Here is a 115343-nt window from a genome sequence, read left to right as displayed (position 1 = left end):
CAGTGGATTACGGACATCATTCTCTGTATAAAACCCAGCTTTACTGCCATCAAAAACGTAATCGGTAGAGTAGTGCAAGAAGGTAGCGCCATGAGTAGCAGCATATTGCGCCATCAGCTCGGGTGCTCTGGCATTAATAGCATTCGCTAGCTCCACTTCGGCCTCAGCCTTATCTACTGCCGTATAGGCGGCAGCATTAACGATGAGATCAGGTCTGGTAGCATTTAATACAGCGTTTACTTTTTCAATTTGCGACAGATCGCAATCATCGCGCCCCACATATTGGATCTGATGATCTTGAGATAGGTTTGTGTTATCGATTAAGGCGCGAAAGGCTTTACCTAATTGTCCGTCTTTACCAAAGATGAGGATATTCATGCGTGATGCTTTGGCTCTTTGATAACTTAGTTGTACTGCTTTTGCAGCCAGTCACGATAAGAGCCACTGACAACGCCCTCAATCCAGACTGGGTTGTCCAAATACCACTGAATCGTTTTACGAATACCAGTATCAAAGGTTTCAGCTGGGCGCCAGCCTAAGTCTCGCTCTACCTTACTCGCATCGATGGCATAGCGGCGATCATGTCCAGGACGATCTTTTACAAAGGTAATCTGCTCTGCGTACGATTTTCCATCTGTGCGTGGCTTAAGCTCATCCAAAATAGTACAGATCGTTTTCACCACATCAATATTGGCTTTTTCATTCCAGCCGCCGATGTTATAAGTCTCTCCTAATTGCCCTTTTGCCAATACTTCGCGAATCGCTGAACAATGGTCACCTACATAGAGCCAATCACGAATTTGTTGCCCATCACCATAAATAGGTAATGGCTTGCCATTGAATGCATTGAGAATAACTAGCGGAATTAACTTCTCTGGGAAGTGATAAGGGCCATAGTTATTAGAACAATTGGTCGTCACCACTGGAAAACCATAGGTATGAAACCAAGCGCGCACTAAGTGATCTGATGCTGCCTTAGAAGCAGAGTAAGGACTATTCGGTTCGTATGAATTGGTTTCTGTAAATGCAGGGTCTATCATCGACAAGGAGCCATAAACCTCATCCGTGGAAACGTGATGAAAGCGAAAGCCTTCTTTAGCAGATCCTTCAAGACCATTCCAATACTCGCGTGCACACTCTAATAAATTGAAGGTTCCAACAATATTGGTTTGTACAAACTCAGCAGGCCCATGAATAGATCGGTCCACATGGCTCTCTGCTGCAAAGTTCACAATCGCTCGAGGCTGATGCTCTTTTAATAATTTGGTGACTAGTTCTTTATCCCCAATATCACCATGAATAAAGATATGCCGAGAATCTTTTTTCAAAGATTCTAAAGTGGCAAGATTACCCGCATAGGTCAGCTTATCTAAATTGACGATGCCCTCGGCATTCGGATTAGCCAGCCAATCCAATACAAAATTGCCTCCAATAAAGCCTGCGCCGCCAGTAACTAAAATCATAATTGAAGTGGTCCTAAAATGGCATCTGCAAATGCCTCTGAGCTATACGGCCTAAATGCTGATGAAGCCAAGAACTGTTTGCCTGCCTCTTGATAAGCAATATAGTCCTGCTCAGTCATTTTACTGATGTATTGATACAAATCCCGATAAGGATCTGGGCCAATCAAAAACTGGCGGAAATCAATAAAACAACTGCTGGGAACCATATTTTGAATATTTGGCTCACCCCAATAAATAGGCACGCAACCCGCAAATAAAGAATCAAATAGCTTCTCAGTGACATAGCCGGGGATATCTTTAGCATTTTCAAAACAAATACAAAAACGCGCTTTGGCTAATACTTCAAACTTATTCTTTGCGGAACCTTGATAACTTGGAAAAACTGATTGCCCCAATAAAAATGGGAGAACCTTCTCTAATCGGTAACGCCACTTACCTAAATTGCCTAGACGCTTTTGAGGCACCAGCCAGCCATTACCAAACAATGCAAAATCTTTTGGGGCGTACGATTCAAACCAGCGAATGACTTTTACTCGCTCTGAATACAACTCTCTGGCATCGGGCAAATTGGCATGGCGATTACTGCCAATCAATACACAAAAGAGATTGCGATTAGTAAAGCCTGGATTAATGATCTCGTTTACTCTAAATTGCGCTGGTAAGACGTTAGGGTAGACAATCGGGAATTTGGGAACTAAGGCTGTTCTTTGATTGAGTGAGTCACTTGAATTGGTATTCAGTAAGGCTTGATCCCACGTAAAGATGCCATCAAATTGATTAAGATAATCCGCATCCCCATTGATGGGAACCGTGAGCTCTGTTTCAAAACGAATCAGATAGTTCTTGCAATTCTCGATCGGACTGAATGGCACCGCCTCTACATACAACGTGAAATTGGGCGCAATCCCTTTTTGCTGGAGAACATCTAGCGTGTGAAGTTCAATACCCTGCTCGGCAGCCTTAGCCTGCAGTACCCTGAAGGGCTCGAGACAATCGTCGCGATTTCGAGGGCTTTGAGGATTAAATAGATCATCTTGACCCTCCTCCCATCCGACAATCCCTCCAACTAACATAGCAGGCCGCTCACTTAAGGTTACGTTTCTAAAAGCACCAGCATGAATCGATGCCTAGGTAAGTACTTCATTGTTAATGGTCTAATTATAGGGTTATGGCCATTTACACCTATCTCCAGGGCGGTCTAGGCAATCAAATGTTTCAATATGCGATTGCTAGAGCCCTCTCCGAACATTATCAAAGCACCTTTTTGCTTGATCGTTCTTGGTTTGGTGTGCCGCAAGCAGAAACTACGCCGCGTCCTTATCAGTTAGATCTGCTCAATATCCAAGAAGTCCCTATAAGTAAAGTTGCCTTCCCTAAAAGGCCTGATAGGCTAATGAGAGCAGTACAAAAATGGCTTTCTCTTGGACCTGTTATCTATTACCAACAAAATGCTTTTGGGTTTGATGAAGGACTCTTGCGCTTAAAGGCAATGCATCAACGCGATCTTTATCTTTTTGGTTATTGGCAAGCTTTCCCATACCTAGAAGCTATTCGCCCCGTACTGCAATCCGAATTTAAAACCAAAAGATCAATTGCTGATCACTACCAAGCTTATCTAGAGAATATATACTCTAGTGAGTCTGTCATGGTCCATATTCGCAGAGGCGATTATGTGCACTCCCCCTCGGCAGCAAAGTTTCATAAGGCATTAGCCTTAAGCTACTACGAGCAGGCAATTGAGTTACTACTACTCAATAAACCCAATGCCCATTTTTTTATTTTTTCAGATGATCTACCTTGGGCTAAAGAAGCTCTACCGAAAGATCTCAAAATTACCTTTGTAGAGAACTCCTTGCAAGCAGATGCTGCCGCCCAAGAATTGCAGCTCATGTATGCATGCAAGCATCACATCATCGCGAATAGCTCATTAAGTTGGTGGGGTGCTTGGCTTAAACAAGATTGCAGTGGTTTGGTAGTGACTCCTAATCGCTGGATTAGCGATAGCAGTCTTGATCTATCCAACCTCTTGCCAGCGAACTGGCAAAGAATTCCTGCTTAAACTATTGCCTTACTTCCCAGAGCGGCCCACAAGGCTGCCATAGAGAGCAACGCAGATACGCTCGAAACGCGTCAAGGGAGTCCACAAGCCATTGCCCCGAAACTGAAAGCGGGCATACAACTCCATATTGGCACCGATAGAGATGTTGGGAATACGCTCGTTCATAAGCTTAATAAAAGACACGCCATACTTTAGGCGCTCATAAAAAGGTAAAGGCCTAGGCAAACAATTCTCCGGGATTCCAAGCATTTTTAAGTAACTGGCCTGCGCATTCGAAAATACGTTACGTGCAGCCTGAAGATGGTTCACACTTGTTTGAGTAGAGTGCAAACGATAAGTAATTAGCTTCTTTCTGATATTGGCAAAACGATATCCGGCTAGGGCAATCTCAGTCCACAAGCAATAGTCTTCAGCGTGCATATATGAAGCCTTATAAGGGAACTGCTTAAATATCTCGAGCTTACCCATCATGGCAGGATTGCATACTGGGCTGCACACACTCAACAAGGCCTGAATATCGGCATTCGAGTGACGTTGCTTAGAACTTTTGCGCTCACCAGTCACTTGATTCAATGTGAAATGGTCGGCGCCACATAAATCTGCGAAGTTGTTTTCTAAAAAGTCGACCTGGAGCGCAAGCCTTTCTGGGAAGGCGCGATCATCTGCATCTAATAAGGCAAGGTACTTCCCTTTGGCCATACCAGCAATCAGATTGCGGGTAGTAATCAAGCCACGATTTTGATCGGAGTAGACCTTAATAATGCGTTTGTCTGTAAATTGATCAATGATCTCGCGCGTGCGATCGCTAGAACCATCATCGACAATGATTAACTCAAAATTACTATAGGTTTGTGCCAAGACACTTTCGATTGCCTCAGCAATATAGCGCTCAGAATTGAAAACTGGCATGGAAACACTAACCAAAGGCATGTCTTTACCTTCTCTATTTATGGGCTGCATCAGGTCTTTGGTGTTGGCAATGTCATTCATAGTCAATTAGAGATAACTTTGCAAAAGACGTAAGAAGCGTTTGCTTCGTTTTAATAATCTTGAGGGCAAAGACTTGGTGGAGGCACCGTAATCTAACTCTGACTCCCAAGCGGATTGATAAATCACACCCATAAAGTTTTGCTTCAACTTCTCTTGAGTCTCGCCTAAGCGACGTGACAGATAGTAATGCCAGTCATAGTGATAAATCCGGAACAAGGGTTCAATCATTCGAACCCGAATCGCTTGGTATTTGAGCAAAGTCTCGCCATAGATTAGCGTCTCTGGATGTTCAGGCGTAATTAAATCCCAAAGTGTTATGCCCTTAGGTTGCAAATACTGCAGATCTAAAGACTCCCACACCTTAGCTGACCAAATAAAAGGGGCTGGAGCGCAGTAGTAATTTGGGCCAACCCTGCCAAACAAGGCTTTGACGGTTTGGGCTTCTTTACGTAACTCTTTTTCAACCCGAAGATGGCCCCGATTCGTTGCGATCTGAAACAGTTCTTTATTTTGATGCAGCACTGTATAGGGCGAACCATCAGGAGCTAGAAAATCGGCTTTACCAAAATCCCGAATAAAAATACTATCTGAATCAATGCATAAATAATTACTTGCTAGGCCCAATCTCCAAAATTCAGACTTAATCACCTGCTGAGCAATACCGCCTGACCTAGTCTTCTGAATATCTTTTGGCGCACGGGGATTTGCTTGAATAATCGCCTCATCTGCAATCCACTGATAACCCTGGTTCTCCCCCAAGAGCGTAAATAGAATATCCCGATCTTCTAGGGGGGTAGAGATGTAAAAAGGAATCGATTCAATATTGTGCTTACGAATAGATTCGAGCAAACGTTTTACGCGCAACAAATCGCGTCGATACGATTTGCAATATAGAACGAAATCCACTGCCATTTAGGATTCGTAACCCATCGGGTTTTGAGATTGCCAGCGCCAACTATCGGCACACATTTGATCTAAATTGCGATACGCTTTCCAGCCTAGTAGTTTTTCAGCTAAAGAAGGGTCTGCATAGCAAGTAGCGATATCGCCTGGCCTTCTATCAACCACTTGATAGGGAATGGGTCGTCCCACAACATCACTATAGGCTTTGAGCACATCCATCACGCTATAGCCTTGTCCTGTTCCCAAGTTCACCGTCAAAGAATCACGTCCAGCCAATAAATACTCCACCGCCTTCACGTGCGCCTGCGCCAAATCCACCACATGGATATAGTCTCTAACACCCGTGCCATCTGGGGTAGACCAGTTATCTCCATACACCTTCAGTTCCGGCATTCTGCCAGCGGCTACCCGTGCAACCAAAGGCGTAAGATTATTTGGAATGCCGCGAGGATCTTCACCGATTAATCCTGACTCATGGGCGCCGACTGGATTGAAGTAACGTAAATAGGCCACACGCCAACTTGGATCGGATACCTCTACATCACGTAAGACCTGCTCACTCATCAACTTAGTTTGACCATAGGGATTGGTAGGTTGTACTGGTGAGGATTCATTAATAGGTACGACGCTTGGGTCACCATAGACCGTTGCAGAAGAACTAAAGACAAAATTCTTACAGTTGTGAGCCTGCATGACTTCTAACAAAGTAAACAGGCCCCCTAAATTGTTTTGGTAATAACGCAGTGGTTGATCAACAGATTCACCAACCGCTTTTAAGGCAGCAAAATGGATTACCCCTTTAATGGGATATTTATTAAAGACCGTTTCCAGAAAGGCACGATCGCAAACGTCGCCCTCAATAAATTCTAATTTTTGACCAGCCAGAGACTCAATCCGAGATAAAGCGAGTGGACTGGAATTGATAAAGTTATCCAAACCTATAACGCGATTGTCTGCGAGCAGCAATTCAAGCCATGTATGTGAGCCGATATAGCCAGTGGCACCCGTTAAAAGAATCATTGCAATTTATCCGCTAATGTAAATACTTGATTAACTCGGAAATCCTGGAAATCTTCTCCATCATCAACCCCCGAGTGGATCGATAAAGGGGTGGGAAGCTGATTTTCCCAATTTAGCCGTTATTATTTGATTATATGAAACCTATTGGCTCAAACCGCTCTTTCTCCATTTTGAGCGCCTTGATCATCTTTATTAGTAGCGCTTTACTGGCGATTTGGTCCCTCACGAATACGATTGCCCTGCGTAATGCACTTTTGGCCATAGGCACCCTCTTGGCCCTCTGGCTAGTGAGGCAATATTCAAAACAAGGCCAAGCGCAATCAACAAGCTCAACAGGCTTTGTCTTTGGTCGATATGCCCCTATTGCACTCTCCTTTGGAATGCTGATCTGGGTAGTCATTCACTATCTGTTCTTTAGTTCTGAGCCTGGGCAACAATTCCAAGAACTTACCAGCACCTGGGTGCGCGTTTTGGAGGCTATTCTGATTGGGTCAGCTACCGGACTCGTTTTAAGAGACTACCCGCGCCGTGCGCAGTTTTTATGGTTTGGCATTTTATGTGGATTTATTTACCTACTTGTTCATTACCTAGAAATGTTTTTTCAGACCGGCAAAGCCTTTATGCCGAACTATTATTTTTCGAGCCCCTTTGGCAACAAAATTAATACGGTACTTATGGGCGGCTTATTTATTAGCGCCATCTGCGGTTCCTCCGCCGGCTCACTAATATATAACCGCCCTCATTATTCCTGGCTCATTTACGTTTATTGGCTATTAGGTGTACTCGCTATTCTGTTTTCTTTCACCACCGTTATTGATACTCGCAATGGCGTTGGTGTTGGCATCATCCTGATTGCAAGCTGGGCACTCTACATTGGGATCTCAAAATTGCGCCAGCAAATTCGCTCTGGCAAACTCGATTGGAAAATCGGTTTAGCCACCTTGGTTCCAGCGATTCTGATTGTGATTTTTGTACAGCAGCACTTGAGCATTAATCGTGGGTGGGCTCACTTTGTTGATGACATCACGGTTGCCGTCAAAATTGATGAAGTGCCTCATTGGCAGGACGTTAAAAAATATGGCTATCCCAATACCGCTACTGGTGAGCCTGTTTATCCCAATAATTATGAGCGCGCCGCCTGGGCTACAGCAGGCATTCAATCACTCTCCAAAAATCCTTTGGGCTACGGAATGCTGGAGCACTCTCTAGGGAAGGTGATTCGCCAGTCCTATCCAGAGGCCATGATTCGATCATCACATAGTGCTTGGATCGATCTTGGTTTAGCCTTTGGCATACCAGGTCTAATCCTGACTTTAGGTGCCCTACTTTCTACCATCGTCTTGGCCCTGAAAAGCAATTCAGCCAATCGATTGGTAGTCATTTGGATTGCTGCAGATTTACTACTGACCTTCACGATTGCTGAAGTTAGCAGTAAACATACGATTGAGATTTTGTTCTTCTGTATTGCTTTGCTCAACACCATGCTGTTGGAGCAAGAGAGTACGAATAGCTAGTACGCGTTTTTATTAACGAAGCCGCGGAAGATCGTAAAGAAAATAATCTTCAGATCCAACCAAAGCGACCAATTTTCAATGTAATACAGGTCATGCTCAATGCGCGCATTGAGATCGGTATCGCCCCGCCAGCCATGAATCTGTGCCCAGCCTGTAATTCCTGCCTTGACCAAATGCTTCTTCATGTAATCTGGGATTTCTTTTTTGAACTGCTCTACAAATACGGGGCGCTCTGGTCTTGGTCCCACAATCGACATCTTGCCTTGGAGAACATTAAAAAACTGTGGCAATTCATCGAGACTGGTGGAACGCAGCCATTTTGAAAACGGTGTTACTGACTTGCCTGCAGAACCACCCCAGACAACCTTACCGTCTTCAAGATCCGCCGGCATAGTTCTAAATTTATAAATCTCAAAGACTTCACCATTCCAGCCCACCCGCTCCTGACGATATAGGACTGGGCCAGGCGAGCTAAGCTTGACGCCAATTGCAAGGATCAACATCAGAGGGCTAATGAAAATCAAAATCAGGGTAGATAAACAAAAGTCTTCCATCGATTTGAGAAAGAGATTCATGCCCGTCATGGGGGTGCCATATAAATCAATCATCTGCATTCCCAGTACCTCACTCACGCCATGATTAATGAGGCGGAATGAAAACCAATCTGGCACAAAGCGAATGGTGGCGGTACTCATCTGCAAATGCTCCATCACCATACGCATCTGAGAACCATCGCCCATAGGTAACGCGAGCCATATTTCATTGAGTGGCTGCTTTGCCAATTCCGATAATTTTTCGGCATCTAAATCTCGTAATTGAGTCTGTACTCGGTACCCGGACCAGCGTGACTCATGAATGCGGCGCGCGATCTCATCTGCAGTTCCGCCAGAACCCACAATCGCAATGTGTCTGAGATTAATACCTTTGCTGCGATAACGACGAATCAAGATATAACTAACTAGTCTGCTGCCACATAAAACAAAAAGACTGATGATGGCCCAAGACCCCAACCAGAGTCGAGAGTACATTTCCGTAGATTTACTAAACACCAACCAAATCAGAATCAAAATCCAAGTCTTTAAAACACCGCTGGCCACTTGACCAAAGAGCGCCATTAAATTGCCGCCACGCCATGAGCGGTATGCACGATTCGTTAAAAATAAATACGCCAAACTCGCCAAGACCATCAAAGAGGCATAGCGTTGTAAGTCTAGATCGGGATCTTTAAAAAACTGAATGGCAAAGAAAGTGCACAGCCCCACCAAATTGATCGCGACAAAATCAAAGATGCGAATCAGGTAGGAATTAATAATGTAGGATGCAGCCATCGTCGTATTTTGCAGTACTACTCGATATTTAAGGAAAATTTGCGAAGGGCAGCCAATACCGCCTCTACAGAAATTTGATCCATTAAGTAAGTTGGATTGTCAGGGTATTCAAAACCTAAATTCAGATAAGCGCCACCCTCATCCGGTCCTGGTCCCAGTACAACAGTATTGTCGCCATTGGAATGGCCAGGATAAATAGGACCCCAACGTTTAGGGTCGGTTGGGCCATGTAAGGCAATCAATGGTTTACCCAAGAGAGCAGCAAGATGCATCGTTCCAGTATTGACCGCCACTACTCCTGATGACCCATTTAAATAAGCTGCAGTCGTCATGAGATTGGCTTTTCCTGCCAAATTGAGCAGGGACTCTGATGGCAACCCATCGAGAATCCGATTGATTTCTTGACACAGTACATTGCTGCGATCCAGATCTCCGGATCCGCCAGTAATCACTACGCCGTATCCAGAAGCAATAGCCCTGCAGGCTAGTGCCGCCCAGGAAGATGTTGGCCATTCACGCAATTCAAAGTGGTTGCCACTAGCCCAGGGGTGCAAAACGAGATAGGGTTGCTTAATATTTAAGCAATTAATACTGCCAAAAGTTGAATAATCAATTGGCGGCATTGAAGCTGCATTAACTCCGAGTGGAGCCAACAAAGCCCTAAAATTGTCTAATTCATGGAGGTTTGGGCTATGTTTCACTGAAAAATCATAGGAAAAGTGCCGATTTTGGCCCTTTGTCTCAAATCCTACCGTCCAACGGGCGCCACTGAAAGCGGTGACTAGGGCCCCTATTCTGGACCACTGGGAGCTATCAATCAAAACATCGACTGGGTGGGCGCGGACCCGTTCCATTGCCGCTAAAGGTTGAGTAATAGGCACCAACACCAGATCGTCATAACCAGTAATGAGGTCGAAAGCTAAGGCATTGGCTGGGGTTGCAAAAACCGTGATTTTTGAGCCAGGAAAGGCTTTGCGCAGATCAGCAATTAAGGATGAGGCCAATAAGGCATCGCCGATGGCAGCAAAAATGCACAGCCCAATGCTTTGAATATGCTCAGGTTTTGTCTTTTTAGACCTTAAAAGAGATAGCCCAAACAAAACAGGCACGCCAATCCAGCGATCGAGCTTGCGCAAGACCCCTCTACCGCGTTCAGCTTTTACAGGCACAGCAACCAATATTTATCCTCGGTATTTGTAAAATTTGCTTTCTGAGCCATCCCATTGTATTTGCTTGTGTTTCTAATGGCTTGCTAGCTAGAAGCTGGCATTTAAAACAATTTACAATAGCCCATTTACTGCGTAATTAACTGTTTAATCCAAATCTAAGAAAATCCCCATGTCAAAATCAAAAGTTGCCCTGATTACAGGTATTACTGGCCAAGATGGTGCGTATTTAGCCGAGTTTTTACTGAAAAAGGGATATGAAGTACACGGGATTAAACGCCGCACCTCACTTTTTAATACTGACCGTATTGATCATCTTTACCATGACCCGCATATTCCAGGCTCAAAGCTCACTTTGCATCATGGAGATTTAACTGACTCCACTTGTTTGATTCGCATCATTCAGCAAACTCAGCCTGATGAGATCTATAACTTAGCCGCGCAGTCTCACGTAGCGGTTTCTTTTGAAGAGCCTGAGTACACAGCCAATTCAGATGCACTAGGTGCACTGCGTCTTTTAGAAGCGATTCGCATCCTCAAACTAGAAAAGAAAACCCGTTTTTACCAAGCGTCGACTTCTGAGCTCTATGGCTTGGTCCAAGAAATTCCGCAAAAAGAAACCACGCCGTTTTATCCACGCTCACCATACGCAGTAGCAAAACTTTACGCTTACTGGATCACTGTGAACTATCGTGAAGCCTATGGCATGTATGCGTGTAATGGGATCTTGTTTAACCACGAGAGCCCAATTCGTGGCGAGACTTTTGTGACACGCAAAATTACCCGTGCACTAGCGCGGATCAAGTTGGGCCTGCAAGAGTGTTTGTACCTGGGTAACTTAGATGCCAAACGTGACTGGGGTCATGCCCGTGACTACGTTGAGATGCAGTGGCTCATGCTCCAACAAGAACAAGCAGAAGACTTTGTGATTGCTACTGGCGTTCAGTACAGCGTGCGTCAATTTATTGATTACGCGGCTGAAGAGCTCGGCATGAAGATCACCTGGAAGGGCGTTGGCGTTGAGGAAAAGGGTTATGACGCTAGCGGTAAGTGTATTGTGGCTGTTGACCCACGTTACTTCCGCCCAACCGAAGTAGAAACACTTTTGGGTGATGCTACTAAAGCCAAAGAAAAATTGGGTTGGGTACCAGCAACTTCATTCCAAGATCTCGTTAAAGAGATGGTGCGCGAAGACTTAAAAGGTGCGGAGCGTGATGAATTAGTCAAGAAACACGGCTACACCACTTTAAGTCGCAATGAATAAAACCGCCAAGATTTATGTAGCAGGTCATCGTGGGATGGTGGGTAGTGGCATTACCCGCCTACTCAAATCCCGTGGCTATAACAATGTCATCACCCGCACGCACTCTGAACTTGATCTTTTAAATCAAGCATCAGTGCATTCCTTTTTAGCTACTGAAAAACCTGACTACATCTTTATCGCCGCTGCAAAAGTGGGCGGTATCCAGGCGAATAATATTTACCGCGCTGACTTTATTTATCAAAACCTCATGATTGAGTGCAACCTCACGCATGGTGCTTATCAAGCCGGCATTAACAACCTGATGTCCTTAGGCTCAAGCTGCATTTACCCAAGAGATTGCCCACAGCCAATTAAAGAAGAGTATTTACTCACAGGCCCACTGGAGCAAACCAATGAGCCTTATGCTTTGGCCAAAATTGCGGGCATCAAGTTGTGTGAGAACTACAACCGTCAGTACGGCACCAAGTATGTGAGCGTCATGCCAACCAATCTTTATGGTCCTGGCGATAACTACGATTTAAACAACTCCCACGTATTGCCTGCACTGATCCGCAAGGCCCATGAAGCGAAATTGCGTAAAGACCCGCATTTAATGGTGTGGGGATCTGGCAAGCCTCGTCGTGAGTTCTTGCATGTGGACGATATGGCCAGAGCTTGCGTCCAGCTCATGGAGCAAGGCTATGACGGCTCTTTTGTGAATATTGGCTGTGGCAATGACATCACTATCCGCGAACTGGTGGAAGAAGTAGTCGCAGTAGTCGGATTTGAAGGCCAATTGCAGTTTGATACCTCAAAACCAGACGGAACCCCACAAAAACTGCTGGATGTGAGTAAAGCCAATGCCCTGGGCTGGAAGGCGGAGATTGCCCTGCGCCCTGGCATCCAAGATGCCTATAGCTGGTTCTTGGAGCACGTGGCACCGACCTTGAAATAATAAGTAGGTAAAGCAATACAGCAAGGGGTCCCTTGCGCTCCTTTCTGCCCTTTTTCTTTAGGTAAAATTTGTTCATGAAACTAAATTTTTCGATGGTAATCATTTGTGGGGGAGCAGGCTCCCGTTTGTGGCCAGTATCCCGAGAAAACCGTCCTAAGGTTTTTATGCCGGTTGCCAGCCAACAGTCACTCTTAAGTGAAACTGCCAATCGCATTGAGTCTTCTAATCCTTGGCTGTGTGTTGTTACTTCAGAAAGCCTTGGCTTTCAGGTTCAAGCAGATTTAAAAGATTCTGAGCAAGAGGCCAATCTCACCATTATTGAGCCCCTGCGTCGTAATACTGCACCAGCCGTACTCTTTGCTGCACTAGCTGCTAAAAATGCGGGTCGTGGAGATATTCCGATGTTGGTGCTGCCCGCTGACCACGTCATTCATGACAAAGTCGGTTTTGAAATGGCTGTAGCCAAGGCTGTTGATTTTGCAATGGCAGGCAACTTGGTTACTTTTGGTATTCCGCCAACCCATGCTGAAACGGGCTACGGCTATTTGAAGCTCGGCAATCCAGCGCGCACCCCTGGAAATGCTGAAGGTCGCATCGTTGAGCAGTTTGTTGAAAAGCCAGCGATGGCTTTAGCCGAACAATATGTTGCCGCCGGAAATTTCCATTGGAACTCAGGCATGTTCTGTTTCACACCGAACACCTTACTTAAAGTGGCTAATGACATCGCACCAAACTTAGCCAAGCAAGTTCAAACCTGTTGGGCAGCAAGTAATCCTGCTGATGCTGTTGATTCATTTACCTTAGACAAAACTACTATGGCGGCCATCGAAGATATTTCTCTCGATTACGCCATTATGGAAAAAGCGCCTAATGTCGTCTCTGTTAATGCCAGCTTTGACTGGGATGACGTGGGCTCATGGGATGCTATGGCAAAGCACTTTCCAGAGGACGAGAATGGTAACGCCGCGGAAGGCAAGGCTATTTTTGTAGACTCTAAAAACAATTTTGTTTTTGGGCGCGAGCGCCTCATTGCTGCCGTTGGCATAGACAACCTCATCATCGTTGATACACCTGACGCTTTACTTGTCAGCGCCAAGGGAAACTCTCAGTCCATCAAAAAAGTAGTTGATGCTCTGAATAAAGATAAAGATGAGCGCGCTATCTATCACAGCACAGTGCACCGCCCATGGGGCACTTATACCGTGATCGAAGAAGGTCCAGACTATAAGATCAAGCGGATTGTGGTGAACCCAGGCGGCAAACTTTCCTTACAAATGCACCATCATCGCAATGAGCATTGGGTCGTGATTACTGGCAAAGCTGAAATCGTCAATGGCGACAAGGTTCTACATCTCAATGCCAATGAGTCGACTTATATTCCAAAAGAAACGCAGCATCGATTGACGAACTTGGGCGATATACCCCTAGTGATCATTGAAGCTCAGGTAGGAGACTACCTAGGTGAAGATGATATTGTGCGTTTCGAAGACCAATACGGCAGAGCTTAACTTTAGATTGCAGCAGTCTCTAGAATTTTCTTAACTGCTTGATTTACTCCAATGGGAGTGCCGCTCACTTGATTCAGATTTTTTTGCTGCCAATCAAGCCAGATTTTCTCAAGCGTCATTGCCAGGCTTGCCTCATCTGCGCTAATACTCAAATAAGCATTACGCTCGAGTAGCATTTGATCTAGCTGAGGATTACGATGGGTCATTGCCCATATTGGGCGCTGCGCCCAGAGGTAGTCATAAAACTTTGAGGGAATATATTCAGCGCACTCTTCACCCGTGCCATGCAGCAGAATTAGGACATCAGCCTCTTGCATCTTCTCCACTACGCGCTCACGCCCTGATAAGCCAGTAACGGGATCTTTTTCAAGACGCCCGTGAGCAAGAAGAACATCTTGATATCCATACTCCTCAATGGCTTGCTCTGTATAGCTATCCAAAGGGGCGCCATAAGCATGCACACGAATAGCTGATCTTGCCTGTGGATATTTTTTTAGTAATTCATTTAATACCTTCAAGATCACTGATAGGCTTCGGTCTTTTGCCAATGAACCAAAGTGGCATAAATTTAAATGTTCTGAATAAGTATGTCCCGCTTGAATCTTCTTAGCACCTGGAGGCTCTGCGCCAGGCATCACAACAAAGCCATGAGCATTACCTGGGGAATTGAGATTGGTATTGCGAACCTTGGCGTAATGCAACGCGCCATCGGTAAACCACCAAACAAAATCAGAATATTTACACAACTGACTCTCTAGAAAATGGCGAAAGCGCGCATCACGATTCTGTGGCTTTACTGCGCCATCATCACCAGGACTTTGACGAATGACCAAGGGGTCATGCACTTCAGAGATCAATTTAATCCCAGTAGCTCTTTTGAGCCAGACACCCGCTAAATGGGCAGACCATGCGCTGCCTACTGAAAAGACAACGTCAACCTTACCCTCTTTAATCAGCTTTCTGCCATGAACAAAGGCTGGCAGTGCCCAAGACCATTGACTGGAGTAACCCAAGACAAGCTTTTCGATCGCAATGAGCGGTGCGAGCAATAAGGAAACGGAGCGCGTCGTGATCTTATAAAAAAGTCCGCGCCCATATTTATTGGCAACCCAATGACGAAAGTCAAAACGAAAACCCGAAGGGCCCCAAGCTAAAAACTGTTGGTGCACAAAGCGTTGATCTTTAATCCCGGTAATCGCACTAAAAACAATAGGCTCAATACCAGCATCTAATAAATAGGGAATTTTGTCGGTAATCGTTAAGCTTGCAGCACGGCCATCCATATTGAAAGCATGCGTCAGAATTAGCCAACGCTTTTGCTGCTGTACTTTGGGAATTTGCACAGCATCCGCTGCCGTTTGAGAAATACTCACCGCAGCCTTCTAGTTACTAGCAAGGATGGACATTACTGCCATGCGCACTGCAATGCCGAAGGTCACTTGATTGAGAATGACCGATTGTGGACCATCAGCAACCACTGAATCAATCTCGACCCCACGGTTCATTGGCCCTGGATGCATGACGATGGCATCTGGTTTTGCGAGTGCTAAGCGGCTAGATGTCAAGCCATATTGTTTAAAAAAGGCATCGCCCTCGGGAACCTGACCCACTTCCATACGCTCTTTTTGGATACGCAAGGTCATCACTACATCCACCCCCTTCAAGCCCTCTTCCATATTATGGAAGACCTTCACGCCCAACATATCTAAATCACTAGGCAATAGGCTCTCAGGTCCAATGACTCTAATTTCTTCGCAACCCAAGGTCGTTAGTGCATGGATATTCGATTTAGCAACTCGACTATGAACCACGTCACCAATAATGGCTACTTTTAAACCACGAAAGTCTTGCTTGAAATGACGCATGGTGTACATATCTAACAATCCCTGAGTGGGGTGTTGATGACTGCCGTCACCCGCATTGACTACGTGTACATGCGAGGGGACATGATTTGCTATTTCTATAGGCGCCCTAGAAACATTGTGGCGCACTACAAATATATCGGCCTGCATCGCCACCAAATTATCAATGGTATCGAGCAAACTCTCGCCCTTAGCAGTTGATGAGGTCGAGATATCCAAGTTAATGACATCGGCTGATAAACGTTTGGCAGCAATCTCAAACGTAGTTCTGGTGCGAGTAGAGTTTTCAAAGAACAGATTGAAAACACTCTTACCACGAAGTAAGGGCACCTTCCTCACTTCTCTAGAAGGGTCTGTAACACTCACAAACTGCTGAGCGGTATCCAGAATATGCACAATCTGCTCTTTAGGTAATCCTTCTAGGGTCAAAAGATGCGTTAACTCCCCAGCAGCATTAAATTGGTTCACGAATTGGCTCGCTTCTTTATTTGCTGCACTCATTCTGCGCGCTCCTCAAGCTGAAAGCTGAACTTACCAGCGGCATCTTTTTCTAAAACCAGAATTTGGTGATCAGGCACCTGAACTTTTTCTCCTACAAAATTAGCAGCAACTGGAAGCTCTCGTTTTCCACGGTCAGCAAGTACCATTAACTCGACTTGTCCGGGACGGCCAAAGTCAAATAATTCATTTAAAGCAGCGCGTACTGTTCTACCCGTTAAGAGCACATCATCAATCAAAATAATATTGGCACCGTTGACATCAAACGGAAGATTGGTCGGCATAGTGCTGGCGGTCCGCAGAGCAGTCATGCCTTTTTCAGCATAATCATCCCGATGAAAAGCCACATTAATCACTCCGAAGTGTGGCAAGCCCAGATCTCTAGCTAAGCGTTCTGCAATCCAAGCGCCGCCCATGGCTAAGCCGGCTAGCTCAAATGAGCCCGCCTGCCTTTGGCGCATATTTTCAAGTAACTTTTCGTATAACTTTTCAGCGTTCATTCTGGGGCTCCGCCACTCATCATCTATCTTTAACTCACACTCTTTAGCATTGCTTTTGCAGACAGCTCTGAAAAGTACTGTTCCAAGATCAAGGCTGCAGAATGCGCATCTAGATTGTCCCGCATATCTGATTCACCCTCCAAAACTGCAGAGGTATAACGCTCATCCACCCACTCTACTGGAAGATTAAATCTGCCATGCAATTGGTTGCCAAAGCGAGTGGCCTTGGTGGTCATGGCATGCTCAGCACCATCAGGGTGAACGGGCTTACCAACTACCAAATAATCTGGCTGCCACTCTTTTAAAAGGTTTTCAATTTCCTTAAATAAAGTTTCAGTACTGGTAGCGGCAATGGTTTTTAATGCCTGCCCATTCCCGGTGACTGAATTTCCAACTGCCACACCCACACGGCGAGTACCGTAATCGAAGGCCATCACCGTCATCGGCTTAGGCATGCCCTGCCTCACCCGAGAGATCGGATAAATCAAAACCCAAATGACTCATGGTTTTTTGATAACGCTGGGTATAAGGCGTATTAAATAGAATCTCACTCATTTGCTCGCGTGAGAGGGGAACATTCATCCAGCCATTGAGCGTGATCTCTTCTTCGAGCTGCCCCGCACCCCAGCCTGCATAACCTAGGGTCATTAAAAATTTTCTAGGCCCACTTCCGCTGGCAACGGCTTCAAGCACATCTTTAGAGGTAGTCATGGTTAAACCCCCAGGAATAACTAATGAAGAGCTATAAGAAATTAAAGGGTTTGGTTCATGCAATACAAAGCCGCGCTCTACTTGCACTGGGCCACCAAAATAAACCGGTTGATCTAACAAAGGTGCGATTTCTAATTTGAGTTCTATTTTGTCAAACAAAGTTCCAAGATTGACCTCAGTTGGTCTGTTCACTACTAAGCCCATCGCACCTCTTTGGTTATGCTCAAAAAGGTAGATAACAGATCCCGCAAAATCGGAGTCCACCATCCCTGGCATTGCAATTAAGAATTGATTGGCTAAGTGATCTGCTGAATATGAGATCAAAGGGTCTGCCATAGACGCTGGGTCTAATACTTTGGAGGCCTTCTTCGCCGTAGTCATATGCCTTTATTTTACAGAATATCTAGAGTTTTCCAGTAATCCAATAGGCTAAAAGCCCAATCAGCTCATGCAAGGCTTTATTCCAGTTTTGAGCGCCTTCCACTAAGTCAAAAGAAGTCCACTGAAGGCTATTCGCTGTCTGGTAATCCACCGGTAAGGCCAAAACATCGATACCCTGCTTTTGAAAGATCTGTAAGGATCGATACATATGACTAGCAGAGGAAATGACCAGCCAGGGTTTTAATAATCCTGCATCCGTCTTTCCCCCGAGTTCTTGCATCATCGGCTTCAAATAGAGCACATTTTCGTAAGTGTTACGGGATTGATTTTCATAATATACCTGTGCCCCATCCAAACCCTGCTCTTGAATCAATTGCTTGAAGGCATCGGCTTCTGAAACCCCTTTCGGATTGATTCGACCGGAATATCCACTAAAGATCAATGGTAGATCAGGATATTTTCGAATCAGTTCAAATGCTTTGGTAACGCGCTCAGCCGAGGAATAAATGGATACCTCACCTCGATCAGTAGCAATCTCACCACCCTCGATCGCACCGCCCAAAATAATCATTCCTCCTAAATCACCGTTCCCTACTTGGGAGAGATTTATACGAGGTGCCGAATTCTCAAGGGCCCTTAATAAAAACTCTGAGGTGGGTAGATAACCCACTAGAGCTAGATTGAATAGAGAGATCCAGAGAAAGCGTTTTGCTAGGTGAATCTTTCTCAAAAGCAGAAATAGCAAGGCGAGCACTACCCAAAAAAGCACCCAGTTCAATGGCTCAATGCAAAATTGAACAGCCTTCGAAAGAATAAAAAATATCGTATCCATGAATGCTCTCGATCTTAACCTCTCTAGCAAGCAAGGGCAGTAAATAAGCCCTAATATAGGGGCTATGCAAAAAGCACTTGTATGGCTCCGCCGCGATCTTCGTCTTTATGACAATGCCGCCCTTCACCATGCCCTGAAAGAGGCCGGTCAAGTTTGGCTCACGTTTATTTTTGATACTGAAATTTTGACACCCTTATTAAAAGGTGAATTAGATGCCAAAGGTTTAAAACACGATCGTCGCGTTGACTTCATTTGGCAAGGTTTAAAGCAAATAGATGCGCAATTACGCAGTCAAGGTGGAGGCCTCATCGTTCGCTTTGGCAAACCGACTGAATGCATTCCCCAAATTGCAAAAGAGCTTGGAGTCAATGCGGTTTTCACTAACCATGATTACGAACCCTCTGCAATTGCACGTGATGAGGCAGTTGCAAGTTCTCTTGAAAAATTAGGCATTGGCTTTGAAAGCTTTAAAGACCAAGTGATTTTTGAAAAGAAAGAAATTCTGACGAATTCCAATACGGTATTTTCTGTTTTTACACCGTATAAAAATAATTGGCTCAAAACGCTGCAAGAAAAAGATTTAGCAGCCTATGATTGCACGCCGAAGCCCGGACAAATTGCAGCAATACCCAAAAAGTTAGATGAACCTTTTCTTTCGCTAGAGTCCATGGGATTTGTGGCTACAGGCATTGAGACCTATTTGCCACCGGGATCGGAGGGTGGTCAGGCTTTTCTGGAAGACTTTCTCTCTCGCATCGACCAATACCAAATCGGTAGAGACTTTCCGGCAATTAAGGGGGTGAGTTACCTCTCCACTCACCTGCGCTTTGGTATGTTATCGATTCGAGGTTTAGTACGAGAAGCACATCGACGCATGCTCGCTGGCAGTATGGGGGCCACAATCTGGTTAAGTGAATTAATTTGGCGTGATTTCTATTTCATGATTTTGGCAAATCATCCGCGTTTAGCCAAAGGTGTTTCTTTCAAACCAGACTATGACAATATCACCTGGGAAAGTGGCACTACTGCTCAGAAACTATTTACCGCTTGGTGCGAAGGCAAAACAGGTTACCCATTAATTGACGCAGCAATGCATCAACTCAATCAAAGTGGCTATATGCATAATCGCCTGCGCATGGTTGTGGCAAGCTTCCTAACAAAAGACTTAGGTATTGATTGGCGCTGGGGTGAAGCTTATTTTGCCCAGCACCTCAATGACTTTGAACTCTCCTCCAATAATGGCGGCTGGCAATGGGCCTCTTCATCCGGATGTGATGCACAGCCTTACTTCCGAATCTTTAACCCGATCACCCAATCTGAAAAGTTTGATTCTGAAGGTAAATTCATCAAACGATACCTGCCCCAATTAGAAAAACTCTCCAAGAAGTCGATTCATGCCCCCTGGCTGTCTGGGCATATTGAGCTTGAGGCAGCAGGCATTCTACTTGGTAGAGACTATCCTCTGCCCGTCGTAAATCATGATGAAGCGCGCAAGAAAACCTTAGTCCGCTATAGCGTGGTTAAAAAAATCACTGCGGAATAGAAGAAGCGCCCTCTTTCCGATTTAAGATAGGGTATGAGCAAGATCTATGCTGTGGGCGACATTCAAGGATGTGCGCCTTCGCTAAAAGCCCTCGTCAAAAAACTTCCCCAAAAATCCAAAATGATTTTTCTGGGAGACCTTGTCAATCGTGGCCCAGATTCTCTTGGGAGCTTACGACAACTCAAAGTGCTTCAAGAGGCAGGTCGTGCTGAGTGCATCCTCGGCAATCATGATTTACATCTTCTAGCAATTGATGCTGGCTTACGAAAAACCAAAGGACTAGATACTGTTGATAGCATTCTTAACGCTCCCGATCGTGATGAATTAATCGATTGGCTACGCAAGCGTCCTATGGCACTAAGCAATGGGAGAGTATTAACAGTACACGCCGGAGTTTTACCTCAGTGGGACTTACAGCAAACGATTGAGTGCGCTCAAGAAGTAGAAAAAGCTTTGCGTAAAAAAACGTATAAAGATTTTTTAGCCAATATGTATGGCAACACGCCTAATAAATGGAGCTCTTCACTAAAAGGTTATGAGAAGCTGCGCGTCATCACGAATGCGCTTACTCGGATGCGGTTTTGTACCCCTGGCGGACAAATGGAGTTTGAGAGTAAAGAAGGCTTAGAACAAGGTCCTGCGGGCTATATTCCTTGGTTTGGCGTGCCCAAACGTAAAACCCAAGACACTCTCATTTACTTTGGTCACTGGTCTACTCTAGGTCTGATGCGCAAACAAAATGTCATTGGCTTAGACACGGGTTGTGTCTGGGGTGGAAAACTCACGGCGATTGAAGTAGCCGAATCCGGAAAAGACTCTAAAAAATCAGAGGTGATTCAAGTGGCTGGCTATGACCATCCGCTCAGAATGTAATCTATCTTAAGTTTAGAGCTTCGGAAATGATTTCTCAGCGGCAGCAATAATGGCAGCTAACACCTCATCATCATGTGCAATAGAAGTAAAACCGGCTTCGTAAGCAGAAGGCGCTAAATAAACACCCTCATCTAACATGAGATGAAAGAATTTCTTGAATGATTCAATATTGGTTTTTGTAACCGCTTCGAATGAATTTGGAATGACATCGGCAAAATAAAACCCAAACATGCCGCCAACGCTATCAACTGAAAACGAAATCTTTGCTTTGTCAGCAGCTTGCTTTAAGCCCGTCATCAGTTTTTGAGTCTGCCCAGTCAGGCACTCGTAAAAGCCTTCTCTAGAAATAATCTCTAAAGTTTTAAGCCCTGCTGCAACTGCCACGGGATTGCCTGAGAGCGTTCCTGCCTGGTAAACATTGCCTAAAGGAGCAAGCTTAGACATGATTGCTTTTTTACCCCCAAAGGCAGCCATGGGCATACCGCCGCCCATCACTTTGCCTAAGCAAGTTAAGTCGGGCACTACGCCTTGGAGAGACTGAGCCCCACCTAAAGCAACCCTAAAACCAGTCATCACTTCATCGTAGATCAGTACACTGCCATGCTTTTCAGTAAGACTGCGAACTGCTGATAAAAATTCTTTTGAGGGTTGAATCAAATTCATATTGCCTGCGATCGGCTCAATAATGACTGCCGCCACTTGATCACCCTGCGTCTTAAATACTTCCTCGATTGCGGCTACATCGTTATAAGGAAGTACGAGGGTGTGTTTAACCAAGTCCTGAGGGACGCCGCCAGAAGAAGGCGCATTCTGAGTAGAGTCGGCAAAGGTTAAGAGCCCAGAGCCAGCCTTTACCAACAGACTATCAGCATGACCGTGATAGCAACCTTCGAACTTAATAATCAAGTCTCGATTGGTATAACCACGCGCTAAACGCAAAGCGCTCATCGTTGCTTCAGTGCCGCTTGAAACCATACGCACCTGTTCAACGCTTGGCATCAAAGCGCAAATACGTTCTGCTAACTCGATCTCACCCTCGGTAGGCGCGCCGTAACTAAAGCTCGTCTCCGCGGCTTGCTTTACAGCCTCAACCACCTCAGGATTAGCATGACCAACAATCATGGGACCCCAAGACATAATTAAATCGATGTAGCGCTTATTTTCTGCATCCCAAAAATAAGGGCCTTTGGCTTTAGTAACAAAACGGGGTGTGCCACCCACCTGACGAAATGCCCGCACAGGAGAATTCACACCCCCCGGTATTGTCTTTTGTGCACGCTCAAACAAAATCTCGTTTTGATCTACTTTTGCCACAATTATTTCCTAATTATTGACTAATTAAATCGCCATCATTTCAAAATCTTCTTTGCGCGCCCCACATTCTGGACAGGCCCAATTCATCGGCACATCTGCCCAAAGTGTTCCTGGCGCAATACCTTCATCAGGTAATCCTGCAGCTTCGTCATAAACCCAGCCACAGATAAGACACATATAGGTTTTGAATTCCATAAATCACTTCTCCGCTTAATCTTGTATTGCTAATCTGATTTTAAATCACTTATTCCATATCAGCATTATTGACTTCAGGGCGCTTAGCATGCATCTCAAACTTAAAAAGTCGACATTCTAGCGGGCCGTTAAATAAAGGTGTGCGCTTAGATTCCTTAATGCGTAACTGTCCTGGTAAAGCCATATCTGCAGTTAAGACAAACACATTCCATCCGCCAAAGATATCTTTCAAATGCTGACCAAACTGTCTTAAGAATTCTACAAACTTTGGATCTTGCTCCTCTTGAGCCTGTAGGCGCTTTAATGACTCACGACTCGAACGCTTAGCGCTTTGCCGACCCGTTTCTAAATTGAGCTCAAACCGATTTTCTGGCTCTTCATCATCATGAGGATCAGCTTGAATACGGTCTTGACCACGCCCACCCTTGATAACTAAGCGCTCTCCGTATGGGGGATTTAATAACATCACTCCATCCTTAGGGTTTGCAGGTGGCTTAGCTGCTAAAGCGTCGACTTGTCTGACCATGGGTTGATCAGGTAATTGCGCTCTTTGCCAATTGCCCCGAAACATCGATACCAACTTCTCATTAATATCACCGCCGCTAATTGCTAAGGAATCTACCGTTGGGAATTGCTTACGCTTGGCTAGCATCTGCGCCAAAGATGCTTCCTTCAAATCCAACCAACGCTTTTGCTCGATAGCCTCAATAAAAGGTTTCAGCCTCTGAAAGCCAAAGCCGTGGGCTGAAGTGACTAGTGGACGATAGGCCAAACGACTTGGTTTCGCATCATCTCCATACATTCCTGCCCGAATGGCGCCTGGCGGAATAGATAAGGCTATTTGTGCTGCTTCAATTAAAAAAGTACCACTTCCGCACATCGGATCAAATAAGGTTTGTCCTGGCTTCCAAGCTGTAATAGACAAAATACCAGCAGCTAAATTTTCTTTTAAAGGAGCATCACCTTTTTCGTCACGCCATCCACGTTTGAATAAAGCTTCGCCAGAGGTATCCAAATAAATGGTGACTTGGTTTGCTGTTAAATGCGCCTGTACACGTACATCTGGAAATGCTGTGTCGATACTAGGTCGATCGCCAGTGACATCACGCAAACGATCCACGATGGCATCTTTGATTTTGAGGGTAGCAAAATTCAAGCTCTTTAATGGCGAGCGATGCGCAGTGACATCAACGCGTAAAGTTTGTTTTGAGTTGAACCAATCTTCCCAAGCCAAGCCACTAGCTAATTTGTACAGATCTTCCTCTTGCCTATATGATGCTTGCGCCATTTGCAATAAAACACGGCTAGCGATTCTGGAGTGAAGATTTAGTGCCATTGCCCCTGATACAGGAGCGGCTAAGCCAATACCACCTGAAGGACTTGTTGGGATTGGATCAACAACCCAAATGCCTAATGATTTGCAATCAGGACGGTTTGCAATTTCTACCAACTCTTGTGCCAGCGGCACTTCTAGACCACCAGGGCAAACAACAAAAAATCTCATAGGTCTAGCAATCTTCGAAAGGGGGAAATTTAGAAATGCGGTATTAGGGCTTGAAAATAACTAAAGCCACAATCACTACTAACAACAGTACAGGGATTTCATTGAACCAGCGATACCAAACGCCAGATTTTGTATTTAGACCTGCACGGAATTTTTTAAGGAAACTTAAACAGACATGATGGTAACCAATCAAGAGCAGCACAAAAAATAATTTTGCATGCATCCAGATATCACCGGCACCAATACCAAAGTAAAGCCATAGCATCAAACCTAGTAGCACTGCTGGCACAGCCAAGATGGTCATAAACCGATAGAGACGATCAGCCATACCCAGTAAACGAGCATATGCTTGCGTATTTTTCTCTTCAGCAAGATTTACAAAAATTCTAGGCAAATAAAACAAGCCAGCAAACCAAGAAGTAATCAAGACAATATGAAAGGTTTTTACCCAAAGATAAGCATTACCCATTAGACCTCCTCAACTACGTATCTCGCCATGGCCCATGACGATATATTTAAGTGAGGTCAAGCCATCAAGCCCAACAGGGCCACGCGCGTGGAGCTTGTCATTCGAAATTCCGATCTCAGCACCAAGCCCATATTCAAATCCATCGGCAAAGCGGGTACTGGCATTGACCATGACGCTAGCGCTATCGACTTCACGCAAAAATCGATCTGCAGTCACTTTATTGTTCGTAATGATGGCATCGGTATGTTTGCTGCCATAGTGTTCTATATGATTCATTGCCTCATCAATATCTGCAACAGTCTTTATGGATAAAATCGGCGCAAGATATTCTGTATGCCAGTCTTCTTCTTGAGCATCAACCAAGCCCTTAAAGCCAGCAGTCTCTAAAGTTTTTCGAGTGGCTCCATCAACGCGAAGCTCAACACCCTTATCTTGATAGATTTTACAAAGCGCAGGTAATACCTGATCTGCAATCGCTTGATTGACTAAGAGCGTTTCCATCGCATTACATGGCGCATAACGTTGTGTCTTTGCGTTGTCGCAAACCTTGATGGCCATAGCCACATCAGCATCAGCATCAATATAGGTATGACAAATACCATCTAGATGCTTAATCATTGGTACACGTGCATCAGACATTAAACGGGCAATTAAACTCTTGCCACCCCGAGGTACGATCACATCAATGTACTGCGTCATGGTGATCATCTCGCCTACTGCAGCACGATCGGTCGTTGTCACTACCTGCACAGCATCTTTAGGTAATCCTGCTGCTGCAAGTCCCTCCTGAATGATTTGAGCCAATAAAGTATTAGACTCAATGGCTTCCGAGCCGCCTCGCAAAATGACCGTATTACCAGATTTAAGGCAAAGCGCTGCTGCATCAATCGTGACATTGGGGCGAGATTCATAAATGATCCCTATAACACCAAGTGGCACACGCATCTGAGCTAACTCAATACCAGAAGCTTGTTTTTTGATTGCAGAAATTTTTCCAATCGGGTCCTCGAGCGTCACAATTTGCTCTAAACCCAAGGCCATACTCTCAATAGTCTTTGGCGTCATCGCTAGGCGATCAATAAAAGCAGCATCTTGGCCACTAGTCTTGGCGCGCTCTACATCGACTAAGTTCACTTTCTGAATCTCACTACTCTTCTGACGAACTAGTTTAGCAATATGCAATAAAGCCTGATTCTTTTGTTCAGCAGATGCGCGCGCCATCACACGCGATGCACTGCGTGCTCGCTGACCAATGTCTTGCATCATTTGTGAAATTGCTGAACTCATCTTTCTAACTTTCTAGCGCAATAAATTACCAACCAAACGCAGACCATCCCAAGGATCTGCAGGCAAATCTGCGGCAGATAAGCCCTTCGCCTGACGATCCAATCCAGCAGCTACTTGCATTGCCCGACGAAGCTTTAAGGGTTGAACTCGCCTCAAGGCTGTTGGGTACAAGCGTTCTTTATCACCCCAAACACGATTAGCACGCAATAACTGCGCAATGGACTCACCAGCATCACTGGCGGCCTTTAGCTTAGATAGTAGCCTAAGCTCCTCAGTCACGCTCCAAAGAATCAAGACTAAGGGCTCACCCTCACCCTTAAGTCCATCTAACATGCGGTTTAGCCTAGGTAAATCTCCTGCAAGCATCGCTTCGGTTAATTCAAATACGTTGTAGCGCGCCACTTTCAAAATCGCTGTGCGAATTTCTTCTTCGGTCAATTTTCCTGCAGGATATAACAAGCCCAACTTCTGTATTTCTTGATGGGCAGCGATTAAATTGCCCTCTACTTGATCGGCAATGAATTCAAGGGAGCGCACTCCTTCTGGACCAGCTTCTACTTCTTGATTTTGTCTTTTGAGACGTCCTGCAATCCACTGCGGTAATTTGCTGCGATCTAAGGAGTCAATCTGTATTGCCATACCCGCCTCATCTAAGGCACTGAACCAGGCCGAGGTCTTGGTCTTCGCGTCTAATCTAGGTAAGGTAATGCAGACGACCGTATCAGGACCTTGGGGTCCTGCAGCTTGCGAATTCACCTGTGCAGCAAATTGTTTAAGAGCATCGGCCCCATCACGACCCGGCTTACCTGTTGGAATACGCAAATCAACCCAACGCTTATCCCCAAACAAAGACATTGTTTGACCTGCACTTAACAATGCACTCCAATCAAAGCCGCGCTCTTGAAGCAATACTTCGCGCTCGGTATAGCCAAGTTTTTTTGCAGTTAAACGGAGATGATCCATTGCCTCCATCATTAATAGTGGCTCATCGCCACTAAAGACATATAGAGGAAGTATTGCGCCCCCGGCATCCATCTTCTTCAAGTGGACTAGTAGCGCGTCGCTTTTAACCATGCACTGTCATTGGGCCTCAGAAAGCCCTTGTCTTAGGCGCTCTAGCTGAAGCAGCTACACGTCGTAAAATCTGAATAGCCAAGTCACGTCTCATCAAGCCCAAGAAAGCCTGAACCTGCGCATCATTTGCCAAAACAGTAGAGACTGAGAAGTCCATGTCTCGTGTAATGTATACCTCTGACTCAGGTACGATTTCTGTTCCGGAAGTATCGAAGGCTCTAAAGCCCACACGAATATTTAAGCGATATGCAGAAATTTGACCGCTAGCGTTGAAAGCCAAAATCTCACGACCTGTGACCTCGTTGGTAATCTCCAGAATTAAATCGGCATCACGAGGGTTAATAGCGACCTTCACATCGGTGCCTGTTAATACAGCCGTCTGTAAGTCAGCGCGTAATGGTGGGGAAGGATTGCCAGTAATAGCTAAAGCATTAAATGGCAGGTCGACTGCGCCGCGTAATCTAAATCCGCATGCAGCTAACGGGGCCAGCACTAGCAAACTCAGCGTAGCTCTGCGCAGCAAACTGATGTTGGCTGACGAAGCTCCTGCATTAGAATTTTGGTGATCGGCGCTCATATCTTTAGTTTCCAGTAAATAGGTTTGGGCTACAAGCTAAGCAACAATATTAATTAAGCGACCAGGCACCACGATAATCTTCTTGGGTGCACCACCATTAAGTACTTTTTGAGCAGACTCGCTTTGCAATGCCAGCGCTTCAATTTGCTCCTTACCTGCATCTGCCGGTACCCGAATCTCACCACGCAATTTGCCATTAATCTGTAGCATTAAGGTAATTTCTGTTTGCACAAGAGCAGCCCCATCGACTGAAGGCCATGGGCTATCTAACAAGGGACCAAAAGCATTTTCATACCCAACATCTTGCCAAAGCACATGGGTTAAATGTGGCACGACGGGATACAAAATACGCAGCAAAATCCCGAGGCACTCACGAAGCACGGGAGCACTAATGGCACAGTCCTGACCTAACCTGATTGGCTCAAGAACATTGAGCATTTTCATTGCTGCAGATACGACGGTATTATATTGACGGCGCTGGTAGTCAAAATTGGCTTGTTTCAAAATACTGTGTACTTCACGGCGCAATTCTTTTTCAGCATCATTCAGATTTGCTGATAATTGATCTGGCGCATTACGTAATGCCTCGGCTTGACTGCTAGAGTACATCCAGACGCGACGTAAGAAACGTGATGCCCCTTCAACGCCCGCACCTGACCATTCGAGTTGTTGTTCAGGTGGCGCTGCAAACATCACAAATAAACGGGCAGTATCAGCGCCGTATTGATCAATTAAAGCCTGGGGATCTACACCGTTATTCTTACTCTTAGACATCTTTTCTACGCCACCAATAATGATTGGTGCACTAGAGCTTCCATCTTTTAGTTTGGCGCCTTGCGGACGACCTTTTTCATCAAGATCTAATTCCACGTCCAAAGGATTGAGCCAAGTTTTTTTGCCAGCGGCATCTTCTGAGTAATAGGTCTCATTCAGAACCATACCCTGCGTTAGCAAATTCTGAAATGGCTCATCGAAAGTAATGAGCTTAAGATCGCGCATGACCTTAGTCCAGAAACGTGCATAGAGTAAATGTAAAATAGCATGCTCAATTCCACCGATGTATTGATCCATCGGCATCCAATAGTCATTACGTTTATCTACCATGGTCTTAGCATCAGGACCTGTATAGCGCATGAAATACCAAGAAGAATCGACAAAGGTATCCATGGTGTCAGTTTCACGACGCGCAGGTTTGCCACACTTTGGACACTTCACATTTAAAAAATCAGCGCGCTTATTCAGAGGATTGCCACTGCCATCGGGTACACAATCTTCCGGTAACACTACCGGCAAATCTGCCTCAGGAACGGGTACAGCACCACAACCTGGATGAGCATCATCACCGCAATGAATAATGGGAATAGGGGTACCCCAATAACGTTGACGAGAAATTCCCCAGTCACGCAAGCGGTAGGTGGTCTTTATTTCACCAATGCCTAGCTTTTCTAAATCTTTAGCAACGGCGCTAACCGCCTCTTCATGTGAGAGACCATCAAACTTGCCGCTATTTAAACAAACTACGCCATCTTTTTGCGCGTACCAATCTTGCCAGCGAGTTGCGTTAAACATCGGTGACTCACCTTTGAGGGCGATCACTTGCTTAATGGGTAAGTGATATTTAAGAGCAAATGCAAAGTCCCGTTCATCATGTGCAGGTACGCCCATCACAGCGCCATCACCATAAGACATCAAGACATAGTTGCCAACCCAAACTGGCACTTGCTCATGCGTTAAGGGATGCGTGACATAGAGGCCAGTAAACATCCCCTCTTTTTCTTGTGTGGCTAAATCAGCCTCAATCACACTACCGGTTTTGCATTTTTCAATAAAGGCTGCAAGCGCAGGGTTATTAGCAGCTGCTTTAGTTGCTAAAGGATGTTCAGCTGCAAGGGCACAGAAAGTAACGCCCATGATCGTATCTGCACGTGTCGTGAAGACATAGAGCAAACCATCTTGAATAAAGTTGCCATGGTCATCTGCGATTTCATGCTTGAATGCAAAACGCACGCCTCGGCTTTTGCCAATCCAATTTTGCTGCATCGTTTTGACACGCTCAGGCCAGCCCAAAGTATCAAGGCCTTCTAATAACTGTTCGGCATAAGCGGTGATGTTGAAGTAATATCCAGGAATTTCTCGCTTCTCAACCAAAGCGCCAGAACGCCAGCCGCGTCCATCAATGACTTGCTCGTTCGCTAAAACCGTTTGATCAATCGGATCCCAATTGACTACCTGAGTCTTGCGATAAGCAATGCCCTTTTCCAGCATCTTCAAAAAAAGCCACTGGTTCCAACGGTAGTAATCAGGACTGCAGGTAGCAACTTCACGTGACCAATCAATAGCCAAGCCCATTGCTGCCATTTGCTTTTTCATATAAGCAATGTTGTCGTAAGTCCATTGAGCTGGAGGAACACTATTCTGAATTGCCGCATTTTCTGCTGGCATGCCAAATGCATCCCAACCCATTGGCATTAAAACGTTATAGCCCTGCATGCGAAGCTGACGAGCCATCACGTCATTGATGGTGTAGTTACGTACATGACCCATATGCAACTTTCCAGATGGGTATGGCAACATCGAGCAGGCGTAATATTTCGGTTTTTGCTTACCAGCTGCATCTACCGCATCTTCAGTCACGCGATATACCTGTGCGCTTTCCCAATCAGCCTGGGCCGCAGCTTCAATGCGGCGGTAATCGTAATCCTTACTCATCTAATACAGCTCTTTTCTTCTATTAATATGGACTCAATTACTTGCGCAAACCCAAAACATCCTGCATGTCATAGAGACCAGATGCTTGGTTTTGTAAAAAACGTGTTGCGCGTAAGGAGCCTTGCGCATAAGACTGGCGACTTGAGGATTTATGACTAATCTCGATACGCTCACCCTCGCCCGCGAACAAAACAGTATGGTCACCCACAATATCGCCGCCACGAATAGTGGCAAAACCAATCGTGCCTTCTTTACGTTCCCCAGTATGGCCTTCGCGTGCATAGACTGCGACATCATCTAACTTTTCACCTAGAGCACCAGCAATCACTTCACCCATCTTGAGGGCAGTCCCAGAGGGGGCATCTACTTTGTGGCGATGGTGGGCTTCAATGATCTCAATGTCATAACCTTCATTCAACATTTTTGCGGCAATTTCTAGCAGCTTAAATGTGGCATTCACACCAACACTCATATTCGGCGCAAACACTATCGCTAGTTTTGAGGAAGCTGTTTTCAGTGTTGCAATTTGCTCAGCACTTAAACCAGTTGTACCAATGACCATCTTGGTAGCTGTTTTTTCAGCAATAGCTAAATGAGCCATCGTGCCTTCAGGTCTAGTGAAATCAATCAAAAACTGAGCGCCATTGAGAACTTGCGCCACATCTGCAGAAATCAATACACCTGTTTTTTTACCCAAGAAACCACCGGCGTCCTCACCCAGCAATGGACATGAGGAATGTTCAAGAGCCCCCACCAGCTGAGCATCAGGAGTATTGAGAACCGCCTCTATCAACATCTTGCCCATGCGACCGGTAGCTCCAGCTATTGCAATCTTCATCATGAATTTCTTCGCTCTGTCATTAAATTATTAAGTACGAACTACAAGCCTTACATTTTCTTACTGAGTTTTCAGTGGAGCTAGCTGGCCAGAGCCAGCTGATTCCGTTACTAAATTTGTTGTCGGGGTAGCGACATCAGCCGACTGTGGAGCGGGAGTCTCAGCTACCTTAGGTTCGGGCGGGGCATTATTGGTTGGGCTAGGAACCAATATTTCTGGTTGCTGCAAAGGCTTCGTTACAGGCGGCTTATTGCTACCCGTAAGGTACTCCCAAAATGAGCGTTTTTGTTTCGCATAGTCATCAATTTCTGCAACCATTTCTACTTCGGTTGGCAAAGCATCACCATCAAACTTCACTACTTTATCGCCCTCGAAAAAGACAGTCACACGACGTTCGCCTCCAATTCGCTGACCAGCTCTTTTAAATTCAAAAACATAATCCCAGCGATTTGCATGAAAGTAGCTAGCCAATAAAGGCGTGCCTAAGACTTGCCGCACCTGCTCACGAGTCATACCTAATTTCAATTTGGCGTATTGCTCGCTAGAAATAAAGTTTCCTTGGACTACATCAGGAACATAGGGCCTAAAAATCGTATTCATCCAAGCGCGCTGATGATCATCCACGGCCGAGGTACAGGCGCTTAACAGGCCGACACAGGTGAGCGTCAGTAAACCTACCCGGGTGGGGGTAGAAACGCCCTTCAAAATGGGGTTCAAAAACCGACGAAATATTACAAGGCAAATTTGCATGGCTGGCCGTATCATTAAGACATTGATTTTAGCTCGCAAAGCCATGACCACGAACCAAAACCCATCACCAGCAGATTTAAGAGATATTGGCCTCAAGGCTACAGGTCCTCGCATGAAAATCTTAGATTTTTTTCATCAGAATGGGGGTACCCATTTCAGTGCCGAGGATATCTTTATGGCGCTAACCAAGGAAGATCAAGAGATCGGCTTAGCGACCGTTTATAGAGTACTGACACAATTTGAGCAAGCAGGCCTATTACTGCGTAGTCATTTTGAGTCTAGTAAGGGTGATAGCCGGGCAATCTATGAGCTGAATGAAGGGAATCACCATGACCACCTGGTTTGCCTAGATTGTGGCCATGTGGAGGAGTTTGTAGACGAGGCCATTGAGAAAAGGCAGCGAGACATTGCAAAAACCCTTGGATTTACCCTACAAGAGCATTCTTTGGCGATGTATGGCCACTGCCAGAAGAAAAACTGCCGAAACAAGCAAAAATAGGCATTTTTAAGGGTCCTTGATGCAAAAAAGACCTCAAATAGAGGTCTTTTTTATTTTCTATATTACTAATAATCAGTAATTAAGTAATTTTTACTGGTTTTAACAACTTTTAGCTACTGTTAATCACTTAACTGCCATTAAAGCTTCAGCGGCATTGAGCATTTGGACTGAATAACCCCATTCGTTATCATACCAAGCCAATACTTTGACCAATTTGCCATCAGCAGAGACTCGAGTTTGAGAAGCGTCGTAAATACTTGGACGTGGATCGTGATTGAAGTCGATAGAAACCAATGGCAAGGTATTAAAGCCCAAGATACCCTTGAGCTCACCTTCGCTAGCAGCCTTCAGGATGGAGTTCACTTCATCCACACTAGTGGCCCGACTTGCAGCAAAGGTTAAGTCAACAACGGAAACATTGATGACCGGAACGCGCATTGCAAAACCATCAAAACGTCCTGCAAGTGCTGGCAATACCAAACCTACTGCTTTGGCAGCACCTGTCTTGGTTGGGATCATGCTGGTCACAGCGGAACGCGCACGGCGCATATCCTTGTGATACACATCCGTTAATACTTGATCGTTGGTAAACGCATGGATCGTCGTCATTAGTCCGGATTCGATACCAATTTTTTCCAACAATGGTTTAACTAGTGGAGCTAAACAGTTTGTAGTGCAACTGGCATTGGAGACAACCACATCAGTGGACTTTAAAACATTCTGGTTCACACCATACACAATGGTGGCGTCCACATCTTTTTCGCCGGGCGCAGAAATCAATACTTTCTTTGCACCTTGGGAAATATGAACCATGGCTTTTTCTTTAGAAGTAAATTTGCCTGAGCACTCTAAAACCAGATCCACGCCCAACTCACCCCATGGGGTCTCTAAGGGATTGCGAGTTGAAAACATTTTGATGCGATCGCCGTTTACTACCATGCAATCACCATCCACTTTAACTTCTGCAGGAAATCGGCCATGAGCTGAGTCGTATTGGGTTAAATGGGCATTGATATCAATATCACCCATAGCGTTGATCGCCACAATCTTGATATCCCGCCTTGGTTTGCCATTAACTTGATCTTCATACAAGGCACGTAAAACCATACGGCCAATACGCCCATAACCATTAATTGCGACACGAATTGTCATTCCATTCCCCTTACTAATATAAATTCTGTAATCAATACTTTATTTCTGAGCGATGCATTGCTTAACCGTCTTTGCAATCTGATCTGCTGTTAAACCAAAATATTCATACAAATGTGGTGCTGGCGCCGACTCGCCAAAGGTATCAACTCCATGTACGGCAGCACATCCATATTTCCACCAGAAATCACTCACGCCTGCCTCAACTGCAATACGTGGAATATTGGCTGGCAATACTTTTGCTTTGTATGCAGCATCTTGTTGGTCAAAGACAGTGGTCGATGGCATTGAAACTACTCGCACGGCTAAACCCTCTTTTTCTAATTGCGCTGCAGTCTGCAAAGCTAAGGCAATTTCGGAACCAGTAGCAATAATGACCGCATCAATTTTGGCCGACTTGGGGTCGCGTAATACATACCCACCACGAGCAATCTCTTTTACTTGAGCAGTGCTACGAGATACAAATGGGCAATTTTGACGGCTAAAGATCAAAGCGCTTGGACCATTCTTGCGCTCAATTGCCGCACCCCAAGCAACGGCACTCTCGGTAGTATCACAAGGCCTCCAAACCATGAGGTTTGGGATCAAACGCAGGCTAGCTACCTGTTCTACTGATTGGTGGGTTGGCCCATCTTCACCCAAACCGATTGAGTCATGGGTAAACACAAAAATACTGCGCAGCTTCATCAAAGCAGCCATGCGCAAAGCATTGCGACTGTAGTCTGAGAAGGTTAAGAACGTACCACCAAACGGAATATAGCCGCCATGCAAAGCAATACCATTCATGATAGCGCTCATACCAAATTCACGTACACCGTAGTTAATGTGGTTACCCCATTGGTTCCCGCGCACCGCTTTACAGGTAGGCCAATTAGTCAAGTTAGAACCTGTTAAGTCGGCTGAGCCACCCATAAATTCTGGAACGGCAGGTGCCAATGCTTCAATCGCATTTTGACTAGCCTTGCGAGTCGCTACTGTCTCCGCTTTTGATTCACAAGTTTTCAAATAGGCGTTGAGAGTCGCTGAAAAATCTTTTGAAAGATCACCTTGCATGCGACGCTGTAATTCAGAAGCGAGCTCAGGATATTTATTTTTATAGGCTTGAAATTGTTTATTCCAATCATGCTCAATTGCCTGACCACGCTTTTTAAAATCCCAAGCTGCATAAATATCTTTCGGAATTTCAAAAGGAGCATAAGGCCAATTCAAAGCAACGCGAGTCGCAGCAATTTCAGTTGCGCCTAATGGTGAGCCGTGCACTTTATCGCTCCCAGCCATATTGGGCGAACCTTTACCAATTGCGGTCTTACAGCAAATTAATGTTGGTTTATCACTCTTCTTCGCATTGGAAATCGCAGCGGATATAGCCTCCGCATCATGGCCATCTACATCCCGAATCACGTTCCAGCCATAGGCTTCAAATCGTTTTGGTGTGTCTTCATTAAACCAAGACACTACTTTGCCATCAATCGAGATGCCATTGTCATCCCACAAAGCAATTAACTTATTGAGCTTTAAGGTGCCAGCCAATGAACATACTTCATGACTAATGCCTTCCATCAAGCAACCATCACCTAAAAATACATAGGTGAAGTGATCAACGATCTTGTGACCTGGGCGATTGAATTCTTCAGCAAGTAATTTTTCAGCAAGCGCCATACCAACTGCGTTCGAAATTCCCTGTCCCAATGGACCAGTGGTAGTTTCAATGCCCGGCGTAATTCCATACTCTGGATGACCAGGTGTTTTGCTATGCAGCTGACGGAAATTTTTCAATTCTTCAATCGGTAAGTCATAACCTGTTAGATGCAAGAGTGAATACAACAACATCGAACCGTGACCGTTAGATAAAACAAAGCGATCGCGATTTATCCAAAGTGGATCAGTTGGGTTATGTTGTAAATGCTCATTCCAAAGTCCAACAGCAATGTCTGCCATGCCCATTGGCATGCCAGGGTGTCCTGAATTAGCCTGCTGTACTGCATCCATGGATAAGGCGCGAATGGCATTTGCCATGCGAATTTGTAGGTTTGACATCGTAAAAGTGGTCTCGAGGAAAATAAATTGGCTATATTTCAGTAATGCCTCAATTTTATCTTCCCGGGCCATGGGATTCCCAAAAGCCAAATATCCTTACTCCAGAGCTCGCTCACCATTTGCGAGTCCGGCGGATCCAGATCGGGGAAACCTTCCCAATATTTGATGGAAATGGTCAGATTGCTCATGCCACACTCCTCTCTTTGACTGGAAAAACCGGACAAGCACAGCTTAGTAACATCCGAATCGATACCCATCGTGAGACTCCTTATGCCATTACTTTGGCTCAAGGACTTGCTGGTGGAGACAAAATGGATTGGATTGTGGAAAAAGCAGTGGAAACCGGGGCTCAAATCATAGTGCCCCTTCAGTGCGAGCGCTCAGTGATCAAACTCACTCGTTCTAGCGATGAGGAGCGCGCCCTAAAACGACTTGCCCACTGGAATGGAATCATTCAGGCTGCATGTGAACAATGTGACCGTACAGTTTTTACCAGGCTAGAACCCATACAAACTTTTGACGCCTATTTGAAAGCAAGTCCTAAGCCAAAACTAAAACTGCTATTGAGTCCAGATGCAACTAAAAGTATGTATTCCGTATTGGCTGAAAATTCACCGCAAGATATCGTACTCATGATTGGGCCTGAGGGTGGACATTCGCCCGAAGAAGAGGCTTTGGCACAGAGTGCAGGCTACCAAATCGTTTCTCTAGGCGAGAGAGTGTTGCGTACTGAAACAGCGGGCGTAGTGGCCATTACAGCCGTCCACAGCATATGGAATCCTGAAATGCAAAATCGCCTCAGATAGAGGCGATTCATGCTGTTTTCTAAAGGGCTTGAGGGTTAAGCGAAGGAATAGAAAACGCGATACGGTGTGCGACGCTCAGCCCAGAAATCCACTGCATCACGGAACACATCTAAAAGTGTTTCGCGTGCCTCTTTGTCAAATTTCTGAGTGCAAGGCAATCCTTCAAGCACTACTACGAAACCAGGTTGAGGACCAGACTTGTCTATCGTTGTAGTCAGAGCATCTAACAAAGGATCAAAGTTCTTTGCTTGTTGTTTGGTAAATGAGTATGCGATCGCGATCGACTCTAAAACCTCGCCTTTTGTCATTGCATTTGCACAATTGGCATAAATGAAATGTTGCCCAAGCTCAATAGCAGCCTCTTGTAAATCAGGCGTGCGGAAAGCGCGTATAGATTGGACGATATTAGGACGCACACTGCGCAACATTGCCGGCGGTCCGGCATCGCGAACGGCCAAGGCGGCACGCCAAGAAGCTGTCACTTTTTTCCCCGAAACTTGATTTGCTGCATATGTTTGTAAACGAGATAAACCGCCATGTGCATAAATATTGGCAGCCGAAGATTCGGTTTCAAGGCGATCATTACTATCCCAACTTTCAGCACGGCTATTTTCTTCAAAGCTGGCTGTATTGCTGTTTTCAGAGCGATTATTCATGATGGATGCTAGATTACCCTTAACCCGCAATCAAATCAAGCCCAAATACAGTGAATTTTATATAAATCTTTGATTTATATAGGAAAAATATATGTAAGCACGCACTTACTTACATATATTATCAGCGCCTAGGAGATCCCTCTGGCATTGCTGGCGGCCTCAACCACTGCCAAAGTAGTCACATTCACAATCCGGCGAACTGTCGCTGCTGGGGTCAAAATATGAATTGGCTTAGCCACGCCCAATAACAATGGTCCTATAGCAATACCATTTCCTGCAGCTGTTTTTAATAAGTTGTAAGAAATATTGGCGGCATCAATATTAGGCATAACTAGGAGATTTGCATCACCTTTTAATGATGAACTAGTCACAGCACCTTCACGAATTGACGCATCTAAGGCGCTATCACCATGCATCTCACCGTCAACCTCTAGGTCAGGGGCAATCTTCTGAAGCAATGCCAATACTTCACGCATCTTGATTGCTGAAGGTGCATTGCTTGAGCCGAAATTGGAATGCGAGAGGAGTGCAACTTTTGGTACTAATCCTAACTTACGCATTTCGCTAGCAGCCATCAAAGTTAACTCGGCTAACTCTGCAGCTGTTGGATCTATATTAATGTGCGTATCTACCAAAAATACTTGGCGACCTGGGAGAATCAAACCAGACATTGCACCATAAACATTTGCACCTGGCTCATGACCCACTACCTCGTCAATGTATTTCAGATGGGTAGCAGAATTGCTCACGGTTCCACAAATCATGCCATCTGCCATTCCCTTAATAATCAAGAGGGAACCAATTAAAGTATTGCGACGACGCATTTCTAGCTTGGCAAATGACTCAGTCACCCCCTTGCGCTCAGTCATACCTAAGTAGGTTTGCCAGAAGTCACGGAAACGGGAATCATTTTCTGGATTGACTATTTCAAAATCATCGCCCGCCTTCATGCGCAGACCAAACTTCTCAATTCGATGCTCAATCACCGCGGGACGACCAATCAAAATAGGAGTCGCTAGGTGCTCATCAATAATGATTTGGACTGCGCGCAATACGCGCTCATCTTCGCCTTCTGGGAAGACAATGCGTTTTTGATTGGCTGGTACACGCTTCGCAATACTAAAGAGCGGCTTCATCAAGGTGCCAGAGTGGTACACAAATTGTTGAAGCTGATTGCGATACGCATCAAAATCTTTGATCGGTCGCAAAGCAACACCATCATCCATGGCCGCCTTTGCAACCGCAGGAGCAATTACGGTAATTAAGCGTGGATCAAATGGCTTCGGAATTAAATATTCGGGACCAAAAGCAAGATTCTCGATACCATAAACGGAGGTAACCACTTCGCTTTGCTCAGCTTGAGCTAACTCAGCAACCGCCTTAACGGCAGCCACTTCCATGCCACGGGTAATGGTTGTTGCACCAACATCTAAAGCACCCCGGAAGATAAATGGAAAACACAAAACATTATTGACCTGGTTCGGATAATCAGTACGTCCTGTTGCCATCACTGCATCTGGGCGAACTATCTTGACTTCTTCAGGCAAGATTTCTGGCGTAGGATTTGCTAAGGCAAATACTAAAGGCATATCTGCCATCTTCTTTACCATCTCAGGCTTAAGTACTCCACCAGCGGATAGACCTAAGAAAATATCTGCGCCCTCAATTGCTTGGTCTAAGGTTCTTAACTCTGTTTCTTGGCAAAACGGCTCCTTCTCAGGATCCATTAATTCTTTCCGACCTTTGTAAGCAACACCAGCAAGATCGGTTACCCAAATATTTTTACGTGTAATACCTAAATCAACCAAAAGGTCTAAGCACGCTAGGGCCGCTGCTCCAGCGCCAGATGTCACCAACTTCACATTAGCTGCGTCTTTGCCAACAACCTTTAAGCCGTTCAAAATTGCAGCTGCAACCACAATCGCAGTTCCATGCTGATCATCATGAAAGACAGGAATCTTCATACGCGCTTGCAATTTGCGCTCAACTACAAAGCAATCTGGTGCTTTGATATCTTCCAAATTAATGCCGCCGAAGGTCGGCTCTAATGCCGCAATGATTTCAACTAACTTGTCTGGATCATTCTCATTGATTTCAATATCAAATACATCAATGCCTGCAAATTTCTTAAAGAGTACAGCTTTACCTTCCATCACTGGCTTACTTGCCAATGGTCCAATATTTCCCAACCCCAAAACCGCTGTACCGTTAGTAATCACTCCAACCAAGTTTCCACGCGCGGTGTACTTAAATGCATTGGCTGGATCTTTAACAATTTCCTCGCATGGTGCAGCAACACCAGGGGTGTATGCCAGAGCTAAATCGCGTTGATTGGTAAGTTGCTTAGTTGGGGCAATCTCAATCTTTCCTGGAGTCGGAAACTCGTGATAATGCAATGCAGCCTCTCTAAGGTCTGCAATTTGTTGGTCTTTATTATTTTCTTTGCTCATCAACTAACTCTTGGGAATAGGCGTATTGGAGAGTTCAATTCTATTCCTCCTAGATGTCTGCCTGCCAACAGCCTAAAATAAGGCATGCATTCTCCATCTGACCCACTTGGTGAATTTGACCTGATCCAACGTTTTTTTAAAACAGGGGCTCAGGCTTTGAAATCAAACTCGAGCATTGCGCTTGGCATTGGCGATGACTGCGCCCTACTGCGCCCTACTGCCGGCCAAGAAATCGCCATCACTTCAGATATGTTGGTAGAGGGTAGACACTTTTTGTCTGGAGCCAACCCTGAGCTATTAGGCCGCAAAGCCTTGGCAGTGAACCTTTCTGACCTTGCAGCCATGGGCGCAAACCCTCTGGGATTTACCTTGGCGCTGGCACTTCCCAAAGTAGATTCTGCATGGCTTGAAGGGTTTAGCAAGGGCTTGTTTTCCATGGCGAATGAGTATTCATGCTCATTAATCGGGGGAGATACCACTGCAGGCCCACTAAATATTTGTATTACGGCATTTGGCAGCATTCCCATTGGAAAAGCCATTCAACGAAAAGGGGCAAAAGTTGGGGAAGATATTTGGGTTTCAGGTGAACTGGGAGATGCGAGACTCACACTTGCTGCGCTGCGTCATGAAGTTTTACTGCCTGACTTAGATTTAAAGCAGATTGAGCATCGTATGCATCAACCCACACCTCGAGTGGAGTTGGGCATCCAACTCAGAGGGATTGCCTCTGCTGCATTAGATATCTCAGATGGATTACTCGGGGATCTAAAACATATCCTCAAGGAATCTCAAGTAGATGCGCAAATATTTTTAGATCTACTTCCCAAATCAGCAATTTTGCGAAAGCAAAGTGAGGCGCTACAAAATGAATTTGCCGCGTGTGGCGGTGATGATTATGAAATTTGTTTTATCGCCCCAAGCGATCAGCGCAATGTAATTGAAAAACTCAGCAGTACACTGCACTTACCATTTACTCGAATTGGTCAAATTACGGTAATGAAAAATACCGAAGCAAGTATCGTATTAGTTTCTGCTGATGGAAAAAGGATGAGTGATTCCGATACAAAAATATTATTGAAGTCATTCGATCACTTTGCATCATGAATCAAGTAATACATTCCTCGCCAGCAAAACCTTCTTTTAAATGGGTTTTCCAAACTGCTGGCCGTACGCTAGCCTTTGGCTTTGGAAGTGGTCTTAGCCCTATAGCGCCTGGTACTGCTGGCACCCTCTGGGCTTGGGCAGCATTTTTGCTTGGAGAATACTTTCTCTCAACAGAGGATTTTTTATGGATCATTGGGGGCGGCATTTTATTGGGCTGCTGGGTATGTGGTCATGCTAGCGAAGAGTTAGGTAAGAAAGATTTTGGTGGCATTGTTTGGGATGAAATCATTGCTTTTTGGTTGGTGCTTATATTGATTATGCCCACCAATATTTGGATGCAAGCAGGTGCTTTTGCAATCTTTCGATTTTTTGATGCAGTCAAGCCAGGCCCTATTGGCATGATTGATCGCTACTTTAAAAATATTGAGGGAGATAACTCACCTTCCAGCATCACGCAAATTATTTGGAGGGGATTTGGCATCATGGTTGATGATCTTGCTGCTGCCTTCTTCACGCTCCTGATCATGGCATTACTACAAGTATTGATGCGCTAGGAAAAATGTGAATACACTCCAAACCGCCGAAGAACTGGCGAGCCTTTTAAATTCTCAGGGCTGGAAAGTGGCTCTCGCAGAGTCTTGCACTGGTGGACTCGTATCTGCAACATTGACAGAGTTAGCAGGCTCAAGCAACTGGTTTGAACGGGGCTATATTACCTATAGCAATCAAGCGAAGACCGAGTGTCTAGGAGTCCCATCGGAGCTCATTGAGTCTTATGGTGCGGTTAGTGAACCTGTTGCAAAAGCCATGGCTGAAGGTGCGCAGCGCTATGCTAAGGTCAAAGCGGCAATCTCTATTACAGGCATTGCAGGACCCTCGGGTGGATCGATTGAAAAGCCAGTGGGAACCGTTTGCTTTGGATGGGCTATCCAGAGTCAGGGTACTGTGACGACTACTTGTAAGACCAAGCTCTTTACGGGCGATAGGCAAGCAGTACGCCAACAAGCAACTCTTTTTGCCTTAGCAGAACTATTGGCTTTACTGAAATCTACAAACCCTGAATGACATTACGTTAATTACTTCATCCAGCCTTTGCTGTGGAAGTAAAAAAGTGGAATGATCGCGGAAACAATCATGGCAGCAATAGCCATTGGGTAACCCCAAGTTTCATCCAGCTCTGGCATGTATCTATAGTTCATGCCCCAAATGCTAGCAAGCAATGTAGGTGGCATTAAGGCAACCGATACCACCGAGAAGATCTTGATGATCTTAGATTGGTTCAAGTTAATGAAACCTACTGTGGCATCCATCAAGAAGTTAATCTTATCGAATAGGAATGCGGTATGGTTTTCTAAAGAATCGATATCACGCAAAATTTGACGGGCTTCTTCTTGCTGCTCGTCTGACAATAACTTGCTACGCATGAGGAAAGACAGAGCTCTACGGGTATCCATCACATTGCGACGAATACGTCCGTTGGTATCTTCTTCTGTTGCAATCGTTTCTAAAACTTCAGCAGCATCTGCATCATTAATATCATCTGACAGAACGCGCTTACCTGCACGTTCGAGATTTTCATAAACTTCTTCAAGCGCATCAGCAGAGTACTCGGCATCTGTTGAGTAGAGATCAAGCAAAACATCTTTTGCGTTACTTACCGAACCTGGACGTAAGCGTGCACGTAAACGTACTAGACGGAACACTGGAAGGTCTTCATCATGAATTGAGAATAAGACTTGTTTTGTGAGGACAAATGCCACTCGAACGTTACGAGAAGTTTCTTCTTCATCTAACAAGAAATCGGTGCGAATATGAAGATGACCATCATCAGCTTCAAAATATCGAGCAGATGCCTCTAGGTCACCCAAATCATCTAATTCGGGCAAAAGGACTCCAAAAGCCTCTTTAATCCAAATGAGTTCATCCTCTTCTGGATCAACAACGTCGATCCAGATAGGATTGGCATACTGCAATAATTCATTGCGATCTTCGACTTGCTCTTGAGAGAGGCGGCCATTTTGCAGGACGAACAAGTTGATCATGGTGAACTCCTAAGGAATGTGCGCTAGTTTATCCTATAGCAGATGACACTTTCACTAAAATAAGCGAAATTCAATGAACTCAAGCTCAAATACCTTTAACCAGCAACTCCAGTCTGCATGGGCTTCTCAAGGCAGCATGCTGTGTGTTGGTTTTGACCCCGACCCAAAGCGTTTACCCCAGTCCTTACAAGGCAAGCCTGAGAGCATCTTTGAGTTCTGCCGAGATATCGCTGATGCTACGGCAGATTTGGTCTGCGCGTTCAAGCCACAGTTTGCCTACTTCGCATCCCAAAGAGCCGAAGCTCAATTAGAAAAACTCATCAAACACCTTAAAGATACTTACCCCCATATTCCTGTAATTTTGGATTCTAAGCGTGGGGATATTGGTAGTACTGCTGACCACTATGCCATGGAAGTCTTTGAGCGCTATGGTGCAGATGCTGTTACCGTCAGCCCCTATATGGGATTTGACACCATAGAGCCTTATCTCAAACATACCGGCAAAGGGGTAATAGTGCTCTGTCGAACCTCCAATCCAGGGGGCTCTGATTTGCAATTTTTAAATGTATCCCCTGATGGTCAGCCACTTTATCTCCATGTAGCTAAATTGGCGGCACAGCAATGGAATAGCTCAGGTCAAATTGGCCTTGTTGTTGGCGCCACATTCCCAGATGAGATTGCAAAAGTACGTGCCATAGTTGGCGATATGCCATTACTCATTCCTGGTATTGGAGCTCAAGGCGGTGTTATTGATGCGACAGTTAAAGCAGGCGCCATCGCCAATAAACCGGGTACTGGAATGATCATTAATTCGTCTAGGGCTATTTTGTATGCGAGCTCGGGCAGTGATTTTGCACAGGCAGCGAGAACTGTAGCTCTCAATACTCGAGATGCACTCAGAGCTGCTGTAGCCAAATAAACACGCCAAGAGTTAACGCTGATTACGCATTGGCTATTTACTCAAGCCACTCTTGGATGTTGGTGTTAGCGCTACTCTATCCATATATTCCAAAATAAATTCTTGGCGAGTCGGAAAGTGAATATTGGCCTTGCGGCAGTATTGTTGCTTGTCAAAACATTTCGGTGCAGGCAAAGCAGAGGCTAAAGCTGCAGACTGGTCTCGATCTAGCGCTCCTGGGGAAGTTGCATAGTAATGCGCAGAAGCCGCGCCAATACCAAAGATACCTTCCCCCCACTCTACCGAGTTGAGATATATCTCAAATAGGCGCTGCTTAGATAGCGTGACCTCCAATAAACCAGTAATGACAAGCTCTTGCGCTTTGCGAAAATAATTTTGCTCCGAGGATAGGAATAAGTTTTTAGCGAGCTGCTGTGTAATGGTTGAGCCACCCCGTAATACAGTTGTCGCTTTATTACCTTTTCTGCGCTTTTCTTGATTCTTTTCCCATGCCTTTTGCATATCTTCTACACGAACACCCTTGTGCTGAAAAAAGATATCATCTTCACTCACTAAGACTGCCCGTTTCAAATTCCCGGAAATTTTGTCATAGGGAGTCCACTTAGACTGAATGGGGCAAGACCAATGCCATGAACATAAGCGCCAACGCTCGGCCCTCTGAAAGGCCGTGCTGTCGGGGTTAAGCGTAGTCCAAAGGCCAATTTGAATAGCAAAATACACTTGCATTGCTAAGAAACCGCACAAAAGACATTTAATTGGATAAGTAAACCAACGCATGGGCGTTAAATTTAACTTCTGAGTTCGGCTAATACTGCTCGTGGATCAATAGAAGTAGCCAGGTCTGACCCGCGCCAGAGCAAAAATGCATCAGCTGCTTGTTCAACCAACATTCCTAGACCGTCACTGACTCGCGCGCCTCTTTGTAAAGCCTGCTGCATGAAGCTACTTGTTTTGCCATAAAGCATTTCATAAGCAAATGAGCTGGGTGCGAAAACATTCGCTGCTGCCAAATTACTTAATGGCGATTGATTATCCAAACCTGCTGCAGTTGCATTAATTACCAAATCAAAGGGTGCTGTGTTTTTTGAATCCTCCAAGCCCTCATGAGTTGTAGACTCTAGGATCGTGTTATTCATTTTGGCTTGATCCGTCATTAAAGTCACCAATTCATCAGCTTTTGCGCTAGATCGATTTGCAATGACGAGATGTTTAGGGGACTGATCTAACAGAGGTGCCAAAACTCCGCGCGCCGCCCCACCCGCCCCTAAAAGTAAGATGCGAGCACCTGCAATGGCAATTCCTTGTGCTAGCAAATCTCGTACTAATCCAGCACCATCAGTGTTATCACCGTAAATCTTCTCATCTCTAATCCATAGAGTATTCACTGCTCCGGCCAGTTGCGCTCTAGGAGTTAGCACATCCGAAAAAGCTTTAGCATCTAACTTAAATGGCACTGTTACATTCATACCCTTACCGCCCGCTACAAAGAAATCATGCGCTGCTCTTACAAAGCCACCTAGCTCGGGCTGTAAACGTCCGTAGTGCATTGCTTGTTGGGTTTGCTGCGCAAACTTTGCATGAATTAAGGGTGACTTACTATGCGAAATCGGATTGCCTGTAACGGCGTACACATCTATCCCTTCAAATAGTCTTGGATCGGTATGTAAATCAGTAGAAGCGGGTGATGTCATGATGAGTAGAGAATAAGCGAATTTTTCAGGTATTTCTTGGACTATTTTTAAATAGAAATTAACGTCGTAATTCCAATCGATCAGCGCCGTCACGGCCAAACTCAAAAGTAGAAACCCAATCTAGGACATCGATCTGCTTACGCATTTCCGAGGGGAATGGGCCAAAAGGCGCTGAAGCCCTTACGATGGCTAAAGCTTGACGATCAAGCTCAGGATTCCCAGAACTTCGTCCAATCGATATTCCATCCTTACCTTGAGCATTGCTGGTTATGAAGCCTTGGGCATCAACGCTCACCACAATAATGAGGCTGCCATACAAAGGTCGTCCATTCGCTCGTGGAAAAAATGCACTTCCGTAGGCTTCAATCTTTTGGCGCATAGCATCGTAGTAGTGAGCAAAACTGACTGCCTTAGCATTTGCGCCAGTTAATACTTTGCGGCGTGGCTCCCGACTATCTGCCTGTAAACGCTTTGCCAACTCTGCCTCTAGAGAATTGAGTTGTGGGTTCATTTTTTGCTCATCGCCGCTTTTACGTCCACTAGACCGTGCACGCTGCTCGTCTAACTTTACCAACATTTGTTTTTGCTGTTTCTCTAACACCTCAAGGCGAGCCTCGGCACCCAAGCGCGCACGGTGCAAAGCAGTAGCATCTTGATTTTCAGTTTTTCCGCCACCCTGTAAATCTGCTTGAGCCAATTTATTCGCCTGTGCAGGAGGAGTCTTACTACTCGCATTCACCAACACCACACTGAGTGGCGTATTGAGTCGGCGGCTCTGTATTTCTCCGGCACCCCAACGAACAGATAAAAAAATAAGATGTATTACCAGTGATGCGCAAAGGGCAAATTGAAATGGATGGCGACGCCAAGCCTTCTGAAGATAGAGGATAGTGGGATTACTCTGGGCTTTCATCTTCAGCTGGGTTTTCGGCAAGCTCTTCAGCAATCTTTATTGGTGACTCAATTTCCAATACCCGTACACTGGCACCTAACTGCAATAAATCTACATCGGCAATGACCACTTGCGCACGGGTCATGCGTGGATGGGTAGCCAATTCTGGAATAGTAATATGCAAGGGCACCAATTCCACTCGTGACATACCCTCTTTGAGGTGACAAACATTCACGGTTCTTGATCCACCCTCCTGCGCAATCCAGCGTAAGCACCAGTACTTCTCTAACCTATCTTGATATTCGCCATAAGCTTGATAACAAGACTCAAAATCTGCAGCAATGCCCATCAGACTTGCATCCCGCGGAGGAAAAGGCGCAACCATCTTGGCAGTCACACCATGTTGAGCTAAGGCTAGTAGTTGCCATTGATTCACCAAGTCAGAATAGCGTCGCAATGGTGAAGTGCACCATGCGTAGTAATCTAATCCTAGGCCCTCATGGGGTCCTGGAGTAGTTTGCATCCGAGTACGCAAAGGACCCCAGCCCTTTTGGGTTCTAAAGAGCCCAGGCAAGCCATGGTCAGCAAGTAACTGTCCTGAAGCACTATTACAAAAAATCATCCACTCAGCAACAATCGTATCGAGCACGGATCCGCGCTGGCGAGGAATAATTTCTACGTGCCCTTCACCATTTAACTGATCCACTTCAAAATAGAAGTCTCTTGCCAAAGCATTGGGATCTAGCACGCCGAGCTGCTCGGCACGCAGTCCATTAGCAATGCGTTTCTCTTGACGGCCAGCATGAAGCAACTTGGCCGCTTTCCACAAAACCGCTAACTCTTTATGGTTTGGATAGCTCGCCCCATCATCAAGCAAGCTATCTTCGCTGACTAAATGGTCTAAATCCTCTAGGCGTAAATTGGCAGTCATGGGAACCATCTCCGCTCGCATTTGTAAAGACTCACGATTTACGAGACCCTGTGCATCTATATCAACATAGATTGATAGCGCTGGGCGCGGAGCACCTTCATCCAAGGAAAATTGCTTAATCACTGAATCTGGCAACATCGTAATTTTGTTACCAGGAAAGTACACCGTAGACATACGATTGCGAGCTACTTGATCTAAGGGATCATCTTTGGTGATCGCTAAACCCGGTGCAGCAATATGAATACCAATACGATGTGCGCCTCCCTCTAGATCCGTCACTGACAAAGCATCATCAATCTCGGTGGTGCCTGCATCGTCAATCGAGAATGCCTTAACGTCAGCAATTGGTAACTGTGCAATAGCGGCTTCATAGACTGCCTGATCTACACCAATACTTGCTTGATGTGCATCACCATGCGGAAAATGGGCTTTCAAAAACATTCCTTGGTGATAGGCCAAAGGTGATTCAATCGCGCCACATCGAATCATTAATTGCGCAGGCGACTCACCCATCTGGGTACAGGCAGCAATCAAAGCCTTATAGGCAGCAGTATTTTTGTCAGGAGAAAAGAGTAATTGACTTGCAGAAGACTTGAGAGTTTCTGGAAAAACACCTTGTACCAACTCTTGTTGCCAAACACTTTGTTGATCCAATTCTTTTTGTTTACGCTCTAAAGCTGCTAAACCTGCCTGCAATTGCTCAAGGGGAGCTCTCTGAAAACGGCCACGACCCTTACGGCGAAAGAAGACTGGGGCGCCTTGCAATGCAATCGCCAAGGCAACTTGCTGTGAGATGCTTGCTTGCGCGCCAAAATACTCATGAGCAACATCCACCAAACTAAACTCTTCTTCAGGAGCACAATCCCAAAGCAATTGAAGATCAACATCTTTAGAGAGTATCTGCGCCTCATCCATTACGGTCTGCGCTTCAGGCCTCTCAAAGCGTAACCATACCTCTTTGGCCTTGAGTTTGATTTTCTTTCCTGACAGACTACTTGCCTGCCAAGATTCAGTGTCACCAGAACCCGAAGCAGACTGCACAGTAGCGAGTTTGATATCCCCGCCCTCTTCAAATAAAAGATTCATACTTAGAGGGAGATCCCGCCACTCGCTTCCAATGCCACTCCGTTGACATAACTTGCTTCATCGCTCGCTAGAAATAAGTATACATTCGCCATTTCTTCTGGTGTACCCAAGCGCCCAAGCCAACTGCGTCGCTCAATATCTTGCAAAATATTTTCCGGCATAGCCTTAACCATCTCTGTGGCAATAAAGCCAGGACAAACTGCATTCACCCGAATGCCTTTGGGGCCCAATTCACGCGCCCAAGTTTTCGTAAACCCAATCACACCAAATTTGGTTGCTGAGTAATTGGTTTGTCCAAAATTTCCATAGATCCCCACAACGCTAGATGCGTTCACCACAGCACCAGAGCCAGCCTCGAGCATATGCGGAACAACCAGTTGAGTGCAATTAAACACCCCCTTGAGATTCACATCAATCACGGTATCAAACTGCGCCTCTGTCATTTTGATCAGACGTGCATCCTTTGTGATACCGGCATTGTTAATCAAGATATCAATACGTCCATGTTTTTGCATCACTTGATCGACTACCGTCTGAATGCTGGCGCGATTAGTAACATTCATCTCGTAGGGCTCAGCATTGGGAATTTGTGCAGCAGCGCCTATAACAGCCTCTAGATTCATGTCGGCAATCATGACCTTCGCACCCTCTTCTGCGAAACGCTTCGCCGTTGCAAAGCCAATGCCCTTAGCTGCACCAGTAATGATTGCTACTTGATCTTTTAATCTATTGCCCATTTATTTCTTTCTTGTTTTAACTGTTTCTACGCAATCTATTGCTTAATAGCAATTTATACCGCAAGGGCTTTCAGTATTTTTTGATGCACCCCACCAAAGCCACCATTACTCATCACCAAAATATGGTCTCCTGGCTTGGCCTCCTGAGCTATAGCCTCTACTAAAGCATTTAAATCATCAAATGCTTTAGCTCTGCTTAGGTTTTGGCTATTTAAGGGCGCCAGTACCTTATCTAAATCCCAGCCCAAAGATTCTTTACCTGAGCTAGCCCCATAAGCAAAAATGTTGTCTGCTGCTTCCAGGCTGGCAGGAAGTTGTGCTTTCATTACTCCCAATTTCATCGTATTGGAGCGTGGCTCTAATACCGCCAAGATACGAGACTTGCCTACACGACGACGCAATCCATCAAGAGTGGTGGTAATGGCAGTAGGATGATGTGCAAAGTCGTCATAAACCGTAATGTCATTCGCTACCCCAATCGTTTCTAGGCGACGTTTCACATTTCTAAACACCGCTAAAGCATGCGCCGCTTTTTCTGGTGATATACCAATATGATTTGCAGCAGCGATAGCAGCTAAGGCATTTAGCTGATTATGTCTACCCATGACACCAGAGTCACGAGCCCACTTTACTGTAGCCACTTCTTTGCCAGACTGTCGAACAATGAAACCATCAGCCTCTTGCGTAATGAGAGACCATTCGTTATTTAAATCTTGCCCAAAGCGCTCTACAGGAGCCCAAGCTCCGCGCGTCACAACCCGCTCCAGAGCTGGCTCCTCGCCATTCACCACCAATAAACCATCGCCTGGAACAGTACGGACCAAATGGTGAAATTGCGTTTCAATTGCGGCAAGATCAGCAAAGATATCAGCGTGATCAAACTCTAAATTATTGAGTAATGCAGTTCGGGGTCTGTAGTGCACAAACTTACTACGCTTATCAAAAAAAGCAGTGTCGTATTCATCTGCTTCAATCACAAAATATTTACCTTCACCCAAGTGTGCAGACACCGTGAAATTGAGTGGCACACCGCCAATTAAATAGCCGGGCTGGTATCCATTGAATTCCAAAATCCAAGTGAGCATTGCTGAAGTGGTTGTTTTCCCATGAGTGCCTGCAACTGCTAATACATGCTTGCCGTATAGAACCTGTTCACCTAACCATTGCGGACCAGAAATATAGGGAAGACCTTGATTGAGAATAGCCTCCATCAAAGGATTGCCACGAGAAACCACATTGCCGATCACAAATAAATCGGGCATCGTCTCAAACTGGGATAATTGATCAGGAGAAAATCCCTCAATGAGTTCAATGCCCTGAACTTGGAGTTGCGTACTCATTGGTGGATACACGTTGGCATCGCAGCCTGTAACGCGATGTCCAGCCTGACGAGCGATTGCGGCAATGCCGCCCATGAAGGTGCCGCAAATGCCGAGGATATGTATATGCATCTGCGAATTTTAGCGAAGGAGTAGCAGTGAACCGAAGACAGTGGCTGATAATCAGCCTAATTAGCCTTTTGGCACTTTTGGCTGGCGTCTTTAGCTCCCAATGGATTTCCAAAGTAGGACTTGCTAGCGACCCTGCCGTAAAAGCTTTTTTTGCTAATTCTTGGCAAACGCCAGATGGTAAATCAGTTAATTCTGCAGATTGGCAAGGGAAAATCCTGGTAGTGAACTTTTGGGCCTCCTGGTGTCCCCCTTGTGTTGAGGAAATGCCTACTTTAGACTTGTTACAGAAAGACTTTTTGCAGCAAAATGTCTTAATTGTCGGCATTGGCATTGATTCGCCCTCTAATATTCGTGAATTTCTTAAAAGTACCTCCGTTTCTTACCCCATTGTGATCGGTGGACTTGAGGGCAGCAACCTTTCCAAACAGCTGGGAAATACTCAAGGTGCTCTTCCCTACACGATCATCATCAATTCCAAAGGCAAAGCGGTATTTAGTAAATTAGGAAAGATAAGCGAAGAAGAGCTCAGAAAAGCGATTAAAACAGCTTTATAAGCAATTTTGGATACTCTTATTATTACTTGGCTTTTTCCTTTTTTGCCAAGGAAAACTGCCTTCTAACCCCTTAATTTTCAATATGTAGTACTAAAAATGGGTATTTTTTAGCCTTATCAAATCCCTAAGCGGGTATACTTTCCCCCTCATGGAATGAACTATCAAATTCATCCAGGATGCATTTGTAGTCAAAAGCCGAATTTAGCAATTGATACTTAACTGCCTCTAAAACTAGGGAACTATGTCGAAAAAAGCTTCAATTCTCGTTATTCAGGGCCCAAATCTCAATTTATTGGGCACCCGTGAACCAGAGGTTTATGGAAAAACAACTTTAGAAGATATCCACAAAAAACTTGGTGAGCTTGCAAAAGCCCATTCAGTAGAGCTTGATACCTACCAAAGTAACCACGAAGGTGAATTAATCGATCGCATTCAAAAGGCCAAACAGGATGGGGTTGATTTCATCATCATCAACCCAGGAGCATTTACCCATACCAGCGTAGCCTTACGTGATGTTTTAGCTGGTGTCGCTATTCCATTTACGGAAATCCATCTTTCTAATATTCATCAGCGCGAAGAATTTCGCAAGCACTCCTATTTATCAGACATTGCCACTGGTGTGATTTGTGGTCTGGGTGCTATTGGCTATGAATTAGCCCTTCAAGCGGCTATTACTCGCTTACAAAAATAAGCTTCATTTATAGAATTACAAGAGAGGAAGTACTCATATGGATCTGAGAAAACTAAAAACCTTGATCGACCTAGTTTCTGAATCAGGCATTTCTGAGTTAGAAGTAAATGAGGGTGAAGACCGTGTGCGTATTGTCAATACTGGTTCAGCGTCGCCTGCTGGTCAAATGGTGAATACAAATCCGGCGTCAGCCCAAGTAATGCAAGCTGCGCCTATGCCTATTACTCCTGTCCTTGCCGAAGAGCCAGTGGAAACAGGTTTTGTTGCTCGCTCACCAATGGTGGGAACTTTCTACCGCGCCCCTAATCCTGAGTCGCCAAATTTTGTAAATGTCGGTGATATTGTGAAGGTTGGTCAAACGCTTTGCATCATTGAAGCCATGAAGTTACTCAATGAAATTGAATCTGAAAAAGATGGTGTGATTAAGCAGATTTTTTGCGAAAACGGTCAAGGCGTTGAATTTGACCAGCCACTTTTCATCATCGCTTAATTATTCTGCACGTTTTTGCAATCCACTACCACCTAACTCAAAGCCGACATGTTCGATAAGATTTTGATTGCCAATCGGGGGGAAATTGCTCTCCGTATCCAACGAGCGTGCCGCGAGTTAGGAATAAAAACTGTCGTGGTGTACTCGACTGCTGATAAAGAAGCTAAGTACGTAAAGCTAGCGGATGAAGCGGTGTGTATTGGCCCAGCGCCATCACCATTGAGTTACCTCAATATGCCAGCAATTATTTCTGCAGCTGAAGTAACAGATGCAGAAGCCATTCATCCTGGTTACGGATTCCTTTCTGAAAACGCTGACTTTGCTGAACGCGTTGAAAAATCTGGATTTGCCTTCATTGGCCCCACGGCAGCATCTATTCGTTTGATGGGTGACAAAGTTTCTGCTAAACGCGCCATGATTAAAGCGGGAGTACCTTGCGTACCAGGATCTGAAGGTGCATTACCAGACGACCCAAAAGAAATTATTGCAACTGCTAAACGTGTTGGTTATCCAGTAATCATTAAAGCTGCGGGTGGTGGTGGTGGTCGTGGCATGCGCGTTGTTCATACCGAAGCTGCCCTTCTCAATGCGGTGAACATGACCAAAGAAGAAGCAGGTCGCGCGTTTGGAAACCCACAAGTCTATATGGAGAAGTTTTTAGAAAAGCCACGCCACGTAGAAATTCAAATTTTGGCTGATACCCATGGCAATGCTATTTGGCTTGGCGAACGTGATTGCTCAATGCAGCGCCGTCACCAAAAAGTCATCGAGGAAGCACCAGCACCAGGTATAGATCGTCGCTTAATTGCTAAGATTGGCGAACGCTGCGCCGAAGCTTGCCGCAAAATTGCTTATCGTGGTGCTGGAACGTTTGAGTTCCTTTATGAAAACAATGAATTTTTCTTCATTGAGATGAATACCCGGGTTCAGGTTGAGCATCCCGTAACCGAAATGATTACTGGTGTCGATATCGTTCAAGAACAAATTCGAATTGCCGCTGGTCTCAAATTAAGCTACCGCCAAAAAGACATTGTCTTTCGTGGTCACGCCATTGAGTGCCGCTTAAATGCAGAAGATCCTTTTAAGTTCACACCAAGCCCAGGCAAAATTGGCTCATTCCACATGCCAGGTGGCCCCGGAATACGTGTTGATTCTCACGCCTATAGTGGCTACGTGGTTCCCTCGAACTATGACTCGATGATCGGTAAATTGATTTCTTACGGCAATACTCGTGAACAAGCGATTCGACGGATGCAAATTGCCCTCTCTGAAATGGTGATTGACGGAATTACGACAAACGTACCTCTGCACCGTGAGTTAATGCTCGATCCTAACTTCATAGAAGGTGGCACGAGCATTCACTACCTGGAACATCGTCTAGAAGAACAAGCCGCAAGCCGCGGAAAATCCTAATTGATACGGGTTCTTCATGTCATATCGTGAGCTCGTTTTTACGGTAGTTGCTGAAACTGCCGAACCCTTAGGTGATGCACTGATTGATTTGGGTGCGCTCTCGGTTACGGTTGAAGATGCTGCTTCTGGAGGCTATGACGAGAACCCACTCTACGGAGAGCCTGGTCTTTCTCCAGAAGTTCAGGCTTGGGAGCGTTCTTTAGTAACAGCACTCTTTAATCCTGCAATGGATACTTCAGGAAGCCCTGACTTCATAGTTGAGTTACTTGCCTCTCTCAAGGAGGTAGGATTTCATCTTTCCGCGCCGGAAGAAAAAATTGTAGAAGATCAGGACTGGGTTCGCTTAACCCAAAGTCAGTTTGCGCCCATTCAAATTGGTGAGCGTATTTGGGTGGTGCCTTCTTGGCACGAAGCACCCTCTGATCCCAAGGCGATTTGTTTAGCGGTAGATCCAGGCCTCGCTTTTGGCACAGGAAGCCATCCCACCACTCACTTATGCCTGCTTTGGTTAGAACAACATCGCGGTTTACAGAACCTAAGTCTGCTTGATTACGGTTGTGGATCCGGAATTCTTGCAATTGCAGCAGCAAAACTGGGTGCTCAGCCTGTGGTTGGAACTGATATTGATCCTCAGGCTATGGTTGCAGCACGCAGTAATGCTGAGATTAACAATACTGTGATTCGTTTTGTATTGCCGAACGAAGATGCCTCAGAGTTGGCCGCTGAAACCAAATACGACATTGTGATGGCTAATATTTTGGCTAATCCATTACAAGTACTTGCGCCTGCCCTCGTGAATAAAATACGCCTTGGTGGTGAAATTGTTTTGTCAGGGGTGCTCGCACGTCAAGCAGATGAAGTCATCGCTACCTATAGCCAATGGCTCGAACTATCCGTCTGGAAGGAGAGTGAAGGCTGGGTTTGCTTACATGGCACCCTAACAGAGGGTAAGGAGCGGCCAGTTTCTACGCTGCCTCAAAAAAAAAGCCTTAAATTAATTCTGCTGGGTAGTTTTTTAATGCTGCTACTAGTCTTTGGCGAACACCTCTCAAGAAATACTTTGTTACCGGCATTAGCACCCCGCATTGATGGAACATCTTCCGCTCTTGCTGTCGGTACTTTTTCAGTGCTCAACACTGTTGATCAAAAATTATGTGTCGCACTGGGCTGCATTAATCGCCCTGTAAGCGATTTTGCTGCATGGAAAATAACTTCAGCCACACTTACACCTGAAAACGCGCGAGAAGGGCTTAAAAACGCTCCAAATCAATCTTTACTCCAAGTTGAAATACAAAATCGTCTTGCAATCGCAGTTTTATTACCTAATTTAGAAATTTCACTTACAGATGCAGATGAATCTGAACTGAAATCGATACAGCTCACACCAAAAGAATGGTTGCCAAATGCTTGGCAAGAATCGCACCCCAATTTTTCAACCAAGGGCGCTCCTTCTGGGGAAGTCTTTCAAACCCAATTGTCAGTATCTCTGCCAGCAAATACTGCAGGGTATCGCGTGCGCATTCTTTATCCTCAATAATTCTCCAATCCAATCTTTAACCCACTACCCCTTACAGAAAGTAATTTATGGCCAGCTTGATTTGCGGTTCTATCGCCTACGACACCATCATGAACTTTGAAGGCAAATTTGCCGATCAAATCTTGCCTGAGCAGATTCATATTCTGAATGTGGCTTTTTTAGTTCCCACCATGCGTCGAGAATTCGGTGGCTGCGCTGGCAATATTGCCTATAACCTGAATCTTTTGGGTGGTGACCCGATCATCATGGCAACCGTTGGTGGTGATGCAGTTCCTTACATGGATCGTCTCAAGCAACTGAAGATTGATGCGAGTCACATTCGTCAAATTAATCACGCATTTACAGCGCAAGCCATGATTACAACCGATCAAGCAAATAACCAAATCACGGCATTTCATCCAGGAGCCATGGATGAGTCACACCTGAATCAAGTCTCTGAAGTAGTAGCGGAGCGTAGCAAAAACGCAAAAGGCGCCGCCAAGTTTGGCATCGTTGCACCTGATGGTCGTCAAGGAATGTGGGAGCACTGCCACCAACTTGCAGAGGCAGGCATTCCATTTGTATTCGATCCAGGTCAAGGATTGCCAATGTTCAATGGCCCTGAATTACTAGAATTAGTTGATATTGCTAGTTATTTGGCAGTCAATGACTATGAAGGTGAGATGCTTTCCCAAAGAACTGGCTTAAGCCTTGCTAAAGTTGCGGAACACGTTAAGGCATTGATCGTTACAAAAGGTGCTGAAGGTGCTGATATTTACGTTGAAGGTAAATGTATTTCTATTCCGCCAGTACCAGCAGCAAAAGTGATTGATCCTACCGGCTGTGGGGATGCATTTCGAGGTGGCCTACTCTTTGGATTAGAAAATGGCATGGATTGGGAAACTACTGGTCGCTTAGCGAGTTTGATGGGATCAATCAAAATTACCCATCAAGGTCCACAAAATCATCAATTCAGTAAAGATGAGATAGGCAATCAATTTAAATCAGCCTTTGGTTTTAGTCTCTAAACGCCACCTCTGAGTCTGGGCTACTTAGAGCCTCTCGGGGAAAAGAGGTAATAAAAAAGGGGTCTCGTGAGAGACCCCTTTGAGTAACACCCGTCTGATTAAGGACGTGTGCCAGTTGGGAAGGGCCAAGCAGCAGCTGGATTCAACGCACTAGTCGCTGGTGCAGCTTTCTTAGCCGCGGGCTTTTTTACAGCAGAGCCCGTTTTCTTCGCAGCAGGCTTACTTACTTTTTTTTTGCTACGCGCTTCTTAGCGGCAGCTTTTTTAGCAGCTGGACGCTTCTTAGCAGCAGGACGCTTCTTAGCGGCTGGCTTTTTAGCGGCAGCTTTTTTAGCAGCTGGACGCTTCTTAGCAGCAGGACGCTTTTTAGCAGCTGGACGCTTTTTAGCAGCTGGCTTCTTCTTAGCTACTTTTTTAGCAGCTGGTTTCTTAGCAGCTACTTTTTTCTTAGCAGCTGGTTTTTTTGCAGCAGGTTTTTTCTTGGCGATTGCCATAGTCATGCTCCTTCACGTGAGGATTAGTACAAACTACCGATTAAGAAGACCCGACCACTCATTTCCGCCTGGTTTTGCAACCGATTGGATCTGACGAGCGAGCCATTCATCGGCGCGCGGCTTGATGCTAAGTGCTGCACGCTAATGAATCCTGGAAAAAAAGCCGTGGTCCCAAAGGACGACGGCTTCTTAAATGTGCTGGAAAAAATAGAGAGAGTAGCCCAGACACCCTTGAACAAGGGTTTTCGGATTTGAGTCTTGTTTTGCTGACTTTTAAAACTATCCAACCGTCTAATCTCCTATTAACCGGCTATACGCTTATATATTACTACTACTCCCAACTAAGCGCACCACCAGTTTGATACTCAATAACGCGTGTCTCAAAAAAGTTTCTTTCTTTCTTAAGATCAATCATTTCTGACATCCATGGAAATGGATTCTCTTCATTTGGGAACATTGCGTCAAGTCCTATTTGCAAACATCTGCGATTACAGATGTATCTTAGGTATCCTTTGAACATCGGCGCGTTCAATCCGAGCACTCCTCGAGGCATCGTATCTTCGGCATAACGGTACTCTAATTCGACCGCTTTTTCGAAGATCGCTTTGATCTCATCTTTGAACTCGGAAGTCCATAACTCCGGGTTCTCCAGCTTGATTTGATTAATTAAATCGATGCCAAAATTGCAGTGCATAGACTCATCACGAAGGATGTATTGATACTGCTCAGCAGCGCCCGTCATTTTGTTTTGGCGACCCATTGCAAGTATTTGCGTAAAACCAACATAAAAGAACAAACCTTCCATTACGCAAGCAAAAACAATCAGCGAACGAAGTAATTTTTGATCAGCTTCTAATGTGCCAGTCTTGAAATTTGGGTCAGTTAATACATCGATAAAGGGAATTAAGAACTGATCTTTGGCACGAATTGACTCAATCTCGTTGTAGGCATTAAAGATTTCGGACTGATCTAAGCCCAAAGATTCCACAATATATTGATAGGCGTGGGTATGAATTGCCTCCTCAAAAGCTTGACGCAATAGGTATTGGCGGCATTCTGGGGCAGTAATGTGGCGGTAAGTTCCCAAAACAATATTGTTTGCAGCCAAAGAATCTGCTGTGGTGAAGAAACCAAGATTGCGTTTAATAATGCGACGCTCATCTTCAGTTAAGCCGTTTGGATCTTTCCAAAGCGCGATATCGCGGTTCATATTGATCTCTTGCGGCATCCAATGGTTTGCGCAGCCAGCTAAATACTTCTCCCAAGCCCACTTATATTTAAATGGAACTAACTGATTAACATCAGTCTTGGCATTAATGACACGCTTATCAGCAGCGTTCACACGCAGGGCTGCGCCACCAGATAAATTGGCAGCTGCTACTGGAGTGGGTGCCACTTGATCTGGCTGTGGACGTTGTGGCTCCACTGCAACCGGCTGCGGTGCAATACCAGCTTTTGCTAGTGCTGGAGCAACTTCCTCTTCCCAATTCAACATAACTTTCTCCTAAATTCTTTTAGTTCTAACCAATCAGCAAATCGCTTATTGGCACGCTTCACATTCTTCAAAGCCATCATCACCCGGGCGCATAGTACAAACTGGGCCATCTGCTTCAATGCCACCAGCAGCACTTGCTGCAGCTGCAGCATCTGTGCCATTAACACCACCACCACTAGAAACTGAGTTCAATTGACCGCTAGTAACGGTTGATTTCTCAACGTGAGTAGCAGCCATCGTGCGGAGGTAATAGGTAGTCTTCAAACCACGCAACCAAGCCAATTTGTAAGTGTCATCCAATTTCTTACCAGATGCGCCACCCATATAAATATTCAAAGACTGCGCTTGGTCAATCCACTTCTGACGACGAGAAGCTGCCTCAACCAACCAAGTTGGCTCAACTTCGAAAGCGGTAGCGTACAAATCACGCAAATCTTGCGGAATGCGATCGATCTTAGACAAAGTACCGTCAAAGTACTTCAAATCGGCAATCATGACTTCATCCCATAGACCGCGATCTTTCAAATCACGTACCAAGTACTCATTAACAACCGTGAATTCACCTGAAAGATTCGATTTCACAAACAAATTCTGGAATGTTGGCTCGATACAAGCAGAGACACCAATGATGTTTGAAATCGTTGCTGTTGGCGCGATAGCCACGCAATTGGAATTACGCATGCCATGCTGGTTAATACGGGCACGTAAACCACTCCAATCCATCTGGGAGGAGTTATCCACCTCAACATAACCGCCGCGCTCAGCAGCCAGCATTGCTACTGAATCTTGCGGGAGAATACCGCGATCCCATAAAGAACCTTTATAGGTGCTGTATACGCCGCGCTCTTCAGCCAATTCGCATGAAGCTTGGTAAGCGTAGTAACAAACCGCTTCCATTGAAGAATCTGCGAACTGGACTGCCTCATCGCTAGCATAAGGAATACGCTGCATATGCAAGCAATCCTGGAAGCCCATGATGCCCATACCAACTGGACGGTGCTTTAAGTTCGAATTGCGTGCTTTAGCTACTGCGTAATAGTTGATATCAATCACGTTATCTAACATACGCATTGCAGTACGCACAGTTTTTTGGAGCTTCTCGTGATCCAAAATCATCTTGCCATTAGCATCTGTAGTCATGTGAGCCGTTAAGTTCACAGAACCGAGGTTACATACAGCGATCTCACTCTCATTGGTATTGAGAGTGATCTCAGTACACAAGTTAGAAGAGTGAACAACGCCAATATGCTGTTGTGGGCTACGAATATTGCATGGGTCTTTGAAAGTGATCCATGGGTGGCCAGTTTCAAACAACATGCCCAACATCTTGCGCCACAACTGTTGTGCCGGAATTCTACGGAATGGCTTTAACTCGCCACGATCCGCTTTTTGCTCATAAGCAACATAAGCCTCTTCAAATGCTTTGCCGTACTTGTCATGTAAATCAGGCGTATTAGAAGGTGAGAACAGAGTCCAATCACCATTCTCCATGACGCGCTTCATGAACAAGTCAGGAATCCAGTTAGAGGTATTCATATCATGAGTGCGGCGGCGATCATCGCCAGTGTTCTTGCGCAACTCAAGGAACTCTTCGATATCTAAGTGCCATGTTTCCAAGTAGGCACAAACTGCGCCTTTACGCTTACCACCTTGGTTCACAGCAACTGCCGTGTCGTTCACAACTTTGAGGAATGGCACGACACCTTGTGATTTTCCATTGGTGCCTTTGATATGACTACCTAGGGCGCGAACGTTAGTCCAGTCATTACCTAATCCACCAGCAAATTTAGACAACAAAGCATTTTCTTTTAAGGCTTCATAGATGCCATCAAGGTCATCATCCACAGTCGTCAAGTAGCAGCTGGAGAGCTGTGGACGGGTTGTTGCTGAGTTAAACAAAGTTGGAGTGCTGGACATGAAATCAAATGTAGAAAGGATTTCATAGAACTCAATGGCACGACGCTCACGGTCCATCTCGTTTAAGGATAAGCCCATCGCAACGCGCATAAAGAATGCTTGTGGCATTTCAATACGACGGTCTTCAATATGCAAGAAATAACGATCATACAGAGTCTGTAAACCAAGATAATTGAACTGCAGGTCACGGCTCGCATTGAGAGCAGCAGCCAACCTTGGCAAATCAAACTCACGCATACGTGGATCTAACAACTCTGCAGAAATACCTTCATTGATGTACTTAGCAAAGTAAGTGCTGTACTCAGCTTGCATATCGCCTTGCAATACTTCATGGCCTAAAATTTCTTTACGGATTACATGCATCAAGATTCGTGCTGTCACCTGGCTATATGCAGGATCTTTTTCGATCAATGTGCGGGAAGCCAAGATAGCTGAGTCATATACCTGAGCCATTGGTACGCCATCGTACAAATTCTTAATCGTTTCAGTGATGATTGGTGTGGCATCAATGTGATTGCCCAAGCCTTCACATGCAGCTTCAATTACAGTGCGCAATGCACCCATATCCAACCACTGCTCAACACCATTGTCGGTTACTTTGATACCAGCTTCACCAACTTGATTAGCGCTTTGTGTCTGTTGTGAAACTTCCTGTTGAGCAGCACGCTCTTGGTTACGCTTCTCACGGTACAACACATATGCACGGGCAACGTTGTGCTCGCCACTGCGCATTAATGCCAACTCAACTTGGTCCTGAATATCTTCGATATGAAAAGTACCGCCATTAGGACGGCTACGCAACAAAGCACGAATGACAGAATTGGTTAATTGCTCAACTTGCTCACGCACACGCGCAGAAGCAGCACCTTGACCACCATTTACCGCTAAAAATGCTTTTGTTACGGCAATGGCAATTTTGGAAGGCTCAAAAGCCACTACCGAGCCATTACGGCGAATAATTTTGTAATCAGACAATTGAATTGACTGAGTACCACCAACACCACCAGCTACAAAGCCAGCAGAAGGAGCTTGATTAATGGCTCCTACAGGACTCATTCCTGGATTACTAGCACCAGAAGATTGGCCTGCTGTTTGTGGATTAGCGTATGTCATGTTGCTCCCGCATTTATATAGTTATTTGGACAAAATATCGTTAAAAAACAATGGTGTATTGCGAGATTCAAACACTACATCTAGTGTTCCGAAGCGCATAAGGCACTAAGTATAGGGAAATATTCAAGATTTGGTAAGCTTTTTCTGACGAATATTTATAAGTACTTTTACTAATTTGCACACTTATTTTGGAGTCATTTTGGTGCTTATTTTCAAACCCTTGTTAACTAAAGGCTGAAAAAGTGAGCATACGCTCACATAGCAATATTAGCCCTAGCGGGAATTCAGTCCGAAGGGCAATTTTTCCGACGCAAGACCTGTCTCTTTTTGGAACTTTTTCCAATCAAAGAATTTTCCTGGGTCTGTTTTTCGATCTGGTGCGATGTCGCTATGACCAGCAAATTGCAAGTGAGGATACGACTTGCTCAATTCTTGAACAAGATTTGCCAATACTTTGTATTGCGCACTCTCAAATGGAGTGTCGCCATCACCCTCTAGCTCAATCCCAATTGAAAAATCATTACATCTTTCTCTACCTAAAAATGAAGAGGCGCCAGCATGCCAAGCCTTATTTTGAGTAGAAACAAATTGAATCAATTGGCCTGTACGGGCAATCAAAAAATGACTCGATACTTTTTGTGACCCAATTTCTTCAAAATAGGGATGTGTAGCGGGATTTAAATTATTTTGAAAAAAATCAATAACGTATTGACTGGAGGCAGAACTCTTAAAACCTCCGGGAGGAAGGCTAATGTGATGCACAACGATCAAATCTGGCGTTGCGCCTTCAGGCCTACTGTCTTGATTAGGAGAAATTCTCCAAATTGCATTTCCTAACCAACCTTGATCATCTAGAGCTTCCAGATGCTGTTGGGAACAATAAAAACGATCTTCCTTAGTCAGTGAATCTGATTTTGGTAGGTGCACTTTGCAATACTGACATAAGACCATTGCTTCAGCCTTAGCTACCACCTTAGCCTTGCTGGGTTTTGGCTTAGAGGCACCTTTACTTTCAGTCTTGATCCGTTTCTGAGATTTAAACCAAAGATAAAATAAGACAATGCCCGCAGACAAGAGAAGCCACTTAAGCACAGATCAAGCTCTCTGAAGAATAACTTCCAGCACAAACCGGCTGCCAACATATGCAAGTAATAAAACAACGTAGGCACTTAATACCCAACGAATTGCCGCCCAACCACGTAAACCTACTGAGCGCCGGGCTATGAGTAAACCAGCAAACAAGATCCAAGAGATGAGTGCAAAAATAGTTTTATGGTCAAACATAAAAGGCTTGCCAAATAAAACTTGTGAGAATAAAAGCCCTGAGAAAACGGTCAGCGTTAATAGTGCAAAACCAACATAGATCAAATTGAACAGCAGACCTTCCATCGTCATCAGTGGCGGCAAATCTTCTAACCAATGCGCAAGACGACTATTAGGAACAATCGCTAATTGACGATGTAAGGCGCGGTCATAAACACTCATCAACATAGCCTGCATCGCCGCTAGACTTAATAAACCCACTGAAAAAGTGGCCACAATAAAATGTGCCTTAAACCAGGGATCTGAAACAGCCACTGGAGAAATTAATACTCCTGGGAAAAAGATTGGGAGCACAGAACAAAATAAAGCGAATAAGATTGACATCCAAAGCAAGCTAGCGATTGGTAAAAACCAGGATTGAAACCAATAAAATGCTAGACCTACCCAGGCAATCAGAGATAAGTCCTGAGCAAACCCAAAGATGAAACCTTCGGGTGTAAAGACCGAATCATGCAAATCAAAGCCATGAATTATCAAAATGATAAAAATACAGGCCTGGACAAGCCCTGCAGAGCGGGCAGATTCCTTACCAATCCTCGCTCTCTGACTCAAAAAAAGCAGTAAAAGTAAATAAAGGGCTGGGGTAAGCCAGTCGAAACCTGAGTAACCTAAAATATCCATCTAGAAAGTCTAATCCATAAATGCTAGAGAACCTCACCGATCGCTTATCGCGCGTTGTTAAAACAATGCGTGGGCAAGCCCGCCTTACCGAAAGCAATACCGCAGAAATGCTGCGGGAGATCCGCTTAGCCTTATTGGAGGCTGATGTGGCCCTGCCCGTGGTCAAATCCCTTCTAGAGCAAATTAAATTTAAAGCCCTTGGCGAGGAAGTGGTTGGCAGTCTCAGCCCTGGTCAAGCATTGGTTGGCGTAGTCCAAAAAGAGCTTGCCCAAGTCATGCGGGGTGATACCAATCAAAGTGGCGAACTTAACCTGGCAACCCAACCTCCTGCAGTCATCCTCATGGCTGGCCTTCAGGGCGCGGGTAAAACAACCTCAGTAGGTAAGTTGGCCAAGTGGTTGCAAGAGAAAAAGAAGAAGAAAGTACTCACGGTCTCTTGTGACGTCTATCGCCCTGCTGCTATCGAGCAATTAGAAACAGTTAGCAAACAAGTTGGGGCTGAGTTTTTTCCAAGCAATATCAACCAAAAACCAAACGACATTGCGCTTGCAGCCTTGGACTGGGCACGCCGTCATTACTTTGATGTGGTGCTGGTAGATACCGCTGGACGCTTAGGTATTGATGAAGTCCTGATGCAAGAAATTAAAACCTTGCACGCTAGTCTGCATCCAATAGAAACCTTGTTTGTGGTTGACGCCATGCTGGGTCAAGACGCAGTCAACACTGCTAAAGCTTTCCACGAAGCGCTGCCATTAACCGGCGTCATCCTCACCAAGTTAGATGGTGACTCACGCGGTGGCGCTGCACTTTCTGTTCGTCAAGTAACCGGCGTCCCTCTCAAGTTTATTGGCGTTGCTGAAAAGATGGATGGCCTAGAGGCCTTTGATGCAGAACGCATGGCCAATCGTATTCTGGGCATGGGCGACATTTTGGCATTGGTCGAGCAAGCACAACAACATGTAGATGTTGCACAAGCAGAAAAGCTGGCGACAAAAATTTCTAAAGGTGGGTTTGATCTGGGAGACTTCCGCGATCAACTATTGCAAATGCAAAAGATGGGTGGCATGGCCAGCCTGATGGATAAGATGCCAAGTCACGTTGCTCAAGCAGCTTCAAAAACAAACCTTAGTCACGCCGATAAACAAACTAAACGGATGCGCGGCATCATTGATAGTATGACTCCGCGAGAGCGCAGCAAACCAGAACTACTCAAGGCAAGTCGTAAGCGTCGGATTGCTGCTGGTGCTGGCGTTGAAGTGCAAGAGGTCAATCGCCTCTTAGCTCAGTTTGAGCAAATGCAAACCATGATGAAACAATTCAAAGGCGGAAAGATGGCCCGCACCATGGCGACAATGGCTGCTAAAGGTGCAGCCAAAGGTATTGGCGGACTATTTAAAAAATAGCAGTGAAGTACAGAACTAAGAAACTAATTTCTTAGCTTCTGCAACTGAAGTAATGACTTTTGCTTTGATATCGGCTAGTGGAATATTTTGCGACTCTTCGTCAGTGCGTCCTTTAAATTCCACGACAGAGTCTGCTAAACCCCGGTCACCAATCACAACGCGGAATGGTGCACCAATCAACTCCCAATCAGCAAACATCGCTCCAGGACGTTCGCCACGATCATCCAAAATAACGTCTATCCCAGCGGCAATGAGTTCACCATAGAGTTGATCTGCTGTTGCCTTAACAAGCTCTGATCTGTCGTAATTCATAGGGCAAATCACTACCTCGAAAGGTGCCATTGAAATCGGCCAAATAATGCCACGCTCATCGTGACCTTGCTCAATTGCAGCCCCCAGCAAGCGCGTTACACCGATACCATAACAACCCATCACCATAGGCTGTGCTTTGCCCTGCTGATCTAAATAGGTACACCCCATCGCCTCTGAATAACGAGTGCCTAACTGAAATACATGACCCACCTCAATTCCACGGCAGATATCTACTACGCCTTTGCCATCTGGTGATGGATCGCCAATTGCAGCGTTACGAATATCTAAGACCAAAGGCTCTGGTAAATCGCGGCCCCAATTTACACCTTTTAAATGATGTCCCGCATCGTTCGCACCGCAGACGAAATCTGACATATTGATCACCGTACGATCAGCTACTACCATAACATCAGCGCTCACACCTACTGGACCCAAGTAGCCCGCTGGTGCTGTACATGCTTGCAAGATTTCAGCTTCAGTAGCAAAACGGGATTCAGCCATGCCAGGAATCTTGCTTGCCTTCACTTCATTTAAATCATGATCACCACGCACCAACAACATGAAGAGTTTTGCTGGGCCTTTTTCTTGATCTGCAGCAAACAATAAAGACTTCACAGTACTTTCAAGCGGTACATTTAAAAACTTTGCAACATCAGCGCAATTCGTTTTATCTGGTGTCGGCACTTTAGCCATGGCCGCAGTAGCTGCTGCTCTTACGGCGATCAAAGCCAAGGATTCTGCCGCCTCCAAGTTGGCTGCATAATCAGAATTTGGGCAATATACAATCGCGTCTTCACCAGTATCGGCAATCACATGAAACTCTTGACTGCCCGACCCTCCAATCGCGCCGTTATCGGCAGTCACAGCACGGAACTTCAAACCCATACGATTGAAAATTCTGGTGTAAGCATCGAACATGATTTGATAAGACTTCTTCAAACCATCGGTGTCACGATCAAATGAGTAAGCATCTTTCATACTGAACTCACGACCACGCATGATGCCAAAACGAGGGCGGCGCTCATCACGAAATTTTGTTTGAATTTGATAAAAATTGATTGGGAGCTGTTTATAGCTCTTGATTTCATTGCGAGCTAAATCAGTGATTACCTCTTCTGAAGTTGGCTGAATCAAAAAGTCGCGATCATGACGATCTTTGATGCGCAGTAATTCAGGGCCCATCTTTTCCCAGCGACCTGTTTCTTGCCACAACTCAGCTGGCTGAATCATCGGCATTAACAATTCAATAGCGCCAGCGCGGTTCATTTCTTCGCGAATAATATTTTCTACCTTGCGAATGACTTTTAAACCCAGAGGCAGATAGTTGTAAATGCCTGCACTGAGCTTACGAATTAAACCTGCGCGCACCATGAGCTTGTGCGAAACCACCTCAGCGTCTGAAGGGGCTTCTTTTAGCGTGGCGAGAAATGATTGTGAAGCTTTCATGTATGGATATAATCAAATCATTGATTTTAAAGGATTTGAGGCACGATCATGCTTGACCGTGAAGGGTATCGCCCCAATGTCGGCATTGTCCTCCTCAACGCCCGTAACGAGGTTTTCTGGGGAAAACGCGTCGGGCAGCATTCGTGGCAGTTCCCGCAGGGCGGGATACAACATGGTGAGAGCCCCGAGCAGGCCATGTATCGCGAATTGCATGAAGAGGTTGGCTTGCTACCAGAACATGTCCAAATTATTGGGCGAACTAGGGATTGGCTTCGTTATGACGTCCCTGAGGAGTTCTTGCGCCGTCAACATGCCACCCGCATACACCGTGCCGCCTACCGTGGGCAAAAGCAAATTTGGTTTTTACTGCGATTAGTGGGCCTAGATAGCGATATTCAATTACGCGCCTCTGAACATCCTGAATTTGATGCTTGGCGATGGGTTCCCTTCTGGATTCAGCTTGATGGTGTCATTGATTTCAAAAGAGAGGTTTATCAACTTGCCCTTTCTGAGTTAGCACGCTACCTTGCCCGCGGAATTCGTATGCAACAACTTGCCTGGGGTACCCCTCTTGACCTCATCCAGTCTTTTTATTCAAATAATGAAGAGACCCCTAAAGAAACTGACACGGATCACAATTCAAAATGATGCTATCCACCCAGCATTTTTGCTCCTATCTTGCCAGCGTGGTTCTTTTCACGAGTGTTGCAGGCTGTGCGGGTGATGCGCTTCAGAGCGGTCTCGATCCATTTGCCCCCATGGTATTTAAGGAAGGCGTCACTGTAATGCCGCTTAATCCACCGAATCAATCTACGCTTACGCCCTTTTACGTATCTCAAACGACTGTTTTCAAATTTGCTATTGATCTAGACTCAATTTTGATTGGGGCTGATGGCGTTACTCGCTACACCGTCGTCATCATCAATCCTAGTGGCGGTCAGCAAGCTCAATACGAAGGAATTCGTTGTGATTCTTCTCAAGCGCGTATTTACGGTAATTATTACAGTACGGGTTGGAAAGAAAATCCACTCTCAAGCTGGAAGGTGATACAAAGCGCTATAGCCAATCGTTATCAAGCTGCCTTGGCTCAAGGAGCATTTTGTAATATTGACATGCAGGAAAAAAATATTGAGACCATTTTGAAGTCCCTCAATCCAAAAGGCTTTACGGGACAGAATAAGCCTAGTAACTCAATGGGCGTCATTATTGGTTATTAAGCAAAGTTCCAATACTTTCCCCGCTTAACAAGCGGGTAAGCACATTAGGCTCATGCCCTGAAGCAATTACAGTAGAAGCACCTGTTTTAGCAGCAATCTTTGCAGCTAACACTTTAGTCAACATCCCGCCCTTACTCAGTTCACTAGCAGCACCACCTGCCATTTTCTCCAGAGCAGGATCGCCTGCAATAGCATGCGTTAATAAGGTTGCGGTAGCATCTTGACGCGGATCTGCATTATATAAACCACCCTGATCTGTCAAAATGATCAACAAGTCGGCATGGATTAAATTCGTTACTAAAGCAGCTAAGCTGTCGTTATCACCGAATTTAATCTCATCGGTCACAACAGTATCATTCTCATTAATAATGGGCACAACACCCAACTTCAACAGAGTATCGAGCGTAGCCTTTGCATTGGTATTGCGCTCTTCATGAGCCAAATCTGCATTGGTCAACAGAATCTGGGCTGTACGCAAATTAAACCGAGCAAAGCAGCTTTCATAAACCTGCACTAAGCCCATTTGGCCGACAGCAGCAGCTGCCTGGAGTTGATGAATATCTTGGGGGCGCTTGGTCCAGCCTAAGCGTTGCATACCCTCAGAAATCGCACCCGAACTGACCATGAGCACTTCATAGCCAGACTTTAGTAGTGAGGCCATTTGGTTGGCCCATAGCGCAATCGCAGCATGGTCCAAACCTTCACCATTATTAGTCACTAGGCTAGAGCCAACTTTGATAACAATTCGTTTTACTTTTTGTACGTTCATATCAATAAAACATCTCTAATATGTATTTAATCTGGGGCTTTATCTTCGGCCTGATCTTGGTAGCGAGGATCGGCTAAGCGCTCCTCAGCATCATCTCGATCGCGACGAACAGAATCCAAATAATCTTGTAATGAATAACAGAGTTTGTCACAGCCAAGGCCAGTTAAAGCAGAGATCTCAAATACAGGACCTTTCCACTTGAACTTTTTCACAAAATCAGCAACTACTTTTTTGCGATCCTCTTCGGGAATCATATCGACCTTATTGAGAACTAACCAACGTGGTTTCTCAACCAAGGCTTCATCATATTTACGAAGCTCATTCACAATCGCAGTGGCGTCTGCAACTGGATCAATATTTTCATCAAACGGTGCAATATCTACAAGATGCAAAAGAACGCCTGTACGCTGTAAGTGCCGCAAGAAACGATGCCCCAAACCAGCACCTTCTGCCGCTCCTTCAATCAAACCGGGAATATCGGCAATTACAAAGCTACGCTCATTGCCAACACGTACTACCCCAAGATTGGGGTGCAAGGTTGTGAAGGGGTAGTCAGCAATCTTTGGACGTGCATTTGAGACTGCGGTAATCAAAGTAGATTTACCAGCATTGGGCATACCCAATAATCCCACATCAGCTAATACCTTGAGTTCTAATTTCAGCTTACGACGCTCACCTGGCTTACCATTCGTCTTCTGACGTGGCGCACGATTGGTACTGCTCTTGAAGTGAATATTGCCCCAGCCGCCCACGCCGCCCTGGGCTAAACATAGGCGTTCGCCATGGGTTGTCAAGTCAGCAATTGGCTCACCAGTATCAAAGTCAGCAATGATAGTGCCAACTGGCATACGCAACTCAATATCATCGCCTGCACGACCATAACAGTCTGCGCCACGACCTGGTTCACCATTTTTAGCGGTATGTGTTTTTGCGTAGCGATAATCAATCAGGGTATTGATGTTGCGATCAGCAATAGCCCAGACGCTTCCGCCTTTGCCACCATCACCACCATCAGGACCGCCAAATTCAATAAACTTTTCGCGGCGCATAGAGGCACTTCCGGCGCCACCTTGGCCGGCTATGACTTCAATACGAGCTTCGTCTATAAATTTCATGAATAAAAAAGGCCTCGCTTAGCGAGGCCTGTTCCTAAGAGTTAAATTCGGAATAAATCTGAATCAAACGGATCTCAGTCAGGCGCCTTAAGAACGAGGCAGAACTGAAACCTGGGCCTTCTTCAAAGCACCCTTAACGCCGAATTCCACTTGACCGTCAATTAATGCGAACAAAGTGTGATCCTTACCAATACCAACGTTTGCACCTGGATGAACACGTGTGCCACGTTGACGAATAATGATGCTGCCAGCATTAATGTGCTCGCCGCCAAAAACCTTAACGCCTAGACGTTTCGATTCCGAGTCGCGACCATTTCGTGTTGAGCCGCCGCCTTTTTTCTGTGCCATATCTTTCTCCTACCCTGAATTAGGCTTTAATCGTGTTGATCAAAATTTCAGTGAAATTCTGACGATGGCCTTGGTGCTTTTGATAATGCTTGCGACGGCGCATCTTAAAGATTGTCACTTTATCGTGACGTCCCTGGGAGACGACAGTGGCCATCACAGCTGCACCATTAACCAATGGATCACCTAATTTCAGTGAAGCGCCTTCGCCAACGGCGAGGACTTGGTCAAGAGTGATTTCGCTGCCGATTTCCGCTGGTATCTGTTCTATTTTCAATTTTTCGCCTGCGGCAACTTTGTATTGTTTGCCACCGGTTTTTATGACCGCGTACATGGTTTGAAACCTCAATTAATATCTACATTTAAGCTAATCCACCCTGGAGAAGCTAAGCCCATTATTATATCTTGCATGACGAGCACTGTCAAAACCAATGACTTAAGCCAAATCCTGGCCCCAATTTCCTTAGATTTCAAGGCTTTAGATGAGGTTATTCGCCTCAGATTGGCCTCGAAAGTCGCCTTAATTGACCAAATCTCGAGCTACATCATTCAGGCGGGTGGCAAACGGATCAGACCGGCCCTACTCATGCTAGTTGCAAAAGCCCTGGCTAAAGGCAATGCAAGCCCTCATTCCTTGGAAATGGCTGCAGTCGTGGAATTTATCCATACAGCTACCCTTTTGCACGATGACGTGGTTGACGAATCCACCCTCAGAAGAGGTCGTGAGACCGCAAATGCCACTTTTGGAAATGCAGCAAGCGTTTTAGTGGGTGACTTTTTGTATTCCAGGGCTTTCCAAATGATGGTTCGTCCAAATGACTTAAGAGTCATGCAAATTTTGTCCGATGCAACCAATACCATTGCTGAAGGCGAAGTGCTGCAGCTTCTGAATATGAATGACCCCGAGGTTGATGAAGCTAGCTACCTGCAAGTGATTCGCTACAAGACCGCTAAATTATTTGAAGCATCCACCGAACTTGGTGCCATTCTGGCAAATGCAAGCGATACACAACGTGAGCAGGCAGCAGCATTTGGTAGGCACATTGGTACCGCCTTTCAATTGATGGATGATTTACTCGACTACACTGCAAACGCCGCTCAAATGGGCAAGAATGCTGGCGATGATTTACGCGAAGGTAAGCCTACCCTGCCACTCATTTATCTTCTTGAACATGGTACGAACGAAGAGCGTTTATTAGTGCGTGCAGCCATTGAACAAAATCAAGACTTGCCCGATGACGTCTTTGTACAAATCTTGCGTGCTGTTCAAACTTCGGGTGCTTTAGATTACACCCAGGCTGCTGCAAAACGGGAGGCTGACTTAGCCTTAGATTGCATTAAAGACTTCCCAGCAAATGAAGCTACTGGTGCATTACAGGCTTTGTGCGAATACTCTCTAGCTAGGCAGACTTAAGTAGTCACTTAACTTCCAAGGCTATTCATTCTGAGCTCACGCGCCGTCACGCGCGCCTTCTCAGCCTCTTCACTTAAGCGTGCAATCTCTGCCTTGGATAATCTTTCTAGATTGGCATAATCCAATTTCCATTCTGCATCAGTAGACCACTTGAGTGGTGATTGCACTGTAGTTCTTGGGGCTGGGGCAGATTCAAGTAATTTCAGAGCAAGCTCAAAGTTATAGTCTTGAGATGCGGTGTCATTTGGTCTTGCAGCTGCATTGCCCAGCGGAAAATCGCTGAATAAAAACCGTGGTACTCCACAATATTCAACGATATCTTTGGCTGCCCCCATCACAACAGTAGAAATACCTGCCTCTTCTAAATAGCGCGCTAACAAACTTTGGCTCTGATGGCATACAGGACAGTTTGGAATTAAGATGGCGACATCCACATTGTCTGCTCGTAACATTTCCAAAATAATCGGGGCATCAATCTCTAAAGTATGGGTTTGACTTCTATTGGTTGGTAAGCCATAAAAGTTTGGCGATACCATTCTGAGTCTACCCATCTCGACTACGCGCCTTGCAGGAGCCAAGGGAAACCAGCAATTCACTTCTTCCATATTGGCATTTTTGCGATCGATACCGACATGAGCAATCCTTAAATCTAACTTTTGATTAATTGCACTTTTGTATGGCTGATAAAACTTTGCGGCCGCGTTATAGGGCGCACCTTGTCCTTGAGGTCCTTTTTCAGCATCGTATGGAACGGCAGTGGTAATTAATCCAAGTACAGATTGATTGAGGGGTTTCTTAAGAGGGGTAAACGGTACCGCAAGGTAATGCGCCCATACGTAAGGGTTGTCATAACCCAAGCCCAAGTAATAGCTGCGTGTTCGCTCCATATAGCGAACCGGCTGATCATGTTCTGGTGCAAAACCAAGTTCGGAAGTCTTTGCCATCAATACATCCCTGTAAGATATTGCTTATCAGATAATAAACTTCATAGGAAATCATTATGGCGCAATGGCTTAGATATCAATACGAGGGGAAAACTGGTTTAGGACAGGTCCAAGACGATGAAATTACTGTCTATACCGGCGATTTATTTAATCAGCCTAAGACTACTGGAGAGATCCTCAAGCTTGCTAATGTCACGATCGACATCCCTTGTAATCCATCGAAAATGGTTGCCTTGGTGGATAACTTTCACGCTTTAGTAACTAAGCTTGAGCATGCGGTGCCTGCTGAGCCCTTGTACTTTTTAAAAGGCAATAATTCTTTCTTGGCAGCTAATCAAATTATTCGCACGCCAAAGTCTTATTCAGGCAAAGTAGTTTACGAAGGTGAATTGGGAATTGTGATTGGCAAGCGCTGCCATGAAGTTAGTGAAGCTGAGGCTGCAAATGCCATCTTTGGCTATACCTGTATCAACGATGTCACTGCGATTGAAATCCTCAATCGTGATCCTGGTTATGCTCAGTGGACCCGCTCTAAAAGCTTTAATACCTTCGGTGTTTTTGGCCCCTACATTACTACTGATGTAGACCCGAGCAAACTTCACATTAAGACTATCTTGAATGATCAAGAGCGCCAAAATTATCCGGTAGCAGATATGATTTTTCCACCGGCAAAATTGGTCAGCCTAATTTCGCAAGATGTTCCATTAGAACCTGGTGACATCATTGCCTGTGGCACCTCTGTAGGCGTAGGCTCCATGAAACCGGGCAGCAATGTCAGCATCATCATTGAGGGTGTTGGTCGCTTGGATAATCGTTTCGAATAAATCTATTCTGCAATCAACAAAAAACCCTTGCTACTCACATAGCAAGGGTTTTTTAATACACTCTACTAACTACTACTAGCTTAGTAACCAGAAACAGATGGTAATGCCAAACTTCCTTTAGAAGCCTGAACGTTTTCATCCAAGTATTTTGTCAAAGCAAATACAGTATTTAAACAAGGTGTGGGAGTTTGTGTAATCTTGCCTAGCTCAATAACCGATCCGAGCAAAGCATCAATCTCTAAACTACGACCAGCCTCTAAGTCTTGCAACATCGAGGTCTTGTGCCTGCCGACTTTTTCAGCGCCAGCAATGCGACGCTCAATATCTACCCGGAAAGTAACGCCCAGCTTTTCAGCAATGGTTTGAGCTTCAGCCATCATATTGCGCGCTAACTCTTTTGTTAATGGGTTCTGACAAATACCCTCAAGCGTGCCATGCGTTAATGAGCTGATCGGATTAAAGGTCATGTTGCCCCACAACTTGAGCCAGATCTCAGAACGAATGTCATCCAGAATAGGTGATTTAAATCCTGCAGCAGTCATCATCTCAGAGATTTTTTGAATACGATCTGTTGGCTTGCCATCTAACTCACCCAATGGGAAACGATTGCCCTCTACGTGACGAATCACACCAGGCGCTTGAGTAAAGGTCGCTGGATAGACTACACAACCAATAATGTTATTTGGGTTAATAGTTTTCTTTGCAAGGCCACCAGCATCTACTGTTTCAACGGCATGATCTTGATAGTCTCCGCCCAATTTCTGGAAGTACCACCAAGGGATTCCGTTTTGCATTGGAATCAAAATAGTCTGGGGACCCATGATTGCCGCTAAGTCATCAATGATGGGTTCAACTTGATGCGCCTTCACTGCCAGAATCACGACATCTGGAATTTCTGCATCTCTGATTTTTTCAACTGCCTTAACTTCAGCCACCAATGGTTCTGGCTGGTCATCCATGATTAAGGCAAGGCCGCGCTCTTTTATTGCCGCTAAAGTTGCTCCACGCGCTACGACTGTTACTTCATTGCCAGCTCGAGCCAACATCACAGCGAGGTAACCACCAATCGCGCCACCCCCGCCTATCACACAGATTTTCATAGGAACTCCATAAGTACTTAAAATTTTGAATTAGTTCCATATTAGAGGAGATTATTTTGGAGTGGAACAAAATAATGTTGCCTAAATTTTAGGCAACAGGTCCTTTAAGCTGCCTTGAGCAGATCTTTTGGCACCAAACTACCCAATAACATGCCTGCAATACTGGCAAATAAGCCTGCTAATTGAGGCGGCAAGATAGCGTGTGGGGCCAATATCTCGCAGCTGATCCAAACGGTTAAACCGCAGACCACAGCCAATAGACCCCCCAAAGAATTTGCTTTGGGCCAATAGACCCCAAAAGCCAGCGGCACAAAAGCGGCTACCAAGGTGACCTTATAAGCGCTCTCTACCATTTTAAAAATGGATAGCTCTGAGTTGATAGCGAAAAAAGTGACAATTACGGCAAAACACAAGACCGTAATACGCATCACTTTGAGCAACTCGTGATCAGTCAAATGTTTGAAAAAACCACGAATAATATTTTCTGCAAAAGTCACCGATGGCGCCAACAGGGTCGCACTTGCACAACTCTTAATAGCCGATAACAGCGCTCCAAAGAACATCACTTGAGCAAATATAGGGGCGTGCTGCAGAATCAGTTGCGGCAGAATCATTTGCGGATCGGTATCCAAATATTGCTTTACTAAGTCAGGGCTGATGAGTGTTGCCGAGTAGGCTAAATAGAGCGGTACAAAAGCAAAGATGAAATAGAGCACGCCACCTAAGATAGCGGCCTGCACTGCAATATTGACGTTCTTTGAAGAGGTGATGCGTTGGAAAACGTCTTGCTGTGGAATCGAGCCCAACATCATGGTGCATAAGGCTGCGGTAAATCCAAGAATCGACGCTAGATTCATATCGGGCCAGAAATTACTAAATTTTCCTGCAGCGGCAGCATGCTCAATGACAACGCTGATACCGCCAGTTTGTACTGCCATCTCACCGCCAATGTAGAGCATGCCAATCACAATAATGATCATCTGAATAAAGTCTGTAATTGCCACAGACCACATACCACCAAACAGCGTGTAGATCAACACACTTCCTGCGCCGATCAACATGCCACCAGTCTGTGAAATACCACCTTCAGAAACGACATTAAATACCAAGCCAAGGGCCTTAATTTGCGCAGCCACCCAACCTAAATACGAAACCACAATACATAGGGTCACTAATACTTCAACGGTACGGCCATACTTTTCACGAAAAAAATCACCAATAGTGAGCATGCGGCGGTTATAGAGATGCCGTGCAAAAAAAAGTCCCACGAGGATTAAACACAGTGATGAACCAAAAGGATCAGACACAACACCGCCCAAACCTTCTTTCAAAAAGGTAGCTGGAATACCTAAGACAGTCTCAGATCCGAACCAAGTAGCAAAAACGGTTGCAGTGACAATAGGCAAGGGCAAGCTATGGCCCGCTGCAGCAAAGTCTGCAGTGTTTTTCACGCGCAAGGCTGCCCATAAGCCAATGCCTACGGATATCACCCAATAGATGATGACAAACCAAATCAACATCGTCCAGCTTCTCCTTCAGGAAATTGGTCAAATTATATGGCCATGTCACTTTTGGCAATAAGGGAATAAGTACTGATTTGAGGCAAGCTGGTCTGACATAATTCATGAGTGGATGCCCCAAAAGAGAACCTTAATGCCGATTTGGCTTATCAGAAAACCATTCTGGGATCAGTCTCTCGCACCTTTGCGCTGACCATTCCACTTCTGCCCCCAACGATGGAGAAAGTGGTTGGCAACACCTATTTGCTTTGCCGTATCGTCGATACGATTGAAGATGCAGCGGATTTAAGCCCAAGCACTAAACAAGCACTTTCTAAGCTTTTTTTAGAGGCAGTCCTTGAAAAATCACCAGTAAGTTCTTTTGTGGTCCCTTGTCTGGAGGCCTTAAAAAATTACAGTAACCAAGATGAGCTTGATCTAATTCTCAATACACCAACTGTTCTGCGTATTTTGCATACCTGCTCCATCAGCGATCAAGTCGCTGTCAGTCGCTGCGTTTCCATCATGTCCAATGGCATGTCGCACTTTCATGGTAAACAAACTGAAGAAGGACTGAGAGATCTCCAAGAGTTTGAAGAATATTGTTATGTTGTTGCAGGGGTCGTTGGTGAACTACTCACCGCCATTTTTAGCAATCACTCTCCTGCATTTGCTAAGCGTATTCGCGGCCACGAAGATCTGGCTATTGCTTTTGGTCAAGCACTTCAAATGACTAATATCCTGAAGGACTCCCCGGAAGATAGGGCTCGTGGCGTATCTTGGAAGCCAGTCAGCATGAGTCAAACTGAATTGCTTGGCATTGCCTATCAGAAACTACAAGATTCCTTGCGCTACATCCTGCTCATTCCCAAGCAAGATATTGGGATGCGGCAATTTTGCTTTTTAGCATTTGGCTTAGCTGTGATGACTCTCTCCAAGATTGCCAAGCGCAAGCAATTTATCTACAAAGACGAGGTCAAACTCTCTCGCAGAGCCGTGATGAGCTTTTACAGTATTACCAAGATCGCCGCTTCTAGCGATATCTTGATGAAAGCATTCTTTCGGCTATCTACTAGTTCACTGAGAAATCTAAAACGAGATTAAATGACTCCCTCATGCTTTAAAAGCCAGATTTTGATTTGACGATAAAATCCAGGCGCATCCTCTTTCATAAAGCCCCCAATACCTTGTGCAGAAACTACGCGATGGCAAGGAGTAACTAAAGGGTAGGGATTTGCACCACAAGCAGTACCTACCGCACGGGCTCCGCTCTTGATATTTTTGGCAAGCTGACCATAGGTGCTTGTTTGTCCGAATGGAATATCCAAAACACTTTTCCACACTTTGTTTTGATGTTCGGTACCTTGGGGCCTTAAGGGCAATTCAAATTGAAATTGTGGATTCTTGAAATAAGCCTTGCATTGCTTCTCAACCTCTCGGGCCAATTGATTCTGGGGTTTGATTAAAGCAGTCGTTGCCGGTAAATAGTCAATTTTGGAGACCATCAAACTACCCTCCACCATTCCCGTTTCAATTCCTAGGCATCCAAAGGGCGCCTGAATCACGCAATACTGGAGATCGGCAGATGATTTTGAGTGGGATGGGGCCATAAGGAAGATTCTCACATAGATTCAGAGAACAGATGACCTCGCTTTCTACCCTAGCTATAGCTTGTGAAATGACACTTTGCTATATTGGTTCATCCTTACTTATTGCAGGCAGAACCCATGGACACCTTTTTTGACGATTGGCCTTTTTTAGGCCAACTTGCTCTAGTCCTCTTTTTACTCGCACTCTCAGGATTTTTTTCCATGGCAGAGACAAGCATGTTGTCTTCCAATCGTCATCGGCTACGCGCCATGGCAAATGGTGGCAATGCGGGGGCTGCATTAGCAGAGAGATTACTCAAACGCATTGATTCATTACTTTCAGTGTTGCTGATCTCCAATAATTTGATCAATACCATCTTACCTATCTTGGTTACCGGTATCGCTCTTCACATCTTCGGAGAGAGTGGTCTTGTCCTATCGATCGCTACGCTTGTTGTGGCTCTACTCATTATTGTTTTTAGTGAAATTACACCTAAAGTGATTGGTGCAGCGTTTCCAGAAAAAATTGCCTCTAGTGTTGGTTGGTTCATTCTGCCTTTAACCTTTATTTTTAAGCCCCTGTTATGGTTTATCAATAGCTTTGTCTCTGGACTCATGAGAATCTCCGGCCTTCAGTCATCAGCAGATAGTCGAGCTATGAGCAAAGAAGAATTGCGAAGCTTGGTACTCGAATCTAATCGTTTTGTCTCAACTCATCATCGCAATATTTTGCTAAATCTTTTTAATTTAGAAAATATTACTGTTGATGATGTCATGACGCCCCGATCGAAGATTGAGATACTAGATCTATCTAGACCTATCGACGAAGTGATTCAACAACTAGAGACTTGTTATCACAACAAGTTACCTGTGTGCGATGGAGACTCAGAACGCATTATTGGTATTTTATCGGTCAAAAAAACCCTCTCTCTTCTTGGTGATTCCGATCTACAGCATGAGGACTTTAAGTCATTATTAAATGAACCCTACTTTATCCCTAGCGGTACGCCCGTACTACAGCAGATGCAATTCTTTCAAGACAATCAACAACGTTTAAGCTTAGTGGTAAATGAATATGGCGAAGTATTAGGTCTGGTCACATTTGAAGATATTGTTGAAGAGTTAATCGGCGAATTCACGACATCCTTTTCAAACTTGTCTACTGATCCCCATTGGCTAGCAGATGGTACTTATTTGGCAAGCGGCAGCGCGTCTCTTCGGGACCTTAATCGTCTCCTAAATCTCAATTTACCCGTAGATGGCCCACGTACTTTAAACGGATTACTACTCAACAAACTTGAGGCCATTCCTGATCACGATGTCAGCATTCGACTTGCTGGAATTGTGATGGAAATTGTGCAATTCGATGAACAGGGTATTAAAACTGTAAAGCTGCATAGACCCGAATTTAGTAATACTCAAGATTGAGCTTAAATAATGACTCACTCATTATTCGTATCTGGCATGAAATCGCTGTTAACGCGATGGATTCCAGGGCGAGTGATATTCATATTGAGGCAGGCGCGCGAAACACTCTAGTACGCACTCGGGTAGATGGCTTATTACAAGAGCACTCCCAGTATTCTGCTGAGCTCCACGAACGCCTTATTACCCGCATTAAGATTCTGGCACGTCTTGATATTGCCGAAAAGCGCCTTCCACAAGATGGGCGGCTTTGTATTGGCCATAATTTTTCAAGGCCAGATGTAGATTGTCGAGTTTCTATACTGCCAACCCTCTATGGAGAGAAGGCAGTTATTCGCATTTTGCCCAACCGTATTGAAGAACTCACATTAGAGCAATTGGGTTTACTGCCTGAGCAGTTAGATATTTTCAAGAATGCCCTAAGTCAAGTTAACGGATTAATTCTAGTAACTGGCCCAACTGGCAGCGGGAAAACGCGCACCTTGTATAGCTGCCTACAGAGTCTGAATCACATTCACCGTAATATTTGCTCCATTGAAGATCCGATTGAAATTCGTTTACCAGGCATCAATCAAGTCGCATTCCATCCTCGGGCTGGACTCGACTTTTCGACGATTATTCGAGCCATTCTCAGACAAGACCCAGATGTCATCATGATTGGGGAGATTCGGGATAAGGCGAGTGCAGAGCTGGCCATTCAAGCAGCGCATACAGGTCATCTGGTGTTAAGTACCCTTCATACCCGTAGTGCTCGCGCTGCTGTATCCAGACTACACAATCTAGGTATCGATCAAAATTCACTTGAATCATGCATTCGCAGCATTAGTTCGCAACGCTTAGTGCGAAAAACCTGTTACCACTGTCGTGGACAAGGCTCTTCGCAACAATCAAGTTGTGAAATCTGCTGTGGGACTGGCTACTTTGGTCGTGTCGGAGTGCATGAAGTACTTGATGGCATACATATATTCAATCCTAATCTTAGCTATCCCTCTATGCATGCTGCAGGCATGCATCATGTTGAAAGAGGCTGGATTAAACAAGATGCTCTAGATGCTGAAGTGGACAGTTGGTCATGAGACGAATACTCTCTAAGGAAGATCAGCTGGGTTTTGCTCGACAACTCCTTACCTTACTGCAGGCTGGCCTCGCACTTCTCAATGCAATCGAACTCATACATCAAACCGCCCCAAAATCATGGCATGCATGGTTAGATAATATTCACTCGCAATTAAAAAATGGGTATAGCTTGTCACAATGTCTGCGAGTAGATCCACATCTTTTTTCGATGGAATTTATTAATCTCATTAGCGTTAGTGAGCGTACGGGTGATATTGGGCTTGCCCTTACCACTATCTGCGAACAACTTGAGGCACAAATTGAATTACGCCGTAAAGTGCAGCAAGCACTTGCCTACCCAATAATTACACTGATAACTTCCCTGGCATTGATGATTGTCATGATGGTTTGGGTTGTGCCGGTGTTTAAAGATGTCTTTTCTCATTTTCAGGCAGATCTTCCGCTGCCTACACAAGTTCTGATACAGCTCTCATCTTTCATAGAGCATTACTTTTTAGAGCTTGGCGTATCTATAGTGCTGTGTATCCTCATTTTTTACTTCAGTTGGCTAAAATCGGTGCACCTACAAAGACGATGCGATCGACTCAGTTTTCAACTACCACTCCTGGGTCCTCTATTAAGATTAGCGACATTAACGTATTGGTGTCGCACATTAGGTCATCTGATTAGATCTGGGCTTTCATTACCCGATGCTCTTAGGGTCACAGCCCAATCCTCGAATCATTGGCTCAGCCATGACTTCAGTGCTGAGATATTTAAGCAGCTTACACGGGGCTGGCCTTTGGGAGAGGCATTAGTAAAAGCCGACCCTAAACATATCCTCTTTGATCTTGAAACCCTACAGTTACTCAGGATTGCAGCGGAGAGTGGTTCCCTAGACGGCATGCTTTGTAAGCGTGCTAATGCTTTAGGATCAGATCTTAGCAATCGCTTAAATACCCTCAGTCAAACACTAGAACCCCTTTTAATTGTGATTGTTGGGATAATTATTGGTAGCTTAGTCATCATCCTATATCTCCCAATTTTTAGCCTTGGACAAATTGTGTAATGAGCCTGCTCAACAACGTCGACCTCGTTCGTGTATTGCTCATAGTGATACTGCTGTATTTGAGCTATGTTGATTTGCGCAGCTTTAGGCTTCCCGACTCAATTACCTTGCCACTAATCGTTGCCGGCATGGTCTTTAATTTACTGTCACCCTCTCATTATGTTGATGTTACCGACTCTATTATTGGGTCACTCATGGGTTATGTAAGTTTATGGCTCTTAAATTATCTTTATCACCTGATAAAGCAACAGGATGGTATTGGCATGGGTGATGCAAAACTATTGGCAGCTCTTGGCGCCTGGTTAGGATGGAGCGCCTTACCTAGCATCCTCCTCATCGCCTCAATTTCCGGCTTAATTGGTGGCATGATCTATCTCAAATGGCACAAGCAAAACTCTTGCCATGCATTTCCTTTTGGACCATTTCTTGCCTTTGCTGGCATTATTGAGTTGTTATGGCCACAGAATCTTCTAACATTCCTACTGGGCAATCTCACTTAAGCGCCTTAAGGCAACGCCTTCCCTTGGTTGGCTTAACCGGGGGCATTGGCTCTGGCAAAACTGCTGTAAGTGATTTGCTTACACAATTAGGTGCAGGTGTCATCGATACCGATTTGATTGCGCATCAAATTACTGCTCCTGGCGGAAGTGCCATTCCCCTCATTCAAGCGCGCTTTGGGTCAGAATTTATTGAGCCTAGCGGCGCTTTAGATAGGGCCAAAATGCGCACCCTGGTATTCAGCACTCTGGATGCCAGAAAATCTTTAGAGGAAATTACCCACCCCTTAATTCGCCAAGAAACACTCAGACAGGCTTTGCTGCTAGCTGATGCTGCCGTTCCATATCTCGTCTTTGTGGTCCCCTTGCTCGTTGAGTCGGGGAACTGGACAGACCAAATTGACTACCTGGTGGTGGTGGATTGCCCTGAGGAGACCCAAATTCAAAGAGTGATGCAGCGCAGCAATTTATCCAGACTTGAGGTGGAGGCGATTTTGGAAGCTCAAGCTAGCCGCCAAACCCGACTTGCACTGGCAAATACCGTCGTTGAGAACCAGGGCAGTTTGTCTGAGCTCAAATCAGCAGTTGAACAATTGCACCAAAAAATCCTAGGGATTAAGAAAGCAAAACTCAGTTCGTCATAGAATATGGGCTTGTGATTGTTTACGAATACCCCTTTAACGAATTAGTTCGAAGCATGCTTCGACTGGAGTATTTGTTCGCCCGTTTCAATCACTTTAATCGCTCTGATGATCCCGAGCTTCACCATAATGCAATCTCTATGCTGTTTGATCTTGGCGATATTGGATCACGCGGCGATATCAAAGCATTGCTCCTGAAAGAGTTTGAGCGTCAAAAATATGCCTTGAATGGTCTAAAGGGTTCGCAAAAAGTAGATCAAGAAGCGCTTACCCAAACTCTTACTGAAATTGATGGGGTTGCCAGCAGTATTAATAGCTCCATGGGTAGACCAAATTTAGTCATCTCCGAGAGTGAATGGTTAAATGCTATCCGTACTAGATTAAATATTCCGGGGGGCACCAGTCCGATTGATTTGCCAAGCTATCATGCCTGGAAAAATAGTCCATCTAGTGAGCGGCGCGCGCTTCTTGATCAATTTGTTGCACCTCTTTTGCCATGGCAAGAAGCTTGTCAATTATTTTTACGTTTACTTCGTCAATCCGGTGAAGCAAAAGATGTGGTTGCACATAATGGTTCTTTTCAGCAAGCACCATCGGGTAAGGTCTATCAATTAATGCGCTTAGCTGTTGAGGACGACACCGTCTTCTCAGAAATTAGTGCCAACAAATATCTACTCTCGGTACGGTTTTTAAAAGCTGATCGGGATAAAAAAGCGCAGCACGTCAATATCGATGTGCCATTCAAACTGACACTTTGTCAGTTCTAAGCGAGTAAGTCTCTAAGCCTTTCCAGCATTGGCCAAGCGGCTGGTAGGAGGGGGTCAACTGAGGGGGTTTTTGCTGAGATCAACTCCCAAGATAAAGCCTGACCTTCGCAACCCACGGGAGTGCCAGACCACTGTCGAATCACGCTCACATGTAAGCGCACATAAGCATGGGGGTAATCATGCTCCAGAACTGTCAGTTCTTCGCTAGATTCAATCTCAATACCTAGCTCTTCTTGAAGCTCACGTTTGAGCGCCTCAAAAACAGACTCCCCTTTTTCAATTTTTCCACCGGGCACTTCCCAGTAACCAGCGTAGGGCTTACCCTCTGGCCTTTGCCCCAATAAAAAGCGGCCTTGAGTATCTAATAAGATACCGGCGGCAACCTCTGTGACGGGACGTTGATCTTCAGTCATGAAAATAAAATACTTTTAGGCGTGAGATCCAGCCCAATGTTTTGCAAATTGCCAAGCTACGCGCCCAGAACGTGAGCCTCGCTCGAGAGCCCAGACCAAAGCTTCGGCGCGTGCCGCTTCAATCTGCGTCGCACTTAAACCAAAATGGGTTAACCAATGGGCGACGATAGCCAAATATTCATCTTGCTTGGGTGGGTAAAACGATAGCCACAAACCAAATCGTTCAGATAAAGAAATCTTTTCTTCAACTACTTCACCCGGATGAATTTCTCCATCATCGCTATAAGCATAGCCTTCGTTATCTTTCATGTATTCAGGCAATAGATGACGCCGATTAGATGTGGCATAAATCAAAATATTGTCGACCTGAGCTGAAACTGAGCCATCCAAAGCTGATTTCATGGCCTTATAGCCTGATTCACCCTCGTCAAAAGAGAGGTCATCACAGAAAACAATAAAGCGCTCAGGCCGCTCAGCCAAGATATCGGCAATATCGGCTAGATCTGCTAAATGATCCTTCTCTACTTCTACCAAACGTAAGCCTTGGCTTGCAAATTCATGCAAGCTCGCTTTAATCAGTGAAGACTTGCCTGTGCCTCTGGCGCCCGTGAGCAAAATATTATTGGCTGGCTTTTTTTGAATGAAGTTTTTGGTATTGTCCCGAATCGCGTCACGCTGACGATCGATATTCTTCAGATCCTCAAAAGTAATATCGGAAACATGCTTCACTGGCTGCATAAAACCAATACTGCCAAAGATGCTATCGCGTCGACGCCATCTAAATGCAGTAGAAGAATTCCAATCTTCCTCTGTTAGAGGCTTAGGTAAGAAAGTTTCAAGGTGAGTTAGAAGCTGCTCTAGTTTTTCATTCATTTTTATTTACTTTTAAGAACGGTAGTCAGCATTAATCGAAACATAATCATGCGATAAGTCACATGTCCACAAGGTTTGAGAAGCAGTGCCGCGACCTAAATCAATCTTGATGGTAATTTCTGATTCTTGCATCACTCTTTGACCATCAGCCTCTTGATAGCTGGGGTTCCGCCCACCATCCTTGGCAACCCAAACATCACCAAGCCACATTTGAACCTTACCCACATCTAAGTCTAAGATACCCGCATATCCAATTGCCGCCAAGATTCGACCAAGGTTAGGGTCACTAGCAAAAAAGGCAGTCTTTACCAAAGGAGAATGGGCAATTGCCTTGGCCACTAGGCGGCACTCTTCAACTGTCTTGCCACCAATAACTTCTATGGTCATCAGTTTTGTAGCACCTTCACCATCGCGCACAATCATTTGCGCTAACTTTTTAGCAATTGCAATCAGTGCATCGCACACAATTGCATAGTTTGCATCGGCAGTAGAGGTAATCTGAACAGGAGATTTTCCCGTCGCCATAATGATGAAAGAATCATTGGTCGAAGTATCCCCATCAATAGTGATAGCGTTAAATGATTGGTCGGCTACTTCACGAGTCAAGGCTGTCAATAAGCCAGGAGCAAAGCCTGCATCAGTTGCAATGAAACCCAACATGGTTGCCATATTAGGATGAATCATTCCGGCGCCCTTACAAATGCCAGTCATCGTCACAAGCCCTGCAGAAGTCTGAACAGTGGCTGAGCAAGCCTTCGGTTGAGTATCGGTTGTCATAATAGCTTCCGCCGCGTCCAACCAGTTGTCTTCTCCTAAGTGCGCTACGGCTTTCGGCAAAGCAGAAACAATTTTCCCAATCGGTAAGGGCTCCAAAATCACACCAGTAGAAAAAGGTAGGATTTGTTCTGGATTTAATTTGAGATCTTTTGCTAAAGCAGCGCAAGTTTCTAGAGCATGCTGCATGCCCTGCTCACCAGTTCCAGCATTGGCATTACCCGTATTAACAACTAAGGCCCGAATCTCACCATGACGGCCATCTTGGGCTAAATGCTCTCGACATACTTGAACTGGGGCCGCACAAAAGCGATTGAGGGTAAATACCCCAGCCACTTGAGATCCTGGCGCTAATGTCATGACTAATAAATCTTTGCGATTGGCCTTCTTGATTCCAGCCTGAGCAATGCCCATCTCAAAACCAGAAATAGGTTTGAGGTCTGATTTTTGAGGTAAAGGTAGATTAACTGACATAGAAAACTCAATAATCAAAAGGTAAAAGGAAAAAGGGGCATCAAGCTAACCCCCACCTCTGCGAGTATAAAGATCAAATCGCTTTAAAGCTGTCTCACACTGAATAGCAGTCCAATTTTCAGCAAACTTCAGCCTGAGATCTAGGACTGGAATATCTAAGAGGGCTATTTTTCGAGAAGGCTTGCTTCTACCCTCTATCTGCAATTCGGGGATTTTTGCTGAAAGTAAGATATTTCCATCAAGCACTACAGTCGAATTTGGATATAAGTCACCGAGTGCTTGCGGTAGCCAGCGCACCAAATCTTCAGGCGTACAGCCCATCTCCCTGACAAATTTTGGCATCTGAACTAGCTACTGAAAAACTTATCCGCCAGCTACTGGAGGACAAATAGCCAGAGCATCATCGGCTTTTAGAACATATTGATTACGCTCTTCTGGCTTGATATAGAAACCATTTACCATCACCAGATGTGCTGACTTACTTGGAATCTTGTAGAGCTCAATCATGTCGCCAATAGTGCTGCCCTCCGCCACTTCAATATCAGCTTCAATTCCATTCTTTTTATGAGGAGGGAGATAGCTTGCCAAGCTGGCAAACAACTTCAAAGTAATTTGCATATCGAAAGCTTAATTCATCCAGACTGATTGCGCTTGACCAACCGCCAAATAAGCATCCATGGATTTAGTGGGATCGCCAATTAAGGTATCTTTCCAATCACCCAAGGTAATCTTCCCTTGAATCAAGCCACGCAAAACACCGATATGCTCAGTGGTACCTACACAGGTTGCACCTACCAATACATCCCCTAAAAACTCTAGGCGAAGGTATTTGTAATTCACTGAATCAACTAGCTCCACATGATCACCATCCTTAGCGCCAGACCATAAACCAAATGAAGAAGAAATCAGACCCAAGGTATCTAACACGTTAATCTGAAGAGCTCCTAAACTATGTGCATCACCACCTGTCATGCTGATTGCTGCAATTCTGGCTTGCTCTGCTGCATTTGGTTGAATCGCATTGACAATACGCTTACCTGTTGAAAAATCAATGCTCTCAGTGACATCACCGGCCGCATAAATGTCAGGGTGAGAAGTTTGCATCAAATCATTTACCAAAATTCCGGTATTTAAGTCAAGGCCAGAATTTTTTAAGTAAGCAATATTGGGTCGCACCCCCGTTGCTGAAATCACTAGATCCACTTCAATAGATTTACCATTCGAGAGCTTGACAGCTAATCCAGATCCAGATTTAGTAATGGCTTCAACTTTAGTGTCGGTGTAAACCTGAACCCCTTTTTCTTGTACCCACTTTTTAATCATTCCCCCAGCTACTTCAGTCATCATGCGAGGAACCATGCGATCACCCATCTCTACAACAGTGAGCTCGACTTTTCTACTGGCAAGCGCCTCTAAAATGATGCAGCCAATAAAGCCTGCGCCCATCTGCAATACTTTAGAACCTGGTTTAGCAAGCTGAGCAATAGCGCGTGCATCCTCTAAAGTCCAGCAAGGGTGAACACCTGGTAAATCAATTCCAGGAATCGGGGGTTGGACAGGTACTGAACCCGTAGCGATCAATAACTTATCAAAACTAATGGACTTTCCATCTAGCTCAATCTTCTTAGCTTGAATATCAATCGCAGTTGCTTTACCAAGTATTTGGTCAATGTTTAGTTTTTCAAAATGTCCGGCATCTTTGCGAAGATAAGTGCCAGACTCATCGATATTGCCCATCAAGAGATAGGGGATGGCCATGCGTGAGTATGGGGGTACGTCCTCAGAACCAATCATCACAATCTGATCCTTAGGCGCGCGCTTACGAAGCGTCTCAGCCGCAATAACCCCTGCTGGGCCATTGCCCAAAATGACATGCTTCATAGATAGAAACTCAAAGGCCTAAACGCTTCATTGTTTCCGCGCTGGGGCGCCCTTCTGGATCCCAACCCCGAATCTTGTAATACTCAGGCAACATCTTGTCTAAACCGCTTACAGAGCCTTTGCCTGGTCCAGTCTTAGCTGCCTCGGTCATCAAGCGCTTAGGTAGCTTGTCATCTTTATTGGTAAAGCCGGCACGATTATTAAAGTCGCGTTCCATGTTCCAGATACGCTCACCAATCGTTGTCAAATTTTCCACAGTAAATTCATCCCCGCAAGCTGCCTGCAATTGTGGCGCGACGTCTGCGAGCGTCCATGCAAAGCTAGTGAAGATACAAATACCAGCAGAATCAAAAGCGGCAGTTGCATCTTGGAAGGCTTTAACCAATTCAGGTTTGCCATCGGTATCACCAGGTTCAGTTTTTACTGGAATACCCAAGACTTCAGAGGCAATCGTATAACCCCGAAGATGGCAAGCTCCGCGATTAGAAGTCGCATAAGCAAGGCCAATACCTTGAATCACTCGACCGTCATAGGCCGGGAACTCTTGACCTTTAACACTCATCGAAAGATCAGGGTGACCGTACTTTTTAGTTAAACGAGCTGAGCCTTGGCCCATCTCTTTTCCAAAACCTGTTCCTTCGGTAGTAATTTCTGCCAAGTAACAAAGCGCTTTAGCGGACCCAAAAGGCGCCTCGATTCCAATCTGTTCTTTGGTTAGAACACCCATTTCATACAACTCCATCACAGCACCAACAGTTGCTCCGAAAGAAATGGGATCTATTCCTTGTTCATTACATAACTGGTTTGCGTATTGCAATGTCTCTAAATCATTCACTCCATTTGCGGCACCCAAAGCCCAGGCCGCCTCGTATTCAAGTCCACCAGATGCATGCATATGCTGCGGTTTATTTTCAATTGAAAAATGGGTGTCATCAATTTTAGAAATACGGCCGCAGGCAATAGTGCAAGCAAAGCATGCTTGGTTTGTCACTAAATGGGCTTTGCCATCTGACTCACGAGGTTCCGCCATTGCTTCAGCGGAAATATCCTTAGCGCCCTCGAACTGAACATCTTGATGATTACGAGTAGGCAATGCACCAACTTCATTAATCACGTTCATGAGGACTTGGGTTCCATAAGTTGGCAAACCTTGTCCTGTCACAGCATGTCCAGCCAATACGGCCTTACCTGCGGCAGTAGCCGCCATAAATGCCTTAGGATCCTTGAGATTGCCTACTCCTATAGTGCCTCTAACTGCAATCGCTTTTAAATTTTTACTACCCATCACAGCGCCAACGCCTGAACGGCCTGCAGCACGATGTAAGTCATTCACAATAGCAGCGTATAAGACTTGATTTTCACCAGCCCGCCCGATACATGACACCCGGATCTGCGGATCTTGATGTTTGATTTTGATAGTAGGCTCAGTCTCCCAGACTGATCTACCCCAGAGATCAGAAGCATCTAACAACTCTGCTTTATCGTTCTCAATATATAAATAGACTGGCTTCGGTGACTTACCTTCAAAGATCACCATATCCCAGCCAGCCATCTTTAATTCCGCACCCCAATAACCACCGGAGTTTGAGCAAGCAATCGCGCCTGTCAAAGGACCTTTAGTCACAACTGTATAACGCCCTCCCGTAGATGCCATCGTCCCAGTTAAAGGGCCAGTAGCCCAAATAATTTTATTCTCTGGAGAAAGCGGATCGACCTTAGGATCTACTTCTTCAACAAAATACTTAGTAGCCATACCTCTTGACCCTAAATATTCTTTAGCCCACTTCATATTGAGTGGCTCGGATTGGCAAGTGCCCTTGCTTAAGTTAACGCGTAAAAGTTTTCCAGCCCATGACATGATATTTTTTCCTATACTTTATTAGTTAGCGATATCTTGATTGCCAAGCTTATCGGCCCACTCACGCATCCTATCTAGACCAGTCCAATCAGCATCTACATAAGTAATAGCTCCAGTTGGACATGCAGTTGCGCAGGCTGGATCACCTCCACATAAATCACATTTTTGTACTTTGCCTGTGTCTTGCACATAATTAATTGTTCCGAATGGGCAAGAGATTGTGCACACCTTACAACCAACACAGGTGTCATCAGAAACAACTTTGGCGCCAGTAATGAAATCCACTCGAATGGCATCTACTGGGCATGCTTGGAGACACCAAGCCTCATCACATTGTGTACAAGTATAGGGAACTTTTTTACCAGTTTTGTGAAATTCAAATACCTTAATTCGAGATTTAGAAGTATTAAAAACACCGTAGTGCTCATAACTACAGGCCATTTCACACTGAAGACAACCAGTGCACTTATCCGCGTTGATTTGCAATGACTTTTGCATGCCGATTCCTTTTACTTATAAATGCAATCTTTTGCATATAGAAGTCGATATTCGACCAAAAATTTGACTGCGCATAGTTAGGGAAAGCCCTAGAGGGGCCAAGGTTTTGGCAAAAGAAATGGGGGCGTTCGGCCCCCAAGGTGTTTCTACAGAATTTAGACGTTTTACGCTAGCGCACCGTGACAATTCTTATATTTCTTACCACTGCCGCAAGGACATGGGTCATTACGGCCAACCTTAGGACCTGCACGTAAGGGCGCTGGCGTTAATTCCACTTCAGCTGGGTCTACAGGACTAGATATAGCAGCATCTGCGTCTGCATGTTGATATTTCACATCAGATAACTTAGCCAAATCCTCATTGATAGATTCTGAGGCCTGGTCTAACTCACTAGCACTCCGAATTTGCACGGTCATGATGCTTTTCACTACATCATTCTTGATCACATCTAAGAGTTCACCATACAACTCGAAGGCTTCGCGACGATATTCTTGCTTAGGATCTTTTTGGGCATAGCCGCGCAAATGAATACCTTGGCGCAAATGGTCTAATGCAGCTAAATGTTCACGCCAATGGCTATCTAAGCTATATAAAAGTACTGAACGCTCAAAACCAGCAAAAGACTCTCTACCACTCAAATCCACTTTGGCATCGTATGACGCTTTAGCGGCCTGTAATACTCGCTCAAAGATTTCAGAATCTTCAACCGTCTCGGCACTTTCAACCCATTTCTGTAAATCAACAGTAAGACCCCATTCACTTGCCAGTGCATTTTCCAGGCCAACCAAATCCCACTGTTCCTCCATAGAATCTTGTGGCACATAAATAGCGCATACCGAGCGAAGTACGTCTTCAAGCAGATTAGCAATCAACCCGCCAACATCACTACTCTCTAAAACTTCATTTCTAAGGCGATAGGTTTCTTTACGTTGATCATTTGCAACGTTGTCGTACTCCAATAATTGCTTACGAATATCGAAGTTACGACCTTCTACTTTGCGTTGCGCTGACTCGATAGAACGAGTCACCATGCCTGCTTCAATTGGTTCACCATCAGGCATCTTCAAGCGCTCCATCACAGCGCGTAAGCGATCTCCAGCAAAAATACGCAAAAGAGGATCATCTAAAGAAAGATAAAAACGGGATGAGCCTGGGTCACCCTGGCGACCAGAGCGACCTCTTAACTGATTATCAATTCGACGACTCTCGTGACGCTCAGTACCAATAATGTGTAAACCGCCAGCATTTAGTACTTGATCATGAATACTTTGCCACTCATCTTGAAGACCCTTAATCTTCGTAGCCTTCTCTGCATCAGTTAAAGCTGCATCAGCTTCAAGCAAAGAGGATTGCTTACCTACGTTACCGCCCAGCACAATATCAGTTCCACGACCAGCCATATTGGTAGCAATCGTGATCATCTTAGGGCGCCCTGCTTGGGCAATAATTTCTGCTTCACGCTGGTGCTGTTTCGCATTGAGAACTTGATGCGGCATTTTGCGTTGATCAAGAAGCTTTGCGATCAATTCTGAGTTTTCAATCGAAGTAGTACCAACAAGCACTGGTTGACCGCGCTCGTAGCAATCTTCAATATCTTTAACTACGGCGTCATAACGCTCACGTGATGACTTATAAATCTGATCCTGACGATCTTTACGCTGGCTGATTCTGTTTGGTGGAATCACCACGGTTTCAAGATTGTAAATTTCTTTGAATTCATATGCTTCGGTATCGGCAGTACCGGTCATACCTGCCAACTTACCGTACATCCGGAAGTAATTCTGGAATGTAATTGTCGCTAAGGTTTGATTCTCATTCTGAATCGGAACGCCTTCTTTAGCTTCTACTGCTTGGTGCAATCCATCCGACCAACGACGGCCCTGCATTAAGCGGCCAGTAAATTCATCAACGATGATGACTTCATTATTTTGCACTACGTAATGTTGATCGAGGTGGAATAAAGAGTGTGCACGCAAAGCAGCGTACACATGGTGCATCAAGGTAATGTTTTGTGGAGCATATAAGGAGTTGCCATCATTAAGGGCTCCTAATTGCACCAATACCGTTTCAGCCTTATCGTGACCTTGCTCAGTCAAATATACCTGCTGAGACTTTTCATCTACCCAATAATCACCTGGCTTTTCAACACCGGTTCCATCAGCTTTTTCTTCGCCAATTTGTAAGTCTAAATAAGTAGGTAGTGCATTAATTTTGAGATATAAATCTGTATGGTCATCAGCTTGGCCTGAAATGATTAATGGCGTACGCGCTTCATCAATCAAAATCGAATCAACCTCGTCAACAATCGCGTAAGCTAAACCACGTTGTACGCGCTGACCTAAGTCTTGCACCATGTTATCGCGCAAGTAATCAAATCCAAATTCGTTGTTAGTACCGTAGGTAATATCTGCTGCGTAAGCTGCTTCCTTAGTAGCGTGATCCATCTGCGAAAGATTGACCCCGACTTGCATACCCAAAAAGTTATATAACTTAGACATCCACTCAGCATCACGCTGTGCCAAGTAATCATTCACAGTAACTACATGCACGCCTTTGCCAGTAAGTGCATTCAAATACACCGGAAGCGTAGCAGTTAAGGTTTTTCCTTCGCCAGTACCCATCTCAGCAATCTTGCCTTGATGCAAAGCGAAACCACCGATGATCTGGGCATCAAAATGGCGCATCTTCATCACGCGTACGCTGGCTTCGCGAACGACAGCAAATGCCTCAGGGGCAATATCGTCCAGCGCTTCGCCAGCCGCTAAACGAGCTTTAAATTGCTCCGTCTTTGCAGCCAGTGCAGCATCATCCAAAGCTTGCAGACTAGGCTCGAAAGCGCCAACCTTAGCAACCACTTTGCGATACTGTTTTAAGAGGCGGTCGTTACGACTGCCGACCAGGGTTTTAAGAAGACCGATTACCATGGGATATTGAAGAAAATGAAGACCTTGAGTTTATCACCCGCAACCTCTTTTTTATGAACTTTCCCCCTAAACCGAAACGTCAGCAAACTGCCCATGAATGGGTGGATTACCTTCGAGAATCTGAAGGCTTGGGAAGCATTTTGGCAAGGACCGAGGATCTAGCCCAACTCAAATCGACCCTAACTCAGGCTTTAACAGCCCTTGATTTAGGGCACTTAAGTCAAAAAATCGAGGCTGGATGGCGCCAAGGCACCCAAAATGAGTTGTTTCTGCTAGTCAGTAATGCCAGTATTGCAAGCCGTCTTCAGCAGGTTTTACCGAGCCTAATCAATGAGTTATCGAAAAATGGCTTGGTTTGCAGTGCCATTAAAGTGCAACTGAAGCCAGCACCAGCAAGCTGGGAGGTCAAACCCCGCATCGATGCAGGAGCAGCGCGAAAACCAACCGGTTTAAATGAGGTGGCTAGATCTTCTTGGCAGGAATTGCTAGAAAAATTAGCTCCCGACTCAAGCCTGCGCAAAGCAGTTGAGAAATTACTGCAAAACAAACCTAAATAATTGAGAAGAATTTCTCAGAAAAAGAGTGGCTGACTCTCTTGAGAGTAGGCTTCAGGGGCCTTATTCACCGAAAAAGTGCAAATTTCATAGGCGCTTGGATCTTCTAACAACTTATGCAACAAAGCGTTATTCAAAGCATGCCCAGATTTCTCGGCCACATAGGCGCCAATAATTGGATGACCTACTAAATACAAGTCGCCAATAGCATCCAAAATTTTATGTCGTACAAATTCATCTTCGTAACGCAGTTCTTCGTTATTCAAAATCCGATGCTCATCTAAAACGATTGCGTTATCTAAACTACCTCCACGGGCCAAACCCATTTCGCGCAATGCTTCAACTTCGTGAGCGAAGCCAAACGTGCGAGCACGCCCAATTTCACTTCGATAAGCATGCTCTGCAAAATCGACAATAAATCGCTGACCAGTTTTATCTAAGGCAGGATGCTTAAAGTCGATCGTGAAATCTAACTTATACCCAAAGAAAGGTTCTAAGCGTGCAAGCTTATCACCCTCACGAACCTCGATAGGTTTTTTAATGACCATAAACTGACGTGGAGAATCTTGCTCCACAATGCCAGCAGATTCAATTAAAAATAAAAATGAGGCGGCACTACCATCCATGATGGGAACCTCTTCCCCATCTAATTCAATCAAGAGATTGTCTAAACCTAAGCCAGCACAGGCAGAAAGCAAGTGCTCCACTGTAGAAACTCTCACACCATCTTTTTGAATTACCGAAGCAAGACGCGTATCGCAGACAGCAAGAGCAGTAGCAGGCACCACCGAATGCTCTGGTGTGTCAACACGCACAAACTGAACCCCTGAATTGACGGGCGCAGGCTTGATCAATATCGTCACCTTGCGCCCAGAATGCAAGCCAATCCCTACGGTTTTCACCGGAGTAGCGATAGTGCGTTGCTTCATCATCATGATGTATCTCTATTCAGAGGGAGGAGAAATTACAGTTTTTTCAAAATAGAGGCGGCATCGCTCACTTCAAACTTCCCAGGAGCTTCGCGTTCTAAGGCCGTTACTACGCCATCTTCAACAATCATGGCATAACGATCTGAGCGCACACCCAAACCACGAGCAACTAAATCTAACTCTAGGCCTACTTTTTTAGTGAACTCTCCGCTGCCATCACCCAACATACGAATTTTTTTGCCGACTTTTAGATCGCGGCCCCATGCACCCATCACAAATGGATCATTGACCGAAATACACCAAATCTCATCAACACCCTTTGCTTTAATAGCGTCGTGGTGCTCAACATATCCAGGAGTGTGTTTTGCAGAGCACGTAGGAGTAAATGCACCAGGTAAAGCAAAAATGACAATTTTTTTGCCAGCAACAAGCTTCTCAACTTCAAATGCATTTGGCCCTAAGGAGCAGCCTTCGCTCTCTTCGTTCATAAACTCATAAAGAGTAGCATTTGGTAATTTTTGTCCAACAGCAATCATGACGTCTCCAATAATTAGTTGTTCGTTAGTATGCCAACGCAAGCGCGGGATTCGTCGTCCGGAGGGGCGCCCGCGCTGGCATTTCGCAACTATCTATTGTATTGAGCAGTCAATTAATCTGCTTGCTTACGCAAAAAGGCTGGTATTTCATAGTAATCAGCCCCCTTGTCCAACATGGATTTAGCCTGAGGAGAGCTATCTGCACCTAAAGTAGGCGCAGGAGTCGCCTCGCGAGAGCTACGAAAAACTCGCGGCAAATCATATTGACTGTAATCAACACTCCCAGTAGCAGCAGATTGGGTAGGCAAGGAAGATAAACCTCCAACCATTGAAGTGCTTGCACCTAAGCTAGAGTCCATGCCAACTTTGCTCATAGCAGCAGAAGGGCTGGCAGGAGCAAAGCTATTGAGGTCAGCCATGGTTGGCATTGCATCATGCGTTCCAGTTGCTTGTCTCCACACTACTTCTGGCTGGTGAGCTTGCCTAGCCTGCGGATTATTCAAGCCAGTAGCAACTACTGTCACACGCAAGGCATCACCCAAGCTATCGTCGTATACCGTACCGAAAATAACCGTTGCATCATCAGCAGCATAACCACGAATTGCAGCCATCACTTCACGCGTTTCAGATAATTTCAATGAACGGCTAGCTGTGATATTGACTAACACACCACGTGCGCCTGACAAATCAACACCCTCGAGTAATGGTGAAGCCACGGCAGCTTCTGCAGCCAAGCGTGCACGATCCATGCCAGATACGGTTGCAGTACCCATCATGGCTTTACCTTGCTCACCCATTACAGTTTTCACATCCTCAAAGTCAACGTTAATTAAACCTTGAACATTGATGATTTCTGCAATTCCAGAAACAGCGTTATGCAATACGTCGTCTGCACAAGCAAAGGCCTTATCAAACTCAGCATCTTCACCCATGACTTCAAACAACTTTTCATTGAGCACCACGATTAATGAATCTACATAAGACTCGAGCTCGGCAGCGCCGTTCTCAGCAACCTTCAAGCGCTTCACACCCTCGAAATCAAATGGCTTGCTAATGACGCCTACGGTCAGGATGCCCATCTCTTTGGCTACTTGTGCCACGATAGGAGCTGCCCCAGTTCCAGTACCACCACCCATACCTGCAGTGATAAATACCATATGAGCGCCTTGCAATGCATCTGCAATCCGCTCGCGCGCCTCAATCGCTGATGAAGCACCAATTTCTGGTTTAGCGCCAGCACCTAATCCGCTAGAGCCCAGTTGCAAATTCACAGATGCTTCAGAGCGCTGCAAGGCGCCTGCATCGGTATTCATGCAAATGAACTCTACGCCATTCACTCCACGACGGATCATATGTTGGACGGCATTACCGCCAGCGCCACCGACTCCAACCACTTTAATAATGGTTTTGCCAGCAGTATCTTGATCTAACATTTCAAATTCCATATACCCTCCTAGGTAATTAACTTACTACATTGACGACGACGAAAAAAACTTAAAAATTTCCTGCAAACCATTCCTTCATGCGCGAGAGAACACCTTGTAACGCGCCTGACTGAGAAACACGACGACCACGCAATAACTGCGCTTGGCCTTCCATCAACAAACCTATGCTGGTGGCATATCTGGGGCTTCGTAACACTTCATGCAAATGGCCGCGGTATTCAGGCGTACCAATACGAGCAGGACGCAAGAACACTTGTTCAGCAAGTTCCACCATTCCAGGCATTAATGAGGTACCACCAGTAAGAACAATTCCTGAAGAGACCATATCCTCAAAGCCAGAGTCACGAACGACACCCCTCACTAAAGTAAATAACTCTTCAACACGCGGCTCAATCACTGCAGCCAGAGCTTGCTTAGTCATCGGGCGAGGCTCGCGATCGCCTACGCCAGGCACGTCAATCATCGCCGTAGGATCAGCCATCTCTTGACGGGCTATTCCATGCACAATCTTCAAGTCTTCAGCATCAATGGTCGGGGTACGCAATGCCATGGCAATGTCATTGGTTATTTGATCGCCCGCAATAGGAATTACTGCTGTATGACGAATAGATCCTTGGCAATAAATTGCGATATCCGTTGTACCGCCGCCAATATCAACCAAAACAACACCAAGTTCTTTTTCATCATCAGTTAATACTGCCAAACTGGAAGCTAAAGGCTGGAGAATTAAATCGTTCACCTCTAAACCACAACGTCGAACACACTTCACAATATTTTGCGCAGCGCTCACAGCGCCCGTAACAATGTGTACCTTGACTTCCAAGCGAAGACCGCTCATCCCAATTGGCTCACGAACATCCTCTTGACCATCGATGATGAATTCTTGAACCAAAATATGCAAAATCTGTTGATCCGTTGGAATATTGATTGCTTTGGCAGTTTCAAGCACGCGCTCTACATCACCTTGGCCAACCTCTTTGTCGCGAATCGCAACCATACCGCTAGAGTTAAAACTCACAATATGATTACCAGCAATACCAGTAAAGACTTGGACAATTTGGCGATCAGCCATTACCTCGGCTTCTTCCAGCGCCTTCTGAATAGACTGGACAGTTGCTTCAATATTGACAACTACACCTTTCTTCAAACCTTTTGATGCAGTTTGGCCAACACCCACAACATTAAATTGGCCGTCGGGAGCTAATTCAGCTACCAAGGCAACTACCTTGGAGGTGCCAATATCTAAACCTACCAATAGATCGCGATTATCTTTACTCATGCCGATTCCTCATTGCTTCTGCTCACTTTTTTTGCCATCTTCATCATTTTTTTTCACACTTGCAGATGCCAAATGCACTGCAAATCCATTGGCGTACCGCAAGTCCACTGCATCAACACGATTCGCCCATTTCTCTTGAACTTGTGGCCAATACTTAAATAAGCGCGCAACCCGTTCTTCAGTTAAGTTCTTATCCGAGCTTTCTTCATCACGCCCAAATTCCACTTTCATACCGTTCGACAACTTGACATGCCAGGCATAGCGATCAGTCAGCGCCAAGCTTTTGATTTCAACATCCCATGGTTTAAACCATGCCGTGGCTTTTTCATACAAACTCATCACTTCTTTGCCAGCATCGCTTGGGCCATAAAAATCGATTAGGCGTATTTCATCGCTAACCTCAGATACGCGCCCAGCAAAGAGTTCGCCATGGGTATTCATCAGAGTGTGACTATCTGTCCCGCCCCATGTTCCGAATGGCTTTTGCTCTTCAATGCTGACTACTAGACCGTTTGGCCAAACGCGGCGAACATTGGCATGGCGCACCCATGGCATGCTTTCAAAACCGCGCTTAATGTCTTCGAGGCGCACGCTGAAGAAATTTCCTTGTACGGTTTGAAGCACCTGCTGCTTTACGGTGGGTTTATTAATATGTTTGAGGGTTTGACCAGCAACGGGTTCGATTTGAATTTGCTTTAATTCAAAGATTGGGCGTTGACTTAGCCATACCAAGACACCAATAACTAGCATGATCGCAAAACAACGCATCAAGAAGCGGCTCAGCTTTTGCATCCGCTCCGGATGATTCCAAAGCGGTGCCATCAGCATAGAGAATATTTCGCCGAATCGATCCATGAAATTACTCACTTAGCGGCATCCTCTTTTGCGGGTAAGGTTTGACTTAATAACCAAAGCACCAAGTCGGCATAGTTCACTCCAGCAGCCTTTGCAGCCATTGGGACCAATGAATGCGATGTCATACCAGGAGAGGTATTCATTTCCAACAAATAAGATTTGCCTGTTTTTTGATCAAGCATGACATCTGCGCGACCCCATGTGCGACAACCGAGAGCTTTGTAAGCAGCCAAAGCAAGTTCTTGCACTTGCTCATTTACCTCAGGAGCAAGCCCTGTTGGACAGAGATACTGCGTCTCATCTGAGAAGTACTTATTGTGGAAGTCATAATTGGCTTGAGGTGGAATAATCTTAATCACCGGCAAAGCCTCTGCAGTATTACCTTGACCCACTAGCGGGCAAGTCAATTCATCGCCAATGATGCAGGTCTCTGCAATTACTTTTTTATCTAGCCCAGCAGCCAATTGATAAGCAGCTGGCAACTCATCTACCGACTTCACTTTAGTTAAACCAAGCGATGAGCCCTCATGCGCAGGCTTCACAATTAAAGGGAGGCCTAATTTTTTTACTACTGCATTCCAATCGCTTACAGCAGTAATCTCTTCAAACTCAGGAGTAGATAAACCATTACTCAACCAAATTTGTTTAGTAGCGATTTTGTCGATTGCCAATGCTGAGGCTAATACAGCGCTTCCTGTATAGGGCAGATTCAAGAGTTCTAATAGACCTTGTATAGTTCCATCTTCGCCATATCGGCCATGCAACGAAATAAATACTCGATCAAATTTTTCGCTAGCTAACTCAGTAGGACAACGTAAGCCGGTATCGAAAGGATGCGCGTCTACACCTTTAGCCAATAGCGCCTCGAAAACTCCATTGCCCGACATGAGTGAAATTTCACGCTCCCCTGAACGGCCGCCCAAGAGGACTCCAACCCGACCCAAGGATTTCAGATCTAATGCTGACAACTGCGCCTGGACGCGCTGTCCCCAATCCATCAACTGTTTAGACATATTTTGCCTCCACCAAGGTGTAAGGCAAACTCGAAATAGAACCTGCACCCATCGCAATCAATACATCTCCATCTTTTAATACTTGACTTAACTTTTCTGGCATTTCAGTCACGTTTGCTGCAAACATCACAGCACTAGCATCGAGTGATGCTTTGGACTGCTTGTCTTCTACTAGCGCAGCCTTCATCAAGCTTTTGCCATCTGCCCCAGGAATTTTTGCTTCACCAGCGGGATAGACTTCGGTTAATACCAAAGCATCGAAATTTCTAAGCACTTGCACAAACTCACCAAAACAATCCCGTGTTCTAGTAAACCGATGTGGCTGGAAAGCAAGAACCAAACGACGATTTGGATAAGCGCCACGTGCTGCAGCTAAGGTTGCTGCCATCTCAACAGGATGGTGACCATAGTCGTCGATTAAGGTAAAGCTACCGCCTGAACGCAAAGCAATATCACCATGACGCTGAAAGCGACGACCCACACCGCCAAATTGAAATAAGGCTTTTTGAATAGCCTCATCACTAACACCCAACTCAGTAGCAATACCAATCGCTGCTAAAGCATTTTGCACATTATGCAAACCTGGCAAATTGAGAGTGATCTTTAGAGGACCTGGTTTATTACCGTGTCTGCGCACCGTACGGCGCTCGGCTGTGAAATGCATTTGTGTTCCATCAGCACGAACATTGCTTGCGCGGATGTCCGCATCATCAGATAAACCGTAGCGTAAAACGGGCTGTGAAACAAACGGGATAATGTCGCGCACATTGGCATCATCAATACAAAGCACTGCTACGCCGTAGAACGGCATACGCTGAATAAATTGCACAAATGCCTGCTTTAATCTCGCCATGTCATGCTGATAGGTATCCATATGATCGGCGTCGATATTGGTTACCACTTCCATTGCCGGGAATAGCTGCAAGAAAGAAGCATCGGACTCATCCGCTTCCACCACAATGAAATCGCCTTGTCCTAAGCGTGCATTGGCACCAGCAGAATTTAACTTGCCGCCGATCACAAAGGTTGGATCCAACCCACCTTCAGCTAATACTGAAGCGACTAAACTGGTGGTAGTGGTCTTACCATGTGTACCAGCGATGGCAATACCCTGCTTAAGACGCATTAACTCACCCAGCATGACCGCCCGCTGAATCACTGGAATCTTGGCTGCGCGTGCAGCTAGTACTTCTGGATTATTGCCAGCAACTGCGGTTGAAATCACTACTGCTTCTGCCGTACCCACATTTTTAGGGTCGTGGCCAATATGGATCAGCGCGCCTAATTCACGAAGGCGATTCGTTGTTGTACTTTCAGCCAAATCTGAGCCAGATACTTGATAACCCAAATTCAATAAGACCTCAGCAATGCCGCTCATGCCTGCACCACCAATACCGACAAAATGGATTTGCTGAACGATATGCTTCATGTGCCTACCCCCGCGCAATTCGCGCATACCTCTGCTACTCGCTGAGTAGCGTGTGGTTTAGATAAAGCATGTGCTCGCACTGCCATCTCCTTTAAATCAGCACGGTTGAAGTTTTGAATCATCAACGCAAGATCTTGGGGATTGAGGTTTTGCTGCGGCAACAAAATGGCAGCATCTGCATCAGACAAAAATTTTGCATTTGCAGTTTGATGATCATCAATCGCATGCGGAAATGGAATCAAACAAGAAGCAACACCGCATGCAGCTAATTCAGATACTGTCATAGCACCAGAGCGGCAAATAACCAAGTCTGCCTGTGCGTAAGCTGCTGGCATATCGTCAATAAAAGGTCGAATATCAGCTACAACCCCTAACTGTGCATAGCGCTTTTCTAGATCCGCTAAATGCTTATCACCAGCCTGATGAATGACGATAGGCCTCTCTTGCTTCGCGATCAAAGCCAAGGCTGCAGGAATATGTTCATTTAAAGCTGCAGCCCCTAAGCTGCCGCCCACTACTAGAATAGATAAAGGACCTTGGCGCTGCTCATAACGCAAAGCGGGTGCCGGTACATGATCAAATTCTTCACGAATGGGATTGCCAACCCACTCTGCAGATTGCATAGTATTTGGAAACCCAGTTAAAACCCGCATCGCAATTTTGGCGAGAGCTCGATTTGCGCTACCAGGAACCGAATTCGATTCGTGCAATACCAAGGGGCGCTTTAATAACTTTGTTACTAAGCCACCAGGGAAGGTAATGTAACCCCCCATACCTAGGACTACACTAGGTTTAAGGCGACGCATAATTTTCCAACTCTGGAAGGAGGCGCGCATTAAATTCATTGGCAACATGAACTTTGCTTTGAGCCCTTTGCCACGCAAGCCGCCAAATTCAACTGCTTCAAATGGAAAATCGCAGGCTTTGACGAGGCGGTACTCCATGCCATTTTGGTTACCCAACCATGACACATTCCAACCGCAGATCCGCAAATATTCAGCGACAGCAAGGCCCGGGAAGATGTGTCCTCCAGTACCGCCAGCCATTACTAAAATAGAAGGTCTGGTCACAGTTTCCCTCCACGCATCAGTATTCGGTTCTCATAATCAATCCGTAGCAGCAATGCAATCGCTACCGCATTCATTAAGATTCCTGAGCCGCCGTAACTCACCAGAGGCAGCGTTAAACCTTTAGTGGGTAATAAACCTAAGTTCACACCCATATTGATAAAGGCTTGCCAACCTATCCAAATGGCCACACCCTTTGCTGCGAGTCCCGCAAAGCTTCGATCTAACTGAAGCGCAGTCCGACCAATCATGAAGGCACGACGCACAATCCAATAAAAAAGGAAAATCACGACTACAACACCAACAAACCCGAGTTCCTCGCCTATCACGGCCATAATGAAATCGGTATGCGCCTCTGGAAGATAGTGAAGTTTCTCAACGCTACCGCCAAGGCCTGTTCCAAACCATTCGCCTCGACCAAATGCCATCAGAGAATGGGTTAATTGGTATCCCTTATTCGCAGCGTTATCCACTTGCCATGGATCCATAAACGCTAGCATTCGACCGCGCCGGAAGGGAGATAAAGCAATCATCGTGGCAGCACTCATTAAGCCAACTGCAATCAAGCCGCCAAATAGTTTGGCATTAATGCCGCCTAAAAATAGAATCCCGAATGCAATTAAAGCTACCACCACAAAAGCGCCCATATCTGGCTCAGCCATTAAAAGGCCGCCCACCAAGGCAACTGCAACTCCCATTGGCAGCATTCCCTTCATAAAAGAGTGAAGATATTCTTGGCGCTGCACGGTATAACTAGCTGCAAAAATGATTGCTGCAAACTTCATCAACTCGGAAGGTTGGAAGTTCATGAGGCCCAATGGAATCCAGCGTCTAGCGCCATTCACACCCTTACCAATACCTGGAATTAACACGGCAATTAAAAGAAGCACTGTGAATCCAAAAATCACTGGCGAGTAGCGATCCCAAACTTTTGTTGGAATCTTAAATACCCAAATTCCTACGCCAACAGCTATCGCGAGAGAAATCATGTGGCGAATTAAGAAGAAATTGCTGCTGTAATTTGCATACTTTGGCCCATCAGCCAAAGTAATAGAGGCCGAATACACCATCACCAAGCCAATGAGAGCCAACGACAAGACTGCCCACACCAACAATTGGTCATAGTCCATCATGCGCGAACGTGTTTGCTCCACACCAGAGACGGCATCTCTTAAGCCGCTTCGGAAATTATCAATTCCACCGCGAGAAAAGTTCCAGAAGCGATTTAATCCCATCCGGTTTTCAGGAAAGATTTTTTCTCTTAAGCTCACGCTTGAACTCCTTCGAAACGCATGCCTAATTCTTCAACCTCAGAAGCGAATAATTGAGCACGCTCAACGTAGTCACGGAATTGGTCAAGACTTGCACAAGCTGGGGAAAGCAACACTGCATCCCCGGACTGTGCCTGGGCTGCAGCAGCTTGAACGGCTGCTGGTAAAGTGCCGCTGAGGGTGCATGGCACATCCTGGCTCAATACCTCAGAGATCTTTTCAGCATCTTTGCCGATCAGAAAAATTCCTTTTACAAATCGTAAGGCTGGTTCACGCAAAGGATTAAAGTTTTGACCTTTGCCATCGCCACCAGCAATCAACCAAATTCTTTTGCCAGACTCACTACTACCCAAACCATTTAAGGCCGCGACAGTTGCTCCAACATTAGTGCCTTTACTATCATCGATATATTCCACATCATTCACGACTGCAATACTTTGAACACGATGTGGCTCGCCATGGTAATCGCGCAATCCATGCAATAAAACATTCAATGGCAAATTTGCTGCTCTTGCTAGCGCTAGTGCAGCCAAAGCGTTCAGGGCATTGTGACGTCCCCGAATACGGAGTGCATCCGCAGGTATTAAACGTTTTAGTCGTAATGGCTCGTCTTCCTGCACGACTGCACCTTTACGACGACGCTTAGGCTTTGGCTCAAAATCTTCGTCTACCTCTGCCCATACTAACCAATCAATACCGCCAGCTCGTAAATCATGTTCAATGCCAAAGGCACCCTGATCATCAGGGCGATTAGCACCAAATGTCACAACTGAATGCTGAACCTTTTGATCCTCAGTTAATAAATTCATTACCAAGGGATCATCGCGATTCAAGATACAAATCGTGTCTTTACCGAATATATTGGCTTTTGCAGCTGCATAGCTCTGCATGTCTCCATGCCAATCTAAATGGTCTTGTGAGAGGTTAAGAACCGTGGCTGCCGCAGCATTTAAAGAATAGGTGTAGGCCAACTGGAAGCTAGATAGCTCCAATACCCAAATATCGGGCATATCCTCCAGCTGATCAGAAATATCCAAACAAGACATTAACTTTTCTAAGGCTGCTGGACTAATGTTTCCAGCAACGGCGACTTTCTTACCAGCACGCTCACACAATTGCCCGGTCAAGGCGGTAGTAGTTGTTTTGCCATTAGTGCCAGTAACTGCAAGCACTGTGGTTGCATAGGAGGACTGACTTGATTGAGACATACGACTTAATGCGTCAATAGCTCGCGCAAAAAATTCAATCTCACTCCACACATCTATTCTGGATTTTCTCGCTTTTACTATGAATGACTGAGTTGGCTCTTCCAAAGGAGATAAGCCCGGACTAATGCCAATCACATCAATGTCTACTAGTAAGTCATCATTTAATGGGCCAAATTGAATATCTTTTAAGCCCGCTACTCTTAACTCATCAACCCAGGCCAGTTGGCGTGCATTTAATTGAGAATGGTTACGAGTATCAGCCATGCGCACTTGCGCGCCATTACGCAAGCACCATTTCGCCATGGCTAGACCAGACTCTCCTAAACCCAAAATCAGAAAACGATGAGGTGCCTCATAGCCCGAGTCAGTTAGAGCGGCAGGATTGGCGAAAGTATTTTCTATATTCAGCATATTGATTATTGGCTCACCGTAATTTCAAGCTTGATAAGCCGATTAAGACTAAAAGGATAGTAATGATCCAGAAACGAACTACCACTTGCGTCTCTTTCCAGCCACCTAATTCAAAATGGTGATGCAAAGGTGCCATGCGGAAAATACGACGGCCTTCACCATAGCGTTTCTTGGTGAACTTAAACCAGAACACTTGCAACATCACTGAAAAAGTTTCAGCAACAAAAATACCGCCCATCACGAACAACACAATTTCTTGGCGCACGATGATTGCAATGGTTCCCAAGGCTCCCCCTAGAGCCAACGCTCCTACATCACCCATAAATACTTGCGCAGGGTGAGTGTTGTACCAAAGGAATGCCAAGCCAGCACCACCCATAGCACCACAAAAGATCATGAGTTCACCAGCCCCTGGGATATAGGGAAACAATAAATATTTGGCATAAATTGCATTACCCATTACATAGGCAAAAGCCCCTAATGCAGCACCCACCAAGATGACTGGCATGATGACTAAGCCATCAAGTCCATCCGTCAAATTCACTGCATTACTGCTACCCACGATAACCAGGTAACTCAAAATAATGAACCCCATCATGCCTAATGGATAGCTCACTTCTTTAATGAAAGGTAAGAGTAAGTTGGTTTTAGCAGGAAGATCTAATGCAAAACCACTCTTTAACCATTCATAAAAAAGTTGCAATACTTTGAGGTTATTTACTTCTGAAACTGAAAAAGCTAAATAGATTGCGGCAAACAAACCAATGAAGGTTTGCCAAAGAAATTTCTCTCTCGAGGCCATCCCCTTTGGATCTTTATTGGCAACCTTACGATAGTCATCAACCCAACCAATCAGTCCAAAGCCAAAAGTAACAATCATCACAATCCAGATAAAGCGATTGCTCAGGTCTGCCCACAACATACAAGAAACAAAAATTCCAATCAAAATAAGTACACCGCCCATCGTTGGTGTGCCTGTTTTCACTAAATGGCTTTGAGGTCCATCCGAACGGACTGCCTGGCCCATCTTCAATTCACTCAATTTACGAATAACCCATGGGCCAGCTGCTAGGCCAATCAATAAAGCGGTCAATGTTGCCATCACCGCTCTAAAAGTGATGTAGTTAAAGACCCGAAAAAATCTAAAATCATCCTGTAACCACTGCGCCAAGATTAAGAGCATGCTTTAGCCTCCTCTAATAAGGCTTGCACTACACGCTCCATACGCATAAAACGAGAACCTTTTACCAATATATTCAAATGTCTACTGCTATGTAATGCTTGATTCTGCAAATCATTTCTTAATGTAGAAATGAGCAAATCTATATCTGCAAAATGCTGAGAGCTAGAAGTGAGTGAAAGTGCTTTTTTGCTATCTTCAAAACCAGCAATAGCAAATTGACATTGCTCACCAAGTGCAAATAATCTATCTACACCTTGCGAAGCAGCGTATGCCCCTACTTCACGATGAAACTCAGGACCTTGATTACCCACTTCACCCATATCACCTAGAATTAACCAAGAGCTATTGCCTGCTAACTTCAAGGCATCAATGGCTGCCCTCACCGAATCAGGATTAGCGTTGTAGCTATCATCAATTAAGGTGTGATTGGAGTCCATGGGCTTGACTTGCATACGGCCATTCACTGGCGCGAAAGCCTCAAGACCTTGCTGAATTTTTTCAAGACTTACCCCTGCCGCAAGTGCTACAGCACTTGCTGCCAAAGCATTTCGCACGTTATGACTACCCAATGTCTTTAGCTGAATCTCGATAGTACCTTGCTCAGTTTGCACCTGTACACGACCATTATTCAAAAGGCGCCCCGTGACAGAAGCTCGATCACTTGCGGATCCTGATTGCAATACGAAGTCCATGATCTTGCGGCCAGCAGCAGCTTCGCGCCATACATTAGCAAATTCTGAGTCTGCAGGGAAAACTGCAATGCCATTTAATGGCAAAGCTTTAATCGCTGCTGAATGCTCTTCAGCGACAGCGGCAACAGTAGCCATGAATTCTTGATGTTCACGCTGTGCATTATTAATTAATGCAATATTGGCCTGGGCAATTGCAGCCAATATAGCTGTCTCACCGGGATGATTCATTCCCAATTCCACTACCGCAAGTTGATCGGTCGAGCGTAACTTTAATAATGTTAATGGCAAGCCAATGTCATTATTTAGATTACCTTTTGTAACCAGGGTGCAATCTTCGCCAACGGCTGCCCTAAAAATAGAGGCAATCATTTCTTTTACAGTGGTCTTGCCATTACTACCAGTTACCAAAGCTAAAGGAATGGGATGTTTTGTTCGCCAAGCGGCGGCTAAAGCTCCCAACCCAACTCTGGTATCGGGCACACAAATCGCAGCTAAATCCTTAGGGCACTTATCTTGATCACTAATGAGTGCAGCACCTGCACCCGCTTTCATCAGGCCTGACAAAAAGTCATGCGCATCAAAACGCTCCCCTGTTAGTGCAACAAATAATTCATCTTTTTCAATTTGGCGACTATCTGTGCCAACTCTTGAAATATTGATTTGCTGAGCAGCAAGTTCTGAGCTATTCACTAGCGTACTTCCAGGCAACATTGCCTGTAGCGAAGAGAGTGTTGTCATTACTGACATCAGACTACTCCCCCGGCTGCCAAGAGAATATGCTCGTGATCAGAAAAATCAAATTTTTTGCCATTAATTTCTTGCGAAGTTTCATGACCTTTGCCAGCTACCAAAACAATATCTTGCGGTTCTGCATGACGAACCGCAGCCATAATGGCAGCAGCGCGATCTGCAATCATTTGAATATTGTTAGCACGATCAGTAGTGCCCGACTTAATCATCTTCATGATTGCTTGCGGATCCTCTGAGCGAGGATTGTCACTGGTAATGATGATGTGATTAGCTAGCTTCTGGGCAACCGTACCCATTTGAGGGCGCTTACCAATATCACGATCACCTCCACAGCCAAAAACACACCAAATTTTTCCATGGCGCTGTTCTGCAATTGGACGAATCGCTTGCAGGGTTTTTTGCAAAGCATCTGGTGTATGTGCATAGTCAACAATGACTAATAAGCCATCAGCTTTAGGATTCTTACCCAATGGTATTAATTCCATCCGCCCCGGAACAGGACGAAGCTGTGTAATTTTTTTGCTTGCCTCATCAGGACTTAACCCCTGCGTAAGAAGAACTGCCCATACTGCTAAGGCATTACTTAAATTAAATTCCCCAACCACAGGGATATGGAGAGTATTGGAACTTACACCCTCGTGAATAAATTGCGCATCATAGGCAATACCATTGAGAACGTAATTATTTGCATACACACGTTCTAGTTGGTTACCAAATTTTTCAAAACCACTTAAAGACTCTTTGCCTAAAGCATATGCCCAGACTTTGACGGCACCCTTTGCCAAAAGCTTCATGGCTAATTCACGTCCAAAGGCATCATCAAAATTAATTACCGCGTGCTCAAGACCTGCCATCTGAAATAACTTGGCTTTCGCATCTGCATAAGCGGCCATAGTACCGTGGTAATCCAAATGATCTTGGGTGAGATTGGTAAACACTGCGCAATTAAAGTCAATGCCAGCAATGCGGCCTTGCTCAAGAGCGTGTGAGGAAGCCTCCATGACCAGCTGTTTAGCCCCCGCATCAAGTAACTCTTGTAATTGCGTTTGTAAACGCGGCGCATCGGGTGTGGTGTAGCCAGTCTGGACAAGACTTCCGACAAAACCAGATCCCAAAGTTCCCAATACCGCAGTCCGATGACCTGCGCTATCTAGCGCTCCTGCCAACCACTGAGTAATACTAGTCTTTCCATTGGTTCCAGTAACCCCAATGATTTGTAATTGCTTGCTAGGATAGCCGTACCATTGCGCGCAAAGTTCCCCAGCATTTGCAGCAAGATTCTCCACGGCAACACACTGAGGGTGACTCAAATATTGATCATCAGCACCTGCTGGGTCAAAGACCACAAGTGCCGCACCATTTGCTAAGGCCGCATCAATATATTGGCGGCCATCACGCAGGGCGTTGCCATGACCCACTGGGTATGCAAAAAAGATGTCGCCAGACCGAATCTGACGACTATCTGCGCACACCTTAGCAGATATATCCACTAGGCTTTGTATGTTTTCAATCAAGTGATTGGGCTCTATATTCAATGCCACCCTCATCTTTTCAGAACCACATGCTGGGTTTGTACATTTGCTGTGCGAATCTCTTCTGGCGTTTTATCTTGCAATACCATTTGCTTAACTTTGGAATCAGGCAGCACATTCAAAGTGTGAAGGGTTTCACTAACAATAGTAGAAAAGACTGGTGCTGCAACGTCACCGCCGTAATGGCTACCACCAGTTGGCTCATCAATCATCACTGCAACAACTATTCGAGGAGCACTTATTGGTGCTAAGCCAGCAAAATAAGCCCGGTATCTATTGCCGTATGCCTTACCTACCAATTTGTGTGCTGTACCTGTTTTTCCGCCAACGCGAAAGCCTTCAGCTTGCGCCTTAATTGCAGTTCCGCCTGGCTCGGTCACTGTCTCAAGCATGTTACGCATCTCAATAGCTGTCTTAGCAGAAATGACTGGTGTACCTGCTTTTAATTCTGGACTACGCTCAATCGTCAATGGCACTAACTCACCATCACGTGCAAAGATCGTATAGGCACGTGCTAGCTGAAATAGTGAAGCGGAAACACCATAACCAAATGCAATACGCGCTTGATCAGTCGGGACCCATTTTTTATAAGGATGCAATGTGCCAGAAACTGCGCCAGGGAAACCAATCTTTGGAACCTGGCCAAAACCGGCTGCTGTATAGAGTTCCCACATTTCTTGAGGACTGGTATTCATTGCCAACTTGGCTGTACCAATATTGCTAGACTTCTGAATAATTTGTGCAACAGTGAGGACTCCATAAGGATGGGTATCGGTAATGGGCTTAGGTCCTATTAAATATTTCGCTCCAATAACCATTTGCGTGTTTGGTTGCACTTGACCTTTTTCCAGGGCCAATGAAACCGTAAATGGCTTCATTGTTGAGCCTGGCTCAAAGGTATCTGTCAAGACACGATTACGTAATTGTTCGCCCGTTAAATATTTACGATCATTTGGGTTGTAGCTGGGGTAATTTGCTAACGCTAAGATTTCACCAGTCTGCGTATCAAGCACTACAGCACCACCAGCTTTTGCATGATGTTGCTCAACTGCATTCTTCACAGCGTTATAGGCAAGAAATTGAATCTTGCTATCTATCGATAAATTTAAGTCTTTACCGTTTTGTGGCAGCTGCAAAATCGCCATCTCCTCTACTACTCGGCCAAGACGATCTACTACTACCCTTCTTTGCCCTGGATGGCCGGCAAGCTCTTTCTCTCTGGAAAGCTCCATGCCCTCCTGACCCTTATCGTTTACGTTAGTAAAACCAACGACGTGAGCCATCGCCTCCCCTTCTGGGTAAAAGCGACGATATTCATTATTTAAACCAATGCCTGGAATTTCTAATAGTTTTATTTGTTGTGCAACTGCCGGATCGACCTGACGCTTTAAGAAAATTTGCTTACGCTCTTCTTTGAGTTTCTTACGCAACTCTGATTCACTAATCTGCAAGAGATTGGCCAAGCTTTTTACTTTCTCGGCAGATAGATCATCTGGCACCGTATCGTTATAGGCAATCACAGACTTTGCTTCCAAACTGGTAGCAATGACCTGACCATTACGATCCAAAATTTTTCCACGGCTAGCGGGTAGCTCTAATTCACGCTGAGTACCCCGTATGCCTTTAGCTTCATAAAATGCATTTCCTGGACCCTGAATCCAAAAGGCGCGGATCAGTAGCAACATAAAGACAAAGAATAAGAGGAATAGCATTAAGCGCGACCGCCACATTGGCAGACGCAAAACTAAATTAGGGGATGTCGAAAATCCTACGGGTCTCATTTGACCTCTCTCAAGTACAAAGTACGTTCAGGAGAAATCGGTGACATACGTAGTTGATTGCGTGCTACATCACGAATCCGTGCAGACTTAGAAAGGTTGCGCTGCTCATATTCCAAACGTAGCCATTCTTGATTTAACTTTCGCTCTTCAATTTGGGCCTGCTCCTGAGCAAGGAATAATTTACGTGCCCGTTGCTGAGCAGCTACTAGTGAGAGCGCGCAAATTAATAACAAGGCAAGTAAAGTTAGCGTGGCGCGATTCATGCATCCACCTCCATGCGCTTTTCTGCTATGCGCATGATTGCTGAGCGAGCACGAGGATTTTCCATGACCTCTGCATCACTGGGTTTAACGCGCCCGATGATTTCTAAGGCGCTTTGTGGCAAATCTTTTTCACGCACCGGTAAGCCTCGAGGCACATCTACCTTGGAATGGGCTTGTAAAAATTGCTTCACGATACGGTCTTCTAGGGAGTGAAAACTAATTACCGCTAATCTAGCACCTGGTTTTAACAATCGTAGAGCAGCTTTCAAACCTAGCTCCAAATCTTCTAACTCGCGATTGATAAAAATTCGTAATGCTTGAAAAGTTCTAGTAGCTGGATCTTGTCCAGCTTCACGTGTTCGCACTACGCTGGCCACTAGACTAGCAAGTTGAGTCGTAGTTTGTGGTGACAAACCTTCTTCACGCTTGACCACAATAGCCTTCGCAATTTGAAATGCAAAACGCTCTTCTCCGTAAGTCTTAATCACGTAGGTGATTTCCTCTGGCGATGCTTGCTCTAACCACTGTGCAGCCGTTAAGCCATGATCCGTGTTCATACGCATATCGAGCGGACCTTCGCGACGAAATGAAAAACCGCGATGTGCCACGTCTACCTGAGGCGAACTGATTCCTAGATCCAATAAAATTCCATCGACTGTCGCTGGCTCTGCGTACTGATCCATTTGCGCAAAACTGTCGTGCACGATTTTCAGACGTGGATCGTTGATCTGCTGAGCTACTGCAATCGCATCCAAATCCTTGTCGAAGGAAATCATCTGCGCTGATGCTGGCAATTGCTTTAGTAAGGCTTGAGTATGACCACCGCGTCCAAATGTTCCATCGATTAGCAAAATATTTTTTGCCGTATCTGGTTTTTGAAGGAGTGGCCCGCTGATTAGCGCCGTCACCGCCTCGGCCAGTAACACTGGGCGATGAGTTATGTTCATGGCACCCTGTCATCAAAAATTAAATTGCTTTAGTGCTTCAGGCATGCCTTGTGCAATCGCAGCCTGTTCTTTTGCAGCGTATGTTGCCGCATCCCACAGTTCCAAATGACTACCCATGCCCAGCAGAATGACTTCTTTTTCGATACCTGCAGCTGTACGTAATTCAGGGCTCACCAAAATACGACCAGCAGTATCCAAATCAAGCTCAGCAGCATTACCAAGAAAAATTCTGCGCCACCAATGCGCATCCATTGGTAATTGGGCAACTCTAGATCTGAAAGTCTCCCATTCAGGTCTTGGAAAGAGCAGCAAACAACCATCGGGGTGTTTTGTCAGCGTGATACGGCCCTCACCTTGAACTAACAAGGCGTCACGATGCTTGGCTGGAACAGACATCCGGCCTTTTGCATCTAAATTGAGAGCTGACGCACCTTGAAACACCAATTACCCCACTTTTTCACACTTCCTCCCACTTTAGAGGATCGTTAATGGGGGGTCAAGTGTTTTTGGGCATTTTTTAGGAAATTCTCTAGCGTTTACAAACACTTAGCGCCATGTGTTCACAAAATGATGATATTAAAAAAGTCACTTAAAACAAGGGCTTGGAAAATATACTTAAGAATAGATCTTAGCTATAGAGCTAGATAATGTATAAATATACTGTGTTTAAAAACAGTTCTGTTAATAAAAATATATCTAAATAAATAGTAAATTGATTTTTGATTAGCTATTTTGGCGTTTAAATTTTGTATGCTGTTTTAGTCATCACTTTGGACATTAATTGCATCATTTTTTGAACTGGCTTTGGTAGCGCTACTCCGCCTGCTAGTAATGCCGCTTGTCCATGCTCCATTTCATCAATTCGCATTTGTTCAACAATTGCGCGTGAGCGTTGATCTTCTTGAGGTAATTTTTCAAGATGACTCTCAAGATGATTTTCAACTTGCTTTTCGGTCTCGGCAACAAAACCTAAACTCCACTTATCGCCCGCTAAGCCAGCTGCCAAGCCGATCGCAAAGGAACCAGCATACCAAAAAGGATTGAGATAGCTTGTGTGGGAACCAAGTTCCTGAAGGCGCGTTTCACACCATGCAAGATGATCCATTTCTTCTTGCCCTGAGTGACTTAACATCTCCTGAATTTGCGGATTTCGGGCCACTAATTTTTGGGATTGATAGAGCGCCTGTGCACAAACTTCGCCCACATGATTCACGCGCATTAAACCAGCAGCATGCTTACGCTCTTGGGTATCCAAAACTGAATTTGAATTGATCTCAGAACCGGGGATGGTGCGTTGAGCATGAGCGCCACCAAGCACTGAACGTAATGCTGTATCAAACTCAATAACTAGGCGATCTATTGGGGACATAGACATAAAAATTAGACCAAAACCTCGGCCTTACAACTTTGTTTGGTTTTTAAACCAAGTTCAGCCAAGAGCGCGCGGTCTTGTTCCGCCTCAGGATTACCGGTAGTGAGTAGTTGCTCACCATAAAAAATTGAGTTGGCGCCCGCCAAAAAGCACATTGCCTGAACTGCGCGTCCTAATTCCTGACGCCCGGCAGATAAACGCACTCGCGCTTTAGGCATAGTAATCCGCGCAACTGCAATAGTTCTTACAAACTCTAGTGGATCCAAAGGTTTTTGATCGGCCAAAGGTGTGCCGGCAACCGGTACTAAGTGGTTAATAGGAACGGACTCCGGATAAGGGCTCAAATTAGCCAAACGGGCTAAAAAGGCAGCGCGTTGTTCACGAGATTCGCCCATACCTACAATACCGCCGCAGCAAACAGACATACCTGCAGCACGAACATTGGAGATTGTGTCCAAACGCTCCTGATAGCCACGAGTAGAAATTACAGAGCGATAAAAGTCTTCGCTGGTATCTAGGTTGTGGTTATAAAAATCTAAACCAGCTTCTTGCAATGCCACAGCCTGCTCAGCCTCTAACATCCCCAAGGTGGCGCATGTCTCCAGCCCCAGGGCTTTTACACCTTTGATCATGGCAGCAACCTTCTCAATGTCACGATCCTTGGGCTCGCGCCAAGCAGCCCCCATACAAAAGCGGTTTGAACCAGCGGCCTTAGCAGCTTTAGCGGCCTCAAGCACCTCCTCTAAGCCCATCAATTTTTGCGCTTTGACATCTGTGTCATAACGGGCCGCTTGTGGGCAATAGCCACAATCCTCTGGACACCCGCCAGTCTTGATGGATAACAAAGTAGCCAGCTCCACATCGCCCTCAGGAAAATAAGCCTTATGGGTCTCCTGGGCTTTGAGCATCAATTCATTAAAAGGGAGATTGAATAGGGCTTCTATTTGTGCAACTGACCATGCTCCAGATGCATCCACCTCTTTACGTACATTCGCTTGAGACTTCACTAGAGTGAGGGGTTTTTCTAAGGCTTGGGTATCCAGCATGGGTAAATTCCAGAAAATAGGTCAATTCAAGCCATAAACATAACAGATACAGGCCTAATTTAGTAAAAACTAGTGGTCAAATACCAAACATGAAGCTTATTTCCGATCTAAATCAATCATCGCTCGTTGATCGCAGTTTGGCTGCTGTTTGGCACCCTTGCACCCAGATGAAGCAGCACGAATCTTTTCCATTGGTTGCCATTGCTAGCGGAAAAGGGCCTTGGCTTTATGACGAAAATGGTAATGCCCTACTTGATTGCATTAGTTCATGGTGGACAAACTTATTTGGCCATGCCAATCCTCGCATCAATCTAGCCATCACTAAGCAACTAGAAAAAATTGAACACGTGATGCTCGCTGGATTCACCCACCAGCCAGTAGTTGAACTTTCGGAAAAATTATCAGCGCTGACACATGGCAATTTAGGTCACGTTTTTTATGCTTCAGACGGCGCCTCTGCAGTAGAGATTGCGCTCAAGATGAGTCATCACTATTGGATGCTCAATCAAAAGCCTCAAAAGAAAAAATTCGTTTGCCTTCAAAATGGCTACCACGGTGAAACACTTGGTGCATTGGCCGTTACCGATGTTGCTATTTTTCGTGAGGCCTATGGCTCTCTCTTACAAGATGTCTTTACTGTTTCATCTCCAGATGCTCGCAAAGCCAAATCGGGAGAGTCTGCAGAAGATATTGCTAAACAAGCCGCAGCAGAGTTAGAAATTCTTTTTACAAAAGAACATGAAAATATTGCTGCCATCATTGTTGAGCCTCTGGTGCAATGTGCAGGACAGATGGCAATGTATTCACCAGAATATCTTCGCTTAGTACGGGCGCTCTGTAATCGCTTCAGTATTCACTTAATTGCAGATGAGATCGCAGTAGGTTGCGGACGTACCGGCACATTTTTCGCTTGCGAGCAGGCTCAGATTTGGCCTGACTTCCTGACGCTTTCCAAAGGAATTAGTGGTGGGTATCTGCCGCTTTCCCTATGCCTTACAACGGAAAAAATCTATCAGGCATTTTATAGCGAAGAAACAAAACAGGGATTTTTACACTCCCACTCTTATACCGGCAACCCACTAGCGTGTGCCGCTGCGCTTGCCTGTCTTGAGATATTTGAAACTGAAAAAGTATTAGAAAAAAATCAAGTGCGATCTGCTGATTTAGCAAATGCTTTTGCGTGGGCTAAAGGGGATGAGCGCATTGAACATTGGCGCCAGCAAGGCATGATTTTGGCTTTTGATATAAAAGCAAGTTTCCTAAAATATCCTAAAACTTTTGCGCGCCATATGTTTTCTGCATGCATTGATCAAGGTTTATTAATTAGACCGATCGGTAATACCATCTACGTTATGCCGCCTTATATCCTCAGCACAGATGAAGTAATGCAAATGGGTAAAAATGTTGCCATAGCACTCGAACAAGTTTTGTCATGACGCATTCGTTTAATGCTTTGAGCATGGCAGAAAAACAAATTGCAGAT

Annotated in this window: 110 protein-coding genes and 2 pseudogenes (2 of these 112 cut by a window edge); 35 read left to right on the top strand and 77 right to left on the bottom strand. The window is 45.3% G+C overall.

The genetic code is table 11. From position 1 onward, the window contains the following. The 3 genes in view from rfbD to ICN38_RS02710 are tightly spaced (at most 26 nt apart) and all read right to left on the bottom strand, a layout consistent with a single transcriptional unit that may run on beyond the window. Positions 1 to 378, bottom strand: partial view of a dTDP-4-dehydrorhamnose reductase gene (gene rfbD, locus ICN38_RS02720; protein ID WP_216254753.1) — the start only. 576 nt of this gene lie to the left of the window's left edge; only the first 378 of its 954 coding nucleotides appear in the window; it begins with the start codon at positions 376 to 378; the stop codon falls past the left edge of the window. 26 nt (positions 379 to 404) lie between these two features. Next, positions 405 to 1463 carry a dTDP-glucose 4,6-dehydratase gene (rfbB, locus tag ICN38_RS02715; RefSeq protein ID WP_216254750.1) on the bottom strand — a complete coding sequence of 353 codons (1059 nt, stop codon included), beginning with the start codon at positions 1461 to 1463 and terminating at the stop codon, positions 405 to 407. Continuing rightward, a complete protein-coding gene (locus tag ICN38_RS02710; protein ID WP_216254747.1) occupies positions 1460 to 2536 on the bottom strand; it encodes a glycosyltransferase family 10 domain-containing protein in 1077 nt (358 codons plus the stop codon). The genes rfbB and ICN38_RS02710 overlap by 4 nt, the downstream gene beginning before the upstream one ends. A 95-nt stretch (positions 2537 to 2631) precedes the next feature. Between ICN38_RS02710 and ICN38_RS02705 the strand changes: the two genes are divergently transcribed. Continuing rightward, the gene (locus ICN38_RS02705; RefSeq protein ID WP_216254744.1) at positions 2632 to 3522 is read left to right on the top strand and encodes an alpha-1,2-fucosyltransferase; all 891 of its coding nucleotides are present in this window, start codon (positions 2632 to 2634) and stop codon (positions 3520 to 3522) included. A gap of 9 nt (positions 3523 to 3531) precedes the next feature. On the opposite strand, the gene ICN38_RS02700 is transcribed toward ICN38_RS02705, so the two are convergent. From ICN38_RS02700 to galE, 3 genes are read right to left on the bottom strand one after another with little or no spacing between them, the layout of a single operon-like run. Then, positions 3532 to 4512: a glycosyltransferase family 2 protein gene (locus ICN38_RS02700; protein ID WP_216254741.1), complete on the bottom strand. Its 981-nt coding sequence runs from the start codon at positions 4510 to 4512 to the stop codon at positions 3532 to 3534. Between the two features lie 6 nt (positions 4513 to 4518). Next, on the bottom strand, positions 4519 to 5424 hold the full coding sequence (locus ICN38_RS02695; RefSeq protein ID WP_216254738.1) for a DUF6492 family protein: 906 nt from the start codon (positions 5422 to 5424) through the stop codon (positions 4519 to 4521). Continuing rightward, positions 5425 to 6435 carry a UDP-glucose 4-epimerase GalE gene (gene galE / locus ICN38_RS02690; RefSeq protein WP_216254737.1) on the bottom strand — a complete coding sequence of 337 codons (1011 nt, stop codon included), beginning with the start codon at positions 6433 to 6435 and terminating at the stop codon, positions 5425 to 5427. A gap of 134 nt (positions 6436 to 6569) precedes the next feature. Here galE and ICN38_RS02685 point away from each other — a divergent pair, with 134 nt between their 5' ends. Beyond that, positions 6570 to 7949, top strand: coding sequence for a hypothetical protein (locus tag ICN38_RS02685; protein ID WP_216254735.1), 1380 nt, complete (start codon positions 6570 to 6572; stop codon positions 7947 to 7949). On the opposite strand, the gene ICN38_RS02680 is transcribed toward ICN38_RS02685, so the two are convergent. Continuing rightward, positions 7946 to 9277, bottom strand: coding sequence for an undecaprenyl-phosphate glucose phosphotransferase (locus tag ICN38_RS02680; protein WP_216254732.1), 1332 nt, complete (start codon positions 9275 to 9277; stop codon positions 7946 to 7948). The genes ICN38_RS02685 and ICN38_RS02680 overlap by 4 nt on opposite strands. Positions 9278 to 9294: 17 nt before the next feature. After that, positions 9295 to 10446, bottom strand: coding sequence for a glycosyltransferase family 9 protein (locus tag ICN38_RS02675; RefSeq protein ID WP_216254728.1), 1152 nt, complete (start codon positions 10444 to 10446; stop codon positions 9295 to 9297). Positions 10447 to 10615: 169 nt separating this feature from the next. Between ICN38_RS02675 and gmd the strand changes: the two genes are divergently transcribed. The 3 genes from gmd to ICN38_RS02660 all read left to right on the top strand — a co-directional run bounded on the left by gmd (position 10616) and on the right by ICN38_RS02660 (position 14149). Beyond that, positions 10616 to 11707, top strand: coding sequence for a GDP-mannose 4,6-dehydratase (gene gmd, locus ICN38_RS02670; protein WP_216254725.1), 1092 nt, complete (start codon positions 10616 to 10618; stop codon positions 11705 to 11707). Beyond that, entirely contained in the window at positions 11700 to 12641 is a 942-nt protein-coding gene (locus ICN38_RS02665; RefSeq protein ID WP_216254722.1) for a GDP-L-fucose synthase, read from the top strand. Before gmd ends, ICN38_RS02665 begins: the two co-directional genes overlap by 8 nt. A 74-nt stretch (positions 12642 to 12715) precedes the next feature. Next, positions 12716 to 14149, top strand: coding sequence for a mannose-1-phosphate guanylyltransferase/mannose-6-phosphate isomerase (locus tag ICN38_RS02660; RefSeq protein WP_255562675.1), 1434 nt, complete (start codon positions 12716 to 12718; stop codon positions 14147 to 14149). Positions 14150 to 14151: 2 nt separating this feature from the next. On the opposite strand, the gene ICN38_RS02655 is transcribed toward ICN38_RS02660, so the two are convergent. The 6 genes from ICN38_RS02655 to ICN38_RS02630 all read right to left on the bottom strand — a co-directional run bounded on the left by ICN38_RS02655 (position 14152) and on the right by ICN38_RS02630 (position 18933). Then, positions 14152 to 15522 (bottom strand): hypothetical protein, encoded by a 1371-nt coding sequence (locus ICN38_RS02655; protein ID WP_370624353.1) that lies wholly within the window; start codon positions 15520 to 15522, stop codon positions 14152 to 14154. Between the two features lie 9 nt (positions 15523 to 15531). Further along, positions 15532 to 16512 carry an aspartate carbamoyltransferase catalytic subunit gene (locus tag ICN38_RS02650; RefSeq protein WP_216254719.1) on the bottom strand — a complete coding sequence of 327 codons (981 nt, stop codon included), beginning with the start codon at positions 16510 to 16512 and terminating at the stop codon, positions 15532 to 15534. Further along, entirely contained in the window at positions 16509 to 17009 is a 501-nt protein-coding gene (gene pyrR, locus ICN38_RS02645; protein ID WP_216254714.1) for a bifunctional pyr operon transcriptional regulator/uracil phosphoribosyltransferase PyrR, read from the bottom strand. Before pyrR ends, ICN38_RS02650 begins: the two co-directional genes overlap by 4 nt. Positions 17010 to 17038: 29 nt before the next feature. Continuing rightward, entirely contained in the window at positions 17039 to 17464 is a 426-nt protein-coding gene (ruvX, locus tag ICN38_RS02640; RefSeq protein ID WP_216254711.1) for a Holliday junction resolvase RuvX, read from the bottom strand. Further along, positions 17457 to 18056: a YqgE/AlgH family protein gene (locus ICN38_RS02635; protein WP_255562696.1), complete on the bottom strand. Its 600-nt coding sequence runs from the start codon at positions 18054 to 18056 to the stop codon at positions 17457 to 17459. The genes ruvX and ICN38_RS02635 overlap by 8 nt, the downstream gene beginning before the upstream one ends. Before the next feature lie 67 nt (positions 18057 to 18123). Beyond that, positions 18124 to 18933, bottom strand: a complete 810-nt coding sequence (locus ICN38_RS02630) for a YdcF family protein (RefSeq protein ID WP_216254705.1) — start codon at positions 18931 to 18933, stop codon at positions 18124 to 18126. A gap of 64 nt (positions 18934 to 18997) precedes the next feature. On the opposite strand from ICN38_RS02630, the gene ICN38_RS02625 reads away from it, so the two are divergent. Together ICN38_RS02625 and ICN38_RS02620 are read left to right on the top strand one after the other, a co-directional pair. Continuing rightward, the gene (locus ICN38_RS02625; protein WP_216254702.1) at positions 18998 to 20476 is read left to right on the top strand and encodes a deoxyribodipyrimidine photo-lyase; all 1479 of its coding nucleotides are present in this window, start codon (positions 18998 to 19000) and stop codon (positions 20474 to 20476) included. Between the two features lie 33 nt (positions 20477 to 20509). Further along, positions 20510 to 21349 (top strand): symmetrical bis(5'-nucleosyl)-tetraphosphatase, encoded by an 840-nt coding sequence (locus ICN38_RS02620; protein ID WP_216254699.1) that lies wholly within the window; start codon positions 20510 to 20512, stop codon positions 21347 to 21349. 12 nt (positions 21350 to 21361) lie between these two features. Here ICN38_RS02620 and hemL read toward each other — a convergent pair whose 3' ends face one another. The 10 genes from hemL to ICN38_RS02570 are packed head-to-tail and all read right to left on the bottom strand — an operon-like array spanning position 21362 to position 32021. Further along, positions 21362 to 22663: a glutamate-1-semialdehyde 2,1-aminomutase gene (gene hemL / locus ICN38_RS02615; RefSeq protein WP_216254696.1), complete on the bottom strand. Its 1302-nt coding sequence runs from the start codon at positions 22661 to 22663 to the stop codon at positions 21362 to 21364. Positions 22664 to 22687: 24 nt separating this feature from the next. Then, positions 22688 to 22858 (bottom strand): rubredoxin, encoded by a 171-nt coding sequence (locus tag ICN38_RS02610; protein WP_216254693.1) that lies wholly within the window; start codon positions 22856 to 22858, stop codon positions 22688 to 22690. 49 nt (positions 22859 to 22907) lie between these two features. After that, a complete protein-coding gene (locus ICN38_RS02605; RefSeq protein ID WP_216254690.1) occupies positions 22908 to 24362 on the bottom strand; it encodes a class I SAM-dependent RNA methyltransferase in 1455 nt (484 codons plus the stop codon). 43 nt (positions 24363 to 24405) lie between these two features. After that, positions 24406 to 24831 carry a CopD family protein gene (locus ICN38_RS02600; RefSeq protein ID WP_216254685.1) on the bottom strand — a complete coding sequence of 142 codons (426 nt, stop codon included), beginning with the start codon at positions 24829 to 24831 and terminating at the stop codon, positions 24406 to 24408. 9 nt (positions 24832 to 24840) lie between these two features. Then, the gene (locus tag ICN38_RS02595) at positions 24841 to 26118 is read right to left on the bottom strand and encodes a glutamate-5-semialdehyde dehydrogenase (protein ID WP_216254682.1); all 1278 of its coding nucleotides are present in this window, start codon (positions 26116 to 26118) and stop codon (positions 24841 to 24843) included. Positions 26119 to 26130: 12 nt separating this feature from the next. Next, positions 26131 to 27192: a DNA polymerase III subunit delta gene (holA, locus tag ICN38_RS02590; RefSeq protein WP_216254679.1), complete on the bottom strand. Its 1062-nt coding sequence runs from the start codon at positions 27190 to 27192 to the stop codon at positions 26131 to 26133. 16 nt (positions 27193 to 27208) lie between these two features. Further along, positions 27209 to 27769, bottom strand: a complete 561-nt coding sequence (gene lptE, locus ICN38_RS02585) for an LPS assembly lipoprotein LptE (RefSeq protein ID WP_216254676.1) — start codon at positions 27767 to 27769, stop codon at positions 27209 to 27211. A gap of 36 nt (positions 27770 to 27805) precedes the next feature. Beyond that, on the bottom strand, positions 27806 to 30478 hold the full coding sequence (gene leuS / locus ICN38_RS02580; protein ID WP_216254673.1) for a leucine--tRNA ligase: 2673 nt from the start codon (positions 30476 to 30478) through the stop codon (positions 27806 to 27808). A 37-nt stretch (positions 30479 to 30515) separates the two neighbouring features. Continuing rightward, the gene (dapB, locus tag ICN38_RS02575) at positions 30516 to 31316 is read right to left on the bottom strand and encodes a 4-hydroxy-tetrahydrodipicolinate reductase (RefSeq protein ID WP_216254671.1); all 801 of its coding nucleotides are present in this window, start codon (positions 31314 to 31316) and stop codon (positions 30516 to 30518) included. 60 nt (positions 31317 to 31376) lie between these two features. Further along, complete coding sequence (locus ICN38_RS02570; RefSeq protein WP_255562674.1) at positions 31377 to 32021, bottom strand: outer membrane protein assembly factor BamE; 645 nt, start codon at positions 32019 to 32021, stop codon at positions 31377 to 31379. An 88-nt stretch (positions 32022 to 32109) separates the two neighbouring features. On the opposite strand from ICN38_RS02570, the gene fur reads away from it, so the two are divergent. Next, a complete protein-coding gene (gene fur, locus ICN38_RS02565; RefSeq protein WP_216255207.1) occupies positions 32110 to 32565 on the top strand; it encodes a ferric iron uptake transcriptional regulator in 456 nt (151 codons plus the stop codon). Between the two features lie 123 nt (positions 32566 to 32688). On the opposite strand, the gene gap is transcribed toward fur, so the two are convergent. Beyond that, positions 32689 to 33717, bottom strand: a complete 1029-nt coding sequence (gap, locus tag ICN38_RS02560) for a type I glyceraldehyde-3-phosphate dehydrogenase (protein ID WP_216254667.1) — start codon at positions 33715 to 33717, stop codon at positions 32689 to 32691. A gap of 39 nt (positions 33718 to 33756) precedes the next feature. After that, positions 33757 to 35751, bottom strand: a complete 1995-nt coding sequence (gene tkt, locus ICN38_RS02555) for a transketolase (protein WP_223146589.1) — start codon at positions 35749 to 35751, stop codon at positions 33757 to 33759. A 44-nt stretch (positions 35752 to 35795) separates the two neighbouring features. On the opposite strand from tkt, the gene ICN38_RS02550 reads away from it, so the two are divergent. After that, entirely contained in the window at positions 35796 to 36557 is a 762-nt protein-coding gene (locus ICN38_RS02550) for a 16S rRNA (uracil(1498)-N(3))-methyltransferase (protein WP_216254665.1), read from the top strand. Positions 36558 to 36592: 35 nt separating this feature from the next. On the opposite strand, the gene ICN38_RS02545 is transcribed toward ICN38_RS02550, so the two are convergent. Both ICN38_RS02545 and ICN38_RS02540 read right to left on the bottom strand, forming a co-directional pair. Then, on the bottom strand, positions 36593 to 37213 hold the full coding sequence (locus ICN38_RS02545) for a barstar family protein (RefSeq protein ID WP_216254663.1): 621 nt from the start codon (positions 37211 to 37213) through the stop codon (positions 36593 to 36595). Positions 37214 to 37341: 128 nt separating this feature from the next. Next, complete coding sequence (locus tag ICN38_RS02540) at positions 37342 to 39663, bottom strand: NADP-dependent malic enzyme (protein WP_216254661.1); 2322 nt, start codon at positions 39661 to 39663, stop codon at positions 37342 to 37344. A gap of 84 nt (positions 39664 to 39747) precedes the next feature. Here ICN38_RS02540 and thiL point away from each other — a divergent pair, with 84 nt between their 5' ends. The 3 genes from thiL to ICN38_RS02525 are packed head-to-tail and all read left to right on the top strand — an operon-like array spanning position 39748 to position 41832. After that, positions 39748 to 40767, top strand: a complete 1020-nt coding sequence (thiL, locus tag ICN38_RS02535; RefSeq protein WP_216254658.1) for a thiamine-phosphate kinase — start codon at positions 39748 to 39750, stop codon at positions 40765 to 40767. After that, entirely contained in the window at positions 40764 to 41321 is a 558-nt protein-coding gene (locus ICN38_RS02530; protein WP_216254655.1) for a phosphatidylglycerophosphatase A, read from the top strand. The genes thiL and ICN38_RS02530 overlap by 4 nt, the downstream gene beginning before the upstream one ends. Positions 41322 to 41328: 7 nt before the next feature. Continuing rightward, complete coding sequence (locus ICN38_RS02525; protein ID WP_216254652.1) at positions 41329 to 41832, top strand: nicotinamide-nucleotide amidohydrolase family protein; 504 nt, start codon at positions 41329 to 41331, stop codon at positions 41830 to 41832. Between the two features lie 11 nt (positions 41833 to 41843). On the opposite strand, the gene corA is transcribed toward ICN38_RS02525, so the two are convergent. Then, positions 41844 to 42809 (bottom strand): magnesium/cobalt transporter CorA, encoded by a 966-nt coding sequence (corA, locus tag ICN38_RS02520; RefSeq protein WP_216254650.1) that lies wholly within the window; start codon positions 42807 to 42809, stop codon positions 41844 to 41846. 73 nt (positions 42810 to 42882) lie between these two features. Here corA and pyrF point away from each other — a divergent pair, with 73 nt between their 5' ends. Next, a complete protein-coding gene (gene pyrF, locus ICN38_RS02515; protein WP_216254647.1) occupies positions 42883 to 43728 on the top strand; it encodes an orotidine-5'-phosphate decarboxylase in 846 nt (281 codons plus the stop codon). Positions 43729 to 43761: 33 nt separating this feature from the next. On the opposite strand, the gene mtgA is transcribed toward pyrF, so the two are convergent. The 6 genes from mtgA to mpl are packed head-to-tail and all read right to left on the bottom strand — an operon-like array spanning position 43762 to position 50516. Next, positions 43762 to 44505, bottom strand: coding sequence for a monofunctional biosynthetic peptidoglycan transglycosylase (mtgA, locus tag ICN38_RS02510; protein ID WP_216254644.1), 744 nt, complete (start codon positions 44503 to 44505; stop codon positions 43762 to 43764). A gap of 11 nt (positions 44506 to 44516) precedes the next feature. Beyond that, entirely contained in the window at positions 44517 to 45419 is a 903-nt protein-coding gene (aroE, locus tag ICN38_RS02505) for a shikimate dehydrogenase (RefSeq protein WP_216254641.1), read from the bottom strand. A 58-nt stretch (positions 45420 to 45477) separates the two neighbouring features. Then, positions 45478 to 46332, bottom strand: a complete 855-nt coding sequence (locus tag ICN38_RS02500; protein ID WP_216254638.1) for an energy transducer TonB — start codon at positions 46330 to 46332, stop codon at positions 45478 to 45480. Then, positions 46316 to 48328, bottom strand: coding sequence for a ribonuclease catalytic domain-containing protein (locus tag ICN38_RS02495; protein ID WP_216254635.1), 2013 nt, complete (start codon positions 48326 to 48328; stop codon positions 46316 to 46318). Before ICN38_RS02495 ends, ICN38_RS02500 begins: the two co-directional genes overlap by 17 nt. A 2-nt stretch (positions 48329 to 48330) precedes the next feature. Continuing rightward, positions 48331 to 49065, bottom strand: a complete 735-nt coding sequence (fabG, locus tag ICN38_RS02490) for a 3-oxoacyl-ACP reductase FabG (RefSeq protein ID WP_216254632.1) — start codon at positions 49063 to 49065, stop codon at positions 48331 to 48333. Positions 49066 to 49118: 53 nt separating this feature from the next. Further along, positions 49119 to 50516, bottom strand: a complete 1398-nt coding sequence (gene mpl / locus ICN38_RS02485; protein ID WP_216254629.1) for a UDP-N-acetylmuramate:L-alanyl-gamma-D-glutamyl-meso-diaminopimelate ligase — start codon at positions 50514 to 50516, stop codon at positions 49119 to 49121. Between the two features lie 26 nt (positions 50517 to 50542). On the opposite strand from mpl, the gene ICN38_RS02480 reads away from it, so the two are divergent. The 7 genes and pseudogenes from ICN38_RS02480 to ICN38_RS02455 all read left to right on the top strand — a co-directional run bounded on the left by ICN38_RS02480 (position 50543) and on the right by ICN38_RS02455 (position 56208). Continuing rightward, positions 50543 to 51070 carry a redoxin family protein gene (locus ICN38_RS02480; protein WP_216254626.1) on the top strand — a complete coding sequence of 176 codons (528 nt, stop codon included), beginning with the start codon at positions 50543 to 50545 and terminating at the stop codon, positions 51068 to 51070. 241 nt (positions 51071 to 51311) lie between these two features. Then, complete coding sequence (gene aroQ / locus ICN38_RS02475) at positions 51312 to 51761, top strand: type II 3-dehydroquinate dehydratase (protein ID WP_216254623.1); 450 nt, start codon at positions 51312 to 51314, stop codon at positions 51759 to 51761. A 37-nt stretch (positions 51762 to 51798) separates the two neighbouring features. After that, complete coding sequence (gene accB, locus ICN38_RS02470; protein WP_216254620.1) at positions 51799 to 52251, top strand: acetyl-CoA carboxylase biotin carboxyl carrier protein; 453 nt, start codon at positions 51799 to 51801, stop codon at positions 52249 to 52251. A gap of 48 nt (positions 52252 to 52299) precedes the next feature. Beyond that, entirely contained in the window at positions 52300 to 53664 is a 1365-nt protein-coding gene (gene accC, locus ICN38_RS02465) for an acetyl-CoA carboxylase biotin carboxylase subunit (RefSeq protein ID WP_216254616.1), read from the top strand. A 16-nt stretch (positions 53665 to 53680) separates the two neighbouring features. Beyond that, positions 53681 to 54610: pseudogene (gene prmA / locus ICN38_RS11520) on the top strand (50S ribosomal protein L11 methyltransferase); the annotation flags it as partial. Positions 54611 to 54682: 72 nt separating this feature from the next. Beyond that, complete coding sequence (locus ICN38_RS11515; RefSeq protein WP_255562694.1) at positions 54683 to 55201, top strand: DUF3426 domain-containing protein; 519 nt, start codon at positions 54683 to 54685, stop codon at positions 55199 to 55201. A gap of 47 nt (positions 55202 to 55248) precedes the next feature. Beyond that, complete coding sequence (locus ICN38_RS02455) at positions 55249 to 56208, top strand: carbohydrate kinase family protein (RefSeq protein ID WP_216254610.1); 960 nt, start codon at positions 55249 to 55251, stop codon at positions 56206 to 56208. A 223-nt stretch (positions 56209 to 56431) separates the two neighbouring features. Here ICN38_RS02455 and ICN38_RS02450 read toward each other — a convergent pair whose 3' ends face one another. The 5 genes from ICN38_RS02450 to ICN38_RS02430 form a co-directional block, all read right to left on the bottom strand. After that, positions 56432 to 56701, bottom strand: coding sequence for a hypothetical protein (locus tag ICN38_RS02450; protein ID WP_255562700.1), 270 nt, complete (start codon positions 56699 to 56701; stop codon positions 56432 to 56434). Positions 56702 to 57032: 331 nt separating this feature from the next. Continuing rightward, positions 57033 to 58196 carry a ribonucleotide-diphosphate reductase subunit beta gene (locus ICN38_RS02445; protein ID WP_216254607.1) on the bottom strand — a complete coding sequence of 388 codons (1164 nt, stop codon included), beginning with the start codon at positions 58194 to 58196 and terminating at the stop codon, positions 57033 to 57035. A 45-nt stretch (positions 58197 to 58241) separates the two neighbouring features. After that, positions 58242 to 61226 (bottom strand): ribonucleoside-diphosphate reductase subunit alpha, encoded by a 2985-nt coding sequence (locus ICN38_RS02440; protein ID WP_216254604.1) that lies wholly within the window; start codon positions 61224 to 61226, stop codon positions 58242 to 58244. A gap of 273 nt (positions 61227 to 61499) precedes the next feature. Then, entirely contained in the window at positions 61500 to 62318 is an 819-nt protein-coding gene (gene ampD / locus ICN38_RS02435) for a 1,6-anhydro-N-acetylmuramyl-L-alanine amidase AmpD (protein WP_370624352.1), read from the bottom strand. 3 nt (positions 62319 to 62321) lie between these two features. After that, positions 62322 to 63170: an inner membrane protein YpjD gene (locus tag ICN38_RS02430; protein ID WP_216254601.1), complete on the bottom strand. Its 849-nt coding sequence runs from the start codon at positions 63168 to 63170 to the stop codon at positions 62322 to 62324. A gap of 20 nt (positions 63171 to 63190) precedes the next feature. Here ICN38_RS02430 and ffh point away from each other — a divergent pair, with 20 nt between their 5' ends. Beyond that, complete coding sequence (ffh, locus tag ICN38_RS02425) at positions 63191 to 64573, top strand: signal recognition particle protein (RefSeq protein ID WP_216254598.1); 1383 nt, start codon at positions 63191 to 63193, stop codon at positions 64571 to 64573. A 15-nt stretch (positions 64574 to 64588) separates the two neighbouring features. Here ffh and ICN38_RS02420 read toward each other — a convergent pair whose 3' ends face one another. Then, positions 64589 to 66331 carry a proline--tRNA ligase gene (locus ICN38_RS02420; RefSeq protein ID WP_216254594.1) on the bottom strand — a complete coding sequence of 581 codons (1743 nt, stop codon included), beginning with the start codon at positions 66329 to 66331 and terminating at the stop codon, positions 64589 to 64591. 48 nt (positions 66332 to 66379) lie between these two features. Between ICN38_RS02420 and ICN38_RS02415 the strand changes: the two genes are divergently transcribed. Next, positions 66380 to 66979: an RNA pyrophosphohydrolase gene (locus ICN38_RS02415; RefSeq protein ID WP_216254591.1), complete on the top strand. Its 600-nt coding sequence runs from the start codon at positions 66380 to 66382 to the stop codon at positions 66977 to 66979. Next, the gene (locus tag ICN38_RS02410) at positions 66976 to 67548 is read left to right on the top strand and encodes a CNP1-like family protein (protein ID WP_216254589.1); all 573 of its coding nucleotides are present in this window, start codon (positions 66976 to 66978) and stop codon (positions 67546 to 67548) included. Before ICN38_RS02415 ends, ICN38_RS02410 begins: the two co-directional genes overlap by 4 nt. Here ICN38_RS02410 and proB read toward each other — a convergent pair. The 4 genes and pseudogenes from proB to rplU all read right to left on the bottom strand — a co-directional run. Next, positions 67547 to 68317, bottom strand: a pseudogene (gene proB / locus ICN38_RS02405) (glutamate 5-kinase); the annotation flags it as partial. The gene ICN38_RS02410 and the pseudogene proB overlap by 2 nt on opposite strands. Before the next feature lie 26 nt (positions 68318 to 68343). Further along, positions 68344 to 69432, bottom strand: coding sequence for an Obg family GTPase CgtA (cgtA, locus tag ICN38_RS02400; RefSeq protein ID WP_216254584.1), 1089 nt, complete (start codon positions 69430 to 69432; stop codon positions 68344 to 68346). 87 nt (positions 69433 to 69519) lie between these two features. Further along, positions 69520 to 69780 carry a 50S ribosomal protein L27 gene (rpmA, locus tag ICN38_RS02395; RefSeq protein ID WP_011902041.1) on the bottom strand — a complete coding sequence of 87 codons (261 nt, stop codon included), beginning with the start codon at positions 69778 to 69780 and terminating at the stop codon, positions 69520 to 69522. Between the two features lie 19 nt (positions 69781 to 69799). Continuing rightward, the gene (rplU, locus tag ICN38_RS02390) at positions 69800 to 70111 is read right to left on the bottom strand and encodes a 50S ribosomal protein L21 (RefSeq protein ID WP_011902040.1); all 312 of its coding nucleotides are present in this window, start codon (positions 70109 to 70111) and stop codon (positions 69800 to 69802) included. A 75-nt stretch (positions 70112 to 70186) separates the two neighbouring features. Between rplU and ICN38_RS02385 the strand changes: the two genes are divergently transcribed. Further along, on the top strand, positions 70187 to 71191 hold the full coding sequence (locus tag ICN38_RS02385) for a polyprenyl synthetase family protein (protein ID WP_216254582.1): 1005 nt from the start codon (positions 70187 to 70189) through the stop codon (positions 71189 to 71191). 8 nt (positions 71192 to 71199) lie between these two features. Here the strand turns inward: ICN38_RS02385 and ICN38_RS02380 are convergent, their stop codons facing one another. Then, a complete protein-coding gene (locus tag ICN38_RS02380) occupies positions 71200 to 72135 on the bottom strand; it encodes a reductase (protein ID WP_216254579.1) in 936 nt (311 codons plus the stop codon). Between the two features lie 56 nt (positions 72136 to 72191). On the opposite strand from ICN38_RS02380, the gene ICN38_RS02375 reads away from it, so the two are divergent. Further along, the gene (locus tag ICN38_RS02375) at positions 72192 to 72959 is read left to right on the top strand and encodes a fumarylacetoacetate hydrolase family protein (RefSeq protein ID WP_216254577.1); all 768 of its coding nucleotides are present in this window, start codon (positions 72192 to 72194) and stop codon (positions 72957 to 72959) included. Positions 72960 to 73039: 80 nt separating this feature from the next. Here the strand turns inward: ICN38_RS02375 and ICN38_RS02370 are convergent, their stop codons facing one another. Continuing rightward, a complete protein-coding gene (locus ICN38_RS02370; protein ID WP_216254575.1) occupies positions 73040 to 74059 on the bottom strand; it encodes a 2-dehydropantoate 2-reductase in 1020 nt (339 codons plus the stop codon). A 104-nt stretch (positions 74060 to 74163) separates the two neighbouring features. Then, positions 74164 to 75579, bottom strand: coding sequence for a sodium:solute symporter family protein (locus ICN38_RS02365; protein ID WP_216254573.1), 1416 nt, complete (start codon positions 75577 to 75579; stop codon positions 74164 to 74166). 108 nt (positions 75580 to 75687) lie between these two features. Between ICN38_RS02365 and ICN38_RS02360 the strand changes: the two genes are divergently transcribed. Further along, on the top strand, positions 75688 to 76662 hold the full coding sequence (locus ICN38_RS02360; RefSeq protein WP_216254568.1) for a squalene/phytoene synthase family protein: 975 nt from the start codon (positions 75688 to 75690) through the stop codon (positions 76660 to 76662). Here the strand turns inward: ICN38_RS02360 and ICN38_RS02355 are convergent. Further along, positions 76659 to 77168 carry a methylated-DNA--[protein]-cysteine S-methyltransferase gene (locus tag ICN38_RS02355; RefSeq protein WP_216254564.1) on the bottom strand — a complete coding sequence of 170 codons (510 nt, stop codon included), beginning with the start codon at positions 77166 to 77168 and terminating at the stop codon, positions 76659 to 76661. The two genes, ICN38_RS02360 and ICN38_RS02355, sit on opposite strands and share 4 nt — an antisense overlap. A gap of 117 nt (positions 77169 to 77285) precedes the next feature. Between ICN38_RS02355 and ICN38_RS02350 the strand changes: the two genes are divergently transcribed. Genes ICN38_RS02350 through zapD form a run of 6 tightly spaced genes read left to right on the top strand, consistent with a single transcriptional unit; the run spans position 77286 to position 82602 of the window. Further along, positions 77286 to 78575, top strand: coding sequence for an HlyC/CorC family transporter (locus ICN38_RS02350; RefSeq protein WP_216254562.1), 1290 nt, complete (start codon positions 77286 to 77288; stop codon positions 78573 to 78575). Continuing rightward, complete coding sequence (locus ICN38_RS02345) at positions 78572 to 79648, top strand: GspE/PulE family protein (RefSeq protein WP_255562673.1); 1077 nt, start codon at positions 78572 to 78574, stop codon at positions 79646 to 79648. Before ICN38_RS02350 ends, ICN38_RS02345 begins: the two co-directional genes overlap by 4 nt. After that, positions 79645 to 80697, top strand: coding sequence for a type II secretion system F family protein (locus ICN38_RS02340; RefSeq protein ID WP_216254558.1), 1053 nt, complete (start codon positions 79645 to 79647; stop codon positions 80695 to 80697). Before ICN38_RS02345 ends, ICN38_RS02340 begins: the two co-directional genes overlap by 4 nt. Beyond that, complete coding sequence (locus ICN38_RS02335; RefSeq protein WP_216254555.1) at positions 80697 to 81197, top strand: A24 family peptidase; 501 nt, start codon at positions 80697 to 80699, stop codon at positions 81195 to 81197. The genes ICN38_RS02340 and ICN38_RS02335 overlap by 1 nt, the downstream gene beginning before the upstream one ends. Further along, positions 81152 to 81838: a dephospho-CoA kinase gene (coaE, locus tag ICN38_RS02330; RefSeq protein WP_216254552.1), complete on the top strand. Its 687-nt coding sequence runs from the start codon at positions 81152 to 81154 to the stop codon at positions 81836 to 81838. The genes ICN38_RS02335 and coaE overlap by 46 nt, the downstream gene beginning before the upstream one ends. An 11-nt stretch (positions 81839 to 81849) precedes the next feature. Then, on the top strand, positions 81850 to 82602 hold the full coding sequence (gene zapD / locus ICN38_RS02325; protein ID WP_216254546.1) for a cell division protein ZapD: 753 nt from the start codon (positions 81850 to 81852) through the stop codon (positions 82600 to 82602). On the opposite strand, the gene ICN38_RS02320 is transcribed toward zapD, so the two are convergent. The 9 genes from ICN38_RS02320 to secA all read right to left on the bottom strand — a co-directional run bounded on the left by ICN38_RS02320 (position 82599) and on the right by secA (position 92297). Next, complete coding sequence (locus ICN38_RS02320) at positions 82599 to 83015, bottom strand: NUDIX domain-containing protein (protein ID WP_216254543.1); 417 nt, start codon at positions 83013 to 83015, stop codon at positions 82599 to 82601. The two genes, zapD and ICN38_RS02320, sit on opposite strands and share 4 nt — an antisense overlap. Before the next feature lie 15 nt (positions 83016 to 83030). Beyond that, positions 83031 to 83888 (bottom strand): ATP-binding protein, encoded by an 858-nt coding sequence (locus ICN38_RS02315; protein ID WP_216254541.1) that lies wholly within the window; start codon positions 83886 to 83888, stop codon positions 83031 to 83033. 12 nt (positions 83889 to 83900) lie between these two features. After that, on the bottom strand, positions 83901 to 85136 hold the full coding sequence (argJ, locus tag ICN38_RS02310) for a bifunctional glutamate N-acetyltransferase/amino-acid acetyltransferase ArgJ (protein WP_216254538.1): 1236 nt from the start codon (positions 85134 to 85136) through the stop codon (positions 83901 to 83903). A 45-nt stretch (positions 85137 to 85181) separates the two neighbouring features. Continuing rightward, entirely contained in the window at positions 85182 to 85478 is a 297-nt protein-coding gene (locus ICN38_RS02305) for a hypothetical protein (RefSeq protein ID WP_216254536.1), read from the bottom strand. A gap of 21 nt (positions 85479 to 85499) precedes the next feature. Next, positions 85500 to 85754 carry a MoaD/ThiS family protein gene (locus ICN38_RS02300; RefSeq protein ID WP_216254535.1) on the bottom strand — a complete coding sequence of 85 codons (255 nt, stop codon included), beginning with the start codon at positions 85752 to 85754 and terminating at the stop codon, positions 85500 to 85502. A gap of 9 nt (positions 85755 to 85763) precedes the next feature. Beyond that, the gene (locus tag ICN38_RS02295; protein ID WP_216254532.1) at positions 85764 to 87017 is read right to left on the bottom strand and encodes an NAD(P)/FAD-dependent oxidoreductase; all 1254 of its coding nucleotides are present in this window, start codon (positions 87015 to 87017) and stop codon (positions 85764 to 85766) included. Between the two features lie 10 nt (positions 87018 to 87027). Further along, the gene (locus ICN38_RS02290; RefSeq protein ID WP_216254530.1) at positions 87028 to 88875 is read right to left on the bottom strand and encodes an aldehyde ferredoxin oxidoreductase family protein; all 1848 of its coding nucleotides are present in this window, start codon (positions 88873 to 88875) and stop codon (positions 87028 to 87030) included. Between the two features lie 21 nt (positions 88876 to 88896). Continuing rightward, positions 88897 to 89373 carry a 4Fe-4S dicluster domain-containing protein gene (locus ICN38_RS02285; RefSeq protein WP_216254528.1) on the bottom strand — a complete coding sequence of 159 codons (477 nt, stop codon included), beginning with the start codon at positions 89371 to 89373 and terminating at the stop codon, positions 88897 to 88899. Positions 89374 to 89537: 164 nt separating this feature from the next. Beyond that, on the bottom strand, positions 89538 to 92297 hold the full coding sequence (gene secA, locus ICN38_RS02280; protein WP_216254527.1) for a preprotein translocase subunit SecA: 2760 nt from the start codon (positions 92295 to 92297) through the stop codon (positions 89538 to 89540). A gap of 53 nt (positions 92298 to 92350) precedes the next feature. On the opposite strand from secA, the gene ICN38_RS02275 reads away from it, so the two are divergent. Further along, the gene (locus ICN38_RS02275; protein WP_216254524.1) at positions 92351 to 92854 is read left to right on the top strand and encodes a hypothetical protein; all 504 of its coding nucleotides are present in this window, start codon (positions 92351 to 92353) and stop codon (positions 92852 to 92854) included. A gap of 14 nt (positions 92855 to 92868) precedes the next feature. Here the strand turns inward: ICN38_RS02275 and lpxC are convergent, their stop codons facing one another. From lpxC to bioB, 19 genes are all read right to left on the bottom strand, one after another. After that, positions 92869 to 93783, bottom strand: coding sequence for a UDP-3-O-acyl-N-acetylglucosamine deacetylase (gene lpxC / locus ICN38_RS02270; protein WP_216255198.1), 915 nt, complete (start codon positions 93781 to 93783; stop codon positions 92869 to 92871). Positions 93784 to 93815: 32 nt separating this feature from the next. Next, positions 93816 to 94316 carry a peroxiredoxin gene (locus ICN38_RS02265; protein ID WP_216254521.1) on the bottom strand — a complete coding sequence of 167 codons (501 nt, stop codon included), beginning with the start codon at positions 94314 to 94316 and terminating at the stop codon, positions 93816 to 93818. 113 nt (positions 94317 to 94429) lie between these two features. Beyond that, a complete protein-coding gene (ftsZ, locus tag ICN38_RS02260; RefSeq protein WP_216254518.1) occupies positions 94430 to 95761 on the bottom strand; it encodes a cell division protein FtsZ in 1332 nt (443 codons plus the stop codon). A gap of 49 nt (positions 95762 to 95810) precedes the next feature. After that, positions 95811 to 97040 (bottom strand): cell division protein FtsA, encoded by a 1230-nt coding sequence (gene ftsA, locus ICN38_RS02255; RefSeq protein WP_216254515.1) that lies wholly within the window; start codon positions 97038 to 97040, stop codon positions 95811 to 95813. 9 nt (positions 97041 to 97049) lie between these two features. Next, the gene (locus ICN38_RS02250; RefSeq protein ID WP_216862685.1) at positions 97050 to 97895 is read right to left on the bottom strand and encodes a cell division protein FtsQ/DivIB; all 846 of its coding nucleotides are present in this window, start codon (positions 97893 to 97895) and stop codon (positions 97050 to 97052) included. A gap of 8 nt (positions 97896 to 97903) precedes the next feature. Beyond that, positions 97904 to 98908 (bottom strand): D-alanine--D-alanine ligase, encoded by a 1005-nt coding sequence (locus ICN38_RS02245; RefSeq protein WP_216254509.1) that lies wholly within the window; start codon positions 98906 to 98908, stop codon positions 97904 to 97906. Next, positions 98901 to 100337, bottom strand: a complete 1437-nt coding sequence (gene murC / locus ICN38_RS02240; protein ID WP_216254506.1) for a UDP-N-acetylmuramate--L-alanine ligase — start codon at positions 100335 to 100337, stop codon at positions 98901 to 98903. The genes ICN38_RS02245 and murC overlap by 8 nt, the downstream gene beginning before the upstream one ends. Further along, entirely contained in the window at positions 100334 to 101407 is a 1074-nt protein-coding gene (gene murG / locus ICN38_RS02235; RefSeq protein WP_216254504.1) for an undecaprenyldiphospho-muramoylpentapeptide beta-N-acetylglucosaminyltransferase, read from the bottom strand. The genes murC and murG overlap by 4 nt, the downstream gene beginning before the upstream one ends. After that, a complete protein-coding gene (gene ftsW / locus ICN38_RS02230) occupies positions 101404 to 102639 on the bottom strand; it encodes a putative lipid II flippase FtsW (RefSeq protein WP_216862699.1) in 1236 nt (411 codons plus the stop codon). Before ftsW ends, murG begins: the two co-directional genes overlap by 4 nt. Positions 102640 to 102671: 32 nt before the next feature. Beyond that, complete coding sequence (gene murD / locus ICN38_RS02225) at positions 102672 to 104294, bottom strand: UDP-N-acetylmuramoyl-L-alanine--D-glutamate ligase (RefSeq protein ID WP_216254498.1); 1623 nt, start codon at positions 104292 to 104294, stop codon at positions 102672 to 102674. A 13-nt stretch (positions 104295 to 104307) separates the two neighbouring features. Then, positions 104308 to 105477, bottom strand: coding sequence for a phospho-N-acetylmuramoyl-pentapeptide-transferase (gene mraY, locus ICN38_RS02220; RefSeq protein ID WP_216254495.1), 1170 nt, complete (start codon positions 105475 to 105477; stop codon positions 104308 to 104310). After that, a complete protein-coding gene (gene murF / locus ICN38_RS02215; protein ID WP_216254492.1) occupies positions 105468 to 106916 on the bottom strand; it encodes a UDP-N-acetylmuramoyl-tripeptide--D-alanyl-D-alanine ligase in 1449 nt (482 codons plus the stop codon). Before murF ends, mraY begins: the two co-directional genes overlap by 10 nt. Next, entirely contained in the window at positions 106916 to 108433 is a 1518-nt protein-coding gene (locus ICN38_RS02210; RefSeq protein WP_255562672.1) for a UDP-N-acetylmuramoyl-L-alanyl-D-glutamate--2,6-diaminopimelate ligase, read from the bottom strand. Before ICN38_RS02210 ends, murF begins: the two co-directional genes overlap by 1 nt. A 29-nt stretch (positions 108434 to 108462) precedes the next feature. After that, positions 108463 to 110232 carry a penicillin-binding protein 2 gene (locus ICN38_RS02205; RefSeq protein ID WP_216254486.1) on the bottom strand — a complete coding sequence of 590 codons (1770 nt, stop codon included), beginning with the start codon at positions 110230 to 110232 and terminating at the stop codon, positions 108463 to 108465. Continuing rightward, entirely contained in the window at positions 110229 to 110495 is a 267-nt protein-coding gene (ftsL, locus tag ICN38_RS02200) for a cell division protein FtsL (RefSeq protein ID WP_216254483.1), read from the bottom strand. Before ftsL ends, ICN38_RS02205 begins: the two co-directional genes overlap by 4 nt. Beyond that, positions 110492 to 111442, bottom strand: a complete 951-nt coding sequence (gene rsmH, locus ICN38_RS02195) for a 16S rRNA (cytosine(1402)-N(4))-methyltransferase RsmH (RefSeq protein ID WP_216254480.1) — start codon at positions 111440 to 111442, stop codon at positions 110492 to 110494. Before rsmH ends, ftsL begins: the two co-directional genes overlap by 4 nt. 12 nt (positions 111443 to 111454) lie before the next feature. After that, a complete protein-coding gene (gene mraZ, locus ICN38_RS02190; protein ID WP_216254477.1) occupies positions 111455 to 111883 on the bottom strand; it encodes a division/cell wall cluster transcriptional repressor MraZ in 429 nt (142 codons plus the stop codon). 298 nt (positions 111884 to 112181) lie between these two features. Further along, positions 112182 to 112811, bottom strand: a complete 630-nt coding sequence (gene coq7 / locus ICN38_RS02185; RefSeq protein ID WP_216862683.1) for a 2-polyprenyl-3-methyl-6-methoxy-1,4-benzoquinone monooxygenase — start codon at positions 112809 to 112811, stop codon at positions 112182 to 112184. 11 nt (positions 112812 to 112822) lie between these two features. Continuing rightward, the gene (gene bioB, locus ICN38_RS02180; protein ID WP_216254473.1) at positions 112823 to 113860 is read right to left on the bottom strand and encodes a biotin synthase BioB; all 1038 of its coding nucleotides are present in this window, start codon (positions 113858 to 113860) and stop codon (positions 112823 to 112825) included. An 89-nt stretch (positions 113861 to 113949) separates the two neighbouring features. On the opposite strand from bioB, the gene bioA reads away from it, so the two are divergent. Both bioA and ICN38_RS02170 read left to right on the top strand, forming a co-directional pair. Further along, the gene (gene bioA / locus ICN38_RS02175) at positions 113950 to 115296 is read left to right on the top strand and encodes an adenosylmethionine--8-amino-7-oxononanoate transaminase (RefSeq protein WP_216254471.1); all 1347 of its coding nucleotides are present in this window, start codon (positions 113950 to 113952) and stop codon (positions 115294 to 115296) included. A 23-nt stretch (positions 115297 to 115319) separates the two neighbouring features. Then, positions 115320 to 115343, top strand: partial view of an 8-amino-7-oxononanoate synthase gene (locus ICN38_RS02170; protein ID WP_255562671.1) — the 5' end (the start) only. Its footprint extends 1182 nt past the window's final position; the window shows 24 of its 1206 coding nt (coding positions 1-24); it begins with the start codon at positions 115320 to 115322; its stop codon lies off the right edge, out of view.

The organism is Polynucleobacter sp. AP-Melu-500A-A1, from assembly GCF_018882125.1.
GTDB lineage: Bacteria > Pseudomonadota > Gammaproteobacteria > Burkholderiales > Burkholderiaceae > Polynucleobacter.
Note: the sequence above shows the minus strand (reverse complement) of the source record. Positions and strands in the feature narration are given on the sequence as shown.

Bases quoted from the DNA above. Each gene is read 5' to 3' on its own strand.
- ICN38_RS02385 (WP_216254582.1), top strand. From the start codon at position 70,187: ATGACGAGCACTGTCAAAACCAATGACTTAAGCCAAATCCTGGCCCCA.
- ICN38_RS02380 (WP_216254579.1), bottom strand. From the start codon at position 72,135: ATGGCAAAGACTTCCGAACTTGGTTTTGCACCAGAACATGATCAGCCG.
- pyrR (WP_216254714.1), bottom strand. From the start codon at position 17,009: ATGAACGCTGAAAAGTTATACGAAAAGTTACTTGAAAATATGCGCCAA.
- ICN38_RS02650 (WP_216254719.1), bottom strand. From the start codon at position 16,512: ATGAGTGCAGCAAATAAAGAAGCGAGCCAATTCGTGAACCAATTTAAT.
- rpmA (WP_011902041.1), bottom strand. From the start codon at position 69,780: ATGGCACAGAAAAAAGGCGGCGGCTCAACACGAAATGGTCGCGACTCG.
- ICN38_RS02660 (WP_255562675.1), top strand. From the start codon at position 12,716: ATGAAACTAAATTTTTCGATGGTAATCATTTGTGGGGGAGCAGGCTCC.
- ICN38_RS02625 (WP_216254702.1), top strand. From the start codon at position 18,998: ATGCAAAAAGCACTTGTATGGCTCCGCCGCGATCTTCGTCTTTATGAC.
- ffh (WP_216254598.1), top strand. From the start codon at position 63,191: ATGCTAGAGAACCTCACCGATCGCTTATCGCGCGTTGTTAAAACAATG.
- leuS (WP_216254673.1), bottom strand. From the start codon at position 30,478: ATGAGTAAGGATTACGATTACCGCCGCATTGAAGCTGCGGCCCAGGCT.
- ICN38_RS02710 (WP_216254747.1), bottom strand. From the start codon at position 2,536: ATGTTAGTTGGAGGGATTGTCGGATGGGAGGAGGGTCAAGATGATCTA.
- coq7 (WP_216862683.1), bottom strand. From the start codon at position 112,811: ATGTCCCCAATAGATCGCCTAGTTATTGAGTTTGATACAGCATTACGT.
- ICN38_RS02635 (WP_255562696.1), bottom strand. From the start codon at position 18,056: ATGGCAGACCCTTTGATCTCATATTCAGCAGATCACTTAGCCAATCAA.
- ftsW (WP_216862699.1), bottom strand. From the start codon at position 102,639: ATGGGATTAAATCGCTTCTGGAACTTTTCTCGCGGTGGAATTGATAAT.
- ICN38_RS02680 (WP_216254732.1), bottom strand. From the start codon at position 9,277: ATGGCTGCATCCTACATTATTAATTCCTACCTGATTCGCATCTTTGAT.
- ICN38_RS02365 (WP_216254573.1), bottom strand. From the start codon at position 75,579: ATGTTGATTTGGTTTGTCATCATCTATTGGGTGATATCCGTAGGCATT.
- argJ (WP_216254538.1), bottom strand. From the start codon at position 85,136: ATGTCAGTTAATCTACCTTTACCTCAAAAATCAGACCTCAAACCTATT.
- rplU (WP_011902040.1), bottom strand. From the start codon at position 70,111: ATGTACGCGGTCATAAAAACCGGTGGCAAACAATACAAAGTTGCCGCA.
- mraY (WP_216254495.1), bottom strand. From the start codon at position 105,477: ATGCTCTTAATCTTGGCGCAGTGGTTACAGGATGATTTTAGATTTTTT.
- rsmH (WP_216254480.1), bottom strand. From the start codon at position 111,442: ATGAACATAACTCATCGCCCAGTGTTACTGGCCGAGGCGGTGACGGCG.
- secA (WP_216254527.1), bottom strand. From the start codon at position 92,297: ATGGTAATCGGTCTTCTTAAAACCCTGGTCGGCAGTCGTAACGACCGC.
- lpxC (WP_216255198.1), bottom strand. From the start codon at position 93,783: ATGATGAAGCAACGCACTATCGCTACTCCGGTGAAAACCGTAGGGATT.
- ICN38_RS02630 (WP_216254705.1), bottom strand. From the start codon at position 18,933: ATGGATACGATATTTTTTATTCTTTCGAAGGCTGTTCAATTTTGCATT.
- ICN38_RS02205 (WP_216254486.1), bottom strand. From the start codon at position 110,232: ATGAGACCCGTAGGATTTTCGACATCCCCTAATTTAGTTTTGCGTCTG.
- mpl (WP_216254629.1), bottom strand. From the start codon at position 50,516: ATGCATATACATATCCTCGGCATTTGCGGCACCTTCATGGGCGGCATT.
- tkt (WP_223146589.1), bottom strand. From the start codon at position 35,751: ATGTCAAACCTACAAATTCGCATGGCAAATGCCATTCGCGCCTTATCC.
- ICN38_RS02450 (WP_255562700.1), bottom strand. From the start codon at position 56,701: ATGGCAATCGCCAAGAAAAAACCTGCTGCAAAAAAACCAGCTGCTAAG.
- ICN38_RS02445 (WP_216254607.1), bottom strand. From the start codon at position 58,196: ATGTTGAATTGGGAAGAGGAAGTTGCTCCAGCACTAGCAAAAGCTGGT.
- ICN38_RS02705 (WP_216254744.1), top strand. From the start codon at position 2,632: ATGGCCATTTACACCTATCTCCAGGGCGGTCTAGGCAATCAAATGTTT.
- ftsZ (WP_216254518.1), bottom strand. From the start codon at position 95,761: ATGGAATTTGAAATGTTAGATCAAGATACTGCTGGCAAAACCATTATT.
- ICN38_RS02620 (WP_216254699.1), top strand. From the start codon at position 20,510: ATGAGCAAGATCTATGCTGTGGGCGACATTCAAGGATGTGCGCCTTCG.
- ICN38_RS02355 (WP_216254564.1), bottom strand. From the start codon at position 77,168: ATGGCCCCATCCCACTCAAAATCATCTGCCGATCTCCAGTATTGCGTG.
- coaE (WP_216254552.1), top strand. From the start codon at position 81,152: ATGGCCACAGAATCTTCTAACATTCCTACTGGGCAATCTCACTTAAGC.
- ICN38_RS02530 (WP_216254655.1), top strand. From the start codon at position 40,764: ATGAATCAAGTAATACATTCCTCGCCAGCAAAACCTTCTTTTAAATGG.
- murF (WP_216254492.1), bottom strand. From the start codon at position 106,916: ATGTCAGTAATGACAACACTCTCTTCGCTACAGGCAATGTTGCCTGGA.
- cgtA (WP_216254584.1), bottom strand. From the start codon at position 69,432: ATGAAATTTATAGACGAAGCTCGTATTGAAGTCATAGCCGGCCAAGGT.
- bioB (WP_216254473.1), bottom strand. From the start codon at position 113,860: ATGCTGGATACCCAAGCCTTAGAAAAACCCCTCACTCTAGTGAAGTCT.
- gmd (WP_216254725.1), top strand. From the start codon at position 10,616: ATGTCAAAATCAAAAGTTGCCCTGATTACAGGTATTACTGGCCAAGAT.
- ftsL (WP_216254483.1), bottom strand. From the start codon at position 110,495: ATGAATCGCGCCACGCTAACTTTACTTGCCTTGTTATTAATTTGCGCG.
- ICN38_RS02420 (WP_216254594.1), bottom strand. From the start codon at position 66,331: ATGAAAGCTTCACAATCATTTCTCGCCACGCTAAAAGAAGCCCCTTCA.
- ICN38_RS02595 (WP_216254682.1), bottom strand. From the start codon at position 26,118: ATGAGTTCAGCAATTTCACAAATGATGCAAGACATTGGTCAGCGAGCA.
- accC (WP_216254616.1), top strand. From the start codon at position 52,300: ATGTTCGATAAGATTTTGATTGCCAATCGGGGGGAAATTGCTCTCCGT.
- holA (WP_216254679.1), bottom strand. From the start codon at position 27,192: ATGGTTAAAAGCGACGCGCTACTAGTCCACTTGAAGAAGATGGATGCC.
- ICN38_RS02370 (WP_216254575.1), bottom strand. From the start codon at position 74,059: ATGAAAATCTGTGTGATAGGCGGGGGTGGCGCGATTGGTGGTTACCTC.
- ICN38_RS02605 (WP_216254690.1), bottom strand. From the start codon at position 24,362: ATGAGATTTTTTGTTGTTTGCCCTGGTGGTCTAGAAGTGCCGCTGGCA.
- ICN38_RS02430 (WP_216254601.1), bottom strand. From the start codon at position 63,170: ATGGATATTTTAGGTTACTCAGGTTTCGACTGGCTTACCCCAGCCCTT.
- accB (WP_216254620.1), top strand. From the start codon at position 51,799: ATGGATCTGAGAAAACTAAAAACCTTGATCGACCTAGTTTCTGAATCA.
- fabG (WP_216254632.1), bottom strand. From the start codon at position 49,065: ATGGGCAATAGATTAAAAGATCAAGTAGCAATCATTACTGGTGCAGCT.
- gap (WP_216254667.1), bottom strand. From the start codon at position 33,717: ATGACAATTCGTGTCGCAATTAATGGTTATGGGCGTATTGGCCGTATG.
- pyrF (WP_216254647.1), top strand. From the start codon at position 42,883: ATGAACTCAAGCTCAAATACCTTTAACCAGCAACTCCAGTCTGCATGG.
- ICN38_RS02265 (WP_216254521.1), bottom strand. From the start codon at position 94,316: ATGATTGCTGTTGGACAAAAATTACCAAATGCTACTCTTTATGAGTTT.
- ICN38_RS02665 (WP_216254722.1), top strand. From the start codon at position 11,700: ATGAATAAAACCGCCAAGATTTATGTAGCAGGTCATCGTGGGATGGTG.
- ICN38_RS02600 (WP_216254685.1), bottom strand. From the start codon at position 24,831: ATGGGTAATGCTTATCTTTGGGTAAAAACCTTTCATATTGTCTTGATT.
- ICN38_RS02300 (WP_216254535.1), bottom strand. From the start codon at position 85,754: ATGCAAATTACTTTGAAGTTGTTTGCCAGCTTGGCAAGCTATCTCCCT.
- galE (WP_216254737.1), bottom strand. From the start codon at position 6,435: ATGATTCTTTTAACGGGTGCCACTGGCTATATCGGCTCACATACATGG.
- murC (WP_216254506.1), bottom strand. From the start codon at position 100,337: ATGAAGCATATCGTTCAGCAAATCCATTTTGTCGGTATTGGTGGTGCA.
- ftsA (WP_216254515.1), bottom strand. From the start codon at position 97,040: ATGAGTAAAGATAATCGCGATCTATTGGTAGGTTTAGATATTGGCACC.
- ruvX (WP_216254711.1), bottom strand. From the start codon at position 17,464: ATGCCTAAGCCGATGACGGTGATGGCCTTCGATTACGGTACTCGCCGT.
- ICN38_RS02335 (WP_216254555.1), top strand. From the start codon at position 80,697: ATGAGCCTGCTCAACAACGTCGACCTCGTTCGTGTATTGCTCATAGTG.
- ICN38_RS02685 (WP_216254735.1), top strand. From the start codon at position 6,570: ATGAAACCTATTGGCTCAAACCGCTCTTTCTCCATTTTGAGCGCCTTG.
- ICN38_RS02540 (WP_216254661.1), bottom strand. From the start codon at position 39,663: ATGAGCAAAGAAAATAATAAAGACCAACAAATTGCAGACCTTAGAGAG.
- ICN38_RS02320 (WP_216254543.1), bottom strand. From the start codon at position 83,015: ATGACTGAAGATCAACGTCCCGTCACAGAGGTTGCCGCCGGTATCTTA.
- ICN38_RS02375 (WP_216254577.1), top strand. From the start codon at position 72,192: ATGGCGCAATGGCTTAGATATCAATACGAGGGGAAAACTGGTTTAGGA.
- ICN38_RS02340 (WP_216254558.1), top strand. From the start codon at position 79,645: ATGAGACGAATACTCTCTAAGGAAGATCAGCTGGGTTTTGCTCGACAA.
- aroE (WP_216254641.1), bottom strand. From the start codon at position 45,419: ATGACATCACCCGCTTCTACTGATTTACATACCGATCCAAGACTATTT.
- ICN38_RS02495 (WP_216254635.1), bottom strand. From the start codon at position 48,328: ATGAATCTTTTATTTGAAGAGGGCGGGGATATCAAACTCGCTACTGTG.
- aroQ (WP_216254623.1), top strand. From the start codon at position 51,312: ATGTCGAAAAAAGCTTCAATTCTCGTTATTCAGGGCCCAAATCTCAAT.
- ICN38_RS02550 (WP_216254665.1), top strand. From the start codon at position 35,796: ATGCCTCAATTTTATCTTCCCGGGCCATGGGATTCCCAAAAGCCAAAT.
- ICN38_RS02295 (WP_216254532.1), bottom strand. From the start codon at position 87,017: ATGAAGCATGTCATTTTGGGCAATGGCCCAGCAGGGGTTATTGCGGCT.
- ICN38_RS02500 (WP_216254638.1), bottom strand. From the start codon at position 46,332: ATGAAAGCCCAGAGTAATCCCACTATCCTCTATCTTCAGAAGGCTTGG.
- ICN38_RS02410 (WP_216254589.1), top strand. From the start codon at position 66,976: ATGATGCTATCCACCCAGCATTTTTGCTCCTATCTTGCCAGCGTGGTT.
- ICN38_RS02440 (WP_216254604.1), bottom strand. From the start codon at position 61,226: ATGACATACGCTAATCCACAAACAGCAGGCCAATCTTCTGGTGCTAGT.
- murD (WP_216254498.1), bottom strand. From the start codon at position 104,294: ATGCTGAATATAGAAAATACTTTCGCCAATCCTGCCGCTCTAACTGAC.
- dapB (WP_216254671.1), bottom strand. From the start codon at position 31,316: ATGAAGATTGCAATAGCTGGAGCTACCGGTCGCATGGGCAAGATGTTG.
- bioA (WP_216254471.1), top strand. From the start codon at position 113,950: ATGAAGCTTATTTCCGATCTAAATCAATCATCGCTCGTTGATCGCAGT.
- ICN38_RS02415 (WP_216254591.1), top strand. From the start codon at position 66,380: ATGCTTGACCGTGAAGGGTATCGCCCCAATGTCGGCATTGTCCTCCTC.
- rfbB (WP_216254750.1), bottom strand. From the start codon at position 1,463: ATGATTTTAGTTACTGGCGGCGCAGGCTTTATTGGAGGCAATTTTGTA.
- ICN38_RS02350 (WP_216254562.1), top strand. From the start codon at position 77,286: ATGGACACCTTTTTTGACGATTGGCCTTTTTTAGGCCAACTTGCTCTA.
- ICN38_RS02275 (WP_216254524.1), top strand. From the start codon at position 92,351: ATGAACTTTCCCCCTAAACCGAAACGTCAGCAAACTGCCCATGAATGG.
- ICN38_RS02545 (WP_216254663.1), bottom strand. From the start codon at position 37,213: ATGAATAATCGCTCTGAAAACAGCAATACAGCCAGCTTTGAAGAAAAT.
- fur (WP_216255207.1), top strand. From the start codon at position 32,110: ATGACCACGAACCAAAACCCATCACCAGCAGATTTAAGAGATATTGGC.
- ICN38_RS02695 (WP_216254738.1), bottom strand. From the start codon at position 5,424: ATGGCAGTGGATTTCGTTCTATATTGCAAATCGTATCGACGCGATTTG.
- ICN38_RS02700 (WP_216254741.1), bottom strand. From the start codon at position 4,512: ATGAATGACATTGCCAACACCAAAGACCTGATGCAGCCCATAAATAGA.
- thiL (WP_216254658.1), top strand. From the start codon at position 39,748: ATGCATTCTCCATCTGACCCACTTGGTGAATTTGACCTGATCCAACGT.
- ICN38_RS02610 (WP_216254693.1), bottom strand. From the start codon at position 22,858: ATGGAATTCAAAACCTATATGTGTCTTATCTGTGGCTGGGTTTATGAC.
- ICN38_RS11515 (WP_255562694.1), top strand. From the start codon at position 54,683: ATGCTGCTACTAGTCTTTGGCGAACACCTCTCAAGAAATACTTTGTTA.
- corA (WP_216254650.1), bottom strand. From the start codon at position 42,809: ATGATCAACTTGTTCGTCCTGCAAAATGGCCGCCTCTCTCAAGAGCAA.
- ICN38_RS02305 (WP_216254536.1), bottom strand. From the start codon at position 85,478: ATGCCAAAATTTGTCAGGGAGATGGGCTGTACGCCTGAAGATTTGGTG.
- ICN38_RS02245 (WP_216254509.1), bottom strand. From the start codon at position 98,908: ATGTCTAAACAGTTGATGGATTGGGGACAGCGCGTCCAGGCGCAGTTG.
- ICN38_RS02290 (WP_216254530.1), bottom strand. From the start codon at position 88,875: ATGTCATGGGCTGGAAAACTTTTACGCGTTAACTTAAGCAAGGGCACT.
- ICN38_RS02455 (WP_216254610.1), top strand. From the start codon at position 55,249: ATGGCCAGCTTGATTTGCGGTTCTATCGCCTACGACACCATCATGAAC.
- ICN38_RS02250 (WP_216862685.1), bottom strand. From the start codon at position 97,895: ATGGATCGATTCGGCGAAATATTCTCTATGCTGATGGCACCGCTTTGG.
- lptE (WP_216254676.1), bottom strand. From the start codon at position 27,769: ATGAGCGCCGATCACCAAAATTCTAATGCAGGAGCTTCGTCAGCCAAC.
- mtgA (WP_216254644.1), bottom strand. From the start codon at position 44,505: ATGCGTTGGTTTACTTATCCAATTAAATGTCTTTTGTGCGGTTTCTTA.
- ICN38_RS02315 (WP_216254541.1), bottom strand. From the start codon at position 83,888: ATGAATGAAAAACTAGAGCAGCTTCTAACTCACCTTGAAACTTTCTTA.
- ICN38_RS02285 (WP_216254528.1), bottom strand. From the start codon at position 89,373: ATGCAAAAGTCATTGCAAATCAACGCGGATAAGTGCACTGGTTGTCTT.